Genomic DNA, 115,343 nt, shown 5'->3' on the forward strand with positions numbered 1-115,343 from the left:
CTTTATAAAGTGGCATCCTTTTTTCATAAAGTTCCTGAATCAGCTTTTTTTTATCGCCTTTCAGCAGTGGTCTGGAACGATCATTTTCAATCCGTTTAAATATTTCTTCCGGCGATGCATAAAGGAAGAAAACGATTCCTTTTTCATTCAGCATTTTTCTGTTTTCAGGCTTAACCACAATTCCCCCGCCAGTAGTAACAATTCCCTCTCTATTATTAAATTCATTTAAAATAAGCGTTTCAAGGTTTCTGAAGTATCCTTCTCCATGCTCTTCAAAAATATCATTAATATTTTTCTTCTCCCGCTTAACTATTTCTTCATCTGTATCGATTACATCTTGATTTAAGCAGGATGCAAGCTCTTTTCCAATTGTTGTTTTGCCGGCACCCATGAATCCGATTAAGTAAATTGGCTTCATCTTTATCCCCACTCAGTTCTTTTCAATCCATTTTATCATTTTTTGCAGATCCGTGTCATAGTAAGCATATCCGGAAATTTCCTTATCAGAGCCAATTTTCGTTTTGAAAGTAATTTGAATTAAGCTTGTTGCCACTGGTGAAACTTCATATGAAACAGATCCATTTTTAAACGAATAAATTCCTGATTTTTCCGGGTTTATATTTTCTCTCAGCATTTTTTCAGTTTTTTTAAAGGAACACAGTAAATAATACTCCTGCATCATGACGGTTTCCGCCTGATTCACTATCCTTTTCTCAGAAATAAATTGATCTAATTGAATCGTAAGGAGAAAGAGTGCAGCCAGAATGATTGCTAAAGTAAGCGGATAAGAAAATCCCTCCTGATTACGGTACATCAACATCCTCCATATCCATCAGGTAATAAAGAAAAGCGGACTGCTCCTGATCAAAATTATCCGATACATTTATTTCAACTCCGCCATTGAAGGAACTGAATGTAATTGCATCAAGCTTTTGAAGGACAATTTCATGGCCTTTCATATCCACTCTCCTCCTCAAATTGGAACCATATTTTTCATAAATCACACTTTTCCCGTCTATCGTTAATACAATTGAAACTGGTGATATATCTGCAGTATCAGCAAGCCTTATCTCTTTTTTCAGCTGATTGATAAATACATGCCACTCAAGTCTTTGTGTCCTGGCTTCCATTTTCCAGTCCTGAAAGAGGAAATTAAAGCTGACCGGCAATAAGGAAACGATCATTGAGAATATTGAAAACGCAAACAGCATTTCCAGCATGGTAAATCCATTATTATTGAAATACTTCACACTTTTCTTTCGTTCTATCCCGTACATTTTCATATCTTATGCAAACCTCCATAAATCCTTGGTTTTCCTTAAGGAATATTTCATAGACTGTTTGATTTCTTTTCATAGTCTTCTCCTCAGGAAAACGCCCTTCCGAGGCGGCCTGCTGAAGATACTCATAAAGCAGCTGCGTGCTTTCGTAATCCTGTTTTACCTCTTCAGAATGCTCAATAGCCTTAATGACAAGAGGAAACATTATGCCCGCTGCAAGCAGCATCCCTGATAAAGAAAGCAGGAGCTCAGCCAAAAAGAAGCCTTCATTCCTTCTCCACATAAAATCTCCCTCTTCCGATTAAAAAGGTAATTTTGTATTGATCCTTGTCTGCTTTGACATAGAAGGTACCGAATTTATTTGTAATACCGCCTGGCCCATATTGAAAAAACAATGGCATGGTACCCTCCTTAATCTCAATGATTCCCGGATATTCTCTGCTAATGATAGGATCAGCTGCAAGCTTTACCTGAGCAAAATACCTGTTCTCCTCGGGAACAATCTGAATAGCTACATCTGTCTGATGTGTTATGGCATAGTTTTGGGCATAAAGCAGGTCAGACTTTAATTGGGAAAAGAACATTATCTTTTCAAGATGGATGAATTGCGTTTTTAGAAGAACAGCTGTAATCGTGGCAATAATAAGGAAAATACTGAAAATGAATAGAGTTTCTATTAATGTAAAACCTTCTTTGTTTTTTATCATGACCCTGCAGATTCAACCTTCCCCTCTGCAGAAATCTTAATGGCATCTCCATTTGGACAAGTAGTGGTTTCGGCATTGAGATATTGAGCATCCACTAAATCCTGTATATCCGAAGGAAGCTCTTTATTGTCAATTTCATATGCCTGAACCTGGGCCTGCACCATTTTAACAAACGCATCGCATCCCTTGCTGTTTATTTTTGAATTGTGTTTCGTTACATTCGGAATGGTGATAATTAAAAGCACCGAAATCACCAATAAAACAATCATCATTTCAATGAGCGTGAACCCTTTGTCATTGTTGTTTACTATGCGCCATTTCATTAAAATCCCTCCAATAGATGAAACATAGGCAGCAGAACCGCCAAATACATTGAGACTATTAAAAACCCGATAAACATATATAAAATAGGCTGAATCATTTTTAGGAGTTTTTCTGTCTTTTCTTCCAATTTGTTTAGGCAGTGCCTGCTGAAAAAAGATAATTCCTGGTCCAGCCTGCCATTTTTTTGACCATGTCTGATAATATTGGCCAGTTCCCTTTCAAAAAAAGGATAACTCATTAGTATATCCTCAAGCCTATTCCCCTCTCGGAGTTTGATTTTCACGGCTTCACCCAAGGCACTGTAAAAAGGCTGCTTATCATTCTTCTCAAAAAGACTAAGCGCCTCATGTATGGATAGGCCGCCATTTAAAAGGTGACTGAGCTGTACAGCAAAGAAATGGGTGTAGTAAAGGCGAAGAAAATGGCCTCCTGCAGGAACTTTTACCATGATCTTTTTTTGCTGGATAGGGGAAAGGTTTCTGAATCTAAAAAAATAGTATATAAGCAATGGGACTAAACCGAAGAGTGCAAGCAGAATGAATAATGGGAGAAGGTCCCCAAACAAATAAACGGCTTTTGTGAAGAAATTAGGCTGAAGGTGCATGGAAACGAATAAAGAAGAGAAACGGGGCAGCAGGACTTTATCAACGAAAACAAATAGGAATGCGGTTATGAACATCAGGAAAATAGGATAGGCCATCAATTTTTTCAATTTTTCAATGTCCTTGCCTTTTCTCAGCACCATTTCGCTTCCTTCAAGAAATGCAGAAGCAAGACCGCCATGCTGTTCAGCAAAAAATACATAGCCAATCAGATTTTTATTAAAATTCATGTTTGCAAGGATTTGATAAAATGGAAATCCTTCTTTCAATTGAGAGTGGCACTGGCTGATTTCATGTTTTCGTTTTGGCGGCAGCTGATGCATCAGTGATTCCAGTGCCTCAGATAAGGGGTACCCTCTGGACAGCAGTTCTCCTGTATTCTTCAGAAACAAACCCTGTTCTTGAATGGTCCATTTACTTGTCTGCATTATCGTGCACCCACCTGCTGTACTCAGTTTCCTTTATATATCCAAGAGCAATCCCTTTATTTATTACCTCTTTAAGTGTGCGATACTTAACAAGGCTGATTTCGCCTCTTGCCTTCTTTATAGAGGCATTAAGCGCTCTTCCTGCAAGAAGCTCAAACACACTTGCCCTTTTCCACCTGCCGTATCCATAGCAGAATGGAGAACATTCCCCTTCACAATAAGGGCAATTCAATTCGACAAGGCGCTGAGCCGTGACAGCCACTAGGGTCTGCTCAATTTCCATCATATTCACCCCAAACTCAGCTAAACGATATACAGCCCCCTGAGCATCCCGAGTATGCATCGTGCTTAAGACAAGGTGACCTGTAAGCGCTGCTCTAACTGCAATCTTCGCAGTTTCAGCATCCCTGATTTCACCCACCATAATGATATCGGGGTCATGCCGAAGGATTGCTTTCAAGCCTGCGGAATAAGAGACGCCCGCTTTCTCATTCACTTGAACTTGAAGAACCAAGTCATTCTCTTTTTCAATCGGATCTTCCAGGGTAATCACATTGCGATGGAACATATGGGAGGTTTCATTCAGCAGGGAATACAATGTTGTGGTTTTTCCGCTTCCGGTTGGGCCTGTGAAAATAATTAATCCATGAGCATGCTTCAGTAATGCAAGCATTTTTCTGGTCATGTCTGGAAAAAGGCTGATTTTTAAAAAAGGAATTTGTTCCTGCTGAGGCAGAATTCTGATAACGAGGCTTTCGCTGTGGCTTGATGGGAGGGTTGAAAATCGCATTCCAATCATTTTTCCATCTACTTCAAGAGAATAGGCACCGCTTTGCGGCCGTCTTTTTTCACCAATGTCCATCGAAGCGGTAAATTTAAAATGAGAAATCAGTCTGTCGCACTCTTCTTTGGGGAGATAAAGCCTGGGGGTCAATTGGCTGCCGAACCTCAGCTGAATTAGTGTATCTTTTCTTCGGGGAATAATGTGGATGTCGGAAGCATGGCTCCTGACTGCGTCTTTGATAATTCGTTCTGCCATTCTTTCAATTATACTCAACTACTTATGCACCACCTTTATTATTTGTTATAGATTATTATTCGACTAATCCCGAGCATTACCTCCATATTCCGGCAAAACTTTTTGACGAATTTGTGAATAAATTAATTCTTTCTTTTCATACTAAAAGTGTACCAAATGAATGATGGGCTATAGCCAAGCGGTAAGGCACCGGACTTTGACTCCGTCATGCGCAGGTTCGAATCCTGCTAGCCCAGTAATTATGGAAGGACACCAGATGTTCCTTCCTTTTTCAAAAAAAAAGAGAATGCGCATTATATACGCATTCCTCTTAAAATCTATTTCGCAATATTCTTAAATGCATCCGGATTATAGCCTATGACAATTTTATCTCCGTTTGTCAGTATTGGCCTCCGCAGCAGTTTTGGCTCCTTAATTACCATTTGCACCACTTCCGATAAAGATAATTCCTCAAGGTTCTGTTCCAGCTTTTTAAATGTTTGGCTCCGGGTCGCGAGCAGCTCGTCAAGGCCGCTTGTTGTTAAGGAAAGGATTTTTAGTAATTCTCTTGGTGATGGAGTCTCCCTGAAGAGATGCCTTTCTTCAAAATCAATTGAATGGGCTGTCAGCCATTTTTTCGTCTTTCTGCAGGAAGTACAGCTGGGATATGTGAAAAATGTCAATTGGCTCATACCTCTTCACCTCACAAAATTCAGTATTTTATTTATATTTATTGTACACCATTTGTATAATTAATGTACACACTTTTGTATAAGTAATTAAACTTCATTTGTGAACATTTTCTAAACTTATAGTGTTTACAGTGTTAACCTCAATCGACTGTATTATAATGGAAGCAGGCCAGGAAGGCGCCAGCTCAATCCTATAAGAGACAAGCTGATGACCTCGGGAATAAATAACCCTTTTGAGGTGACAATAAATGGAGCAAACATTAAAAATAACTAATGTGTTATCCGATCCAACCCGCTATTATATTTATCAATACATTACGAAAAGACATAAAGATGTGACCGTACAGGAGATTGCAGATAATTTCAGCATTCATCCCAATGTTGCAAGATTGCATTTATCCAAGCTCGAAGATGTCAATATGCTTGTATCCGAAACAAAAAAGACAGGCAAAGGCGGAAGGCCAAGCCGGTTATATCGGTTATCTGATGATGTAATTCAGCTGCATTTTCCTTACAGGGATTATCAGCTGCTTGCCAAAATAGCCATGGAGACAATGCTGGAGTTAGGTGAAGAAGGAAGAAAGGCACTATATTCGACAGGAAAAAAATTTGGCAGAGAGCTGATCCAGCAAGAGCTTAAAAGATTTGCAGATACAGAAAAACTTACCTTTGACCAGAAATTAAACATCCTAAAGCATGCTGCTGATATGTCAGGTTTTCACCCTGAATTTGATGCTAATGACGAAAAGACCATTGTTTATTTCCAAATTTATAATTGCCCATTTAAAGAGGTTGCAGCTCGGCATGCAGAGCCTGTGTGCAATATGCATTATGAATATTTGAAGGGGATGTTTGAAAGTTTGTTTGATTCCATTCAGCTGGTGGAAAAGCAAAATATGCTGACTGGCTGTGATGCATGCTCCTACCAGGCAATTGTTGGAAACTAAATAACACCCAGAGAAAATGGCGGGAAAAATGGCCATGCTCAGCAAGCCTATCTTTTTTTTCCTGCTCTTTTCTGTACTATTTTGAAACCATTATTTACTTTTATTGAGCATTTACTTTATAATATTGTAGTGATGGACTTGTAAGGGTAAAAGGAGGGATACATATGGATCGTATGTACAGAGTATTAGGCTTCTGGACGGGAATTTTCGCCGTTATGTTTTACCTTGGCGATATGTATACAACGTCCTTGATTTTCTTCGGCCAAACAGGATTTTTCCTGCTTTTAAGCTACTTAAAGCTTTCCGAACGTATGTATATTTATGTTTTTGGAGCATACTTAACCGTTTTCTTCGTAGGCTTCACTTATTGGTCAACATTTATGATGACACCTGGCGCGGGCGGCCACTAATAGCCGATATAAAAAAGCGATGAATCCATCGCTTTTTTATTTTTCTCATATTTTCTTTGCCTGAAGAACTAGATGAAAGGCTGAACTCATGCCTGAAGGCATAATCAGACTTCTGATTGCCCGGTTTCTTTTGCTGATAGGAGAAAACGGGTTAGGATCATAATGATCTTCAAGTTCCTGTAAAATGCCCGCGGACAGCAAGAATTCGTCCTGCCTCATTTTAAAATGGAAATTCAGCCCTCCCTTTTCTCCAATGCGGATCAGGGAATCGAAGTGGATATGGCTGGTTATATCCATCTCTCCTGGGTGCTCCAGTACATTATTGATTAATGAATGCTTGTAATAACCTCTGAGACTTCCATCCCTTCTCATCGGCTCTTGCCATTCCTCATCTGTATATCCATAATCGGCAGTCAGTACAATGCCTTTATCCAGAGCAGCAGACAAGCTCTGGATCATCTGTTCCATTTGCAGAGGAATTTCAATTCTTTGGCCATTGCTAAGTGACAGACCGCTTTCTTCAAGAAATAAGCAAATATCTCCATTTGTTAATGGCACTGCCTTCTCTGCAAGCTCCCCTTCTTTTATGGTTACCATAATTTCATGCAATTGATCATTCTTTTTTTCAACCACATGTACGGGCAAGGCATCAAACAGCTCATTTGAAAAAATCATGCCGCAAAATGGGGTGATTTCATTCCAGCTAACTATTTGTCTGATATGTTCAGAAAATGCAATCTGTTCCTGCTGCAGCTTCCTGTGATAGGGGCTTGTTTCAAGAATGCAGTAATGAATCTCTTCATCAGCAATAAGATTCCATTCATCAATGAAAGCTCTGGCGAAACGCCCATTTCCGCCCCCTATTTCGCAGACCTGCAAAGGCAGCTTATACTCCTTTGCCTTCTGAAAAAACCACTTTGAAATGGTCCTTCCATATATATCAGAAATGTTGCTGCTTGTTATAAAATCTCCTCCTGGCCCAATTTTTGGCGTATTTTTCATATAATAACCATATTCGGAATGATACAGAGCCTGCTGGATATATTCAGCATAGCTGATCATTTGTTGAGGAGTATTTTTTATAAAATTCATTAAAAAATTCCGCATAAGAACTCCCTTTTATAAAAAATTCTAGCTTATTGGAAACAGCCAATTCTATTGTTTTGATCACTGTTTTCACTATTGACATAGTGTTTTCTCTGTTATATTGTTAATGTAGTAGCTTAACTATATCCCCTCCCATTTTTATATGAATAAAACATCCCCCAGAAAAGCCCTTCTCATTGGAGAAGGGCTTTTCTATTTTACATTCAGAACCCATTCAGGAATGGATTTGAATCCATTTCCTGTCCAATTGTCGTAACCGGTCCATGTCCAGGCAGTACTTCTGTTTCTTCAGGCAATGTTAAAAGCTTATTATGTATACTTTTAAGAAGCTGCTGATGATTGCCGCCCGGCAGGTCTGTGCGTCCAATGCTCCCGCTGAATAATGCATCACCGGCAACCACGAGATCAGCATCTTTAAAATAAAGAGAAATACTGCCGGGAGAATGGCCTGGCGTCTCTAGAATTTTCAAGTTAAATTCACCTATGCTCAACTCTTGTTCCCCTGTTATAATATGGTCGGCTACCCTTGCTTTTATCAGCTTGCCTATTTTAAAAAGGTGAGAACCATTTAAGGCTGGATCTGGAAGCCACGCTGCTTCTTTTTCATGTATGTATACAGGAATAGAAAATGCATCTCGTATTTCGTCTACAGCGCCAATATGATCAAAGTGGGCATGAGTAAGAATTACAGCTAAAGGATTTAGCCCTTTTTGTTCAATAATACCGCTTAGTTTTCCGCTTTCTTCACCCGGATCGAAGATTAAACAATCTTTATTTTCATTCGAAAGAACATAACAGTTTGTTTGCAATGGGCCAAGAGGGATCTGATTCCATTCCATTGCTTACACCTCCCAGTGTTGGATTAATTGTTTATTATTTTACACTATATCAGAATGGAATGCCTTAAATCTGCAAAAGGAGAATAAGATGAAAATCCTATATGGCGTTGAAGCCAGCTATATTATTCAAGATGTGCCCGAATTCATGGATCTAATAAAAAAAGAGACTGAACTGTTCGATTTTCAGCAGAGCACTTTTCTGTTTGAGCAGATGGCTCATGCAGAATTTACAAGAAGTGTACTTGCCGAAGCCGGGCTTTTCGAAGAATTTTTTAATCTCTGTTACATAAAATCTGGTGTAAAGGGAGAAACTTTTAATGACTTTGCCATAGAAACAGACAGCGGATTCTGCTTGTTCACTGAGCTCCTTAGTGCCTTTACTATAACCGGGGGCAGTGCGGAAGATATCCGGATGGCTGTCTTTCAATTTCAGGAACATTTAGTCTTTACGGCAAAAGAAGAAGAAGTGCCATTGGTTTATTTTTCAGAACTTCACTTAAAGGATTTAATAATCGGCATTGCTGAAGCATATGACATACAAGTGTCATTTTTAGACCTCGACAAATAGAAGAAAAAAATATAAAATAAAGGACGAATGTATATACTTGGGTTTTACATAATGGGTATATAACCTGAAGAATGATTTTGATATGGCTTTTGCCTGCTGATCACGAAATAAAGGGGGCTGTTTTAATGGGACTACCAATCATTTTTGCATTAGTCGCAGTTCTTGCAGCTTTTGGTGCGTTTAGCGCACTGAAAAACAAGAACTTCCTTGGCTTGGTTTTTGCTGTAGGAACACTTGCCGTTTTCGGATGGTTCTCTGTAATGACCATAATTAACAGTGGATATCCTGCTGTTCACTAAGCTTGACTCTTAAAGAAATAAAAGGGCTTCCCTCAATGGGCAGCCCTTTTATTTTTAGCCATTGAACTGACTTTCAACCCTTCGGACCTTTTCCTCCATTTTCCTTTTAACATCACGTCTGTCATCAATGCGGATATTGGTCGCCACCCTCATTAGGCCTTTTTCAAAAGGGACTTCATGCATTGCCTGGATGACCTCAAACAAATCAGTAAGTTCCCCTTCAATAATGGTATTCATGGGTGTCAGCTGAAATCGGATTTTGCCGCTTTCTTGATATTTTTTTAATACACGCTGAATGTCTGCCACATAACTGCTGACACTTGGTGTTTCCGTTCCAATTGGAATAACAGTAACGTCTGCAATAGCCATATCTTTCCCCCTCTATCTAACTTGATTTATCGTTATGTTCTACTAACCGAAAGACTTCTCTTCTGTCAGGCATTATTAATTCTTCGAGATAAAAACCCGCTAAACAGGCTGTCCCATTGGGCGAGCAGCTGAGCGGCGCATTTTCCATATCTTCCAGAAGCACTTCCTTATCTCCTGTTTCACTGTCAACGGATATAAGCTGAAATCCTCCTGCATACATATCACTTTCAGCGCTATATAAGGGCTGAAAAGTTATGATTCCCTGAGGAGTCCAGTCATAGTACGGTACCAGCCAATCCGAAAACCTTGTCAAATGTGGTACTGAGATTGAAGATAACTTCCTGAAATCATTATCCATAAAAGTATACATAGCCTGGTCTGACTGATCTGCCGGCACAGTGATGGTCATTAGCCTGTCTTTGGCAGCATCGAATTGAAAAATGTCTGCCTCAACCTGGGTTTCATTATTTCCATCAATAGATTGTTTAATTAGCGGTGCAAAAAGTGACGGGTTTTCATTGTCCCAATCAAGGAAGAAAAGATGATTTGAATCCCCCCATTTGGCAAAAGGCTCCCTTAGGTTTAATTCTTCTGATGTACCTTTTGCAATGTCGATATGGTAGGAAGTAAAATCCCAGTCTTCAGTAAATGAAGCAATTAATAATGATTCTTCATGATAAGGGTTCCACTCAACAGCAAAGTCAAAGCCTGAAATATTTTTCTCCCAAACAACTTTCCCATTTGCTTTTATAACGGTTAAAGCTCCTTCATAAGTTCCTGGTGACGTTCGAATCAGAATGTATTTGCCAGCTGGGCTGACCGTTACGGACGCAATCGGATGTGAACTTTCATAGAGAAGATTTTGATCGCCTGAAAACAGGTTATAAGAAAAAACCCTGGAATCTGATCCTTCATTTACAGTGTAAACAATTTTATCATCGCTGAGCCAGCCATTTGCTCCCTGAAATTCCCCTTCTTTAATCCGGATAGGCTTAACGCTCTTATTTTCAGCATTATCAGTTGGTGCGGAAGGTTCAGAGGTTTCTGTTTCTTGATTCTTTTTCTGCTGAATCTCAGCGTTTTCCGGCTGTTCACAGCCGGTTATTAAAAATAGTGAAACTATCAGAATAAAAAATAAAAAAAGAAACTTCCCTTGATATGTAGATTGAGTGTTCAACAAATCCGCACCTCCTTTTCTCCCTAAATATAAGTACGTAAACAGCATGAAAATGTTTCAAAAATAATAGAATTAATGAGTTTAATAGGAAAAAGCCGTTTTTCCGTCTTCGATTTGGAAAAGCGGCTGGCTACCATTGAACTATTGGCTTTGTGAAGTTAGTATGATAGTTATTTTAATGTCTGTTTGATTAAAATACAATACAGAAACATTTTCAAGGTTAATTTTTTCACATATAAAGCGATGCAAGAAAAATGCCCAGCACTTCTTCATAAATATCATCATATTGTGACAGGGGCAGCGGATTGATGCCTCTTCCAAGTTCAATTGTGAATCCCGGTCTCCGGAACTCCTGTATGAACCAATCCTTATAACCCGCAAAACTATCAATGTATTGGACTGCCTTATACCCGCTGACACGTTCGAACTCAAACGCGAGTACCTGTGATTCCGGCGGCTCCAATCCCTCGTATCCCCAATAAAATTCTGCTCCTTGTGTATGAAAGGCAAGCATCCGGTCGAATTGATTTTCTCTTGCCAGTTCCGCCATTGCTATGGCTTCTGGTTCCGTTAACGGGGCTTCCCCAAGATAATCTCTTGGTGCCGGAGCATTTTGTTCAGTTCTCTGCTTCTCAAAATCCCATTTGGCAGGATACTGATTATTTAAATCAACACCCCTAATATTGGCCTTCCAGCCTGTGAAATCAGTGCTTCCCCTATTTATGGCAATTACTTCTTCCCTGAGTTCTGGTGGTGGCCCATTTAAGACGAGATCTACTCCATCAGGGTTCACCATTGGAACTATGGAAAGGTCAACGGAATTATATAAAGGCATTGTTGAAATCCCTCTTATCGGCCGGACATTTGTTATGGATAAGATAAAGCTGTTCAGCAAAGCCATTAATATAGGGGTTGTAATCCATTCGTTTGCATGAAAAGATGCATTAATTTGCACTTTCTTATTCCCTTTTCCCAGACGTATCTCCTGAATTGGCTTCCCAAGGACACTTCGGCCAATTGTATTTACCTTTATAAACGGATAAATATCTGACAGCATGGAAATATCAGCTGTTAAAGCTTTATAGTCATAATTTCTCCTGCCTGATACAATTGGAGATATTACCCGCCTTGGCAGCTTTATGGCTACACCAGGGGCCAGACTGTTGGGATTAAGGGATTGATTAACCAGGAGAAGAGCATCTACAGAAAGGTTTCGGGAAGAACTCAGTTTCCAAAAGGTGTCTCCTGGTCTAACCGTATAATTTTGCAATGTAAAGCCGGGAATATTAATTTCCTGGCCTATCTGAAGCGATGCAGGATTAACGCCGGGATTGGAATCAGCAATGAGATTGACTGGCACCATAAAGAGCTGACTGTAATACCATAAGGAGTCTCCGGACCGGACTTTGACTTTCATCTTTATCCCCCTTTCCATCATTTCAATTTTATGAAAAAAAGAAAAAAAGATGACTGTTTAACAGTGTAAATATATGAATTGCTGATATGAAAAAGGATTCCGCAGTGTCAAAAGACTCTCACTGTTTTTGAGCAAAGAAAAAGCACCTGCACACAATCAGGCACTTTTTTTCAATTTATTTATTTTTAGCAAGCCAGGCTGCTCCAATTACGCCGGCATCATTGCCCAAAGTCGCAATATCAATGACTGTGGATTCCTTCACTCCTGGAAACGCAAATTTAACGAAGTTTTCAATAACAGGCTTCAACAGGACATCCCCTGCTTTAGATACTCCTCCGCCTAATACTATTTTTTCCGGATTTAAGGTATTTGCAATATTTGCCAATGCCAGTCCAAGGTGCATAGCTGTTTCATTGACTACCAGAAGAGATGCTTCATCCCCATTCCTTGCTGAATCGAAAACATCTTTTGCGGTGATAAACCCATTTTCCTTATACAAATTGGAAAGAACCCCTTCTCCACCCGATTTTAGGTTTTCAAGAGCCTGCCGGACAATGCCTGTAGCTGATGCTATTGTTTCAAGGCAGCCCGTTTTTCCGCAATTGCACTGCGCTCCTCCAAAAGGAACGGAAGTAATGTGGCCAATTTCACCTGCAGCTCCGCTGACTCCCTGCACAATATCTCCGTTTGCAATTACCCCGCCGCCGACACCTGTGCCAAGTGTGACACATACAAGATCTTTAGCGCCATTTCCGGCTCCCTTCCACATTTCTCCTAGAGCAGCGCAGTTAGCATCATTATCAATGATGACTGGAAGCGATGTTTCCACTTCAAGCATATCCTTCAGCGGGTAATTATCTTTCCAGCCTAAATTAACAGTGTTATAAACAACACCTGTTGCCAGATTTACAGGACCTGGGGCCCCCATGCCAATGCCGATGACTTTGTCCTTGCTTAAATCCAGTTCCTCCAATTTATGATCGATGGCTTTAGCTATATTTATCGTAATATTTTTTCCTTCTTCACTATTGTCAGTGGGAATTTCCCATTTATGAATTATTTCCCCATAGTAGTTGATAAAAGCAAGTTTTGTAGTTGTTCCGCCTAAATCTACCCCAACCAGCCATTTTTCTGCCAAACTCCATCACCTTTTCTGTCTATTTTTTCTCTTTAAGATTCTGAATTTCAGTCCGTAAAACCAAGATGCTGCTCTGGTAATCTTTCACATCAATAAGCTGAGAATCATATAGCTCTTTTAATTCGGCAGCCATAAGCTCCAAATCAGCTTCACGATCCCCTATGTAGATTATTGTCCCATATTTCTTCAGGAATTGCTGTATATCATAAATGGTTTTCATTCTGTACCTCTGCCTTATCGATAAGTTTATACCACAATAAAGTATAATCTAAATTTTCATCCTTCTCAAGATGGACAAGCACCCAGAAATAAATAAGATTCCTGGAATTATGTAAAAAATCCCTTCCTGGCTCAGCAGCCTTGAAGGGATTTTTTTAGGTTTAGCGGTCTGGATCTTTTGGATGCAGGAAACGCGGCCGCCTGTTCTTCAATGGTATTGGTGATCTGAGCAATACATCTCTGAATGCTCTCAGATTGAAAGGGATGAACGGCCACAAGTATGGCACTCCAAAAGACTTCAGTCTAGCAAGCATGATTATCAGCAGCATGATGCCAACTACATATCCATAAGTATCGAAAATACTTGTTGCAATCAGCAGGGCGATTCTTATCAGCCTGTTAGCCAGGCTCATTTCATAGCTTGGTGTTGAAAATGTTCCAATTGCTGCTATTGCTAAATAAAGAATTACTTCATTAATGAGCAATCCAACTTCAACAGCTACCTGGCCAATCATCAGGGCCGCCACCAGTCCTAGTGCAGTGGCCAGCGCGGATGGAGTATGGATCGCAGCCATCCTCAGCATATCCAGACCGAGCTCTATCATAAGGAACTGAATTATTAATGGCAGCTGTCCTGTATCATTTGGCCCGATATATGATAATGCATCAGGCAGCAGCTGTGGCTCTATTGCAAATAAGTACCATAAAGGCAAAAGAAAAATGGAAGCCCATACAGCCAAAAAGCGGACAAATCGCAAATACGCACCTACAAGAGGCTTATTCCGGTATTCCTCAGCATGCTGCAGGTGATGCCAGAAGGTTGTCGGTGTTATGATCACACTGGGGGAACCATCGACGATGATGCAGACATGCCCTTCATAAAGATGAGTTGCTGCTGTATCAGGCCTTTCGGTATATCTTACCATTGGATATGGATTCCAATGCCGGCCAGAAATGAATTCCTCTATTGATTTTTCGGCCATTGGCAATCCATCAGTGTCAATCTTAGAAATTGAATCCTTTATTTTTTTGACCATTTCAGGATCTGCAATGTCTTCAATATAACTGACAACAATATCTGTTTTAGACCGTCTTCCCACTTGCATATATTCCATGCGAAGTGTCCGGTCTCTAATTCTTCTCCTCGTTAAAGCAGTATTAAAAACGAGTGTTTCTACAAACCCATCCCTTGAACCGCGGACAACACGTTCGATATCAGGCTCCTGTGGGCCTCTTACAGGATATGTACGGGCATCAATGAGAATCACTTCATCGATACCATCCACGACTAATGCAGTCGGACCAGCCAGCACCATATCCACAACTTTATCCAGATCATCAGTGGTTTCAACCTCTACGTATGGTATATACGTTTTTATTAACCGGGAAAGTGCATCCCCTTCCAGCTGGCCTGCATCCAATCCAGCAAGCATTTTCATCAGGTAGTGCAATATATCGTCTTTTACAAAGCCATCTACAAGATATAGAGCCATTTCCCTTTCTGCATATTCAACATCCAGCTGAATCACATCAAAGCTTTTTTCAACTCCAAGTGCATCTTTAAGATATTCTATATTTTCTTTTAGCGAAACCTTTACAGGCTCTTTTCTGACTTTCTCCAAAATCCCCACCTCAGCATTCTGTTCCATTCTTTTCCTTGCATACTATTCAACATCATAGACATGCAAAAAAAAAATCATACCAATGATTGGCATGATTCAATGAAAATTCACCGGAAATGAAGATTTTATTTCCCAGGAAGTAAGCTGAAAATTCAGTATAATATCAGCTGTCTGTCTATTCTATTTGGTTTAATAGCTTTTGATACTCTTCCTGATCCGGTTTAAGACCAGCGGCTTTTTGAGCATGATGCCTTGCTTTTTCCGGGTCTTCTTCATCTAAATAGATCAGTGCCAGATTATAATGTGCTTCGTGGAAAGAAGCTTCTTCCTTAACCACATGGAGAAGATGCACTTTTGCTTCTTCCGGTTGTCCCACTTTTATTTCCGCATATGATAACAGAAAATAAGCTTCCGGGGAAGCGTTCCCTTCATTAACAAAATCAGCAAGCATAGAACGAGCCTGTTCATACTCTTCAGCATGTATATGCTCCTGGGCCATCACCATTGCAGTCTGTTCATTTAAAAGTCTTCCTGGTTCATTGAAACCATATTTCAACAATCCAGCAGCCAGACAGAATGATGCTGCTAAAAACAGGAACTGAAGCAATGGACGTTTCTTCTTGGGAAAATGCACAATTCCAGTAGCAAGAAATCCGCCAATCAGCCCGCCGATATGGCCAGCGTTATCAATCCCTGGAATGGTAAACCCAAATGCAAGGTTTATTCCCAATACCACAAGTATATTAAATCCCATTGTTCGGAAGAAAAGACTAGGATAAATGAGCCCAAAATATAAAAGTGCTCCAAAACAGCCAAAAATAGCTCCGCTTGCCCCAGCTGAAAGTGTAGGGCTAAAAATAAAACTGGCTAATGTCCCGCCAAAACCAGCAGCCAAATAGATAAATAGGAACCTTATATTTCCATACACGCGTTCCACTGCCGAACCAAGATAAAATAAGGCAAGTGTATTCATTAATAAATGCAGCAGCCCAATATGAAGAACAATCGGGGTCAAAAACCTCCACCATTCCCCCTCAAGAATTAATGGGTTAAATTTAGCTCCATACTTAATTAAAGTCGATGTATCTGTGCTCCCGCCCATTGCTTCCAAAAATAAAAAAACAGAAACTTGAATAAAAATGAATATATACGTAAAGAATGGCTTCCCAAAATTAAACATTTCCTTTTCTTTCTTTGCTGTTTTCACAGCTTTAGAAAGAGCAGCATGCTTCAGAGCATCAACATCCATTTCCGTATAATTTCCGGACAGAAGCGTTAATGGCTTTTCAAAAATGGCCTCAACCGCACTTAGGCTATCCGGTTTGCCGGACTGAATGATTAGGGTTTGGACAGAGGCTTTCGCATTTTCAGGCATGAAGGGGTCTGTGATGCGGAATTCATAGTCATCCACAGGCAGGTACTTAGTGACATAGATATTTAATACCGGCATCTCCCTTTTGCCAAGCTGCTTCCTGACAGATTCTGCTTTTTGGGCAGTAACTTCAATATCCCGCTGCATCCAATTGCTCCAGTCAAGATTATATTTTAAGAGCCTGATTGCCTTTATCGTTTTATGCTCCATCTTTTCAAGCCATAATTCATCCTGATCTCCAGATAGCTGAATCATTCTGTACCCCTGATCAGATATGAAATAATCAGCAAGTTTCCAAAATAAATAATCCTCTTGAACGGCCAATTCTTCCCCCACTCTCTATATGTTGCAATGATTACAATACTTTATTTAACTATAGGCAAAAAAGAAACCTTTTGTAAAAGAAAAAGCACCTAAATATTTATCCAAAATAAAAAGACCATTACGGTCTTTTTACTTCTTTATTGCCGCCCTTCCGATGGCCCAGAAGAGAAAACAGAGCTCATCATCCTGTCGCGGACAAGCGGAAAACTCATTACTGAAGTGACTAGCAGTTTCCGCAAAAAGACATTCCCAAAAATAACATTAATCAATCGATACCGGTTATGATAGGCAAAGTAAGTGCCAAGCCCTATCATAAATATAGATAGTAATCGAGACATTAAAAATCCCTCCTCTTCCTTATTGTGAGAAGAGGAAATAATTTTTATCCATGCTTCAGAACAAAATAAAATTCGCCCCCCATTGCAAGCTGACTAATCCTTCATTATTGGTTCGATCGTTTTCTTGAGAACATTTACAGAATGGGTAAACTGATCCTTCTCTTCGCTGTTTAAGTGAAGTTCAACAATATCGCGAATGCCATTTCTATTGACTATAGCAGGTACCCCAATGTAAACATCATCATGACCATACTCCCCATCTAAGTATGCTGACACCGTAAGGACCGAATTCTCGTTCTGAAGGATGGCTTTCGTCAGCCTGACCAGACCCATGGCTATCCCGTAATAAGTCGCCCCTTTTCGCTCAATAATCTGATAAGCCGCATCTCTGACATTAAGGAATATCGAATTAAGATCTTCCTGCCTAAAATTCTCTTCTTTCCCCATCCAGTCATCAATGTTTTTCCCTGCAATATCAGCATGGCTCCATACAGGCAATTCAGTATCCCCGTGTTCACCTATAATATAAGCATGAACATTGCGCGTATCGACTTTGAAATATTCTCCCAGCAGAAACCTGAATCTGGCCGTATCCAATATCGTACCGGATCCGATTACTCTTTCTTTTGGCAGTCCGGAGAACTTCCAGACTGCATACGTCAGAATATCAACTGGATTTGTTGCAACCAGGAAAATGCCATCAAAGCCGCTGTCCATGACATGATCCACAATGCCTTTAAAGATTTTAGTGTTTTTTTCCACAAGATCCAGGCGGGTCTCCCCAGGCTTTTGATTCGCTCCAGCAGTTATGACAACCAAATCAGCCTCTTTGCAATCTGAATAATCTCCAAACCAGATTGATGTTGGGGAAAGGGCAAATGGCATGCCATGATTCAAATCCATCGCATCTCCTTCAGATTTATCCTTATTTAAATCGATCAGAACCAATTCCTCTGTAACACCCTGATTTAATAGTGCAAAGGCATAGCTTGAGCCCACAAAGCCAGTTCCAATCAGCACAACTCTGTTTACCCGATTTTTCATAACAACTCCCCTTTTCACTTTATGGTAAGGAACAGCTACATCTTAGTCCCTTTATGTCAATAGAATATATAGAAGCATTCCCACCGAGGCAGAAGCTAAACCTGAAAAAAAATTAACAAAGTCATTATCTGCAAAACGCCTGCCTTTTACCAAAGTGGCCGGCTGCCCGCAATGTTCGGTTTTTTCAATGTTTGCATTGCACACCAGGCACTTGTATTCAGCCTGAAAAAAAGCTCCCAATATGGAATCAATCAGATTTCCCGCAAATCCAAAGATCCCAATAAGTAAAGCCTCATAAAGTGAAACACTGAACAGCATGAATGACAGAAGTCCAATAGCAAAAGAACCTGACAAAGCTGCAATTGTGCCCAAAATGCTGACAGCACCTGAAGTTCCCGTTTCTATTGCCTTCCAGGTCCTCAATGAAATGGGAGGTTTTTTACTTAATGAGCCAATTTCTGATGCCCAGGTATCTGAGTTCGCTGCAGCCAGGCCGATTAGAAATGCTATCAGCCAAACCGGTGATGGATTCAGAAGATAAAATATGCTGGCAATAGCAGCTATTCCTCCGTTTGCTGCCACCTGCTGCCAATCCCTTCTTGACCCTTTTGCATGCTTATTTTCGAATGTCTCTTTTCTATGGCTTTTAAATTTTGACCAAAAGCTTGAACTAGCAAAAAAGAACCCCAGCACAAGGAGACCGTAAAAACCAAATCCCCAGCCTGTTGCCGAGCCCACAATGAATGCAGCTATACTGCCTGAAAAGGTCAGCAATTGAAAATAATACCCGGCTAGCGCTGTGATCAATATAAAAATAACAATAACTATAGATTCAAGCATCGCCGGATGCCCACACCCGCTGATCCGTAATAATCATTTCCACCGGCTTGTCATGGTTTTCCACTTGAACACCGTTTATAAGCTGCAGCTCAAATGCCAGTGAAACGGTTCTTCCTTTATAGTGCTCGAGAAACCGATCATAATAGCCTCCCCCAAATCCGAGGCGGAAGCCGTTTTTCATGTATGCCAGCCCGGGTACGATTAAAGTTTCGATTTCCTCACTGCGAACTTCATTAGTTTTTTCTGGACTTGGCTCCCATAATCCAAAGTACACAGACTCCAAATCCCTGAAGCTATTCAGTTCACGGAACACCATTTGCTTTGAGCGGGGAATGCACTTCGGGACAGCAACCCTTTTTCCTTCTTCCCATGCTTTTCTGATAATCTGCCACGTATCCGCCTCTGGCGGCTTTGAAACCGTTATTCCTATTGTTTTAGCCTGAAGCCATAAAGGGCTTCTAAAAAGGCTGCAGGCAATTTCATAGGATAGCTGTTCATACTCAGGCTTGCTCAATTTCTTCATTCTTTCCAGCATCTGCTTTCTAAGCGCCTTTTTATCCATTTCCATATCAAACCCTCCAACAGAAGATGACATCTGCAAAGCCCCTCAATAATTTATCCAAAAAAGGGAAGTATACCCATAAAAAAAGTCAACAAAAAAAGCAGTAGGAATGATCCTACCACTTATTTTGTTTCACGATGTGTAGTCGAACGCTTATCTCTTGGGCAATATTTTTTAAGCTCAAGACGATCTGGATTATTTCGTTTATTTTTTTTAGAAATATAGTTACGATCTCCACATTCTGTGCAAGCTAACGTAATGTTTACACGCATGTAATTTCCCTCCAAACTATGTTCAAACTAGTTCGTTCATACGACTTTTCTATAATATCACTTTTTAAATCGAAATGCTAGTACGTTTTTTTAAAAGTATCCTCTTTAACCCTGCCTATTAGCAGGTTGTTATACTGAAGGATTTCTGATTTGCTGTCCCCGTTAATAATCCATGATTCTCCTTCCACTGTCCCTCTTCCATTGAATACTGCATTAAGTGAGAAGACACTTATGGCATTTCCCTGAACCATAGGATGATATTTTAAAGTTCCTTTCATTCTGCAGTTCCAAATTTGGTCACTGTATACGTTCCAGTAAGGCTGAATCGTACACTCTTCCATTTTTTTGCCGTTTAGCTGCCCATTAACCAAAAACAGCTTGGAATCAGCCAAATGAAAGATGACATTTTCTGCGGGAGAAATGAATGAGAGATGTTCACGGGAAGAGTACTCATGTCTGTGCTGCAATAAGAGCTTAATCGTTCTGGGCTCGTCTACATGGTTAGTAATATAGCTTTTAAAATATGAAATTTTAGAGTGTATTTTTTCTGTCTTAATTTGAACAGAAATATTTTCATCAGGAAATATCTCTTTGCTGCCATTCTCCATCCAGAAAGTTTTCCCGTCTATCCATAAACCCGGAATCATTTTCAATTTCCCAATCGGCGCTTTCTCCATTTCTTCATAAACATCAGATTGAATCCAATTTAATGTATTCATCTTCATGCACCTTTTTCTATAATTTTTTTAACGTCATTTAAAGGAAGGCAGAATATACAAAAATCAAACAAGGTCTTCAAGCTTATGGCTGATTAGGGTTTCCTGGAATACTCTTTTGGTTTCCTCCGCAATGCGTCCCCAGCTGAATAGGCTTTCTGCGACCTTTTGACCTTGTCTGCCAATTGTAAGGACTGCTTTTGGATCTTCAAGGAGAGCGGACGCCTGCTCTATGAAACTGTCAGGATCTCCCGGGGTCATGAACAGTCCGGAATATCGATGTTTTATTATCCCCTTTAACCCGCCAGTGTTAGATACTATCGCCGGTTTTCCGGCAATCATTGCTTCGAGGGCAACAATGCCAAATGGCTCATAATAACTTGGAAAAACAGCGAACTCACACTTCAGAAAGAGAGCTGCTCTTTGCATATCATTAATAAATCCCGGAAAATGAATTACATCGTCCACTTTCAGTTCTTTCGCTTTTTTTCTGTGCGCTTCAAGCATAGGACCTTTGCCGGCTATAATTAAATAAGTATCCGGGTACTTTTCTTTTATAATAGGCGCTGCGTCGATCAAGGTATCAAACCCTTTTTCCCTGACCATCCGCCCAATGGAAAATATCAGCCTGCCTCCTTTCTTTACCTGCAGCCCCTCCAATAAACAGTCTGGGTCATCAAGCAGGGGTTCCTTGCTGATTCCGTTTGCGATAACAGACATTTTTTCACTTTCGATAGCAAATTGCTGAAGTACTTCTTCCTTCATATATTCACTGCAGACAATAACCTGATCTGACCCTAGTATCAGCTGCTCTTCTTTTCTATGGATAAACTTCTGCAATTCTGTGTAAATCCCATTATTCCTTCCATATTCGGTTGCATGTATAGTCGTGATTAATGGACACTGTAAACTCTCCTTTAATGACAGGCCGCATGCACCTACAAGCCAGTCATGTGCGTGGATGAGCTCGAAGCGGTGGAAGGATGACAGTTCATTGGCTTTATGCTCCATCGCCAAATTCAATCCTAAAATCCAATGCAAAAAGTTAGGATCTTTTTCATTAAGCGGTTTAACTCGATGTATATAGATACCATCTTTAAGTTCAGTGCTGGAAAGATCGCCCCGATTAGCTGTCAGAATATGGACCTCATAATCCTGTTTCAATCCTCCGGCGAGTCCATGCACATGTCTTGATAAGCCGCCAACAACATGTGGAGGATATTCCCACGTAAGAAGAAGGACCTTAGGTAAACCTTTATGGCAGCTATCTTTATTTCGCTCAGCAGTTACTGTTTCCATCATTCTTCTCCTTCACTCATTGATTCATAATAAGTGTATGTACTCACATTCACAGTCCATTCAGCAGGCTGCTTCTCAGCTTCGCCTTTTCCAGATGATTGATAAAGCATTTCCTCAGAAGTATGAATTGCTTCTGAGCGCAGCAATGGGAAGAAATGGGTTTCTGTCAATTTTATACCCAGTTCTACACAATACACCTTACCAGGTTTGAGCCCTTTGAAGATCCATTCTGACTGATGGGACAGGATTACTTCATGATCAGAGACCGCATTGGCGCCATCAAAATTAATACCGGTAACATCATAGATTCTTAAAGATTTTCTCATGGAAGAGACAGGCTCGTCCAAGTAAAGTGAAGCCATCTTCTCTTTATGATTAGATAATTTCCATAATACTTTTACCTTATCAGATGTTAAGCGTGTTAATATCAATTGATCTTTCGTTTTTTTAGGAACGGCATTTTCTTCAGCTGTCACCTTATTCCTGGCAGAATCCTCGCTGTCGCGTTTTGCTTTATTTTGGATAAGTTTGGTCCATTGATATTGCACTTTTCCTACTGTTGTATCAAGCTCACTGGCAATTTTGCGAAATGAAAGCCCCCTGCGGCGAAGCTTAATAATTTCATCGATCATACCCGGCACCTCTTGTATTTATTTTCATAAGCCACTAAAAAAGGGATATATATGACAAAAAGCAAAATTTTATGACTATTTATATAACTCAATGTTATCACTGATATGGATAGCCTACAATGAACGGAAATTGTCGCTTCCTGCGAATGCACATGCCTGCTTGAATATAAATAAGAAAAAAATTTTCAAAGTTTGCCGGGATGCTTTTTCGACAGAGCTCCAGCGACAAAAATCTTTAATTTTCACCCGTTTATGGATTGCATATCGAAATTTGTCAATTTTGATGGTAAAATATTTCTGTTCAATGAATATGAGGTGACTTTTTTGGAATCAATCATGCTGGCATTATTGATCTTGTCTATAGGGCTATTTATTCTTTCAGTGTTCTTGAAAGATCCTTATAAAGAGCTGCGCGAAGAAATGGACCAAATGTCCATGCAGCAGATTCAGGAAATGTATCAGATTAAAAAGAAATTAAAAGTATTGGAAGAAGAACTGCTGGTGGCTGACGAACCCTATATTCAGCACGTTCAGCACGTTCCTGCAGACTCTTCTGCTCATTCCTTAGTGAAAAGGGAAGTTCATGAAATTATAAAAAATCAGGTGATGCTGCTTACCAGGCAAGGATTGTCAGTAGAGCAGATTGCCAGACAATCATCACTCTCTCCTGATGAAGTAAGGACCATTCAAACAGAAATGAAATTTAGAGGTCATGGCTATGAATAAAAGAAATACCCGGGCATTTGCATTTGGCATCCTTATGGCTGTCATAGCCTTTGGCACAGCCTATTTTTTCATTAAACCAAATCAGTCTGAAAATAGAAAAATAGATGAAAACAGCGCGAAAGAATTTCTTCAGGCAAAAGGCTATACTGTTTTAACAAACGAAGAATATACTCTCTTGCAGCAGACTAAATCCGAAGAACCAGCAAATGAGAATACGGAAGAAAAAGAAGAACCTGCTGAGGAAGATACGGAGTTGGAAGAAGGTGCACAGGTAGTCTATCAGCTTACAATTGAGAGCGGCATGACACCTGGGGAAATCGCAGTACAGCTTGAAAAAGCAAATGTAATCAATCAGGCAGCAGACTTCGGCAATTACCTTGAAGAATACGGGTACAGCAAAAAAATACAGCTGGGCACATTTGAACTGACCCCTGATATGAGCTATAAAGAAATCGCTAAAGTCATAACAAAAAGCTAAAAGGAGCTGAATCCTTTTAGCTTTTTTACTGTTTAGCACAAGCGTGCAAGGCGCTTCCGCTTTTCTTATTAATTATTCAAATCATACTGACGTCCTTTAACCAGGTAAAAAATATGTTCAGAGATATTGGTGACATGGTCAGCTGCTCTTTCTAAATATCGGCAAACAAAAGACAGCTGAGTGATCTGAGGAAGATATTCCGGTTTCTGCAGGTTGATTTGCAGAAGCTCTTTAATTGTTTCACCATATAGGTCGTCTACCTGATCATCCATATCGGCAACTTTTTTTGCCTTTGTTATATCTTCTTCAGTGAAAGCCTCCAGTGATAGACGCAGCATTTCTGTAGAAATTTTGTACATTTCTTTTATATGTTCAATCGGCTTAATAAGAGGTTCTGACCCAATCCGTATTGTAGACTTCGCAATATTCACTCCAAAGTCAGCAATTCGTTCAATGTCTGTTGCGATTTTTATAGCGACAATGATGCGTCGAAGGTCAATAGCCACTGGCTGCTGTTTGGCAATTAACAGAATGGCTAAATCATTTATTTCCTCATATAAAATATCAGCCTGGTTATCGTCATCAATGATCTCAAGTGCCAATTCTATATTTTGTGTTTCAAGCGCTTCAACTGATCTATGCAAGGCCTCTACAGCAAAATTGCCAATTTCAATCAGTTTCTTTTGAAGTTCCTGCAGATCATATTCAAACCTCTCACGTACTACCATCAATGTAATCCCCCTTCATCCTAATAGTAATGATTAAATCGTTGATACAAACCAGTATAATAGATTAGCCGAATCGTCCAGTGATATAATCCTCAGTCCGCTTATCTGAAGGGGTAGAGAATATCTTATCTGTTTCGGCAAACTCGATTACCTCACCGTTTAAGAAAAATGCTGTTTTATCAGAAATACGGGCTGCCTGCTGCATATTATGCGTAACGATAATAATACTGAATTCTTCCTTAAGCTCCTGCACAAGCTCCTCTACTTTTAAAGTGGAAATTGGGTCGAGTGCAGAAGTTGGCTCATCCATTAAAATGACATCCGGTTCAATTGCAAGACAGCGTGCAATGCATAGACGCTGCTGCTGTCCGCCTGATAAGCCGTACGCATTCTGGTTCAGGCGATCCTTTACCTCATCCCAGATTGCCGCTCCCCTTAAGCTTTTCTCAACAATTTCATCCAGGATTTTTTTATCACGGATTCCGTGTATTTTCGGCCCATATGCCACATTTTCATAAATAGACTTTGGAAAAGGATTTGGCTTTTGGAAAACCATGCCTACACTTGTTCTTAAATCCTCCACTTTAAAAGATTTATCAAGTATATTACGTTCACGGTATAAGATTTCACCGGAAATCTTTACTGTAGGCACAAGTTCAACCATGCGGTTCAGGGTTTTAATATAAGTGGATTTGCCGCATCCTGATGGACCGATGATGGCTGTTACTTCATTTTCATTAATGGCCAAATTAATATTTTTTAACGCATGGCCCTCCCCGTACCAAAGGTTAAGATCTTTTGTATGATAAACTACTTTTTTATTTTCTTTTGCTTTTTGATCTAGATTAGCTGTTTTAGTATTCGGATTGGCTTTTTCTGTTATTACAGGCATTTTATAAAACCTCCCAGACTAATATCTTTTTTGGAATTTATTGCGGATCAAAATAGCGATTGAATTCATCGCAAACAATACAATCAATAATATAACGATAGTTGCAGCTGCCAGGTTGGCATATTCCGCTACTAGGGCAGAGTCAAGAGTCCAGTAATAAATCTGAACCGGCAATATCGTAAATTTATCAAAGATCCCATCAGGAACAGGTATTAACAATGCCGGAATACCGATAACAACCAATGGCGCTGTTTCACCGATTGCGCGTGACAGTGCAAGAATGACACCCGTAAGAATTCCCGGCAGAGAAGCGGGAAGGACTACATTTTTAATGGTCTGCCATTTTGTTGCACCCATACCGTAAGAAGCTTCTCTTAAGAATTGAGGAACTGCACGAATGGCTTCCTGGCTGGCAACTACTACAACAGGAAGAACCAGCAGTGCCATCGTAAGACCTCCTGCTAGAACTACAGAACCCAAATCCAATGCTCTTGCAAAAACAGTTAATCCAAGGATTCCAAAAACAACAGACGGAACACCCGCCAGGTTTGAGATATTCGTTTTAATAAATGAAGAAATACGTCCCTTGGCTGCATATTCTTCAAGATAAATTGCTGTGCCTACTCCAAGAATCATCGTTACAGGAGCAACAACAAGCATCAGCCATAGTGTTCCTGTTATTGCTCCCCAGATTCCGGCTCTTTCAGGATCAGTCGATAAACGATTCATCAGAAAATCCATGTTGATCCAGCCTAAACCATCAGCAAGAACCCGATAAATCAAAACAATTAAAACTACCAGGCCAAATAAAGTGGCCAAAAAGAAGAGTGTTTTAGCAAGGTTATTGGCTAGCAGGCGGCTGCCCATCTTTTTATGCACTTGTTCTGAATCCACATATTTCATATTAATATTCCTCCCTGAACTTGCGAGAGATATACTGAGCGAGCAGGTTCATAATCAGCGTAAACACAAACAAGGTCATAGCAACAGCATAAAGACTATAATATAATGTTGTTCCTGCTGCTGCTTCCCCGCCTGTAACTTCCACTATATAGGCAGTCATGGTCTGCATGGACTGTGTTACGTCAAATGTAAAGTTCTTTGAACTTCCGCTTGCAATGGTTACGATCATCGTCTCCCCGATTGCTCTTGATATACCGAGTACAAATGAAGCAATGATACCTGAAATAGCTGCTGGAACAACTACTTTCCAGGTTACTTCCAGCTTAGTGGCACCTAATGCAAGAGCACCCTCCCTCATTGCATTTGGCACAGAACTCATCGCATCTTCTGAAAGTGACGCTACCATAGGAATGATCATAATTCCCATTACAATCCCGGGGCTCAATATATTCGTAGGTTCAAGGCCTGGAATAAACGATCTTAGTAAAGGTGTTACAAACGTAAAAGCAAAAAACCCATATACAATAGTAGGAATACCTGCCAGGATTTCAAGAAGTGGCTTTAGTGCCTTTCTTGTTTTTTCTGATGCGTATTCACTTAAAAATATTGCAGTCATCAGTCCCACTGGAATGGCAACAAGCATGGCGATCAAAGTGGAAATGATTGTTCCCGTCAGTAAGGGAAGAACACCAAAGACAGCATTTTCTCCTAAAGGCTTTAATTCAGTGCCTGTAAAGAAATCTATAAAAGGAACGTCTTTAAAAAAGGCGATTGTTTCCGTAATTAAGGTGAGTACAATTCCAATAGTAGTAAAAACTGAGATTGCGGCTATGCCGAATAATATTTTTGGTATTAATTTTTCAGTGTAATTATTAACACTTCGAGACTTTTTCTTTTGTTGAATGATTTCACGTACATTCAGTTTTTTGTTATCGTGTTGAACAGCACTTTTTGCCAAGTGTAAAACCCCTTTCAGCCTTCTCATCCAAAGAAGAACTCTTCAGCTCATAATACCCAGGGAAAAACATATAACATCACAAGAAGATGAGAAGGCAAACTTCTCATCTTCCCATGACAATACTTTCAATCTCTTATTTCAATCCGTTCAAAGTATCTAGAGAAGCCTGGATATCTTCATCAGATAATGGAGCAAATCCAGTTTCTGCTGCAACATCCTGTGCATTTTCCATTGTATAGATAGCATAATCAAGCACTTGAGGCTTTTCTTTAGCCATATTTGTATTCAGGTATGTGAATACCGGACGAGTAAATGGAGCATAGTCTCCGTCTTCTTTGATTGTGTCTAATGATGGCTCAACTGGTCCATTGCCAAAGTCTACTTTTACTGCCGACAATTTATCTTTGTTGCTGTCATAGTATCCATAGCCAAAGAATCCGATAGCGTTTTTATCTTTAGATACAAGATCCACTAAAGTTGAGTAATCCTGCTGTAAGTTGATATTTTCAGGAAGGTCCTGTTCTTCAAGAATATTTTCAAACATAAATTCGTAAGTGCCATGGTTTTCATTTGGGCCATAAGTTTGAATTTCTTCATCCGGGAAGTCAGGGCGAACATCTGACCATTTTTTCTTTCCAGCACTGGCAAGGAAGATATCGACAACTTCTTGCTGTGTAAGCTCAGCAGCCCAGTCATTTTCTTTATTAATTACAATTGTTATACCGTCTAAAGCAACCTTCATTTCCTGTACATCAATGCCAAGCTCTTCAGCTGAAGCTTTCTCTTCATCTTTGATTTGGCGGGAAGCATCGTTAAAATCTGTACCGTCTTCTGCAAGAAATTTCTTGAAGCCAGCTGAAGTTCCGGAGCGGCTAACTTCTACAGAGACATTTTCTTGTTCTCCCATATAATTTTCAGCCATGCGTGCCATGAATGGATAAACAGTTCCAGAACCATCTATTACTACACTGCCTTCCAGCTCTTCACTATTTTCGCCATTTCCGCTTGCACCTTCATTTGTATCTCCGCCTCCACAAGCTGCAGTAAATACCATTACAGCTGCCAGCATTAAAAACAGGCTCATTTTTTTAAGACGTTTCATTCCTGAATTCCCCCTAAGAAAATTGGTTGTTTTGTCCTACGAGTATTAGAATAAGGGTTGACTGTTAACGCCGTTTTAACTGATTGTAAAGCTTTTGTAAATGTGGGCGATTCTTGTGTAAATATGTCGAATATGAGGTATAACATAAATTTATCTTTCCATCATAGCCGGGTTGCAATTCATATAAGGGGAAATAAAAAAAACTGCCTCCCTTTATCGGGAGACAGTTAAGCAGCAATTATTCAACGTCTTCTTCGCGAGCCTCTTCCTGTCCTTCAAGCACATCATTTATATTTTCTACCTTTTGAACAGGACCTTCGCTACCTTTGCCTTCTTTTTGACGATTTTTTTTCAAATCAAAATACGCATCCAAAACACGTTCGCCAATTTCTTTATTGGCTCCGTGATCCACGCTTCCCTGGTAAGCCCATGGAACTAATACCGCCATGGCTACCTCAGGATTTTCAGACGGAGCATAGCTTACAAGACTTAGGTTCATGACCTCAGGCGGCTCTTTGCCAAACTTGCTGCGCTCTGGTCCATCATAAAATGCCTCGGCAGTACCGGTTTTCCCAGCCGGCTTATATTCCTTACCGCCAAACAAACCGTATGCTGTTCCGCCCTTTTCCTGCATGACTCTGCGGAAGCCTTCCTGGACACGGTCCATCCATCCCTCTTCCAATTCAACCCGATTAAGGACCTTTGGCTCCATTTCCTGAACAATAGGGCCAAGTTCATTATTTTCCATCAATGGCTCACGGATTTCCTTAACAATATGAGGCTCCATCCTGTTTCCACCATTGGCAATGACTGAAACATATTGGGCAAGCTGCATATTGGAATAGGTATCGTACTGGCCAATCGAAAGGTCAAGCATGAAACCAGGCAATGTACTCATCCCTTTAAAGCCTGTTTGCTCATTCGGCAAATCAATTCCTGTCCGTACTCCAAGCCCAAATTGAGCGAAGGAATCCCTTACAGTACTAAAGGCTTGCTCATCTATCCACAATGGCTTTTCATACTCATATTTCCCGCCGCCGATATTGATGACAGTTTCAAACATATAAACGTTCGAAGAGAATTTAAGTGCATTGATATCATTTAAAGGGCCAAAATTTCTCCAGGATTTTTTTACAGGTGTTCCTTTTATTTTTAAAGGCCGGTCATAAAATACGGTCCCCGGAGAAATAGCACCCGTTTTATATCCGGTAAGAATTGTAGCACCCTTCACAGCAGAACCGACATTATAAGTAGTAGTGATATTGCCTAATGCATCGTCTTGCATAACTGATTGGCCTGTTTCTTTATCCTTCACGATCTTCTTTCCGGCCATCGAGAGGACTTCTCCGGTATGTGGATCCATAAGAACCACATAGGCCCTGTCCAGTAGTGCAGTACCTGCAGATGCCTTTGCTTCACGCAATTCCTCTTCAATGATTTTCTCTACTTCCTTTTGAAGATCCATATCAATGCTCAGCACAAGGTCCTTTCCTCTTTGTCCATCAGTGATGGGTACAGTTTCAAGGACATTGCCGGCTTTATCTGTAACATTTTTCACTTTTGCCTTTTGGCCGTGAAGGACTTCTTCGTATTGCATCTCAATATAGCTCTTTCCTACACGGTCATTACGGCTGTAATCACGGGCCATATAGTATTCAAGCTGTTCAGCCGGCAGTCCTTCGTCAGAGCTCGTCACATTACCCAGCACTGATTTCAATGTATCTCCGAAGGCATAATACCGTTCCCAGTCGGTAGTTGTATCAACACCCTGAAGAATTTGAAGATTTTCGCTGACAACTGCGAATTCCTCAGGAGTGACTTCTTTATTTTTGACAATTTGCGGTGTTAATGCGTATCCGCTTGTAAACTCTCTGTAGATGGCAAGTACTTCAAGATCATCTTTTGTCAATTCGCTTAATTCATCTTCTGTAATTCGATCCAATGTGAGCTGATAGATGGCCTTGTCCAATTCCTTCTGGTCGCCTTCATACTTCTTTTCAAGCTCTTCTTTGTCTTTTTTAGAGATCTTTTTTTCAGCCTCTTCAGGATTTTTCATAATCCAGTAATCTTTTTTATCACGTTCCTGAACTTTTTCGGTATCTTTGTGTATGAGCTTGGCCAGCCTTTCTGCCACCTCTAGCATTTCGTCCTGCTTGTATCCATTATTAGTAAATGTGATGGCATTTTGCGGAGTATTATCGACAATCACCTGGCCATTTCTGTCAAACATCTTTCCTCTCGGCACCGGGCTGTTGACTGTAACATCTTCCGTTCTTTCAATCTCACGCTTATAATCGTCACCGTAAACAATCTGAACCATCCCAAGCCTGAGGATCAGAATGGAGAACAATAAAAACACAGCAAAGAAGAGCATATTCAGGCGGAAAGGAACATGGGTCTTCTTCTTTTTCTTCCTATTCAAAATTACGCACACTTCCTTTAAAAAAGTCTCATAATCCCATTCTAAAAGAAAATAGCAATAAATTCTATAAAGAACCCTTTTTCGACAGAGATATTTTTCTGGTAAAAAAAGAGAGAGGATTTCCTCTCTCTCACGCAGACTGAAATTGTATTTTCCTGACGAAGAAATATATGACCGAATGTCCGGCCCCAATGATTAAGAGAAGAATAGGGATGCTTTTTTCTTCATTGAAAAAAGAAACCGCAGCTAAAAAACCTAAAATAGATACTATACGTCCTGCATTTAAGAAGATTTCCCTTACTACGATATACTCAATTCTCATCTCTGCAGCCTTCCAGCCTCTGCCAATGACATCATATGTTAATGAAATATATGGCACAAGCAGGAGAGGATACGCTATAGCAATAGCGGCTGCATACATCAGCAGCTTTGGATACGTAACCTCAAAAACGATAAAGAAAATGGCACCATACAGTAATAACCCGCCTATAAGTATGGCCCTTTTCCGATACTCCTTCTTTAAAAGCCTTGATACAAGAAAATACCCCAAAAAAGATATACTTGAGTTGACCAATCCGTATGTACCAAGAGCCAGTTCACTGCCAGTTGAAATAAAAACATAAACTGATATGACAAAAATAAAGGTTCCCTCTCTGAGACCCTGAAAAAAATGGGCATTCGTAATCATTCGCCAGTTCAGGCTGTTTTTTCGTTCTGCCAGGATTCTTCCAAATAAATACCTTCCGTCAGCCGGCCGCCTTTTAAGGAAAAAGCTTAAAAAGACGGCTATTGAAAAAAGTGTCAGGGAGATGCCGAAGATAACGGAATAGCCCGTGAACTTTTCCATCCTTGAAATAATGAAACCCGCTGCTATCGGTCCAATCATACCCCCAACGGATGTTAGTATTCCAAGGAATCCATTAAAGAAATCGCGATTCTCCGGCTCAGTTATTTCAAAAGTGAGTACATTGAAAGCAAGCCAGTAGAACCCATACCCGACTCCCAGCAGAGCCCCTAGAAGCAATAGAAATTTTGAGGCATTTGTTCCAATGAAAAGCACTGTCAGATAAAATAGTGCCAAAAAAATTACACCGATTCTCAGTACAATGACACGGTCAATTTTCTTCGCCCATCTCCCTGCCAGGATAAACGTCAAAGGCTGAAGAACCACAATGGCCAGGTTATATAAAGCAAGATCGCTGAACTCACCAGACTGCTTCCAGAGATAAATATTTACAAATGTGTTAGAAAGGGCAGCACTTAAAGAATATAGCCCCCCTATAAATAAAAGCAATGTTAAATCTTTCGTTAAATCGACATCACCGATCAGTTTTTTAAATCTGCTCATAAAAAAAACTCCCCTTTGGTTCTAAGGGTAGTCTCCTACAAAGGAAGTGCGGTTATGCAATGATTTAGAAATTAACAGAATAGCTCTTAATTCCTGAACAAAAAAACACGGCAGATGTAATCCGCCGTGCTTTTTGATTTATTATTTTGCTGCGCTGTAACGCTTAGAAACTTCATCCCAATTAACAACATTCCAGAAAGAATTGATGTATTCAGGACGGCGGTTTTGATATTTTAAGTAGTAAGCATGCTCCCAAACATCAAGGCCAAGGATTGGAGTCTTGCCTTCCATTAAAGGAGAATCCTGGTTAGGTGTGCTTGTTACTTCCAATTCGCCATTGTTTACTGCCAGCCAAGCCCAGCCAGAACCGAAGCGAGTTGTAGCTGCTTTTGCAAATTCTTCTTTGAAGCTGTCATAGCTACCGAATTTGCTGCTGATAGCGTCTGCTAATTCACCTGTAGGCTCACCGCCGCCATTTGGAGAAATGATCTGCCAGAATAGAGAATGGTTTGCATGGCCCCCGCCGTTGTTGCGTACTGCAGTGCGAACAGCTTCAGGTACGGCATCCAGGTTAGAAACAACTTCTTCAACAGTTTTAGAAAGAAGCTCTTCGTTTCCTTCTAAAGCATTGTTAAGGTTTGTTACATAAGTATTGTGATGCTTTGTATGATGAATATTCATCGTTTCTTTGTCGATGTTTGGCTCCAATGCATCATAAGCGTAAGGTAATTGCGGTAATTCGAATGCCATAATAAAATTCCTCCCTATGTATCTGTTTTAGTAAGCCCCTGAAACACTTCAATCATTTATAAAATTCTGATTTTAGAATGTTTCTAAGGTCTTTAGTTTAAGATTACCAAAGTTGGTTTTTTGTTTCAAACAAAATGCTTTGCTACATATATACAATATCCTAACTCGTTTTTATTATTCCATTAAATTCAAACCATTCCAGCGGGTCCTCAAAGGACCACAAATAGAAAATAAATAATCATTACCCCTTGAATCACCGCTTTGGCTGCTGCACTGCTGACAAAGCCGATTACCGATCCAAATCCAATCTTCAGTGCATCATTGAAGTTTGTCCTGTTAACTGCAAGCTCAGCAATAACTGCACCCAGAAAAGGACCAATTAATATTCCCAGTACAGGAATGACAAATGGTCCAGCCAAAAGGCCGATCGTGCTTCCCCAAACACCCGCTTTTGATCCCCCATACTTTTTTACCCCAATCATATTAGCTACGTAATCAGCTCCAAATAAAAGGAGAACAAATAAACCCTGAATCGTCCAAAATAGCCAGTTAAACGGTTCGAAAGAAAAAAGAATTCCATAAAGGATAAATCCGCCCAGCAAAAACAGCACACTTGGAATAATCGGGAAAACAAGGCCTGCAAAAGCGATAATAAACAGCAGAATGATCAGTGTCCAATAAATTATTTGCATAATCAGCATCCTTTCTAGAAAAGCGCAAGCGCCTTGCCCACCCCCGACAAGCACAAGACGAGCCTCACGGAAAGGCGTTCTTTGCCTTTATGGGAGGGTTGGCTTGTGACCTCGAGGGGGTAGGCGCTGGAGCTAGACAGTTATCTAACTTCAGAATTTATACATTCTTTATCAAAATAAATAAGCAAGGGATTTCCCCTTGCTTATTTTACCACTTATTCTTCCCCTAAAACAGCTTCAGCAATATTCACCGCATGATCGCCGATACGCTCAAGGTTGCTGACAATGTCTACATACACAATGCCGGCCTGGCCAGAGCAGACTCCCTCGTTCAAACGAAGGATATGCTGTTTGCGAAGCTTTCTTTCCATCTTGTCAATCTCTTCTTCTTTTTTTACAACATGCTCTGCAGCAATATTATCATTATGGTCCAGTGCCTGAAGAGCTTCTTTTACAGTAGAAATGGTCAATTTGAACATTTGTTCTAAATCAGCCATAGCTGAATCAGTGATGGACACTTTATTTGCCTGTTTATAATCAATCAGTTCTATTACATTTTCGAAATGGTCACCGATACGCTCAATATCTCTTACCGTATCCATCAGCACAGTGTGCTCGGCAGACTCATGTGCTGAAAGTGAACTTGTAGATAACTTAATCAGGTAATCCGTAATTTTGCGGTCAAGGTTATTGATCGCGTCCTCTAACTGGTATGCACTTTCGGAATGTTTTTGATTGCCGGTTTTCAAATATTGAACCGTTTCTTCCAGTCCCCGTACTGAGAATGCTCCCATGCGAAGCACTTCTTCTTTAGCTTGTCCAAGTGCAATCGAAGGTGATTGTTCTATAAAAACAGGATCCAAATGTTTTGCTTTATATTCAGCAACTGCATCTTCTCCCGGAATAAGTTTTGTTACAATCCATGCCAGCGCTGCTACAAATGGCAGCTGAATAAGTGTATTAGTACTGTTGAAAATTCCATGTGCAAAGGCAATGGTCATTTCAGGATTTAAGTTAATATTCACTTGCAGTGTCTCAATCAATAATGTAAACGGCTTTAATAAAATCAAGAAGATAGTAGTACCAATTAAGTTAAACAATACATGCACGGCTGCGGCTCTTCTTGCAGCAACAGACGCTCCAATTGCAGCTAATACCGCTGTAATCGTTGTTCCAATATTATCTCCAAACAGAACCGGCAATGCCGCATCCAGGTTAATCAGCTCTTCAGAAAACAAGCCTTGGAGAATACCGATTGTGGCACTTGAGCTCTGAACAATAACAGTAAACACTGTTCCGACGACCACACCCAGAATTGGATTTGAACTCATGCTTACGGTCAAGTCATGAAAAGCTTCCAATGAACGAAGAGGCTTCATTCCCCCGCTCATTAATTCAAGTCCATAAAATAATGCACCAAAGCCAAAGACAATTTGACCGAAATTATTTACTTTTTTGTTTTTAAAGAAAAACAATAGGATTGAACCTAAAGCTATGATCGGCAAAGCGTATTCCCCGATATCGATTCCGATGATGAAAGCAGTTACCGTGGTTCCAATATTGGCTCCCATAATAACACCTATTGCCTGGCGCAATGTCATGAATCCGGCTGATACTAATCCCACTGTAATAACAGTGGTTGCAGAGCTGCTCTGTATAAGAATGGTGACAAGAATACCTGCCAGCACTCCCATTAGAGGATTCGTAGTAAATCTATCTAATAAATCCCTCAGCCGGTCACCAGCTGATTTTTGGAGCCCATCACCCATGAACTTGATTCCATAAAGGAAAATACCAAGCCCGCCCAAAAACTCAAAAAGCATTTGCTGAACATTCAGTTCCACAATTTTTCAACCCCTATAACTGTTTATTCGACATGTTTCATCAAACCCCATACAATTATTAAAGGAAACCCGCAGAAATGTAAACCTGTTATGAACTAAATTTACAATACCTTAACATTTCATCCTTATATTACAACTTTGTTACAAATACAAAAAAAGACTTGCAAACGCATTTGCTTGTAACGTCTGGATATATGGCTAAAATATAATAGTGAATCTCAAAAAGGGTGTGTCAAAATGAATATTTTTCTTCAGTTTTATAAAAGCCTGTTTTCTCCTAAAGATATCGCTTTATTTCGCCATCAGGGGATAGGAAAGACTATTTTGTATGTGTTTTTCCTTACCCTGCTATCAGTTCTGCCAACCGTGTATTATTCCGGTTCGGCAATCATTAATGGCTTAAATGCTATTGATAAAACAATTGACAGTGATCTGCCGGGTTTTGAAATTACAGAAGGACAGCTTCACACAGAGGAGGAAGCACCTGTAACCCTCAATAAAGATAACTTTACAATCATTGTTGATTCGACAGGAGCAGTTGACACTACTGTCTTATCAGAAAGCGGCAATACGATTGCCTTATTAAAAAATGAGGTCTACATACATGCTGAAGGACAGAAACAGACATATCCATACACATTGCTGACAAGCCGCACAATAACAAAGGATGACTTATCAGACTTCCTTTCTTCTGCAGAATCCCTTATGCCGATTATTATTCCCTTAATAGCGGTTGTCATTTATATTTTCGCAGCCGGCATTCGATTTATTGAGATATCCCTGATAGCACTTGCAGGTCTTCTTCTCAAAAATGCACTAAGTAAAAAACTGGAGTACCGTCATTTATGGCGCATCTCTGCGTACAGCATTACTTTGCCGACTATTTTCTTTGCTGTAATGTCAGCCCTTCAGACTGTGGTGCAAAATGGGGCGATTATTAACTGGTTTGTTTCTCTTATCATCCTCCTCTTGTCCATAAAGGAAGTCCCATCTCATAGCTCTAAATAAAAACGTGCCAATAGCGCGTTTTTTATTTTTGCAATTAATAAAGAGGAGTTATTTTATAAATAAAGCAGTTATTAATGCAGAATAATACAAATTGAGGACTTTTTTTGGTCTAATCATATTTGGACAAGCATACATATTGGGTAAACATGCTATTTGCAGGGGGTTTGGCCATTATGAAGAAGCTTGCGGGAGTACTGCTTTCAATCCTAGTTATATATGTAATCTATTATGACCTTGATCATGGCACACTGCCCGCTGGACAAAAGCAAGCACTGGAGGCCAGTACGCTGCCCACAGAAACAGGTGAAACCTATTTTGAAAAAAAGGTCAATCCTGGAGAAACAGTTCTTTCAATTATAGAACTAAACCTTGATGGACCAATTCCTGTTGGCATAGACCAGGTTGTGTCAGACTTCTCGGAATTAAACAATGGAATGCAGCCTGAAGACATTAAATCAGGTAAGACCTATAAATTTCCAAAATATACTCAGGCCAACTAATCATCATTCTTGTCAACTTCAGCGGTTCATTGATACAATAAAGTGAACCTTCTCTAACAGCATACATCTCAGCTGTTATATGAAAAGATAAAAGGAGCGAATCTCCATTGAGTGAAATTATACATCGCACTAAAACAAGGCCTGTTAAAGTTGGGCCATTAACAATTGGCGGAAGCAATGAGCTGTTCATTCAGAGTATGACCACTACGAAAACACATGACGTTGAAGCGACTGTAGCTGAAATAAAAAGGCTGGAAGAAGCAGGATGTCAAATCGTGCGTGTTGCCTGCCCGGATGAAAGAGCTGCAAATGCCATAGCAGATATTAAAAGACAAATTAACATACCGCTTGTTGTTGATATCCACTTTGACTACAAGCTGGCATTAAAGGCCATCGAAGGCGGAGCTGATAAAATCCGCATTAATCCGGGAAATATTGGTAAACGTGAAAAAGTGGAAGCAGTCGTCAAGGCTGCAAAAGAAAAAGGAATCCCTATCCGCATTGGTGTAAATGCAGGTTCTCTTGAAAAAAGAATCCTTGAGAAATATGGGTATCCTACAGCAGATGGCATGGTTGAAAGTGCCCTGCATCATATCAAAATTTTAGAAGACCTTGATTTCCATGACATCATCGTTTCTATGAAAGCATCCGATGTTAATTTGGCCATTGAGGCTTATGAGAAAGCAGCACAAGCTTTTGACTACCCTCTCCATTTAGGTATAACAGAATCAGGCACACTTTTTGCCGGGACTGTAAAAAGTGCCGCTGGACTTGGTGCAATCTTAAGCAAAGGAATTGGAAATACGTTAAGAATTTCACTTAGTGCAGATCCCGTTGAAGAAGTTAAGGTTGCCCGCGAACTTCTTAAAGTGTTTGGTTTATCCTCCAATGCTGCAACACTGATCTCCTGTCCAACATGCGGAAGGATCGAGATTGACTTAATCAGCATTGCAAATGAAGTGGAAGAATATATTCAAAAAATTAAAGCGCCAATTAAGGTTGCTGTATTGGGCTGTGCTGTTAACGGGCCTGGCGAAGCCAGGGAAGCTGATATCGGCATTGCAGGTGCCCGCGGAGAAGGCCTTCTGTTCCGCAAAGGCCAGATTGTAAGGAAAGTTCCTGAAGAAACAATGGTTGAGGAACTTAAGATTGAAATCGACAAAATCGCCGAAGAATATTTTGCCAAACAGGAAGAAGAAAAAGCACAGGCAGAAAACCTGCAGCCATAAGGCGATTGCTGCCCGCTTTTGCGAAGCTCAAAAATCTATAGAAAAGCCTGGTACCAAATATATTTGGTACCAGGCTTTTTTTCTTCTTTTTCTAAAAAAACGGCAGAATGAACATACCGACAATAATGGATATAGCCCCTATTGCAATCGCCCAGCCACCAAGGCTTTCTGAGCCCCTCCGGCGTGCGATAAAACCAAGGACAATTCCTGTTGCTCCAAAAAGAACCGGCAGCACAAACAAAGATAAAATGGAAAGTGCCAGGGCTGCATATCCGACACCTCTGCCAGCTGCAGCTGTTTCATTTTCCTCATCCCTGTCCACTGATCTATTATAGACACCCGGCGCTGCTATTTCCGCAGAGGTTTCCTCAGAATAATCTGCATGAACTGCAGCTGTTTCGTCTTCCTCATCCCGATCCAGCGATCTGCCGTAGACACCTGGAGCTGCTATTTCCGCAGCAGCTTCTTCAGAATAATCTGCATCTTCTTCGCCAATCCGCTCACTGTATCGAAGGTCATACTCTTCATTCCTGCGCTCTTGGTCTGCCATCATGATCCCTCGCTTCCTTTGCTGTGTTCCTAAAAAGTACTGCTTAATGGAGCATTTATAGTGTTTGCGATATAAGCCTTTTTTAAGATGTAAATGTTTAACTGTCAAACCTTCTGCAGGCAACACTCTTTTGTAAGGCCGGTACTTTTGTTAAGATAAGGGATATATGCATTAAAGGAGATCATAATGATGAAGAGGCGTTTTGGTATTGATATAGACGGAACGGTTACTTGTCCTGAAGCCATGGTTCCGTATTTAAATAAAGCATTTAATCTGAATATTACTTTAAATGATATTAAGCAATATGATTTAACACCTTTGGTGACGATTTCAGAAGAACAATTTGCACATTGGTTTTATGAAAATGAGCCCATCATATACAAAGAATCTCCCATTGCTAAAGGCGCAAAGGAAGTTTTGACCAACTGGAAACGCAAGCATGAATTGTATTTTATAAGTGCCAGGGGGTCTCACCTGCAGCAAATAACAGAGGAATGGTTTTTAGAGAACACATTGGAGTTTGATCATATTGAACTGATTGGGAGCCATGATAAAATCGAAGCTGCGAAAAAATATGAGGTGGATATCTTTTTTGAAGACAAACATGATAATGCAGTCATGATTCACGAGGCTTGCGGAATTCCTGTCATTTTATTCGATACACCCTATAACCAGGAGCCACTTCCCAATGGCGTTATTAGAGTCAGAAACTGGCAGGAAGCGAATGCATGGGTAAATGACTGGCTGCAGGAACAAAAGCGGAAGCGCCTTGATCAGATGAACTCCAACTAAAAACCGCCACGTCCTGTGGCGAACGTTGAAGCCAGCACATCCTGTGCAAGTCCGACAGGCATAAGACGAATCACGCAGGAAACCTCCCCAAGCTACTTTGGTCGGGTGATGTATCGCTGCCGAAGCATTCCTTGTCCTGATTTCTGGAGTGATTTGGCTTATGACCCGAGGGGCTAGGCGCTGTTGCTGGATGCAGATAATTTTTCCACAAAGTTATTCACATCGTTATATTTTATTATTTCCTAAATTGCAAAAAGAAGCATGGGACTAAGTAAATAGCTCCATGCTTCTTTTTTGTTTCTTTATTAAAAACACTCCGGGCACTTCCCATATATTTCGAACTTATGTCCAGAAACATCATAGCCCTTCAGATTTTCCTGAACCTGCTTCATGGGACAGACTTCGATTTCTTTCGTCTTGCCGCAATCCAGACATATAAAATGATGATGATGATGTTCATGTGAGCAAGTAAAGCGGAAGTGTTTTTCTCCTGATAGCTCTGTCATTTCAAAAATATCCAGATCCACGAATAAAGATAAGTTTCTGTAGATTGTATCAAAGCTGAGTCCAGGGTAGTTATCCTTCATTTTTTCCAGAACATCTTTGGCCGTTAAATATTTATCACTGTCAGCAAACAGCTGAAGCATCTCTTCTCTCTTCCCTGTATGCTTATAGCCTTTATCCTTCAAAAGCTGCATGGCTTCATCAACATTCATCTTTTTCACCTCATTTTTTGCTCTGAAATAATCTCGGATAGAAGTCATTCACATTTAAGCCGGCCTCATGCCTGCAATTTTTTTAAGCAAGATTGTCACAATCAGTATTAACACCGCAATCATGACGATTGTTCCGCCTGGAGCTAAATCTATATAGTAGGAAATCGTCAGTCCGCCTAAAACTGAAATTTCACCGAAAAGCATGGACAGGAAAATCGTCTGTTTGAATCCTTTTGCAATTCTGATGCTTGCTGCAACCGGCAAAGTCATTAGCGATGAAACCAATAAAATACCCACTATTCTCATGGAAGCAGCTATGACCAGAGCCACCATGACAATAAATATGAAGTGGACACTTTTAGCAGCTATTCCAGATGCCTTGGCATGCTCTTCATCAAATGACAGCAGAAACAATTCTTTATAGAGCAGCACCACAAGTGCAATAACAAACACGCTGATGATTAAAATCGTCCATAAATCCAGCCGGCTGACTGCACTGACACTGCCAAACAGATAACTGAATAAATCAGTATTGAACCCGTCAGCGAGTGAAATGAATATTACTCCAAGTCCAATGCCTCCAGATAAAATAATAGGAATAGCAAGCTCCTGATAATGTTTATAAACAGCCCTCAGTTTTTCAATAAACAATGACCCGGCTACTGAAAAGGCCATCCCCATATATAACGGATTCAACCCGCTCAATCCGATAAATTTCTTTTCAAGCAGCAGGCTTGCAGCGATGCCAGCAAGTGTTACATGACTTAAAGCATCGGCAATTAAAGACAGCCTTCTGACAACAATGAACACACCCAGTAGAGGAGCAATGATTCCGATGATAATTCCCGTTAAAAAAGCATTTTGTAAAAATTCATATTGAAGGATTCCTGCAATCATCTGCCTGCTCCTTTATGGTGGTGATGATGGTCATGATTATGTGTCAGAACATGTACATCGTGCCCGTAGATCTCTGACATTTCATTTATATTTAAGCTTTCAAATTCTGCTGTATTTCCATGGAAATGCAAATTCTTATTCAGGCAAGCCACATGGGTGACTTTATCAGAAATTGTGCCAATGTCATGTGTAACCAGCAATAGAGTAATGCCAAGCTTCTTATTTAAATCATCAAGCATCTCGTAGAAGGACTGGACATTTTTTACATCTACGCCTACTGTGGGTTCATCCAATATTAATAATTTTGGGTCACTTACCAATGCGCGGGCAATGAAAACCCGCTGCTGCTGCCCGCCTGAAAGCTCGCCTATATTGCGTCCGGCAAACTCTTGCATGCCAACAGATTCAATAGCATGCAGAACTTTTGCCTGATCGGCCTTACCCATAAATTTAAAAAGACCCAGCTTCTTTGTAAGGCCGCTTGAAACGACTTCAAAGACCGTTGCCGGGAATCCTGTGTTAAATGAATTTGCCTTCTGAGAGACAAACCCAATGTTCTGCCAATCCTTAAAACGGCTTATTTCCTGGCCAAACAGTTTGACGCTCCCCTTCTGCACTTTAAGCAAATTCAGGATAAGTTTTAGCAGGGTTGATTTACCAGACCCATTCGGACCGACGATTCCGAGGAAATCTCCTGAATTAATGGTCAGATTAATATCCTCAAGGACATTTTCTTTCTCATATCTATAAGAAACATGATCTATTTCAATAATTGGCTGTGCCATTTTTATCACCTTACATATTAAGAATCATTACGATTTACTAACACAGTATACAGGAACCTGCATTTAAAGTAAAGGTACATGCTTATTTATGGGGATTTCAAAACTTATTGTCACTATTCACATCCTTAACTCATAAAGTACTGAGGAGGAGTGATGAACATGAAAATATTCGAAAACATCATTAATCACAAATTAAGCAATATTACAGCAGATGAATTATTAAAATATGGAGAGCAGTTCAACATCAGGATTACAAAAGCACAGGCGCAGAAAATTGCAGACCATATGAGAGGCAAACAAGTAAACATCTTTGATGATCGGGAACGGACAAAAATAATAAAGGAAATTGCCAGGATTGCCGGCCCGGAAACTGCAAGGGAAGTAAACAGGCTGTTTTTGCAATTTACAAAATAGGACTTAGCTTATAATACTTAATTTCTCATGCAAAAAGCTGTGCAATCTCGGGCACAGCTTTTTATTATGGTTATCCAGCCGTAATGGCTTCTAATAGATTTTCATTGAATTCCTGGCTGCGCAGCATATTAATTTCATGCTTATAAGGCGCTTTTTTATTGTTTTTATCTTCGCCAACATAAGGAGTCTCCAGAATTTTAGGGATATCCTGTAATTGCGGATGATGAACAATGTAGTTTAATGCACTGAAGCCAATGTGGCCAAATCCGATATTCGCATGACGGTCTTTACGCATTCCGCGCTCATTCTTACTGTCATTAATATGAAGAACTTTCAGGCGGTCAAGACCAATAATCTTATCGAATTCTTCCAATACCCCATCGAAATCATTCACAATATCATATCCTGCATCATGCGTATGGCAAGTATCAAAGCATACAGATAAATGGTTGTTATAATGGACTCCCTCTATAATCATAGCCAGCTCTTCGAAGGATTTTCCGCACTCCGAGCCTTTTCCGGCCATGGTTTCAAGTGCGATCTGCACATTTTCTTCGCCATTTAAGACTTCATTCAAGCCTTCAACGATTTTTTTGATGCCGTCCTCTGTTCCTGCTCCTACATGGGCACCCGGATGGAGAACAATCTGCTTAGCTCCAATCGCTTCAGTGCGGTCGATTTCAGAACGAAGGAAATTAACGCCTAATTCAAATGTTGAAGGGTTTGAAGTATTCCCGATATTGATAATATATGGAGCATGTACAACAATATCAGCAATCCCGTTCTCTGCCATATGCTTCAGCCCGGCCTCAATGTTCAGATCTTCAATTTTTTTTCTTCTTGTGTTTTGCGGGGCTCCTGTATAGATCATAAATGTATTGGAGCCATATGAAACAGCTTCTTCACTTGCTGCTAAAAGCATTTTTTTCCCGCTCATGGACACATGTGATCCAATTTTCAGCATGACGATACCTCTCCCTTTTACATTATTATTTACGCTTTATTCTTCTTTCGCGTTTTTTTATTTTGTCCATTTCCCATTTCATTTTCTTTTTGTAGCCTGGTTTTACTTTTTTCGGTTTCTTTACTAGCGATGCAGCTTTTTTATCAATGTCATCTGTTTGTTTCTGTCTTGTTTTTCGCTTATTGCGATTATCCAGGTCTGTCCATTCACCTTTTTGCAGGTCTTTGTGCTGGAATTCTAATCCCATTTTTTCAAGTCTGTTTAATGCATCTTCATCGGAAGTCTCATACACTGTCACTGCAATTCCAGAGAATCCTGCACGCGCTGTCCGGCCAACCCGGTGTATATAAAAATCAAGATCCGTCGGTAGTTCATAGTTGATTACATGGCTGATTCCCTGTATATCAATGCCCCGGGCTGCCAGGTCTGTTGCCACAATATATTGAAACTCAAGGTCTAGAATCTGCTTCATCATTTTCTTCCGTTCACGAGGGTTAAGGTCTCCGTGAATCCGTCCGACTTTTAGGCCTTTGCTGATTAATCCGTCTGCCACTTCATCTGCCTTTTTCTTGGTGTTGGTAAAAACAATGGCTAAGTAAGGATTTAATGAAGTCAATGCTTGATAGACAAGTTCCACTTTGTTCCGGTGTCTGGACGGCAGAAGCCAGTGCTCGATATTGGCTGCTGCTGCCTGCTTCGGCTCAACGTGAACATATTTTGGATTTTCCATATATTTTTTCAGGAAAGGCTTTAGCTTCTCTGGAATGGTAGCTGAGAAAACAAGCATCTGCAGCTTTTCCGGCATCCTTGCTGCAATCTGATCAACATCTTCAATGAATCCCATATCAAGCATTAAATCTGCTTCATCCACAATAAGAATTTCGGCAGTATGCACAAACAATGCCTGTTCTTTTACAAGGTCATTAATTCTCCCCGGTGTGCCAACAACCACATGAGGCTGTTTTTTCAATTTTTCAATGGTTCTCTGCTTATCCGTTCCGCCAATATAGCAGCGTGCAGTTATTTCTTCTCCTTCGGGACAATGCTCTGTAACTTTGAGAATTTCATGATAAATCTGATTGGCAAGTTCTCGGGTTGGAGCTGTAATAATAGCCTGAACCTCCTGGCGGGATGGATCAACTTTTTGAAGAATAGGCAGTACGTATGAATGAGTTTTTCCTGTCCCTGTCTGTGACTGGCCAATGGCGCTTTCACCCTTAAGTACGGCAGGAATCATTCTTTCCTGAATTTCTGTCGGCTCGTAAAAGCCAAAATTTTTAACCGCTTCTATAATAAATGGCTTAAAATTAAATCGGTCAAATTTCGTTTCGTTCATATAAAAACTCCTCAATTATTCAGATTCGCCTCAGTTCAGGCTGTATCCGAAACATATATTAGTGAAGTAAGATCTACTAGTATCAACTGACAACTTGCTGGTTCCGAGCTTTTCTTACATCCTGTTATTATAATAAAGTTTCCTGTAAATAACCACTCATACAGGCATTTATATTTTATATGATAAGCTTTTTGGGCGATTTTAATAAATAAATTGGTTTCTTCTGCTTTATGCCTAAACCAAAATGGGATAAACGCATACTTTATTATATGAAATTTTATTAAGAAGCAGAGATGTGCAAAGAAAGGAGGCCAATGGATATGATGCCAGGATCAAGACCCCCTATGCGCGGAGGAATGCCTCCCCATCCTTTTATGACCCCGATGCAGGGCAGACCTCCCATGGGGCCAATGATGGGCGGTCCTCCGGGAATGAAACGCGGGGGAGGCGGGGGAGGATTGCTCTCAAAAATATTGAGAAAAGGCAATGCTCAGCCTGCAGCTGGGATTGGGGCACCCAGAGCGGCAGGAGGCTCCCCCGCAGGCGGAGGCATACTGCAGGCAATAAGCAATCCTTCTTCCATAAACGGCTTTTTAACGAACACTCAAAAGGTTCTAAATACAGCACAGCAAATTGGGCCAATGGTTCAGCAGTATGGTCCGCTGGTCAGGAATCTTCCTGCTATGTGGAAACTTTATAGAGGTTTAAAAGATGCCCCAGAAGCTGATGAGGCTGCTTCTGAATCTAAAGAGGAATCCTATCAGGCAAAAGCAGAAAAAAAGAAACCAGATTCACAGGGCAAAAAAACAAAAAAGGCACCTGCCGCTGAAAAGCCAGCAGCCAAATCATCTTCAGCAGAAGGTATTTCCAAACCGAAATTATATATTTAAAGAAAAGGATGCTGATGCATTCTTTTTTTTGCTTTTCATTAAGAAGAAGTACTCCTTTTGTAATATCGGTTTATCTCTTATATAATAGAGATGCAATATGGGGTTTTTTCCGCATTAGAAATAGAACTCACTTCAATTCAGATATAAGCTTTCATTAGGGAGGATAAGCAGATGAATGTCATAAAAATCTCTCCTCGGGGGTATTGTTACGGTGTGGTGGATGCAATGGTTATTGCGAGAAACGCTGCACTTGATCCATCATTGCCAAGGCCCATCTATATTTTGGGTATGATCGTCCATAACAAACATGTAACAGATGCTTTTGAAGAGGAAGGCATTATTACACTTGATGGGAAAGACCGCAAAGAAATCCTAGATAAAGTCGATAAAGGCACTGTCATTTTTACAGCTCATGGCATCTCTCCTGAAGTGCGTGAAGCGGCCAAACAAAAAGGCCTTGTGACAATCGATGCTACGTGCCCTGACGTAACAAGAACACATGATTTAATCAGGGAAAAGGAAAAGGAAGGTTTTCAAATCATTTACATTGGCAAAAAAGGCCATCCAGAACCTGAAGGCGCAGTAGGTGTAGCTCCTCATGCAGTCCATTTAGTGCAGACCATTGAGGATGTGAATCAACTTAGCATACAGGCTGATAAAATACTGGTGACTAATCAGACTACAATGAGCCAATGGGATGTCGTCCATGTAATGGATCAGATAAAGGAAAAATATCCTCACGCTGAGTTCCACAAAGAAATCTGCATGGCTACCCAGGTGCGCCAGGAAGCTGTTGCAGAACAAGCTGGCCAGGCTGACGTTTTAATCGTTGTGGGGGACCCGAAGAGCAATAACTCCAATCGTCTTGCACAGGTATCAGAAGAAATTGCCGGTACAAAAGCCTACCGCATTGCTGATATAACTGAACTGGATGTGAATTGGATTAAAGATGCATCGACAGTTGCAGTCACAGCAGGAGCCTCTACACCGACACCGATCACAAAGGAAGTCATCACGTTCCTGGAACAATTTAATCCCGGTGATGAATCCACATGGTCACGCGAGAAAAAAGTGCCGTTAAATAAAATACTTCCTAAAGTAAAGAAGCCTGCAAAGCTATAAGAAAAGCGGAAGCGTCTTGTCCACCCCCGACAATAACCTCGAGGGGGCAGGCTGCTTGCGCTAGACAGTTATCCACTTTCAAAAATTATACTTTCTAATCTTATAATCAGAAGAACCGGTCCCAATGGGAATCCGGTTCTTTTTTTATATCAGACAAACTTAAACGGATCAGTATGAATTTCGGAAGGAAAAATGGATACGCTATACCCTTTGTCCGAACACATCTGTGTTAATCTTCGGGTGACTCCTTTTTTCATTACCTTTTCAACATTATGACCGGGGTCAACAATGTTAAGGCCCATCATCATAGCATCATGGGCCACATGGTAATACATATCCCCCGTTACATATACATCTGCACCTTTCATCTTTGCTGACATGAAGTATTTATTTCCATCTCCGCCCAGAACAGCGACTTTCCTGACTTTTGATGAGAGATCACCTACTACCCGAACTCCATCCACTTCAAGTGTATGTTTTACATGCTCTGTAAATTCCTTTAGAGTCATTTCGCTGATTTCTCCAATTTTGCCAAGCCCCAGAACTTCCCCATTGTTTTCAAGCTTATAAATATCATAGGCAACTTCTTCATAAGGATGGTTTTTGAACATGGCCGACAGCACTTTCTTTTCTATATGTTCAGGATAAATAGTCTCAATGCAGACTTCTTCAACAGTCTCAAGCTTACCCTGCTGGCCGATATGCGGATTGGCCTCCCCATTGGGCTTAAACTGCCCTGTTCCACGGGAGGCAAACGAACAATGACTGTAATTGCCAATTGAACCTGCCCCTGCGTTTCCAAGCGCTTGCCTTAGTGATTCAGCATTTTCTTCAGGTACAAACACAGCGAGCTTTTTCAATTCAGTTTCATATGTTGGATATAAAACTTCTGTATTAGACAGCTTCAGTGCATCAGCAAGCATATCATTGACCCCGCCTTTGGCGATATCCAAATTGGTATGTGCTGCATACACGGCTATATCATGTTTGATAAGCTTTTCAATAATTCTTCCTGACGGAGTATCCGTTGAAATTTTTTGCAGCGGCCTGTAGATTAACGGATGATGAGCAATAATCAGCTGCACCTCCTTTTCAATTGCCTCATCAACGACTTCTTCGAGCACATCAAGGGCAATCATGACATTTTCAACGGGGGTGTTAAGCCTGCCGATCTGGAGGCCGATTTTGTCTCCTTCCATCGCATATGCTTTTGGGGAGAACTGCTCAAATAATTGGATAATCTCATGTCCATTTATTTTTTTCACTGTTCGAGTACCTCCTCTGCCATTTTGATTTTCTCCTTCAACTCCTGTTTTCTCTTTTCTGTTTCGCTCGAGTATGCGGCTTTATCAAGCTGCAAAAGGATTCTCTCCCAATTTTTCCTTTCACCGAGCCACTTGTTTCGAAATACTTCGGATTTTTGCTCCATAAGAAAAGGGCCCATCAGCAAACCTTGTTCTTTATTATTGTAAGGTTTCAATGGCTCTCCTTTTTCAGCTGCAAGGATTTCATAGATCTTTCCGTCTTCTTCAAGAATTTCTTCGGCTATTAGCTCCCAGCCATTTGCAATCAGCCAGGTTCTAATCGAGATGGCACTTAAATTCGGCTGGAGGATAAGCCTCTGCACAGAAGCAAGTTTGCTCTTCCCATCTTCAAGAATGCTCGCAATTAAAGCGCCTCCCATTCCCGCAATGGTTATGCAGTCAACTTCACCTGGTTCAATTACTTCAAGGCCGCTGCCTTTTCTTACGGAAATCTGATTTTCGAGCCCTTCCATTTTTACCTGTTTTTTGGCTGATTGATACGGCCCTTCCACCACTTCACCAGCAATGGCAAAAGGGACTATGCCTTTCTTTACTGCATAGCATGGCAAATACGCATGGTCTGAGCCTATATCAGCCACTCGTGCGCCAGGGGGGATATAATTTGTTACAGCTTCAAGCCGATTTGATAATTTCTCTGTATTCATTCTGTCACCACTTATTTATGTATTGTAACAAGCGCAGAGCGCCTGCCTATCTGCTCCTCCTGAGAGAAAAGCTAAAAAAGCTATCGTAATTTGCGATAGCCTTTCTTATAGTATAAAAAAAGTCCTTTACATATGCAAAGGACTTTCATTATAGGTATTACTTAAGGCCTGCTAACCATTCAGCCATTTCGGCAGCTTTGTCTTGAGGCACTAATCCTGGAGGCATTGAGCCTTTACCGTTTACTACGATATCCGCGATTTCATCCTGTGATAAACGATCGCCTACACCTGTTAGAGCAGGACCGACTCCACCTTGATACTGGTCACCGTGACATCCGATACAGCTCTTCTGGTAAATTTCTTCAGGGGTTGCAGCTGCAGTTTCTTCAGTTTCAGCACCGCCGCCTTCCTGTTCTTTTGCAAGCTCTTCCATATCGCCAAGACCTTTAAAAGAAACAAGGAACATTGCTACCACACCAAAAACCATAATTAACACAAATGGAATGATTGGATTGCGATTCATGATTTAACCTCCCTTATGTAAGCACATTCAGTTTAAGTAAGTATACAAACAATCTCTATTTTACTTTAAAAAAGTCAGAAGGAAAAGCCCTATTGTAAACTTTGTCAAATCTTGTTCATAAAATGGACAAAAACTCCATCCTGAGGGTGGAGTTTTTTGTTAATTATTTTAACCGCATGACCAATCAAAATCGGTATTAGCACCCAATAAGGCGTGCAATAACCATTCTTTGTACTTCTGAGGTACCTTCACCTATTTCCGTGAGCTTTCCGTCTCTCATGTAGCGTTCTACATGGTAATCTTTCATATAGCCGTATCCGCCATGGATTTGGACGGCCTGATCGGCGATTTCCATACAGATTTCAGAGGCATAGAGCTTGCACATGGAAGCTTCTTTTGCGAAAGGTCTTCCCTGGTCTTTCAGCCATGCTGCTTTGTAGACCATATTTCGTGCCAATTCAATTTTCATTGCCATATCAGCAAGTTTAAATTGGATAGCCTGGAAGTTTGAGAGAGAACGGCCAAACTGCTGGCGCTCCTTTGCATATTGAAGTGCCTTTTCGTAGGCAGCCTGCGCTATCCCTAGAGCCATGGCTCCAATTCCAATGCGCCCTCCATCCAATGTAATTAAGAATTGCTTAAAGCCCTCTCCTTTTTCGCCGAGCAAGTGCTCAGTCGGAACGCGCACGTCTTCAAGGACCAGTTCAGTAGTATTTGAGGCGTTGAGTCCCATCTTTTCGTAATTATCGATCACTGTAAATCCTTCTGCATCCGTGGGTACAATAATCGCACTGATTTCTTTTTTGCCACCCGCTTCACCGGTGACAGCGGTCAATGCTAAATGCTTAGCATAGCTGGCATTTGTAATGAAGCATTTATTTCCATTAATAATGAATTCTCCATCTTTTTCGACAGCTGATGTTCTCGTACCGCCTGCATCAGATCCTGCATTAGGTTCTGTTAGCCCGAAAGCTCCAAAAGACTCACCTGTACAAATTGGCACCAGATATTTTTGCTTCTGCTCTTCGGTTCCGAATAAATAGAGCGGTGCTCCGCCAAGAGATATATGCGCCGAGTAAGTGATCCCGGTAGACGCACATGCTCTGCTCAACTCTTCTGTTACAATAGCGAAGCTTACAGTATCTGCCCCTGCCCCTCCATATTCTTCAGGGAAAGGAAGTCCCATCAAACCAAGGTCTGCCATTTTTTTGAAAACTTTCATCGGGAATTCTTTTGTACGGTCCCTTTCCAAAGCTCCCGGGGCCACTTCTTCCTGAGCAAATTCCCTTATTGTTTTAAGGATCATATTCTGTTCGGCAGTCAAATCAAAATTCATTTACATCCCCCTCAAACACAAATGTTGTATACGCTTTCATTACTATTATATAAGGGATGCGAGAGTTTTCTCAACATTTAAAAACTTTTTAAAATATTTTATTATACGAATATAGAAATAACTATTAAAAAGCATCCTAGTATCCCTGAAATCCATAAATATTTAAACTTAAATTTTAAACCCGCAAACAGCCAAAGAACACAATTGGTTACTAAGGCAACATAGAGTACTTTCTGGTTTTCGGGATATATCTCCGTTACAAGCCCAACAGATCCCATGAGTAAAATTAAAGCTGCTGAGATGATGGGAATATGCATCAATTTTGCTTTCCTGGAAAAATAAAAAACAAAGAAAATACACGCGAAAATAAAAAGAATCAAAATGGCGGTTTGCAAAATAATAGACAATTCAGTAAAATAAATTAATAAAGCAGAAATTGGAATAAGCAGCAAGAAAATAAGGTTGGCTAGATACAAAACCATTATATTTTTATGTTTTTTTATTTCCTTCGGCTGACTTCCTTCCGTATAAAGAGCCAGCAGGTAGTCACAATATCGATCAGGGAGCATTCGGCTTTTCTTCCAATACAGAAGTTCGTTAACAATGACCTTTTTTCTGTTTTCATCCAACCAAAGCACATCCAGTCAAAAAAAATAGTTTACTTCCATTTTAAGAAGTAAACTATCCACTGGCAATTATTTTTTATTCTAAGAAGTCTTTTAAACGTTTGCTTCTGCTGGGATGACGCAGCTTTCTTAAGGCTTTGGCTTCAATTTGACGAATACGCTCACGGGTAACGCCAAATACCTTGCCAACTTCTTCTAAAGTCCTGGTTCGGCCGTCGTCCAGTCCGAATCGAAGACGAAGAACATTTTCTTCACGGTCAGTAAGTGTGTCCAGAACATCTTCAAGCTGTTCTTTCAGAAGCTCATATGCCGCATGCTCTGATGGAGAAGTGGCATCCTGATCTTCAATAAAGTCACCTAAGTGAGAGTCATCCTCCTCACCAATAGGTGTTTCTAATGAAACAGGTTCCTGTGCAATCTTAAGAATTTCTCTTACTTTGTCTGGCGTTAAATCCATATCTTCAGCTATTTCTTCTGGTGTTGGTTCACGGCCAAGATCCTGAAGAAGCTGACGCTGGACACGAATCAATTTATTGATGGTTTCAACCATGTGGACAGGAATACGAATGGTCCTGGCCTGGTCAGCAATTGCTCTTGTGATGGCCTGGCGTATCCACCATGTTGCATACGTACTGAACTTAAAGCCTTTGCGGTAGTCAAATTTTTCAACCGCTTTTATCAGTCCCATATTTCCTTCCTGAATAAGGTCAAGGAACAGCATTCCGCGTCCCACATACCTTTTGGCAATACTTACAACCAATCGGAGGTTAGCTTCTGCCAGGCGTCTTTTTGCTTCTTCGTCGCCTTCCTCAATTCGATTGGCAAGTGCGATCTCTTCCTCTGCAGAGAGTAAATCAACACGTCCAATTTCTTTTAAATACATACGGACAGGATCATTAATTTTCACACCCGGAGGGACACTTAAATCATTAAGGTCAAATTCCTCTTCATTTTTTGCAAGCTCCTGAACATTTGGATCGTCATTTTCATTATCTCCGACTAATTCAACACCCTGATCTCCGAGGAATTCATAGAATTCATCCATCTGGTGGGAATCGAGTTCAAATTGAGACAATCTCTCTGCTATATCATCATAGGCAAGGACACCTGTCTTTTTTCCTATTTCAACTAATTGATCTTTTACTTGTTCAAGGGTCAACTCTGTATCAACCTCTTTTGAACGGGCCGACTTTTCAGCCATATGTCCCCCTCCTTCCAAAAATCACACACATTCTTAACACATCTTGCAAATGGGACTACTTCCTTAGGAGACGCTTAATCCCAAAAAACATTTATTTAAGGCACACAGCCTTCTTATAGTGACTTACGCAATTGAAGGATCTCCATTGCGATTAAAGCCGCTTTAGCATAATCCTTTTGTCGTTCTGCTTCTTTTTCTTCATTTAGTTTTTCCTTTATTTTTAACATCTTTTGATAATTCAACACCTGTTTAAGATAATCTGATAATTCCTGTTCGCTTATTTCATCGTTTATGGACATCATTTCTATATCCACCACAATGCGCTTAAGCTTTTCATCTTTTATAAAATTTATAAATGCACTTGGATCAGGCGCATGGCCTTTTTCGTAGAAACCTAAAAGATAGGTAATAATTGCCTGGTGTTCATCGATGTTAAATGTGTTTCCCTGAAGCATATCCTGAACTTTAAATGCTATGTCACTATTCCTGAGCATGTGGGCGATTAGCCTTCTCTCCGCTGTATGGTAGGCGGGTTTAAGACTGTCAGCCCTTTTTGGTGTTTGCAGCCTTTTTTGAGGTTCGAAAGTACCTTTCCCCTTCTGGCTATTCCTTCGCTTCTCCGTATAATAGACCTGTTTTTGCTGCTCTTTCAAGGCTTCCAGAGAAAGGGAGAATTCATTCGCAAGCTGGCGCAGATAATGATCTCTTTCCACCGCTTTATCCAGCTGGCTGATTTCCTTTAATACCTCTTCGATATAAAGGAGACGATCTCCTTCATTTTGAAGCCTTTTGCCCCTGCGGAGATAAAGAAGCTTAAATGCCATAAAGGTTATGCTGGACTCGATTACATCATGACGAAATTTTTCTTCGCCGAATTCATTAATATAATCATCCGGATCATATCCGTCAGGCATGAGCGCCACTCTGATCTGGCAGCCTGCTTCCATTAGCAGGTTTGCTGCCCGGTATGCGGCTTCAATGCCCGCATTATCGGAATCATAACAGATCGTGATTGATTGAACATTTCTTCTTAAGGAAGCAACATGTTCTTCAGTTAAAGCAGTGCCCATCGTACCAACGCCATTGCCGACACCAGCACGATCAGCGGCGATTACATCTGCAAACCCTTCAAAAAGAACGGCCCTCTGCAATTTTTTAATCTGTGGTCTCGCCAAATGAAAATTATATAAAGTTTTGCTTTTATTGAAGATTGCAGTTTCAGGGCTATTTAAGTATTTGGGCTCATCGTCCCCAAGTGATCTTCCCGAAAAAGCAATCGTATTTCCGCTGCGGTCAAAAATCGGGAACATGATTCTATCTCTGAAGCGGTCAAAATAGTTCCCATCTTTCTCCCTTTTGATAATCAGTCCTGCTCTTTCCATAACATCTGCCGGGAATTTTCTTTTAGTCAGAAACTTGAAGACAAAATCCCAGGACTTCAATGAATAACCGATTTGAAATTTTTCGATCGATTCCATTGTAAAGCCTCTATTAAGCAAATATTCAAGTGCATGCTGACCATCTTTTGTGTTTACGAGCAGATGGTGATAAAATTTACGTAGAAGCTCATGAGCTTCCATCATCTGCTGTAAATCTACAGGCATTGATTTTGCTGATGCTGCAGATGCCGCATCAATTTCAAGCTTGACATTTCCTTTTTCAGCGAGTTTTAAGGCAGCTTCCTGAAAGGAATATCCTTCTAATTCCATTAAGAAAGAAAATGCATTACCTCCAGCTCCGCATCCAAAGCAATGATAGATTTGCTTTTCTGGAGATACAGAAAAGGAAGGAGTATTTTCGCCATGAAAAGGACAAAGCCCAAAGTAGTTGCGTCCTTGCTTGTTTAATTGAATATAGTCGCCAATGACATCAACAATATCTACAGCTTGCCGAATTTCATTTACTTTCTCCTCGGCGATCCGTTCTGCCATATGAACAACTCCATTACTTACTCAGGTATTCGATAAACGTTACTGAATTCCTTCAAGATTCGACAAAATCTTTGTCAATTGCTGCACAAACCTGGATCGGTCCTCTCGGCTGTATGGTTTTGGGCCTTTCCCATAAACTCCTCTTCTTCGCGCTTTCGCTGAAAGATGCCTCATTTCAAGCGCGGTCCGGATTTCATTTTCTTCAAATAAAATTCCCCTGGGGGAAAGGACGTAAACACCATTCAGCAAAAGAGTTGAAGCCAATCCAATATCTTGAGTTACCACTACATCTCCTGATTTCACATAATTCATTATGAATAAATCAGCAGCTTCCTTACTGCTGTCAACAAATTTCCAGACAGCCCCATTTAGGTCATTTTTCATATGGGCATAAGAAGCAACAAACACTGCGTCCATTGTAAAGGAATTGGCTATTTCGACAATTTCTTCTTTTACGGGACAGGAATCAGCATCCACTATAATGTTTGGTTTGCCTAATGTTCTAATAATTCTACATCACTCCGCATTATCCTTCTTTGCATGAATAACTTTTGCAAAGTGAGATATGTCGAATTTTTTCTTGGACGAAAGCTTGACATGCCACAATAAATAGTTTATTCCTTCGCAATGAACTCTAAACCTATTCGGGTACATTTTTATCACAATTTTTTATTATAGTACATTAATCTCTATTTTGCCATTATTTTATCTGGAATGAATATAATTTAATTTGCAGGATTTTTTGTTAAAATGCCCATCTTAGAATGGAGCATACTTACTTAAAGCTAATCAGCCTTCATGCCGAACATAAAAAAAGAAAAGGCACATAAAAAATTTATGTGCTAGCTTTTCGGAAAGCTTTTACGGTATTGATTTAAGATCATATTGGCTGTTTCTTCTACTGCCTTATTCGTGACATCTATAACCGGGCATTTAATTTTGGATACGATTTTCTCAAAGTAACCTATTTCTTCTTTGATTCTCTCTATATTAGCATAGCTGGCATTATCGCTTAAACCTAGCGATATTAGACGTTCTCTTCGGATAAAGTTTAATTTCTCAGGACTGATTTTCAGACCGAAGCACTTATCCGGCGGGACAAGAAACAGCTCTTCTGGAGGATCGACTTCAGGAACAAGGGGAACGTTAGCCACTTTAAGGCGCTTATGTGCAAGATATTGAGAAAGAGGTGTTTTTGATGTCCTTGAAACGCCTATTAACACTATATCCGCTTTTAATATTCCACGAGGGTCTCGGCCATCATCATATTTCACAGCGAACTCGATAGCCTCAATCTTTTTAAAATAATCCTCATCAAGCTTTCTGACCAGTCCAGGTTCGAAAAGCGGTGTAATGCCGCAGGCTCTTTGGATTTGATCCATTAATGGACCAACGATATCAAAAGCATATATCCCTTCTTCTGCAGACCGCTGGTTAATATACTTCCTCATATCCGGCTTAACCATTGTATAGGCTATCATCCCATTATCCAGCTTTGCCAGCGAAATGACTTCATCAATATGTACTTTTTCTTCAACATATGGAAAGCGCTTAATAAATATATCACTGCCATTAAACTGACTCGTGGCAGCTTTTGTTACAAGTTCGGCCGTTTCTCCCACTGAGTCCGAAACGACGTAGATGATCGGCAATTTTTCCATTCTTCAACACCATCTCCTTCTTACTTTGCTACTTTTCTCCGGCCAGGGCCAAGAATGCTTTTGTCAGGTTTGTTTTGGTTATCCTGCCGTTTACTTCGAACCCTTTCTCCGTCTTTTTTACAACAGGAAGGGCATCGATTTGCTTTTCAATCAGCTTTTTAGCAACTTCTATGAGCAAATCATCTTTTTCACACATCGTAATATTAGGCATTCTTGTCATAATGATATTAACAGGGATGGAATTAAGCTCCTGCTTGCCAATACTTGCCCGAAGCAAATCCTTCCTTGACAAAACCCCTACAAGCAGCGAACTCTGGTCCACTACAAATAGCGTGCCGACATCTTCCAGAAACATAGTCACAATTGCATCATATACCGATACATTCTCATTAACAACTACAGGAATGGATTGATAATCTCTTACATAAAGCTTCTGAAGGTTTTCTGTCAACAGCTGTGCCCCGGTTTTCCCTGTATAAAAATAGCCTACACGCGGACGGGCATCCAAATAGCCTGCCATCGTTAATATAGCCAGATCCGGCCTTAGTGTTGCCCTGGTTAAGTTAAGCTGTTCCGCTATACTTTCACCAGTGATAGGTCCGTTTTCCTTTACGATTTCTATGATCTTTTCCTGCCTTTTATTTAATTCGATTTTCCTCACCACCTAATCTGAAAAAGGTATGCTAATGGCATTCATTTCCCACTATAATAAGGTTATACTTTTATATAATTATTATATACTATTTGTCATAAATGAAAAGATGTGTTTCATATATAGTTTTCTTTACTTCACCTAATATGTGCAAAATATGAAAGAGCCCGTCAGCAATATAACAGGCTCTTTCCTGACAGCCAAAGCAGCTGTCTTCCCTCTTAAAATTTAATCCTATTCCAGCATAAAACGCAAAATTTAAGCTCGTTATTTAACAATAATTTCGTTCATATTTGCAAATTCCTTAATCACATCAGCCAAGTTTGCCATCTGATGCAGCCTATTGCTGCGAATTTCCTGATTTTCATCCATAACCATAGTATGCTCGAAGTATTGATCAATTTCAGGTTTCATGCTTATTAGCAAGTTAAAGGCAGCTGCTTCTGTAACCTCTTTTCTTAATTCCTCGTTCACAGATAAATATTTGTTGAACAGAGCTTTTTCGTATTCGTTATCAAATAAGCTGCTATCTATGTCCCCTTTATTCTCTGCCTTAGAAGCAATGTTGATAACTCGGCTAAGGGCTTCAATGCTTTCCTTGAAACCTTCAGCATCCTTATGGGATTCCAATACTTCAGCTCTTTTTACAAGTGAAGGCACGGAACCGATTTCACTGCCTAAAACAGCTTCAATTAAGTCATAGCGCACTGCCTTCTCCTGGAGCATATATTTGATTCTTAATTTAAAGAAAGAAACCAGTTCCTGCATCAATTCACCTTTTGATTTCTTTCCAATCTTCGAATTAAGAACAGTCTCAGAAGATAATGCAATCAATTCTTCGAGTTTTAGATCCCAATTTTTTGCCAGTAAAGTCTGGATAACACCCGTTGCCTGTCTTCTTAAAGCATATGGATCCTGGGAGCCGCTTGGAATAATCCCTATTGCAAAGGAAGACACAATTGTGTCCAGCTTTTCAGCAATAGACAGTACTGCACCAGCATCACTTGCAGGCGTCTGGTCCTCTGCATTGCGCGGCATATAATGTTCATTGATTGCACGCGCCACAGATTCCTTTTCACCTTTTTGCAGGGCGTATTTTTCACCCATAAAGCCTTGCAGCTCTGGAAATTCATAAACCATATGCGAAACAAGGTCGAACTTGCTGATTTCAGCAGCCCGGTCTGTCACGGCCTTTGCTTCATCACTGAAATGAAGATTCTCACTCAGTTTAGCTGCAAGCTGGCGAACACGGTCCACCTTTTCAGCAAGAGTTCCAATTTCTTCATGGTAAACAATGTTTTTAAGTTTTTCCAGTGATACCGCGATTTCCGTTTTTTGGTCTTCCCTGTAGAAGAAAGCTGCATCAGAAAGTCTTGCCCGTAATACTTTCTCATTTCCTTTAGCCACTTTCTCCAAATGTTCATGTGATCCATTTCGGACAGTAACAAAGTAAGGAAGCAGCCTGCCCTCTTTGGACTTTACCGGAAAATAGCGCTGGTGCTCCTTCATGGAGGTAATTAAAACCTCTTCCGGAAGCTCAAGGTATTCCTCTTCAAACTGGCCATATAATGCTGTCGGGTACTCAACCAGATTGTTTACTTCTTCCAATAAATCTTCATCGACAGGGATCACCCAGTCATTCTCTTCTTCAATTTTTTCCAATTGTGATAGAATAGCACTTTTTCTTTCCTGAGGGTTAGTTATCACATATTGCGCCAGCAGAAACTTTTCATAATCAGAAGGATTGTTAATTTCAATCTCTTCGCCCAGAAAGCGGTGGCCCCTTGTAAGGTTAGAAGTCTGAACATTTGTGATTGCAAAAGGAATGACTTCATTTCCGAATAATGCCATAAGCCATTTGATCGGCCTGATAAAACGCAGTTCCTGGTTTGCCCAGCGCATATTCTTCGGGAATGATAATGAGGTAACAATCTGCTGGAGTTCCGGCAGCAGGGCTGCTGTTTCTTTCCCTTTAATAAATTTGCTGACATGGGCATATTCAACCCCATTAATTTCTTTAAAGAATATATCTTCAATAGAAGCTCCCTGGCCCCGGCTAAATCCAACCGCAGCTTTAGACCATTCTCCATCCTCGGTTAAGGCGATTTTTTTTGCAGGTCCTTTCGCTTCCTCATTTATGTCCTCCTGGGCGGTATCTACTCCCGTTACAAGAACAGCCAAACGGCGTGGAGAAGAGAAAGCGCTGATCTCGTCAAAAGATATTTTCTTATCCAAAAGCCATGATTTCACTTTATCTGAAAGCTGATTCATTGAATTAGTGACAAATCTGGCAGGCATTTCTTCGAGTCCAATTTCCAGCAGAAGATCTTTCTTATTCATGAGATCCTTCCTCCTTATCCTTTAAAATTGGGAAGCCAAGTTTTTCTCTCTCTTCATAAAAAGTTTTGGCTACTTTTCTGGCCAGATTTCGGCATCGTGCGATATAGCCTGTTCTTTCTGTTACAGAAATCGCTCCCCTTGCATCAAGCAGATTAAAGGTATGGGAGCATTTTAATACATAGTCATATGCTGGGTGTACAAGTCCTTCATCCATTTGCCTATGTGCTTCTTTTTCATAAATATTGAACAAATTGAAGAGCATTTCCTGATCAGACGTTTCAAATGTGTATTTCGAATGCTCGAACTCAGGCTGCAAGAAAATATCTCTAACCGTAAACCCGTCAGTCCATTCGAGGTCAAAGACATTTTCCTTGTCCTGAATGTAGGATGCGAGCCTTTCAATTCCGTATGTAATCTCAACAGAAACAGGCTTACATTCCAATCCGCCTACCTGCTGGAAATATGTGAACTGCGTTATTTCCATACCATCAAGCCAAACTTCCCATCCTAAGCCTGCACAGCCCAGAGAAGGATTTTCCCAGTTATCTTCTACAAACCGGATATCATGTTCAAGCGGATCAATGCCCAATGCTTTTAATGAATCAAGATACAGCTCCTGAATATTATCAGGCGAGGGCTTCATGATCACCTGAAATTGATGATGCTGATAAAGCCGGTTTGGATTCTCTCCATAACGCCCATCGGCCGGACGGCGTGAAGGCTCTACATAAGCCACATTCCAAGGCTCTGGTCCAATCGCCCTTAAAAATGTATACGGGCTCATTGTACCGGCCCCTTTTTCAGTGTCATAAGCCTGCATCAAGATACAACCCTGTTCAGACCAATGTTTTTGAAGTGTTAATATCATGTTTTGAATATTCATAGGACACCTCTTTCTTATTTGTTATAAAGTAAAGCTTTATGAACTTAGAGCTGTCTACCTAAAGCGCTTCCGCCTTTCTGTGAACATAAAAAACTCCCGTCTCTATGCCCAATGGCATAGGGACGAGAGTTTACCCGCGGTTCCACCCTATTTGCTGCGATTTTGACCGCAGCCTCTTTTGTTGTCGATAGACAATATTGCTCTGGAACGCCCTTCCTTAACCATCCATGCCCGGCTCCCACTATCCCGGGTTCGCTTAAATTAGAAAATGTTAAGTACTCTTTTCCTTCATAGCAATTATATTTTATTAATTTGAATCATAGCGGAATGGATTTAAATTGTCAATAATAACAAAAGCCGAAGCGCTTCGCTTATAAAGAAACTCATTACATTAAATCATTAAACTTAGCCATTTGATTCAAAAACTTCTTTGTCTTCAAGTTTAAGCCTGAATACTCTTCATAATAGGCAGAAATAATCTTCTTCAATTCAGCTTTGGTTTCCGGTTTGACAGAGATATTGCCGAGCCGGGACAAGTCAAAAAAGTAAAATAGGCGAAGCAGCTTAATTGTCGCCTGCGACACTTTATAATGATAAGGATCCTTACCAAGACAGCGGTGACAAATCAGGCCGTTTTCCCGGATAGAAAATGCAAAATGTCCGTCAGTGCTTCCGCAGACAGAACATTGATCAAGTACTGGATATAAACCCAGAGCATTCAGCATTTTCATTTCATAAATGTTTGTGAGAATTTCCGGGTCATATCCTTCGTTTATTAAATTTAGCGTTTGATACAGCAATTCGAATAAGAATGGATTAGGCTTCTTATCCTCGATGCTTTTATCAGTCAAATCGACAATATAGCTTGCATATGCCGTCAGAAAAATATCTTCTTTAATGGACCGCATGGATGAAATCATGTCCCCCTGCTGCAGGGTACCCAAACCGCTTCCACGCTGAACTAAAAAATTCCCGTATGTAAAAAGCTGGGTGACAGCAGCAAGTCTGCTGTTCGGCTTTTTCGCACCTCGTGCCATCACACCAACTTTTCCCCATTCACGGGTATATAAAGTAACAATCTTATTTGTTTCACTATAGTTAGTTGTCCTGATGACGATGCCTTCACATTTATCAAGCAACCGTGACACCATCCCTGTCTTTCGACAAACCTATGAGATGGGAAAATCAGCTTCTGCTAGCTCTTCATCATTGCTGCCGGGTATATCCTGAGTTTCCTTTTCTAGCTCCTTGAAGAGAAGATATGTGTCAATATTTCCTGTCTGGGAAAACACTCTCCAGGTAAAATCCATCATCGAAAACCCCACCTTTCAGTTATTCAACTAGCAATTTCTTTTATCCCAATACATTTATCTATATCATAGCCTGTCTTTGTAAAATCATGAGACGAAAATATTGTCAATCACCTGTATGCATATAAACCAGAAATGAATAATACCTTAATTAGGGCCGGGTTTAGTACTCATCATCACGGAAGCCAAAGTCACGGAGCTGTGACATTTTATTCCGCCAGTCTTTTTGGACTTTGACCCAAAGCTCCAGAAAAACCTTTGATCCAAGAAGATTCTCAATATCAACCCTTGCTCTTTTTCCGATTTCCTTGAGCATTTTGCCTTGCTTTCCAATCACAATGCCCTTTTGGGAGTCACGTTCCACAATGATAGTAGCCATGACATGAACGACATCCTTATCTTCGCGGCGCTCCATTTTATCAATGGTTACAGCAAGCGAGTGCGGTATTTCTTCTCTTGTTAAATGCAGCGCTTTTTCCCTGATCAGTTCGGAAACGATAAATCTCTCTGGGTGGTCCGTTACTTGATCAGCCGGATAAAACTGCGGCCCTTCCGGAATATATTCTTTAATCTGTCCTAACAGCGTCTCTACATTGTTGCCTTCTAAAGCAGATATGGGGATAATTTCGCTGAACTCGTACTTTTCCTTGTAAGACTCAATAATTTTAAGAAGTTCATCTGGATGTACCTGGTCAATCTTATTGATTACAAGGAAAATCGGTGTACGGACTGACTGAAATTTCTCAAGTATGAATTCTTCACCGCGTCCAAAGCCTTCCTGGGCATTTACCATAAACAGGATGACATCCACTTCTTTAAGTGTATTTTGGGCAACTTTCATCATAAAGTCTCCCAGTTTATGCTTTGGCTTATGAATTCCTGGTGTATCAATAAAAATATATTGTGCGTCATTGGTTGTCAGGACACCCTGAACTTTATTGCGCGTTGTTTGCGGTTTATCACTCATAATCGCAATCTTCTGCCCAATTACGCGATTTAAGAACGTTGACTTTCCTACGTTCGGTCTGCCGATTATAGAAATAAACCCTGATTTGTGTCCTTTTGGTGTAGTAGTGTTATTCATGTAAATCCTCCGGTGAAAATGCTCCTGGCAGTAATTCTTCAACTGTTAATTCCTTAATATCCCCTTTTAAATTGGTTAAAACCACTTTCATTTCAGGCGGACATAATTCGGCTATTACCTGTCTGCACGCACCGCATGGGGGAACAGGACGGTCTGTGTCAGCAACTACAGCTATGGCTGAAAAACTTTTTACGCCATCAGAATACGCTTTAAAAAGTGCAGTCCTCTCAGCGCAATTACACATGCTGTACGCAGCATTTTCGATGTTGCAGCCATGAAAGACCTGCCCGTCACTGCTTAATAGTGCTGCTCCTACTTTGAATTTTGAATATGGCACATATGCTCTATCTCTTGCAATCTTTGCTTCTTTTATTAGTTGATCGCTGTTCACAAATATTTCTTCCTTTCCTGTAAAGCGAGTTGCTCCCCACGCCATTAAAAACCAAGATTTGGACCTGTAATGGGCCTTGTGAGATTGAGCAGAGGCGCTCAATAGCTTCTTCTGTAAGAAGCAGCCGCTTCTCTTTTATTTTACAACATTTTACTGTGATTTTCATCGTTTGTAGCAAAATCGTAATAAAAAAATTGAATTTTCTAAAAATACACAGGCTGATTAAATTTTGAACCAAGCCATAGTTCTGAACGAGATTCCACAGCATCTCCCCAGCGAGCAATATTAACTGCTGTTCTGTCATTTTAGCGGATTCAGTGAGCGTTTTCAAACACATGGTTAATAAATTTCTGCAGAATATTGTCAGGCTTTGCTGTTTATATAAAAAAGCCAAAAAGGAAAGCTGCCCATCCGGACAGCTTCACATTACTGCAAAAATATGAGAATTTTAGGAAGAAATATAACTCCGCCTATAATTACACTTATAATTGCATACACCAGTACTGCTCCAGCAGCAATATCCTTCGCTTGCTTTGCAAGGGGATGATAATCTTCTGTTGCCAGATCCACAACTCTTTCAATGGCTGTGTTCAGCAGTTCGAGTGAGAGCATGCCCCCGATGGCCAGGAGAATGATCATCCATTCAAGGCTGGAAATGCCAAAGAATACCCCAAAAATAATAACAGCTATCGACACCGCAAAATGTATCTGCAGATTCCTTTCATTCAATATTGCCGTTCTAATGCCGGAAAAAGCAAACGAAAAGGATTTGAGGACACTGTGTTTTCGGACCTTTCTATCTTGTGAGCCCGAATTCATCTAATATATCCTTTTGGCGGGAAAACATTTTTTTCTCATCTTCTGGATTTTCATGATCATAGCCAAGAAGATGAAGGAAGCCATGGACCGCCAAAAAGCCGAGCTCCCTTATAAAAGAGTGTCCATACTCCTCCGCCTGCTCCTTCGCCTTCGCAACGGAGATAATGATATCCCCCAGGACTCTGGGCATATCGGCACCAATCAGTTCGATTTCACCTTCACCCAATTCTTCCATTGCGAAAGAAATAACATCTGTCGGCCGATCTTTATCCCGGTACTCCCTGTTGATTTCGCGGATGCGCTCATTGGTCACAAATGTGATGGATACTTCGCTTTCCGGCTCCACAGATTCTTTAGAGGCAGCAAAATTAATAAGCTCTTCAATTTTGGCTATTTCATTTTCCTGAAGCTCATTTGTTTCGTCCAAAAAATCAATATTTAAATTCATGCCTGTTTCACCTTCTGTTTTGTCATTTCAGGATACTCGATACGTGAATGGAAAATTCCGTTTAACGTTTCGCAGAACGAGTGTGAAACGGTTTCCAGCTCTTTTAAGGTTAAATCACATTCATTCAGCTGTCCATCCTGAAGTCTGTCTGCGATTATCTTTTTGACCAGTTCCTCAATTTGTTCTGTTGTAGGATGCGCCATTGAACGGACTGCAGCTTCTACACTATCAGCAATGCCAATTACTGCCGACTCTTTTGATTGCGGTTTTGGTCCCGGATAGCGGTAGTCCTCTTCCTTTACTTCCAGCCCATTCTGTTTTGCTTTGTAGTAAAAATATTTCAGCAATGTTGTTCCATGATGCTGTTCGGCGATATCTACTATCTCCTTCGGCATCTTATGCTTCCTCAGCATTTCAGCACCATCTGCAGCATGGGCGATAATAATATTCTTGCTGGTCTGCGGAGGGAGCCGATCATGCGGATTTTCAATATTAACCTGATTCTCGATAAAAAATTGAGGCCGCTTTGTTTTACCGATATCGTGATAATAGCAGCCCACCCTTGCCAGAAGCCCATTTGCCCCAATAGCTTCACACGCTGACTCGGAAAGATTAGCAACCATTACACTATGATGGTAGGTTCCTGGAGACTCGGTCAGTATCTTTCTCAGCAGAGGATGATTAGGATTAGATAGTTCAATCAGCCTCATAGTAGACAAAATTCCAAAGCCTGCCTCGAAATACGGCAGCAGGCCAATTGCCAGCACTGCAGACGAAATGCCTGAAATCAGAGCGATAACAAAGTAAAATCCATATTCAATCGTATCATAGTGGCCGTTTCTTAAGAAAAGCATTGAAAAGATAACAAGTATGTTTACTGCAGATACAAATAAACCAGCCTGCAATATTTTGGAGCGGCGATTTTGCTTGCTCAAAAACAATATGGCAGCCAAGCCGCTGCAGAGGATATAAATGGCTGATGTCAGCTGAAATGTCCCAGTGACACCTTCATTAAAAATTACGCTTCCTGTGATAGCCATAATGATCGTATAGTACATGGCAAGCTTTTCATCAATTAGTATTTTGATCAGCATAGCTCCCATAGCTGCAGGGTAAATGTATCCTATCTCTGAATAATCAGCATATTGAAATAGGCTTATGACCTTCATCAGCAATATGGATAAGATAAAAATAAGGCTAAACAGCAATAGATAACTTTGCTTTAATTCCCGCTGCACGTTCATTTCATGGAAATAATAATATAGGGCCGATAAGACAATGACGATTATGAGCGATAACCCGATAAAAGGCTGAATCGAATTAACGCTGTCAAGGAGTCCTACAAGTTCCAGCTGCCTGTATATGTCCCTGCTGATCAGCTGATTTTCTTCTACGATTATCTGTCCCTGCAGGATTTTAACCGGCTCGATACTCTCAACAGTCTGCTGCCGTAATTCTTCCGTGGCGGCAGGATCATAAAATTGATTTTGATATATAGCATAACGTCCCAGTTCTATTGCAGCTTTTTTCAAATCTGAATTTAAGCTGGTAAACTTCAGTTCTTCTTCGACACGCTTTTTCGCGTTTTCCACCTGTTCAGCCGAAATTTCAGTATTCATAATTTTATTGATGGCCGTTACCGTAAGGTCTTTTGCAATGCTCAGCTCTCCCTCCTTTGCCTGCAGCAAAGAAAGGAAAACGCCATCTGATACCTCACGTGTTACGTCATCAGTGAGCTTTTCTTTAACCATAGCCAATTTATCTTCAGGACCAGGGCCTGCAGGATCTGGTGCCTCTGCATCTTTATCGGCCTCATTTGAAGCAGCTTTCTTTTTCTCTTCCATCTCTTCTTTTACTTCATCGTTCACTTCCGATACGGAACCGAAAATGGAGGTAACCAGGTCAACTCTGTTTTGTGCAATCTCTTTTTTTACAACGTAAATATCCTTAACGTTATTTTCTGCTTCTTTTCTCTTTCTTTCTGTGCTTGCTTTATCCTCTACTGTTATTGGTGACCTTATAGTCTGTTCAGCAACAGAGAACAGGCCTAAATCCAGCTTTTCAGGCTTTACATTGCTATACATGGAAAAATACATAACAATACCCAAGAGAATAAATAAGAGAACACGAAAAAAGGTCATATTAAGCAAATTTCTGATTGTAGTCATACTCTGCTGAAGGTTTGGCACATTTACCCCTCCTGTCCTGGGTAAAAAAATTCCAATAAACTATAAAAAGCATTTCAGTATTAATTATGTAAAATCATAACAGTTTTTCTGATGGTTTTCACCAAGAAAAAGGCCTATCTATTTACAGGTTACCTAAACATTTCATTAATAGCAAATAATTCCATGGTGATTCCTGCTATTCATTTAAACCGCTGAATCTTTTTACTCAACGAAAAAACCGCCAAAATCGGCGGCTTAACAGTTCACTGGTGATTTTCTTTTTCGTATGCCTGGATAATCCTGGCCACAAGCGGATGCCGCACAACATCACTTTGTTCCAAATGAACGAATGATAGCCCGCTTACACCCTTGAGTATATCTTCAGCCATTATCAGGCCGGATTTTACTCCCTTTGGAAGGTCAACTTGTGTTCTGTCTCCAGTAATAATCATTTTTGAGCCGAAGCCCAGCCGGGTTAGAAACATTTTCATTTGGGCTTGAGTTGTATTTTGCGCTTCATCCAGGATGACAAAGGCATCATCTAAAGTTCTTCCGCGCATGTACGCCAGCGGTGCAATTTCAATCGTGCCTCTTTCAATCATTCTTTGTGTATGCTCTGCACCTAAAATATCATGCAAAGCATCATACAATGGCCTTAAGTAAGGATCGACTTTTTCCTTCAGATCCCCCGGCAGAAAACCAAGGCTCTCGCCCGCTTCGACTGCAGGACGGGTAAGGATTATCCTTTTCACATTCCCATTTTTCAAAGCATTTACGGCCATGACAACAGCCAAATAGGTCTTGCCTGTTCCTGCCGGACCTATGCCAAAAACCAGGTCATTTCCGCGGATTGCTTGAATATATTGACGCTGGCCTAATGTCTTAACACGAATGGACTTGCCTTTTGCATTTTTTGTAATTTCTTCTTCATATAAATCACTGAAGTACTCAAGTGTACCCTTATGAGCCATTTGAAGAGCATACATAACGTCTCTCTGGCTTATATTTATCCCTTTCCGGATTACATAAAGCAGTTTATCCAGAACCTTGCCAACCAGTTCTACCTTGTCCATTTCTCCAGACACATAAACAGATTCTCCCCTGGTTACAATGGAAACATTCAGTTCTTGCTCAATAACTTTTAGGTTTGCATCCGAATTTCCCAATAGGGCAATTGCTTCGTTTGGGTCTTCCAGCTGCAGGTTCATTGTTTTCAAGTCTTCTGTCATTCCGTATCTCCTTGAATAATTGGTTGTCCTTCTGCAATATTCTCAATAATTTGGAAATGTATTGCTATTGTTACTTTACCATTGTCAATTGATTGGTGCAAAACTTTTTCTCCCATAACTTTAGCATTTTCATCTAAGCTGCTTTTTATTTTTTTTCTTGCCAAATCTTTCGCAGCTTCAAATGCCTCTTTATTGGAATATATTCTTGTGACTTGCTCCCTTTCACGGAACGTTTTATTCAAATATGAAATAGGAAGCTCCCATTTCAGGAATTTTATTCTTTTTTCATTTTCCTCTAATTCATACTCTTCAAACTCCGGGCTCCCAAATCCCCATATTGGAATTTCAAGATTTCCGATCGTAAGTGCATGCTTGACTTTTTCATTCCCGCTGAAGACTTTGAAAGTGCTCTTAAGCGGAAGAATGACTTCAGATTTATACCATGTCTCCCCAAAAATCTCCCCCTTCGAAGGAACAGTCTCTGTTTGGCCCTCTTTCCCGATTATCCCTGAGACCAAGAGCTGTCCTGGCTGAACATGATCGTGTATATCAACGACTGGACGCCCTTCTTCGACAAACATATCTACAATGACTGCTTTCTTCTTCGCTACCAAATGACGCGGACTTAAATACTCAGGCTTATTAGGCTCATTTTTCTCTACGACCTGCAAATGGTAGGTTGTCCCTTTTAACTCCACACCGACCCAAGTAATCGCTTCAATATTGTTTGAAAGTTTACGCTGAATAGACTCCACGTTATCTACAAAGAACTGCAGCTTTCCTTTTTTAACCCCCATCTTGTCCAATTCTTTGATGATCTGATATTCAGTAGCAGGATTTGCACCCTTAATCTCTATTCCCCAAACCATATTGGATAAAAGGAGAATGACTGCAAAAAACGCGAGGGCACCAGCAGCAAATCCGCTGTTTTTCAGCAGCCTTTTCACAAGGAATGGAGCTCCTGCCCGCTGCAGGAACTCGATTCTGCAATCGCTGTTCCTGGCGTGGCTCCTTATTTTTTTTGCATCTTCCAATTTCATTTTGAAGGTGACTGATTGCGTTCCATGATTTTTCACATTCCATATATTGATTCCGCTGCGGGTAAGCGCATTAATAAATCTTTCTATTCCCTTCCCGCTTGCTTTAACTGTTACAAGGCCCCTGTAAAATTCGATCCACTGGTTCTTCATTTCCTTCCCCCTGAATTCTTAATCAGTGTCTGTAATATAAGTAACTGAGTCAATTTTCCCCTCCAGCAATATTTCTTCTGGCAGTATCGTTTTTATAACGAAAGCTTTCCCTCTAATTAAAAGCTGCCCCTGCTTTAAAAGCAGTCTTAATTCCTTATCTGAAAAAGCCAATAATCCCCTGTGGTTCTCTATATATATATGGATTTGCCCAATCATAGTGATGCGGGGCAGATCCATCATGACATCTTGAGGAAGCTCCATATTTTTAGTCATCCAGCCGCGGACGAATTGTCCCCACTTTTTTGCCATAAAAAAAGAACCCCCTTTCATCTCATATTTATGAAATGAACGGAGGTTCTAGCACTTATTTTTTATTGCTTCCTGTTCAGTGATCGGTGAGGTTTTTTTGATCTTGGAGGCCCGAGGATTTCAGACCAGATAATTCCGTCAACTAGCGACTGTTTCCGAGGCTCAAAACTTCCTGCTCCTGAGGCTTCCTTTGGGTACTCTGCGTTTGTATTGGAAGCTGGTTTCGCTAATGCATTTGCTTTTCTTTCGGCAGCTCTCCGCTGATTCTGAAGAGCTTTCATGCTTTCTTCAGCCTTCTGTTTACGCTGCCTGTATTCCTCTTCTATTCTTCTGGCTTTCTCTGCCTCCTGCCTTTTTTCTTCTTTTAGCTCTTCGGCCAAAGCAGAATCTGCAGAAGTTCTTTCTGCCTGTGTCCGCTGCTCCTGCTGTACTGAACGGGGAGTCTGTTTAACAGGCTTTTCCTCCTTCTTTTTTTTAAAAAAGGAGGAAATGAAAGCGATTAAGGCAATGAGAATAAAAGGATTCTCCAATAAGAATTCCAAGAGAGTTTCCTCCCTTCTCCCAATATGGGATCATTTAGTCATTTTTGCGGCCATTTTTGCCGTCATCACTCATATTGCCGATTGAGTCCCTCATTTCGGTATCAGCTGAGATGTTTTGGATATTCATATAATCCATTACACCAATATTTCCGGAACGGAGCGCTTCTGACATGGCAAGCGGAACCTGAGCCTCTGCTTCCACAACCTTCGCCCGCATTTCTTCAACGCGGGCTTTCATTTCCTGTTCTTGCGCTACTGCCATTGCACGTCTTTCTTCCGCTTTAGCCTGGGCAATCTTCTTATCCGCCTCAGCTTGTTCAGTCTGAAGTTCCGCACCGATATTTTTACCGATATCCACGTCCGCAATATCAATGGAAAGGATTTCAAAAGCAGTCCCCGCATCCAGTCCTTTCGAGAGAACCGTCTGAGAGATCATATCTGGATTTTCGAGTACTTTCTTGTGGTCAGTCTGCGAACCGATTGTAGAGACAATCCCCTCACCAACACGCGCCACAATTGTTTCCTCTCCGGCTCCCCCGACTAGACGGTCAATATTTGCCCGGACCGTAATTCGCGCTTTCGCCTTCACTTCAATACCATCCATCGCCACACCGGCAATGAAAGGAGTTTCAATTACTTTTGGGTTAACGCTCATCTGAACAGCTTCCAAAACGTCACGCCCTGCCAGGTCGATGGCAGCACTGCGTTCAAAGCTTAAATCAATATTTGCACGGTGTGCTGCAATTAATGCATTGACAACTCTATCAACATTTCCCCCTGCCAAGTAATGGCTTTCCAGCTGGTTTGTTGATACATCAAGCCCTGCCTTATGGGCTTTGATTAACGGGTTAATAACACGGCTTGGTATAACCCGGCGAAGCCTCATTCCTATTAATGTAAAGATACTGACTCTGACACCCGCTGCCAATGCTGAAATCCACAGCATTACCGGTACAAAGGTGAATAATATCCCAAGTAAAATGACACCAAGTACAACGGCAACCAGAACAAATACTGTCCCTGCTTCTAACATATTCCTACCTCCTGATGATTTTATTTATCTAAATCAAGATTAGATACTTCCCTTACAACAATACGTGAGCCTTCTGCTTTAACAACTTTTACTTTTGCCCCTTTAAGGATAAAGCCTCCCTCACTGACAACGTCAATCCGCTCATCCGCGATGACAACTGTACCAGATGGCCTTAGGGCTGTAAGTGCATAACCCTCAAGCCCAATCAGTTCAAGTCTGCTCTTATTTGAAATATAGCCTTTTTCTGTATTTGTGCTATCGGTTAATATTATTTTTTTGAAGAATTTCATTTTTTTACCAAACACCTTTATCATTAATATAGATGCCAATATTGAAACTCCCATAGCAATTAAAATAGACATTCCCATATGGGCTGCATTGTCAGCAGCCAGGAACAGGCTGCCCAGTACTGCTGCTATTCCAGCTATTCCTGCAATTCCACCAGGAAGGAAAAACTCAGCTATTATTAAACCTATGCCTATTACAAACAGAATTAAAGTTTCATATCCTGCCAGGCCGGCCACCATATGGCCATAAAAGAAAAGGAGCAGGGCCGATAACCCCATGAATCCAGGGATGCCGAAGCCCGGTGAATACAGCTCCAGAACAAGCCCGAGGCTCCCTATGGATAATAGAATTGGTATGACGACAGGATGGGTAATGAAACGGGCCACCTTTTCTGCAAAGCTTTCATCAATTGTCTGTATAGTAGCTCCCTCATACCCCAGCACTTTCAGTAAATCCGCCCTTGAATCTACTGTGCCTTCCGAATAACCTACCTCTTTAGCCTGTTCAGCTGTGAGGGTAAGAAGCTTTCCTTTCGGCGCCCCCAAATCTGGCAGATCCACCGATTCATCTGCCATGGCAAGGGCATAAACAGGATCTCTGTCCGTTTGTGAGGCAGCACTCTGCATAGCCGCAAACCAGTATGATTCCGCTTTCTTGCCAGCCGTATTACCCTGCTGGTCAATAATTGCTGCTGAACCCATTGTTGAACCAGGCACCATGTATATTTCATCTGTATTCAATGCTATATAGGCACCTGCAGATAAGGCCTGCTTATTGACAAAAGATATTGTTTTTACATTTGTCGAGGTTAACAGCCTTCCGATTTGCCCGGCTGCATCCACTGCGCCTCCGGGTGTATTTATTTCAAATATAATGGCTGAGACATTTTCTTCTTCAGCTGTTTGGACCGCTCTATTTAAAAATGCATAAAGCCCTTTTTCAACAGTTTCTTCAATAGGAACAATCAGCACTTTTTCATTATTGGCTTTTCCTTGAAAAGGGCTTCCGAAAAGCAGCAGAGCAAAGAACAATGAAAAGGCGGTTATTGCTCTTCTGGCAATCAAATCTTTCCCCCCTTTAACCGTAAAATAGATTCTATCTGTATTTACGATTCAATCATTAAAAAGTTTCATTTTTATTTTTTCCTATAATCAGTATTTACAAAGCGGATGTATTATTAGTATAACCTAGAAATAAACGTAAATCATTCCAGCAGTATTTAAGCTTTCATAGCCAAAGGATAAGAATCATTTAAACACCAAATAAAAAAGACCGTCAGCCAATGGCTTTCGGTCTTTTATTGCATAGTTTTATGAAAGGTGTTGTTGTACAAGTTTATTTACAAGTGACCCATCTGCTTTGCCTTTTACCTTAGGCATAATAGCAGCCATCACTTTTCCCATATCAGCTTTTGAAGAAGCACCAGTTTCAGCAACCGTTTCTGCAACAATTTTTGAAACTTCGTCTTCAGAGAGCTGTTTTGGCATATATAATTCGACATACTGAAGTTCAGTACGAATTTTTTCAACAAGATCTTCACGACCTGCTTTTTCAAATTCATGGAGGGAATCCTTGCGTTGTTTAACTTCGCGAGAAAGGACAGTCAGCTCCTGTTCTTCGTTAAGCTCTTCACCAAGCTTAATTGCTTCGTTTTGAAGCGAAGCTTTAATCATACGAATGACAGTAAGCTTTTCTTTTTCTTTATTCCTCATCGCTTGTTTCATATCTTCATTTAAACGCTCGAGAAGACTCATTACATACACCCTCTCTTACCACTTACGCTTTCTAGCAGCCTCAGACTTTTTCTTACGTTTAATACTAGGTTTTTCGTAGAATTCGCGCTTTCTTGCTTCCTGCAAAGTACCAGTTTTTGATACTGAACGTTTGAAGCGACGAAGAGCATCTTCAAGCGATTCGTTTTTACGAACGACGGTTTTAGACATTCTCTTTCCCTCCCTCCGAGCACAACACACTTACATCAACAACATGGTTTATTCCATGTACCTTGCAATTATAATATAACAGCTTATCAAGGTCAACAGTAATTAGCCTGCTATAGGATTAGTTTTTATTTGATTGTGATTGTTTTATACCCCATTCATGACAAGCTAAACAATTTTTCGCACTTAAGCATGTCCCAGCATGCTGTCCCATAGTATTAATTGTAGGGGGTGAATGCTTGGTCCAGCTGTTATTATTTTTTCTGCTAATCGGGTTATTTATTTATGGTATGACACTTTTAAGATCAGGTCTGTTTAATTTATCTGCCGATTCATTAAAAAAATGGCTGGCAGTGATGACAAATTCACCGTGGAAAGGCCTTGTTATTGGCACAATGGTCACCGCTGTCCTGCAGAGCAGTTCAGCGGTAATGATTATTACAATTGGAATGGTTTCTGCACGGATGCTTACTTTCCCCCAGACAATCGGCATCATTTTAGGAACCAACATCGGGACAACATTTACGACAGAATTAATCACTTTTAATATAGAATCTTATATTATTCCGCTTGCTGCTGCCGGAAGCATCCTGGCTGTATTGAAGAAAAACAGCATGCGAAGCACCGGTCTGGCATTACTGGGTTTATCAGCGGTTTTTGCAGCAATGCGCGGGTTTGAATATCTGGCCGGTTCAGTTAAAGATAATGATATGGTCAATCACTGGCTGCTTACTTTGGATGGGAATTACATGTTCGCAGTAGCTGCTGGAATTGTCCTTACTGCGATTATCCAATCAAGCACCGCAACAACTGGCATTATCATGGGGTTTTTAACTGCAGGGGCAATGGATTTGGATACCGGCATTGCCATAATGCTTGGTTCTAATATCGGAACATGCGTAGACGCTTATTTAGCATCCATCGGTTCCGGAAAAGAAGCAAAGCTGACTGCCTTTGCACACATCTGGCTGAACTGCCTGGGTGTCGCAGCCTTTTATCCTTTTATTCATGCCCTTGCTGTTTTTGGACAAAGTGCAGCCAGTTCCCCGGATGTGCAGCTTGCACACATCAGTGTTTTATTTAATGTGATATCCTCACTGCTTGTTCTTCCAGTTGCAAATCAGTTTGGAAGGTTTGTCATTAGGCTTCATGACCGATAGAACAATAAAAAAATGCCGGGAAATCCAGGCATTTTTTTACAACAAGTATAATATTTTGAATTTCGATAACTGTCTTGCTCCAGGCGCCATCGGCTCACGGGTCTAAGCCGATAAACGGGCGCCTTCCGCTTTTCTTAATAATCTGAATCGCTTGTTAAACCGTTGACAATAGCAGCGCCAGAGCTTGCTCCAATTCTCGTTGCACCTGCATCAATCATTTTCTGTGCATCTTCAGCGCTTCTTACTCCGCCTGAAGCTTTAACACCGATTTCCGGGCCGACAGTTTTTCTCATAAGGGCGATGTCTTCAGCTGTTGCTCCTCCTGTTGAAAATCCTGTAGATGTTTTAACAAAGTCAGCACCTGCTTTTACAGAAAGTTCACATGCTCTAACTTTTTCTTCTTCAGTAAGAAGGCAAGTTTCGATAATAACCTTTGTTAATGCTTTTCCTTTGGCAGCATCAACAACGGCACGGATGTCTCTTTCCACAAGCTCATTGTCTCCGCCTTTTAAAGCACCGATGTTAATTACCATATCTACTTCTGTTGCCCCGTTTTCAATGGCATTCTTTGTTTCAAATGCTTTTGTTTCCGGTGTGGAAGCTCCCAGCGGGAAGCCGATTACTGTGCAGACTTTCACTTCAGTGCCGTTAAGCAAGTCGCTTGAAAGTTTGACCCATGCCGGGTTTACACAAACTGACGCAAAATTGTATTCTTTAGCCTCGGCACAGATTTTTTCTATTTGGTCTTTTGTTGCATCGGCTTTAAGTAATGTATGATCGATCATTTTTGCTACGTTATTTGTCATTTTAACTACTCCTTTTAAAAAACAGTTGTACGTACCTCTTACATAATATCATTTAGATAATAAAATATCGAGCACTATTTATGTTTTTTGTAATCGTTTTCGAAAGTAGTTTTTCCCAAAATATATTATTAAATGAATCATAAAAAAAGGAATTACCATTAGGTAATTCCTTTAAACTGCAGCCTCTTCTGTTTCGCTCAATTCATCAAGGACTCTTACAAATTGACCTTCATTGTAAGGGTAGCCAGCTTTTGTAATTTTAACTTTTACAATCTGGCCGACCATTTCTTCCGTTGCCGGGAAGACAACTTTCAAGTAATTGTCTGTGTATCCGACGTATAAATTGCTGTCACGGCCTTCTTTAAAGCTTTCTTCTGGAATAACTTCAAGAACTTCGCCTTCATACTGAGATGCGTATTCTTTTGCAAGCTGATCTGATAATGCAATCAGGCGATGGACACGCTCGTTTTTGACTTCTTCATCAATCTGGTCGTCCATTCTCGCTGCAGGTGTTCCTGTACGCTTTGAATAAGGAAATACATGAAGCTCGGAGAATTTATGTTCTTTAATAAAGTTGTACGTTTCCATAAATTCTTCTTCTGTTTCTCCCGGGAAGCCAACGATAACATCTGATGTAACAGCCAAACCTGGGAGAGCTTCCTTTAAGCGTTCAAGACGCTCAGCAAAAAACTCCATGGTATACTTGCGGCGCATTCTCTTAAGGACAGTATTTGAGCCTGACTGAAGAGGAATGTGCAAGTGCCTTACAACAACCTTGGACTGATCCATAACTTCAATAACTTCATCGGTAATCTGGCTGGCTTCAATAGAAGAAATTCTTAAACGTTTAAGACCTTTTACCTGAGCTTCCAGATCCCTAAGAAGCATAGCCAGATTATAATCTTTCATGTCTTCGCCATAACCGCCTGTATGGATTCCAGTCAGAACGATTTCTTTATAGCCGGCATCAACCAGCTGCTGCGCCTGGCGGATTACTTCTTTCGGATCCCTGGATCTCATTAAACCGCGCGCCCAGGGGATAATGCAGAATGTACAGAAGTTATTGCAGCCTTCCTGAATTTTAAGGGAAGCACGTGTCCGATCTGTAAATGCCGGAACATCTAGCTCTTCGTAGACACGATTCTTCATGATGTTTCCAACACCATTGATCGGCTGCCGTTCTTGTTTATACTGCTCGATATATTCAAGCATCTTTACTCGATCCTGGGTGCCAACAACGATATCCACTCCAGGAATAGCCATAATTTCGGCAGGTGAGGTTTGTGCATAACAGCCCGTTACACAGATAACCGCATCAGGGTTTTTCCTGATTGCCCTTCTGATTACCTGGCGGCTTTTCTTATCACCAGTATTTGTAACCGTACATGTGTTAATCACATATACATCTGAAACGGATTCAAAGTCTGTCCGTTCATAGCCAGCTTCTTTGAACAGCTGCCAAATGGCTTCTGTTTCGTAATGATTGACTTTGCAGCCAAGTGTATGAAATGCAACTGCAGGCATCTAATTTCACCCCATTAATTCAAAATGATAGGAAACAGCTGACAGCAAATAGAGAGGTGCTGTCTCTGTTCTTAAAATACGCGGCCCTAACCCGCAGGCAAGAAAGCCTGCTTCCTTCAGCAATGAAACTTCATTGTCAGAAAGCCCGCCTTCAGGCCCGAATACAACCATAAGTGATTGTCCTTTATTCATAGAAGAAAGTGTTTTATAGAGCACAGAGTCCTCTCCCTGCTTCGCTTCTTCCTCAAAGGCAATCAATTTATATGAATAATCTCCAGATAATTTCAGCAATGACTTCAAATCAAGAGGTGCAAACACTTCAGGCACCATGGTCCTGTGTGACTGTTCAGCAGCTTCTTTAGCAATCTTCTGCCATCTCTCTGCTTTTTTCACAGATTTCTTCGCATCCCATTTTACTACTGAACGGGCTGAAGTAAAAGGGATAAAACGATGTGCTCCCAGCTCAGTGCCCTTTTGAATGATCCACTCCAGCTTATCCCCTTTAGGCAGTCCGCTCACAATAGTAATATCGGCAGGCAGCTCAGAAGACCCTTCAATCCATTGTACAACTTCTGCAGCCACATGTTCATCGGTAATTTCTGCAATTGAGCAAAGTGCGCTATTTTGGGATTGATCGACACAGATAATATTGTCGCCTTCTTTCATGCGCATTACTTTCACAATATGATGGCGGTCTTCCCCTTTAATTTGAAAGACATTTTCCTTTACAGCATTCTCTGCGAAATACCTCTGCACAACCTGCACCCTCTTTCTTACCTGTCCAAAATTCTTTCAACTGTAAAAGGGGGTAAGTTGATTACCCCCTTTTTCACATTATTACTTTCTCCTTGCCACAATAGCAACCCAATCTTCCATTTGAATGGTCTCTTCAATTTCAAATCCTGCAGAGGAAATAGCATTTCTTACTTCCTGTTTCTTCTGCTGGATAATGCCTGAAGCGATAAAGTATCCGCCTGCCTTTACGACTGATGCAACATCGTCAGTAAATCGGAGAATCACTTCTGCAAGGATGTTGGCAACGACCACATCAGCTCCCTGGCTGACACCATCGAGCAGATTTCCTTGTGATACTTCCACAATATTCTGCACTTTATTCAGCTTAATATTTAATTTAGCTGAATTTACTGCCACTTCATCAAGATCAAGTGCTTTCACCTTCTCAGCACCAAGCATAGCGGCAGCAATGCTTAACACACCCGATCCTGTTCCTACATCTACAACTTTATCACCCTGTTTTACTGTTCTTTCAAGTGCTTGTATACACATTACCGTAGTGGGGTGTGTACCCGTTCCAAAAGCCATGCCAGGGTCAAGCTCTATAATAAGCTCATCACTGCTGACAGGTGTGTAATCCTCCCAGGTTGGGACAATGGTAAAGCGTTCTGAAATTTTTACAGGGTTATAATATTTTTTCCAGGCAGTAGCCCATTCTTCTTCATTTACTTCGCTAATGCTAACTTTATTTGCCCCAATGTCAATGTTAAATAAAATCAGATTATTGATTGCTTCTTTTATTTCATCTACGGTTTCACCAAGAAAACTGTTTACTGGCAAGTATGCTTTTACAATTACGCCTTCTTCAGGATAATCCTGCGGATTGAGCTGGTAGATTTCACCGAATTGGTCCTTTCTTTCTTTTACAAGTTCTAAAGGATCCTCTATAACAACTCCGCTTGCTCCGGCTTCATGCAAAATATTCGAAATCGGTTCAACAGCTTCATTTGCAGTATGAATACTGATTTCTGACCATTTCACTACTACCAACTCCCATTCCTTTATTCACCTTTAAAGGCTCGTTTTACTTTAGAAAAAAAGCTTTCTTCCTGTTCTCCCTGGGGAACTGTTCCGCTGACTTCAGCAAATTCGCTTAAAAGCTGCTTTTGTTTTTCTGTCAGCTTTGTAGGAGTAATAATGCGTACAATAATATGCTGATCCCCTGTTCCGTATCCTCTTACATTTGGAACACCTTTTCCTTTGAGGCGGAATTTGGTTCCTGTTTGTGTGCCTGATGGGACTTTAAGTTTTACTTTTCCATGGAGTGTCGGAACTTCGATTTCATCGCCAAGGGCTGCTTGCACAAATGTTATAGGCATCTCGCAATAAACGTCATCGCCATCACGTTCAAAGAATTCATGTGAACGAACATGGAAAACAACATAAAGGTCGCCAGGAGGGCCTCCATTTACACCGGGTTCCCCTTGGCCCGCCACGCGGAGCTGCTGGCCATCATCAATGCCCGCAGGAATTTTCACGTGTATCTTCCTGCGTTTCTGCACTTTACCGGTTCCTCGGCAAGTAGTACACTTCTCTTTGATTTCCTTGCCGGTACCATTACAGTAGTGGCAAACCCTTCTATTTACTATCTTGCCAAATGGCGTATTTTGTTCAACATTCAGCTGACCTGACCCATGACAGTGACGGCATGTTTCCGGCTTAGTTCCTGGCTTCGCGCCTGAACCGCTGCAGGTATCACACGTCTCTTCACGCGGAATTTCAATATCGGTCTCTTTGCCAAATACTGCTTCCTCAAAGGATAAGGACATGGTGTACTGCAAGTCTGCACCCTGCCTTGGGGCATTAGGGTCACGCCGGCGGGAGCCTCCACCGAAAAAGGTGCTGAAAATGTCTTCAAATCCTCCAAAACCTTCAAAACCGGCTCCGCCAAAGCCCTGATTAGGGTCCGTATGGCCGAATTGATCATAGTGGGCCTTTTTCTGGTCGTCGCTGAGGACTTCATATGCTTCTTTAACTTCCTTGAACTTCTCGTCTGCATCAGGCTCTTTATTAATATCAGGATGATATTTTTTTGAAAGCTTTCGATAAGCCTTCTTAATTTCATCCTTGGATGCACCTTTGCTGATTCCAAGAACTTCATAGTAATCCCTTTTACTCATGATTACCACTCCCCGATTCATTTCACATAAAGGTTATTGTATCAAAAATAAAAGCCAAAGCCAAGAAAGACCTGACTTTGACTTTAAAGATTCAGAGGTTATTTATCGTCTTTAACTTCTTCGAACTCAGCGTCTACGACATTATCGTCGTCATTTTTACTTTCAGCGCCTTCTGCACCCTGTGCAGCCTGAGCAGCTTGAGCCTGCTCATAAAGCTTCATTGTTAAGGCCTGGACAACCTCCTGCAAAGCATCTTTCTTCGCACGGATCTCATCCAGATCGTTCTTTTCAATTGCAGCCTTTAGGGCATCTTTAGCTTCATTTGCTTTGTTCACTTCATCTTCATCCACTTTGCCTTCAAGATCTTTTAGAGTCTTTTCAGTAGTGAATACAAGCTGATCCGCTTCATTGCGGAGTTCAACTTCTTCTTTGCGCTTCTTATCTGCCTCAGCATTTTCTTCAGCTTCTCTTACCATTTTTTCGATTTCTTCATCAGATAATCCTGTTGATGATTTAATCGTAATGGCCTGCTCTTTATTTGTGCCCAAGTCTTTAGCGCGTACGTTTACGATACCATTTTTGTCAATATCGAATGATACTTCGATTTGAGGCACCCCACGAGGAGCAGGAGGAATATCGCCAAGCTGGAAGCGGCCCAGTGTTTTATTATCTGAAGCCATCGGGCGTTCCCCTTGCAGCACATGGATATCAACAGCTGACTGGTTATCAGCAGCAGTTGAGAACACTTGGGATTTTGATGTTGGGATGGTTGTATTGCGTTCAATCAGCTTAGTGAACACTCCGCCCATTGTTTCAATTCCAAGAGACAAAGGAGTTACGTCCAGCAGGACAACATCCTTAACGTCACCTGTAATTACACCGCCCTGAATGGCTGCACCCATTGCTACAACTTCATCAGGGTTAACTCCTCTATGTGGTTCTTTTCCTGTTTCTTTCTTGATTGCTTCCTGTACGGCAGGAATACGAGTTGAACCTCCGACAAGGATAACTTTATCAAGTTCTGAAGGAGTCAATCCAGCATCCTTTAACGCCTGGCGTGTAGGTCCCATTGTGCGTTCAACAAGGTCTGCAGACAGCTCTTCAAATTTAGCTCTTGAAAGTGTCACTTCAAGGTGTAAAGGGCCTGCTTCCCCAGCCGTGATAAACGGAAGCGAGATTTGCGTTGAAGTAACACCTGAAAGATCTTTTTTCGCTTTTTCAGCGGCATCTTTTAAACGCTGAAGAGCCATTTTATCTTTAGCAAGATCAATGCCATTCTCTTTTTTGAATTGATCAACCAGGTAATCAATAATTACTTGGTCAAAATCATCTCCGCCAAGACGGTTATCCCCTGCAGTGGATTTCACTTCAAATACTCCATCGCCAAGTTCAAGGATAGACACGTCAAAAGTACCGCCGCCAAGGTCATAAACAAGAATTGTCTGGTCTTCATCCATTTTATCAAGACCATATGCTAAAGCAGCAGCTGTAGGTTCGTTGATGATTCGTTCAACTTCCAGGCCGGCAATTCTGCCCGCATCCTTTGTAGCCTGACGCTCAGCATCGTTGAAATATGCTGGAACTGTGATTACTGCTTTAGTAACACTCTCGCCAAGATAGTCTTCTGCATAAGATTTCAAATATTGAAGAATAATAGCAGAAACCTCTTGAGGCGAGTATTCTTTTCCTTCAATTTCAGTTTTATGATCCGTACCCATGTGGCGTTTAATGGAAATGATGGTGTTCGGGTTTGTAATAGACTGGCGCTTTGCCACCTCACCGACCTGGCGCTCGCCGTTTTTAAACGCAACAACTGAAGGTGTTGTACGGTTGCCTTCCGGATTTGGAATTACTTTTGGTTCGCCGCCTTCAAGGACAGCGACACATGAGTTTGTTGTACCTAAATCGATTCCGATAATTTTGCTCATGTTCTTTACCTCCCCAAATATGTAGTTATTGATTTACTTTAACCATTGATGGACGAATGACTCTGTCCTTTAACTTGTAGCCTTTTTGGAACTCTTCAACCACGATATTGGAATCAAAATTCTCATCTTCCACCTGCATCACAGCCTGGTGTAAATGAGGATCGAATTCTTTCCCAACTGCTTCAATCTGCTCTGCGCCTTCTTTTTTAATAGCCTCCAGCAAGCTTCGGTAAACCATTTCCATCCCTTGAAGGATAGATTTAGCCTGTTCATTTTCAGCTTCCATCTGAAGTGCTCTCTCAAAATTGTCAATTGCAGGCAGCAAATCGGAGATTAAGCTCTGTGCTCTATATTTTTCAGACGCTTCAAGGTCAAGCCTCGCACGGCGCCGGGAATTTTCAAAATCAGCCTGAAGGCGGTAGATGCGATTTTCTTCCTCTTCCAGCTTGCCTTCCAATTCAGCAATTTTCGCTTTCGCTGCAGTAAGCTCTGCATCATTGCTTCTCTCATCAGTACCAGCTTCTGCTTCTGCCTCCGCAAATACCTCTTCAATAGGAGCCTCATTTTCAGTTCCTTCAGGTTCGTTGGTTTGTTCATTTAATTCTTGGTTTAGTGTGTCTTTCTCTTCTGCCAACATGTTCACCTCCCTTAAAGAATGGATGTTTCATTAGAAAAGCGGAAGCGCCTTGCTCACGAATGAACGCAGACTAAGAACGCCACGTCCTGTGGCAACGTCTGCATGACCTACATCCTGTGGGCCTCAAGCACAAGACGAGCCTCCCTGAAAGGCGTTCTTTGCCTTTTGGGGAGGATTGGCTTGTGACCTCGAGGGGGTAGGCGCTGGAGCTAGACAGATTCCTAACTTCAGTAAAACTAAAAAACCATAAGGAAAGGAGTGGAAAGGTATTTCCACCCTTAATCAATATCTCCACCATCATCTGTTTTGATACAGTTTAGATAAAACAGCTGATAGGTCTGCACTGATATAGTTTAATAAGCTAATGACTCTTGAATATTCCATTCTGGTCGGCCCCAGAATGGCGATTGTACCGAGCTGTTCGGTGCCGATTGAATAGCTTGCTGTTATCAGACTGCAGTTTTCCATTGCTGAATTATTATTTTCCCGGCCGATTTTTATATTGATCCCTGATTTGTTTTTACGGATTAAATCATATATGCCTTCTTCCTGCTCGATCATATTCATAAGGTTTTTAACCTTTTCAATATCATGAAACTCGGGCTGGCTGAGCATATTTGTTTTACCGCCAAAGAAAAGCTTATCATAGGCCGGTATCTTGATTGTGTCGGCGATTGAATTCAGCATTAGATCATAATTATTGATATGATGCCTTAAAAGAACGGCAACCTCTTTATATAACTTATTGTTCAGACTTTCCAATGGTGCACCGGCAAGTCGGTCATTAAGGATATTGACTATCTTCTCCAAATCACCAGCATCAATGTTTTCCGGCAAGTGGAACATCCTGTTCTCCACATGGCCTGTATCTGTGACAATAATTGCTATCGCTGTTTCTTTATTCAAGGGAACGATCTGAATTTTCTTCAGCTTGTTATCCCTTACTGCAGGCCCGAGGACAATGGATGTATAATTTGTCAGCTCAGATAGAATTTTTGCCGATTTTTGAACGATTTTCTCCAGCTCATAGAGTCTTTCCGCAAAGATTGATTGTACTTTGTGGATATCATGCTGATTTAATTTTTGCGGGGATAAAAGGTGATCCACGTAGTAGCGGTACCCTTTTTCAGATGGAATCCTCCCCGATGAGGTGTGTGTTTTTTCAATAAACCCAAGTTCCTCTAAATCAGCCATCTCATTTCTGATCGTTGCGGAACTAAAAGAAATTTCATCTTTTTTCGACAAGGTTCTCGACCCGACAGGCTGTGCAGTTTGAATAAAATCATCAACAATTACTTGAAAAATTAATAATTGACGATCTGTTAACACAGTTATCACCTCTGTTAGCACTCTTTGTTCCTGAGTGCTAATTCTACTAATAAATTATCAAATCAAACGTGCAGTGTCAATAATTTGGCTTTCTTTTTTCCCGGCGCAATACCCATGCCTGATTACCCTATAAAGGACTGAAATACTTCATTTCCAAGAAAACGTCCTCGCCTTGTCAATTTAATATGCTCTTCCCCTGCAATAATTAATTCTTTTTCGGTATGCTGTTTAATTTGGACTTCAAACAGCTCCAGGGGATCTTTGCCAAATTTCTCTTTAAAGCGACTTATTGAGACACCTTCCGTTTTTCTCAGTCCAAGAAACATTTCCTCTTCCATCTGTTCATCCAAGGGCACTTTATGTTCTTCCAGGATCGGAAGCTGGCCGTTTTCAATAGGCTCCATATATTTTTTCAGGGGTCCGTGATTTGAACGGCGAAGCCCTTTTACATAGCCATGTGCACCAGCTCCAAAGCCGAAGTACCATTCATTATCCCAATAAGTGAGGTTATGCCGGCTCTCAAAGCCTGGTTTTGCAAAATTGCTGATTTCATATTGCGTAAAGCCATGTTTGTCCATTTGTTCCATTAATAATTCATACATCTCAGCTTCCACATCTTCTCCAGGAGCAGGCAGCTTTCCTTTCCTCATCAGATTATAGAATACCGTTTTGGGTTCAATGATCAGCGAATAGCCGGAATAATGGACAATATCCAGGGTGAATGATGTTTCGAGTGTATCTTGAAAATCCTGAAGTGTCTGACCCGGAAGACTGTATATAAGATCGATACTGATGTTATCGAAACCGACTTTCTTTGCAGCTTCAATTGATTGAAAAACGTCTTTTGCTCTGTGTGACCTTCCAATTCTTTTTAAGAGTTCATCGTTGAAGGTCTGAACGCCAAAGCTGAGCCGGTTGACTCCAGCATCATGCAATATTTGTAGTTTTTCTTTAGAGAGATCTCCAGGGTTAGCTTCGAAGGTATATTCTGTGAAAGAGTCATAGGGAAGCTGCCGTTTGATTGTGCCGCAAAGCTGTTCAAGCTGTTTCTCGTTTAGCGCAGTTGGCGTACCGCCTCCGACAAAGATGGAGTCTAGACGGGATGCAGGTGTTTCTTTCAAAGCAAGTTTCATCTCTTTGTCAAGAGAGTCCAGGTATTCTCCAACTGGCTGGTTCTTCAAGAACACTTTATTAAAATCACAATAATGACAAATATGTTCACAAAATGGGATGTGTATATAAGCTGCTTTAATCATTTATTTCACTACTTTCATCATTCAATCAACGTTCATAAACAACTGATTCCTAAATAAAAAGAGGCTAGTGCTGTTATTATTATGACAGCATATCTAACCTCTTAAAACAAATCAAATATTTTACTTTTTAGGGCTGTTATCGTCCATCTTCAGAACTGCCATGAAAGCTTCCTGCGGAACTTCAACCGAACCAACCTGCTTCATCCGCTTTTTACCTTCTTTCTGCTTCTCCAATAGCTTGCGCTTACGGGAGATGTCACCGCCGTAACATTTCGCCAATACATTTTTGCGAATGGCTTTAATGGTTGAGCGGGCTACAATTTTCTGGCCGATCGCCGCTTGAATAGGAACCTCAAACTGCTGACGGGGAATCAGCTCTTTTAACTTCTCAACGATTACTTTTCCTCTTTCATAAGCAAAATCCTTATGAACGATGAAGCTCAATGCGTCTACTTTTTCTGTATTTAACAGAATATCCATCTTAACAAGTTTTGATGGCTTGTACCCAATTAATTCATAATCAAAAGAAGCATATCCTTTTGTATTGGATTTCAGCTGATCAAAGAAATCATAAACAATCTCCGATAAAGGAATTTCATATATAATGTTTACTCTGGTTTCATCCATGTATTGCATATCAATAAAGATGCCGCGTTTTTGCTGGCAAAGTTCCATAATGGCTCCCACATAATCATTCGGCGCCATCATTGTAGCTTTTACATAAGGCTCTTCAACACGGTCAATCTTTTGAGGATCAGGCATATTGGATGGGTTATCTACTTTAACTTCTGTACCATCAGTCAGGATAACATCATAGATAACACTTGGTGCTGTTGTAATCAAATCAATTTTGAATTCGCGCTCAATGCGCTCCTGAATGATTTCCATGTGAAGCAATCCAAGGAAGCCGCAGCGGAATCCAAAGCCAAGCGCCTGTGAAGTTTCCGGTTCGAACTGAAGGGCAGAGTCATTAAGCTCAAGCTTTTCAAGAGCTTCCCGCAAATCATTAAATTTGGCGCTATCAATTGGATATAAACCGCAATAAACCATTGGATTTAACTTTCGGTAACCAGGAAGAGCTTCGGTTGCACCGTTTTTAGCACTTGTAATGGTGTCACCTACACGGGTATCGCCAACATTTTTGATGGCAGCAGTCAAAAAGCCAACGTCCCCAACTGACAATTCAGGCATTGGAGTGGATTTAGGTGTGAACACTCCAACCTCTGTAACTTCAAACTCTTTGCCTGTTGCCATCATTTTAATTTTATCCCCTACTTTTACCGTTCCATCCACCACACGGATATAGGCTACCACACCGCGGTAGGCATCATAAAGGGAGTCAAATATAAGCGCCTTTAAAGGGGCATCCGGTTCACCCACTGGAGCGGGCACTTTTTCAACGACCTGTTCAAGGATTTCTTCAATGCCAATTCCTGCCTTTGCTGAAGCAAGTACTGCTTCAGAAGCATCCAGGCCGATTACTTCTTCAATCTCATTGCGTACCCGTTCCGGATCCGCGCTTGGAAGGTCAATTTTATTGATGATCGGAAGAATTTCAAGATCGTTATCCAAGGCCAGATAAACATTTGCAAGGGTTTGTGCTTCAATACCCTGAGCTGCATCCACAACCAGGATTGCGCCTTCACATGCTGCAAGACTTCGGGATACTTCATAGGTAAAATCGACGTGTCCCGGGGTATCTATTAAGTGGAAAGTATATATCTCACCATCTTTAGCTTTATATTTTAGCTGGACGGAATTAAGCTTGATAGTAATGCCGCGCTCTCTTTCGAGGTCCATGGAATCAAGGAGCTGATCCTTCATTTCGCGTGATGTAAGCGCATTGGTTTTTTCGAGGATCCTGTCAGCCAAAGTCGATTTGCCATGGTCAATGTGAGCGATGATGGAAAAATTCCTTATTTTCTCTTGCCTTTTAAGTCTATCTTCTCTGTTCATTGTTTATAATTCAACTCCTACTATAAGAAAAGCGCAAGCGCCTTAAAACAGGCGCCTGGAGCCAAGTGTGGTCAATTTTAAAATAGTCCTTTTAGTTTACACTATTTTTGATTATATCAGTACGTATGTGAAGATTCAATGCTAAGCTTTACGCCTTAACCGTTCAAAAAAAAATAAGGCTGCCCTCCTGAGCAGCCTATTTTCCGGTTATTAAGTCTGTGATGAATGCGACCGATTTTTCTGTCAGCTCTGATAAGCCTTCGGAGATGCTTTTTCCCAGAGATGAAAAGAAGTTATATGCTTTCATTTCTTCAAGCTTTTCTTTTTTCTGCTGAAGATCATGGCTGGACACATCATTCCCCAGGACAGATGCCTGCATTTCACCTTCATTGGTTTCATTTAAGGTTAAGGCACTTTTGAAATCTTCGTCATGGAAACCCTTCATTCTGTGGATTCCTTCATTTGCCTGCTGCATTCCAAATAATACTGAGACAAACATAAGCGCTGCCAGAAAAAGAGCTTTTAGCATAAATATTTTCATTCCGCATCATCCTAATACTATTTCTTTTCTGATTCACCGACAGCTGGTGAATTCACTTCCTCGGCCTGCCAATAATATTCACTGAACACTTCTGCGAGTGCTTCTGCCGAACGGTTTAATTCTTCAAACGTATTATCAACTCCGCCAAATTCAATGAGGATGGCATTTCCCGATAAATCCTGATTGAAGTTGCCATTTGTCCCTGCGCCTTCTTTTTTCATGATTCCCCTGCTTAACCCTTTGTACTTAACGTTCAATCTATCATGCAGCTCTTTCGCAAATTTTAAGTTCTTTTCGTAATTCGGGTTATTTCCACCAATAATGAAAGCTAGTTTGGCATAAGACTCTCCGTTAATTTCTTTCGTTGTATCTTTTTTTCTTTTTGAATCACGGTGAATATCGATTAAGTAAGACAAATCCCGGTTGGACGTAATTGCAGCCTGAACAACTTCTCTTGATTCCTGATAGGAACGTCCATACGTTAATCCTTTCTTGCTTAAATTTCCCTGGATATCCGTTTTGTCAACAAAGGTCCCTATTCCTTTGCTCTCTATCTCTTCCTTAAGCTTATCACCAATCTTAGTAACGTTAATTTTGGAATGAAAGGCTGCATCAGGATTGGTTACACCCTTCAGATAAGGAAGATAGGATTCCGTATTATGAGAAAAATAAACATAGACTGGTTTTTTATCACCCGTAGACATCGGCGGTGTTTTCGACTGTTTCGTATCACCATCCTGCTCAAGTCCTTCGGTGTTTTGCAGGGCTGCCTCCTGTTCTGCCATCAGCACTTCGATAGGAGGAGAAGATTCCACAGGCATGTTAGTATAATCCGTTCCTTCACCAGCAACAAGGATTTTACTGTCATAAATAGAGAAGAATGGAAGTTCCCTTCCCAAAAGGCTTCTGGGATCATCCAAATTGACATTTGTGGATAGCTTAAAAACCAAATTGGCAAAACCAGGGGGAGAACTGTTTTCAGTAACCCCCTGGAGAAATGAGTGGTTTTCCCATCCAAGAAAATGATAAAGCATTTCTCCTGTCAGGCTGTTCGCGGCAGAATTAACTGAAGATGAGCTGATTCTGTATTCCGGCTTTAATGAAGTTAATGCTCCGCTTATTGAAAATATCATAAATAGAAAAAGCAAAAATCCGCCTATGGCTTTCAGCAAGCTTGTCCCTTGAATGGTTACTACAAGTCCGTTCGATTTAAAAGGTTTCATTGTTCCACCTCTCCTTGCTAGTCTAGTAAATGTTATGACTTTGCTAGAGAAGATAGAACAGTTATTTCCTATCTGGTATAAAAACCGGCATTATCCTGATTCACTTTTTGATGGAGTGCTGCGTTCAAACCGTTAGCAATTAAATTTGACATATCTTCTATAAATACATCCACTTCCTTTGGAGTCACCATAAGGTTGTGGCCCAAAGGAGACAGCACTTCATAAATAAGCTTCCGCTTCTCCTCTTCAGGCAAGGTTCCAATCATGCCAAGAAAGGTTTTTCTATGATGTTCTTCCGGCAGGTCATCATCTGTCAGCTTTCTCTTCTCCCCAAAAGTCATTCCTGCAGGAGCAAGAGCACGTGATGGACGGTCGCCTTCTTTCATTTCCTTGCCGAAATGCTTCAGGATGTAATCAATTGTATCGCTTGTGATGGATACGGCATCGACAACTGTTGGGATTCCAATCGCTATGACAGGTATCCCTAAAGTCTCTTTGCTGATTTCTTTTCGTTTATTCCCGACACCAGAACCAGGGTGAATCCCTGTATCCGAAATTTGAATGGTAGAATTGACTCTTTCAATTGATCGGGAAGCAAGAGCATCAATTGCAATGACAAAATCGGGCTTTGTTTTTTCAACAATGCCATAAATAATGTCACTTGTTTCTATCCCGGTCAGGCCCATCACTCCCGGAGAAATAGCACTTACTGGCCGATAACCTTCTTCTACGCTTTCAGGCTGCAGCTGATAGAGATGTCTTGTGATAAGCAAATTTTCGCAAACTTGCGGACCAAGTGCATCGGGAGTCACATTCCAATTGCCCAGACCGACAATTAAACAGGATGCATCTTCATTGATTCCCAGCTGTTTAATAAATTGGGAGAATTCACTTGCAAATACAGACTCCACTTTGTGCTGCAGCTCCGTATCCTGCTGGCGTATTCCCGTCACTTCAAGGGTCAGATATTTTCCCTCTTTTTTCCCCAATGCCTCTGCACCTTCTTTTGTTACTTCAACAAAAGAAATTTTTATATCATTTTCTTCTTTTTCTTTAATTATTACGCCTTCTATTTGGGAAAGGTTCTCCTGCTGATGAATATTGTCTTTCTGCCTATCAGAAATAACCATTTCCCTGGCTTCAATGGCAAGGTCCGTTCGGACTGAGTACTGGCTTAAATCTATTGAATCCTTCATAATTTATCCCTCACATTCTCAGCTTTTTAGATTATTGGAAAATAACACACAATATACTAAAATTCGGATATATTCTAGCATTGCCTTTAAAGTTCAAAAACATGCAGAATAAGAATTAACTTCCCTAATAATGGCGGTCAGTAATTTTGATTACAGAGTATTGCATTATGCCCCCGTGTTTGATAAAATATCACTTGTTCTTAATTATTGTTAATGAATGTGAATGTCGAGTTATAGAATCTCGATGCTTTTTCAGGAGGTGAATGGAATGCCAAACATTAAATCTGCTATTAAGCGTGTTAAAACTAGCGAAGCTCGCAACGCTCATAACGCTACAGTTAAATCAGCAATGCGTACAGCTGTTAAGAAAGTTGATGCTGCGGTCGTAAACAACGATGCTGCTGCTGCAACTGCATCTTTCGCTGATGCTGCTCGTAAACTAGACAAAGCTGCTGCAAAAGGTCTTATCCACAAAAATGCTGCTGCCCGTAAAAAGTCTCGTTTAATGAAAAAAATGAACTCTTTAAACGCGTAATGTTTGAAGATATCGGCTATCTTAAGGGATAGCCTTTTATTTTACGTAAAAAAGCGGTCCAATTGGACCGCTTTTTTATGTCATCAGAATTAATAATTTTGTCACAGCCCTCAAGATGTCAGAGGCGGGCAAGACGCTATCTCTCTAAGGATTTTTTCTGAGAGCCTGACTTTGCAGACGAAACAGGAACATTTCAATCAGCATGGTTTTATTCATGCCTCCAGTTTTCATTTGGTAATCTGCATCAGCAAGCAAGCTTATGATCGCTGCAAGTTCTTCGTCTGCAAAAAGCTGCGCCTGTCCAGCCGCCAGTTTCACCCGGAAAGGATGAATTTTTAAATAGCCGGCAATCTGCTGCTGGCCGTAGCCTCTCCTGGCAAGCTCCTTCACCTGATAAATTAATCTGAACTGCCCAGTAATAACAGATAAAATCTTAATTGGTTCTTCATTTTGCTTTAATAAATCATAATAAATTCTCAGGGCTTCTTCTATTTTGCGGTGAACAACCTTATCTACAAGGGAAAAAATGTTTTGCTCCAATGACCTTGATACCATTTTCTCTGCCATTTGTTCATCGATTCGCTTCGTGTCATTCGCATATAAAGCCAATTTATCGATCTCGTTTGTCAAGATAAATAAGTTGGTGCCTGCCAATGTCAATATCAGCTCAACTGCCGATTCATCAATCTGCACGCCGTTAAGTGCTGCCCGTTCCCTGATCCAGGCTTTCAATTCACCTTCATTTAGTTTCTTTGCTTCAAGGACTGCAGCAGTTTTTTTCAATTGTTTAGTTATTTTTTTCCGGTCATCCAGCTTTTCTGCAGTTGAGGAGAATACCACCACTGAATACGGGGCAGGCGCTTTAATATAGGCTTCCAGCTTAGACAGGTTATGCTCCTGCTTAGCTTTCGATTTTTCAGATGTTAAAAATATTGGGTTATGTAAAAAGATCAGTCTTCTTTCCCCCATAAACGGAAATGTCTCCGCATCTTCAAGCGCTGTATCGATTGGGGTTTCCTCAAGGTCATAAGAGGATAAATTAAAGTCAGCTTCATCTTCGCTTAGCACATTGTTGATCAGAAGCTGCTTCGTTTCGTTTATAAGATAAGGTTCTGTTCCATATAATAAGTAAATAGGAGCAAAACTTTTCGCTTTTATCTGCTTCCAAATATCAAAAACCAATTTATTTCTCTCCGTTCGCCTTACATTATATTCACTTTATATCCTAAAGAAGCAGCGGCAATTTGACAAGACATAAGAAATTGGCGCCCAGAAGAACGCCAATTTCCAATCTATATAGAACGCTGCCGCCTGAGGCCCGGGATACTCAGGAAGCTGCGGTGCACCTTTGTTCTATTATTTTCCCCGTGATGTGCTGGCATATTTGTGACAACTCCTGCTATTGCAGGAAAAGGGCAGGGGAACTCTAGATTTTTTTATTTGAATGACTTATACTATATAGGAAATAGGAGGGGTAGACTGTGAACGAATTTGAAAAGAACGTCCAAAGCAAACGTAATGATGCCATCGACTCTGGAGTAGGATTCATCGTATCATTCGGTTTCTTCGCAACGTTATTTGTTATTGCAACAGTCATTAAATTTTTAGGAGCTTAATGGCTACATAAAGTAAGTAATTGTGTCACAATATTGCTGACACATCGAGGCTGCCTCAGCAGTCTCTTTTTTTGCGGCTGTAGTCGAGATTAATCATTATGAAGTCCAGACAGGAAGCTGAAGCATTTCTAACATATACTATGGAAGCTGAACGGAAAAGGTTCCTGAATTTCCTTTAAAAACATAGCTAACCGCTCCTTGCTTGTCGGTTCTCAGAACATGCACATTAAAGTCACTAAGCCTACCCATTACATCATTATGAGGATGCCCATACCTGTTGTTTTTGCCTGCAGAAATAACGGCAATCCTCGGCTTAACAGCAGACAGAAATGAATCTGTTGTGGAGGTTTTGCTTCCATGATGTGCAATTTTTAAAACATCAATTTTCAAATTAGGATAAGAATTTATAAGCTGACTTTCCCCCTTTTCCTCCAAATCTCCGGTAAACAGCCAGTTTAAGCCCCCCACTTTGGCAAAAAGGACAATAGAGCCATCATTTTTCCCTGTATACACGTCCCCCAGCCGATCCCCAAATGGAGACAAAACTTGAAATACGGAATCTCCTTTTGACCAGCTATCTCCAGCTTTAGTGAATACAATATTGCTTTTTTTTAATTTAGCCTGAACAATCAAATCCTTTTCAGCCTCTGAGATTTCCGCCCCCTGTGAAAACACAACAGACTTTACCCTCATTTCCCTAATCACAGCAGATGCTCCTCCAATGTGATCCATATCCCCGTGAGTCAAAAAAAACTTATCTATTTTATTGATCCCTTTACTTTTCAGAAAAGGCACTACCGTATCCTTACCTGTTTCATAAGGATCGCTTCTCATCCTCCAATCCTCAGTGTCAAACATAAGCGTGCCACCTGCATCTATCAGATAATTCCCTCTTCCATATGGAAGCTTTATCAGAATGCTGTCACCCTGCCCAACATCTATAAATGTAATTTCACCGGCAGGAGTATACACATTAGACAAGTAATGAATTAGTATTGCAAGGATTGGAAGCACACCGCTCTTGATAAGAACCTTTTTATTTTTGGACCTTTCCCAGCCGGCAAAGAATGCGGGAATAAGCATCAGATAGACGATCAGCATAATCAGGGATGGCCTGCCAAGGACAAGGGTCGAGTTAGGAATGGCCGAAAGCAATTCAGCAATCCAATTTAGAAAACTGATGAGTTTATCAAATACATTGAGCAAGAAATCTGCCTTCCCCCCTGATAACAAATCAAGAATAAAAAGAATCAGCACCCCTGGCAGGATTATGGAAGAATATAAAGGCACAAAAATCAGATTGGCAATTATGGAAATAATCGATACCTCAAAAAAATGCCACAGAAGAATCGGAATGGCAGCCATCTGGCAAACAAAAGAAACTGCCAGGATAGCAGCGTATGATTCAGAAAATCTTTTGAGGATGATGGGAGCTGAGAGGATAAGCGATAAGGCGACAGCAAACGACAGCTGAAACCCGGCATTATAGATGATATAAGGAGAGATAAAAAGGTAGCCAATAAACACAATAGAGATAACATCAGTTAATTGAATAGGGGCTTTCAGCTTCTTTGCGAGCAAAACCAGAAGCATCATAAACACAGCCCGCAGAACAGATGGTGCTGCCCCTGTCAGGATTGCATATAAAGGCAAAATCAATAATAAGATGCTGGTCATTTTTTCTCTGGTGATTCCGGCACGTATACCAGCAAGAAAGAACATCCCAGCAAGCATTCCTACATGAAGGCCGGATATCGCAAGCAAATGAATAATTCCGATTTTCTGATAAGAAGCAATGGTATCCTGATCAATAAAATCACGATCGCCGAAAACAAGAGCAATAGCCAGTGGAGCTGTCTGTTCAGGGAATTGGTCCAGGATATAATGAATTCCCGTCTCTCTTATTTTTAAAATGGTTAATGCGGGGCTGCGTTTACGGTAACTGCAATCAGAGAGGTTAAACTGTTCCAATTCGAGGATCCAAAAGATGCTGTTGTGGTTTAGATATTCCTGATAGCTGAAGGAATTAGGATTGGTGGATGTTGAAGGAGTCTGTAAGGTGCCATTTACCCGGCATGTCATTCCTGTTCCCAGATGGTCTGCAAGGACCTTTTTTTCTGTTTCGGATTTAATTTTATACCTGGCTGCCAGCTTTTCTTTTTTATCGGCTAATTCAATTAAGACTGTAAGAAGGTCTCCATCTATTTTTGCAGATTCTTTCATGGTTATTTCGAACTCGCTCTCATTTCCGGCAAGGCTTGTCCTGTTTTGTTCCGATGCAAATTCATTGCGCATGATTAAGGCAAGGTAAATCATTATCAGAATGGCTGCGTTTTTGGAGGATAAAATATTTCTTTTTAGGAGGAAAAAAATCAGAAGAGAAAAAACGATAGCAATAGCCGGATGAAAAAAAGATGTCAAATTTCCCAGTAGTGAGGCAGCAGCTGCATAGATCCATCTGCCTTTCATATCATTTGCTCCTTTAATTTTTTGGAAGGAGTAAGACCTTTTTATTTCAGGTGTTACTCCTTCAATGTTTTTAATTCTGAAAAAGCTTGTCCTTTGTTTCTTTATAGCTTTTCACCAAGTCCAGATCTTTTCCGCTTTTTTCAAGCTCATTTATTAATTCTTCAATAAAATCACGTTTTTCTTGTTTGCTGTCATCAAAGGACACTTTTTCTGCTATTACCTGCACAGTTTTCACTCCAGCCTTCTCAAAGAGTTCAATTCCATAAGGGTGGTTTTTATAATCCTGTGCATAATAAACTGTTTTAATGCCTGCCTGTATAATCGCTTTGCAGCATTGGAGGCATGGAAAATGGGTTACATATAATTCTGCATCACTTGTAGGTACCCCAAATTTTGCACACTGTAAAATCGCATTCATTTCCGCATGAATGGTTCTGACACAATGGTTATCAATAACATAGCAGCCTTCATCAATACAATGTACACCGCCGGCAATCGATCCATTATAGCCGCCGGCAATGATTCTCTTATCCCTTACAATGGTTGCCCCTACCGCAAGCCTTGTACATGTGCTCCTCAAAGCAAGCAAATGGCTTTGTGCCATAAAATATTGGTTCCAGGAAATCCGATCCATCTTGCAGTCTCTCCCCTTCCGTCTTTTTCACAGGCGTGTATGCCCCGAATTCAAGCATAGCTTTTTCTCTCAATAAGTGTAAGCCTCAAGCTCATGAAGGTCAATGGAATGAAATTATTTTACACTAATATGTTCTTTAAGTTTTTCAAAGGTTTTCTCTCCTATCCCTGATATTAATTTCAAATCCGCAATATCCTTAAAGGATCCATTTGTCTCGCGGTGTTCAATTATGGCTGCGGCCTTAGACGGGCCGATACCAGGCAATGTCTGCAATTCCGATTCATCGGCTTGGTTTAAATTTATCTTTCCGTTATCTTGCTGTCCCCTCGCCTCGAAATTTCCACCCGCTGTGGCCTCCTCGAGAACTTCTCCCTTTTCCGGAACATATATGACCATCTCATCCGTAATATTGAGGGCAAAATTGATTTTAGTGCCATCTGCTTTTTCCGTCAGTCCGCCTGCTTTTTCCAGCAGGTCGATTACCCTGTCACCTTCTGCCGCTTCGTACACTCCCGGCTTTTGTACAGCACCTTTAATATCTGCCTTCATTGGCTGCGGCATCTGTCCAGCCGGTCCATCACCTTCTGTTTCTATTTCTTTATCACCATCTTCATTTTCATTTAATAGAACTGGCTGTTCAATCTCAGGAAATACTTCATTCTCTTGAACAGGCATGAAAAAATAATAGAGGAAGGCAGCCATTGCAATCGCGGCTCCTGCAAAGTAAATTTTATGTGTTTTTATCCATTCGGGCATTAAGGGTCGATCCTTTCTTTTTGGAATAAATGTTTTTTTGATACATATCGTTATATGAGAGAGCTTGCTTTTGAAGGAGGGATGAAGCAATGAAAATCGGAATTATTGGCACAGGTAACATGGGGAGGATACTGACCGAGGCTTTCCTCGATGGAGGAACCGTTTCCCCATCCTCCATGACGATTACCAATCGGACAGCGGCAAAAGCGATGGAAATAAAGGAAACTCATCAGGATATTACTGTTGTAAATAATGCAAGAGAGGCTGCACTTCGATCTTCGCTTATCTTTATTTGTGTAAAGCCTCATGATGTGTATAATGTCGTTCAGGATATTTTGCCGTTCCTGTCAAAAGATAAATGTGTAGTTTCAATAACCAGCCCTATTAGTGTAAAACAGCTTGAATCTATTCTGCCTTGTTCAGCAGCCAGGGCGATTCCAAGCATAACAAATCGGGCCTTATCAGGGGTTTCGCTATTATCATTCGGTGAACAGTGCAGCGAGAAATGGAAAGGGATACTTAATAAGCTTTTTGAAAGCATCTCCACGCCTGTCTTTATCGAGGAAAACATTACCCGGGTTTCTTCGGATATTGTCAGCTGCGGACCTGCCTTTTTCAGCTATTTGACGCAGCGGTTCATCAATGCGGCAGTTGCAGAAACGGAGATTGATAAAGAAACAGCTACAAAGCTTGCAGGAGAGATGCTGATCGGACTTGGGGATTTACTGAAAAAGGGTTTTTATACATTGCCGACATTACAGGAGAAGGTATGCGTCAAAGGAGGAATTACAGGAGAGGGAATTAAAATTCTTGAAAGCGAGCTTGGTACAATATTTGAGCACTTATTCCAGGCAACACATTCTAAGTATGACGAAGATCTTGTTGAGGTAAAAAAACAGTACTCTCTCCATTAGCTATTCGATGTTAATGGAAATAATCCTTCTTTTTTCTAAAAAAAGCAGCCGGATTGCTTCAGTCAATCCGGCTGTTTTATATATTAGTTCCTTTTCTTTGCAATAAAAATGATTCGTTCAGCCTGACTGCCTGGAGGGCCCTCTTCAAAATCTGCTGAAATGTCAAGCAGTTCAAATCCGCATTCCCTAAGCCAGCTTTCATATTGATCAATAGGATAAGTGCGCTGGAAGTGAAGCTCGTCATAGCGGTCATACTTTCCGGTTTCGTCTTCCAGGACAAAAAATGAAAGATCATGCTCGACAGAATTAGGGTATTCACCCTGATAGCTGTGCCAGATATATGAAATTTCCTCATCATTTTCAGCAAATGTCTGGTTCATAAATATCTGCATGATTTTATAAATGGAGTGGACATCAAATATAAAAAGACCATCACTTTTCAAATGGGTGTGGACCCGCATGAAGGTGTCTTTCACCTCTGATTCCGTCTCCAGATAATTCAAAGAATCACAAAAAATGCCAATAATATCAAATTCGCTGAATCCTTCAAGTTCTGCCATGTTCTGCAGGTAAAAGGGGATTTGCAGACCGTTCTGTTCCGCCTTTGCCTGTGCTACAGCCAGCATATCCTCTGATAAGTCCACACCAGTAACCTCATAACCCTGTTTACTTAGCCTTATGGAAAGCTGCCCGGTGCCGCAGGCAAGGTCCAGCAGTTTTTTGCCGGGAACATTAAATTCCGCATGCTTTTCATTGACCAATTTAATCCAGCTGTCATAAGGGACATCTTCCATCAGCCTGTCATAGAGATAAGCGAACTTTCCGTAGCTCATTGGTTAAGCATGCCCTGAACGTTCTCGACCGGCGCATCGCCCCAAAGTCTTTCCAGATTATAGTAGCTTCTTTCATCCTTATGGAAAATATGAGCAACTATATCACCCATATCAACTAGAATCCACCTTGCTTCATCAAAACCTTCCATTCTTTTAACAGTAAACCCATGTTCTTCAGATTTTTCTTTCATTTCCCGAGCAATGGCCTGCACTTGTTTATCAGAGTTACCGTGGCAAATTACAAAGTAATCTGAAATCAGGGAAATGCCTTTCATATTAAGTACCGTTATATCTTCTGCCCGTTTATCATCCGCTGCTTTAACTGCCGTCATCAGCAATGTATTTTCATTCATCTAATCAATCCTCCTTATTCATTACAAGGTCATTATAAGTTTGGAAGGACGCTGGAAAAACCGGCTGCCCTTTTTTCATTAAAAACATGATGGTATTTTGGACAGCCTTGATTAAAGCCTTGTCCAGATTCGTCTGCGCTAAATCACGAACTTCATCAACACCCGGAAAATGCCTTCCAGGTTCAATATAATCCGCTAGATAAATGATCTTTTCAAGAAGTGCCATTCCCGGCCTGCCGGAAGTATGGTACCGTATAGCATCCAAGACCTCTTTATCATTAATTCCCGCTTCTTTCTCAGTCAGAAAAGCACCGACAGGAGCATGCCAAAGTTCACTATTGTACTCCAGAAGCTCACTTGGCATTCCTTCCTTAATGATAATTTCCCTCATTTCTTCCTTAGGACGGAACTTAGCATAATCATGAAAAATGGCCGCCAGTTCCGCTTTCTTTTTATCAGCACCATATTCCGCTGCGAGGTTAATGGCTGTTTCCATCACTCCTACTGTATGAAGGTAGCGATGTTCAGTCAGCTGTTCCTTTACGATTGAAAGAGCCTGTTCACGATTCATATAAATGATTCTCCTTTATATAACTCCTTATAGCATCCGGTACCAGATAGCGAATAGTTCCGCCTTCCTTTACACGGCTTCTGATCATACTGGAGGATATCCCCATTTCCGGCACGTCAGCATAAAGAATCGGATACGGAGTCTGCAAATTGTAAGATGGCCGCCTCACTCCTATAAAGGTAATCAATTCAAGAAGTTTGTCAATGTTATGCCACTTGGGCAGATACTCAACCATGTCAGCTCCAATAATAAAATAAAATTGCGTTTGAGGATAGTTTTCCTTCAAAATCCTGATTGTATCGTAGGTAAATGAAGGACCTTCGCGCTCCAGCTCAATCAATTCCAATTTAAAGCCGGGATGACTATGCAATGCCAGTTTCAGCATTTCTGTACGATCACTGCTGCTGACATTATCAGACCTCTTTTTATGGGGAGGTTCATGGTTCGGCATAAACCAGACTTCATCCAAACCATGGGAAGACATTACCTCATTCGCGATGATGAGATGGCCTAAATGAGGCGGATTAAAGGTCCCTCCGAGTATGCCTACTTTTTCCATTTACACTCCTCCATACATCCAGTTTTACACTTAAAAAACTTACGGCAATTCGATTTGTTTGTTTTCTTTCGATTCTTTATATAAAACAATTATATTTCCGATGATTTGTACAACATCAGCCTTTGCGCCTTTTGACAGCTGCTGCGCCACCGTATCCCTGTCTTCTTCACAGTTTTGAAGGATTGAAACCTTTAATAATTCACGGACTTCCAGTGCTTCTCCTACTTGCTTAATCATATTTTCATTTACCCCGCCCTTTCCCACTTGGAAAATCGGGTTTAAATGATGGGCTTTTGATCGTAAAAAACGTTTTTGCTTTCCTGTTAGCATGATAAACCTCCCAGCTGATTTAAAACTTTATGTCTCATTCTTTCAATGTCAGGTCCAATGCCAGTCCACATCTCAAAAGCAAGTGCTCCCTGATATACAAACATGTCAATACCATTTTGAATTCCCGCACCCTTTGCAGCAGCTTCCATCAGAAGCCTTGTTTCAAGAGGATTGTATATGATATCACTGACAAAGGCTTCAGGCTTTAGCTTATGTACTGTAAGCGGGCTTTGGCCAATTTCCGGATGCATCCCTATCGATGTAGTCTGAACAATAAGATCGTATGTCTCCAGGCTTTCCTCTGCGTCCTGTCTGTTCAGCACCCGCGCAGGAACCCGAAATGGGCAATCATTTAAAATTTGTTCTGCCCTTTGTGGAGTCCGATTGCAAATGTCCAGAAGCTCAGGACCTTCTTTGGCAATTGTAAAATAAATTGCTCTCGCAGCTCCGCCTGCTCCCACTATGAGCACTTTTTTATCTTTAATTGATTGTTTTTGATTCAGCAGGCCTTTTACATACCCGCTCCCATCCGTGTTATAGCCTATTAACTTTCCATCCTGATTAACTACTGTATTAACTGCTCCAATAGCCTCTGCCAGGGGGTCCAGTTCATCTAAAAGAGGGATGATAGCCTCCTTATGCGGTACTGTAACATTAAATCCCGCAATGCCCATTGCCCTGAATCCTTTAATAGAATCCGACAGATTTTCCCTGGATATATGGAATGGCTGATAATGTGCATCAATACTGTAAGCGTTAAATAAATCATTGTGCATAGCAGGGGACATGGAATGGGAAATCGGATCCCCAATCACCCCAAACAGCTTTTTCAAAATTTCTCACCCCTTTTGAAAAGCGTAAGCAGCTCCAGGTTCACAGCCTAAATTAAAGACTTCCTTATCATGGCATGTACTCCTTTAGGAACATAAACAGCTACTTTGGCCCCGCCTTCATTTACTGTAATCCAGCCAAGTCCTGAAAATACTATATCTGTTTTCGGTTCTTTTATTGTGAATTCATGTTTCACAAGCTCCGGGAAGGTTTCCATCTGTTCTTCTCTTGGAGGTGTGAGCATCTCTCCCGCATGATTCCGATATAGCTCATCGGCTTTTTCTGATTTGGTGCGGTGAATAGTTAGTTCATTGGAGAAATGGCAAACAAATGAACGTCGGCCCCCAGCAATGTAATCGAATCTTGCCAGTCCGCCAAAGAACAGAGTCTGCCCTTCATTCAGCTGGTAAACCTTAGGCTTTATCTCCTTTTTAGGTGTTATAACCTTTAAATCCCTTTTATCTACATAATGGGCCATTTGATGATGGTTTATTATACCCGGAGTATCTACTAAAGCTTTTCCATCAGATAAAGGTATTTCGATAATATCAAGAGTTGTGCCCGGGAAGTGGGAAGTTGTGATGACATCGCCCTCACCTGTTACTTCCTTTAATATACGATTGATGAATGTGGATTTACCTACATTTGTACATCCTACTACATACACGTCTTTTCCTTCCCGATAATGGTCGATAGCTGCTGCAATCTCGTTAATGGAGTACCCTTTCGCAGCACTTGCCAGATATACTTCTTCCGGTTTCAACCCCAGCTGTTTTGATTCCTGCTTCATCCAGTTAATCAACTTGTTTGTTTTCACCGACTTTGGAAGAAGGTCAACTTTGTTACCGACAAGCAGAATTTTATTGCTGCCTACAAAACGGTGAAGCCCCGGAAGCCAGCTCCCGTTAAAATCAAAGATGTCCACAATCTTCACGATGAGTGAATCACTTTGTCCAATTTCATTCAGGATCTTCAGAAAATCATCATCAGTCAAGCTTACATCCTGAACTTCATTATAATGTTTCAGCCTAAAACAGCGCTGGCAAATAATCGTTTCCTTCTGCAGAGCTGATTGAGGAGCATAGCCCAACTCTTCAGGATTTTCTGTTTGAACTTTAACTCCACAGCCTATGCAAACAAATTGCTCTTCACTCACTTATTAATCCTCCCACTGAATCATTCCCTTTTTTCTGAACCAATTTAATATTCGTCTTTCCACCAGCCGGTTAAATTTTGTAAAAAATCCGTCAGTTTGTGCTACAGGCACGACCAAAATAGTATGGAAGCCGCTTCTATTTCCCCCCAGGACGTCAGTCAGCAATTGATCACCAATCACAACTGTTTCTTCTTTTCTCAACTCCATCTCTGATAGAGCTCTTCGGAAGGCCCTGCCCATTGGCTTTCTAGCCTGGTAAATAAATGGAATATCAAGGGGGTGAGAAAAAGCCTTAACCCGATTTTCATTATTATTTGACACAATAGTAACCTTGATGTTGCTTTGCTTCATTTCTTCAAACCAGCTAATCAGCTTCGGTGTTGCATTTGGCCTGTCCCATTCGACTAATGTATTATCCAAATCCGTGATAATTCCTTTAACTCCCTTTTCCAGTAAACTGTGGGGAGTTATTTCAAATATACTTTTAACATGCTGATCAGGCAAAAATTGCTTTAACACTATATTTACACCTCAATCATTTATTCGTATGGTCCAACAAAATTGTTTTTCAGCCCTCTAATAGCTCCCGGGCTTTATTAAAAATTAGCTTCAGCAGAGTTTTCACTATAGAAAAACACCGATTTCATCATACCCAATTTCATCCGCTCTTTCAAAATAAAAACTGGCGGATCTAATCCAGCTGTTCTATTTTATACGATTCCACAAAATGGGGAAAGACACTCTAAACTCAGTAAATTTCCATGGAATAGGCGTTATTTATGCTTAAAATAAAAATTTTTCGACAAAAACCAACTGCTCTCCCACCCTGTGGATAACTTTATACACATAATCCAATATGATTTTTATACTTTTTCCCTTTTTATAAACATATTAATCACAGGTTATCCACGGTTTCCTGTGGATAAGAGAACAGTTGTTCTAATCGTTTAATTTTGCTAGAGTAGGGGTACAACATAAAATCTTACATTATATGTATAAAATAATTCTTTTAGAACTGAAATATCAAGTACCTGGAGGTGGGACAGGAATGCGTAAACTGTCAGATGAATTACTAATCGAATCATATTATAAAGCAAAGGAACTGCAGCTTAGCAAAGACTTCATTCGTTTAATCGAAACAGAAATCCACCGTCGCTCACTATCAAACAGAATAAAAGTTACTTCTTAAAAATGGACAAGCCCTAAATAGGGCTTTTTTTATTCTCCGTATTCCCTAAAAACCGAAATAAATGGCCACACATTCACATTAGCGTCCCAATCCGCTCCCCTACTTTAATGTGAGCAGGAGTCCTGATTGATTTTTCAAGTTCGAATTTCCCTTGCTCAAACAAGAGAATGACAGTAGAGCCAAACGTAAAATAGGCCATTTCCTTTCCTTTTTCAAGTTGATCCCCTTCATGAGTAAGCTCTATGGAATTTACAAACATAGCGCCAACCTTCACAATCGCGATTGCTGCATCACCATGCCTCACTTCAGTTATGCTCCGATAATTTTTGGATAGTGTATCTCTTCCATATTTTAATCCCCATTTGTTGACCGGAAAAGATTTCAGCCCAAGAATCCATTGATCTGCTACTTTTCCAGTGACCGGGCTGTGTATCCTATGATAGTGGCTCGGACTTAAATAAAAGATCATATAAGTGCCGCCCGCATATTTTCCTGCTTTATTTTCACCCAGCATCTCAGAGATGGAATAATTTTTTCCTTTTACTGTAATAATACGGTCCTCACGGATGCTCCCAACATCTTCGATTACAGCATCTACAGGACTGACTGCAGAGTCAGGGCTCACATCTGTTACTCTTGCACCTTCTTTTAGCCTTCTAATGAAAAACTCATGAAGTGTTGGATATTCATGCAGGTTTTTTTCCATTTCACTCTCATTTATATTATAAATCCTTGTAAATGACGGAATGACCCGCCTGCTCAAATTTGATTTTGCAAATTTCTGCAGCAGCCCGGATGTCCATCTTCCATTTGTCAATTCAATCAGCAGGCGATATACAGGTTTTAACAAAGGACATGCCCCCTAAAAAATATGTTCTTTACGAACAGGCATAAAAAGCATAGAATAAAATATTATTATATAACATATAAAACTAAGTTTGCCATAGACTTCCTCAGATTTGACGCTTTTTTTATTTTTGGCTTTTCTTGAAATACTGTGGATTACTTCTATTTCTATCCTTCCAGATAGTTCCTAATTAACAGTAAACTTTAACACATTGCCCATAAGAAAAAACTTCTAATAGTCTGCAAGCTGTGATTCCCAGGTGCAAGGAGTGTTTGACATGTTTTTACAGGATGTTCTTGATTTAACCATCAAGAAGCTAAAGGCACAGACAGCCAATATCTTAACTCTGTCTAACCTGTTTTTAGGGTGCTTTGCTATTTTATTTTCTATTAATGATAATTTGAAATTGAGTGTGCTGCTGATCTTTATTGCAGCTCTTGCTGACCGTTTTGATGGGATGGCAGCAAGAAAAATGAATATTGAATCGGATTTAGGAAAGCAGCTGGATTCCATGAGTGATATTATTTCTTTTGGCGTTGCTCCTGCACTGCTCCTATACTTGGGCGTCCTTTATGATTTTGGGGCACCAGGTGCCTTCTTAACTGCTCTATATATCGGATGTGGAGCTTTGCGGCTTGCACGTTTTAACATCTGTGAAAATAATGGCTATTTTACAGGCTTGCCGATAACGGCTGCCGGCTGTCTGGCCACTTTATGCTTTCTGGCAGTTCCATATTGGCCTTCGCCTTTATTTCTCTTTATAATGCTGACACTTTCCATTTTAATGATAAGCCCTTTCAGGCTGAAAAAAGTGTAAAAAAAAGCCGTGCTCAAAAGAGCACGGCTTCTATTTTTATTAATTTTCTGTTAATGCCAGGAACTCTTCCACATCGTCCATGCATAATTGAACGGCACTTTCCCAGAACTCAGGTTTTGTTAAATCAGCATTTAAATGCTTCATAGCCAAATCTTCGACTGTCATCGATGCTGTATCCTTTAATAATGCTATATATTTTTCTTCATACCCTTTTCCTTCTTTAAGAGCCTGTGCATAGATTCCAAGCGAGAACAAATATCCAAAAGTATATGGGAAGTTATAAAACGGCACGCCAGTAATAAAGAAATGGAGCTTTGAAGCCCAGAAAGATGGATGATACTCATCAAGTGCGCTGCCATAAGCTTCTTTTTGGGCACCCGTCATGATTTCATTCAGACGGTCCGCACTTACATTTCCCCGTTTTCTTTCTTCATAGAATCGTGTTTCAAACAGGAATCGTGCATGGATATTCATTAGCAGCGCAACAGACCTTTGCACTTTATCTTCTAAAAGCGCCAGTTTTTCTTCTTCTGACCCTGCATTTTTCACTGCTGCATCAGAGACAATCATTTCTGCAAAAGTAGAAGCTGTCTCAGCAACATTCATGGCATAATTTCGATTCAGTAAATGTAGGTCCCTCATTGCGTATGTATGAAAACCATGCCCCAGTTCATGTGCCAGGGTTGAAACATTGGATGGTGTCCCTGAGTATGTCATAAATATCCTTGATTGGCTGCTTTCAGGGAAGTAGGTATGGAATCCGCCAGGCGCCTTTCCTGGACGATCCTCTGCTTCAATCCATTTTTCTTCAAACGCTTTTTTAGAAAAGGCTGTCATTTCTTCTCCAAAGTGAGCAAACTGCTCAAGGATAAAGTCTGCACCCTGCTGATAAGTTAATTTTGTTTCTGACTTGGAGAGCGGGGCATCCAGGTCATACCAGCTTAATTTTTCTAAGCCTAAAAGCTTTGCTTTTCTCTCCAAATATTTAACAAGAGGTGCTTTATTTCTGGAAATTACATCCCACATTGTATCCAGAGTTTCTTTTTTCATCCTGTTTAAGTCCAGAGGTTCTTTGAGAAAGTCATTCCAGCCTCTTAATTTATAAACATTTAATCTAAAACCGGCTAAATGATTTAAGGTTTTAGATAAATAGTCAGACTGGCCGTTCCATGATTTTTCCCAATTATCAAAAACTTCCTTGCGCAAATTTCTGTCAGGACTTGAAAACTTATTAGCAGCCTGTCCAACTGAAAGCTGCTTTATCTCGCCATTTTCAGTGTAAGGGATTTTTATATTTCCTACTATTACGTCATACATCTGGCCCCATCCGTGGTAACCATCAACAGCAAGAGCATTAATGACAGTTTCTTCCTCTTGCGAAAGTCTTTCTGAAGCATTTTCGCGGCGTTCGTTTAATACAAATGAGAGTTCATTTAAAAACTTATCATTTATAATTTGCTCCCAAGAACTTTGTTCTAAACTTGCAAGCTTCTGATCAAATGCCGTTAAAGCGTTTTGAAAAACTGCACTAAGTTCCGTAGTTGCCCCTCTAAGATCTTTCGCTTTCTTATCCTCGGTATTCTGGGCCTGAAGACAGCTTACAAAAGCACCAGCCTGGCGCACTTTTCTTGCCGTCTGCTGGAAAAGCTCAATGATTTCACTTATTTCAGCTGCATCTGCAGCTGAATTAGCAGGCTGCCAGTTATGTATTTGATTAAAAAATGAATCAATATGCTTTCTTGTTTCCTGTAAATGCTGATCAAATTCTGCTGAGTCGCTTCCATCCTTAAAAAAGACATCCAAATCCCATACTGACGAATAGGCCGTTACAGTCATATGATCCCCCCATAAAAAATTTCGATTACAGAAATATTATACCGTGATTTTTCCGAAATTTCTATAAAATATTCTATTTAAAAAGAAGCCCACACCCCTTGGCATGAGCCAACTGCTGATTACATCTACCTGAAATAGCCCCCCCATAGTATGCAAATCCTCCAAAAACAAGCAGCAGGATCAGCAGTACAACTGCGAGGGCCAGCCAGAATCCTCCTCCTCCATAATAACCGTATGGATAAGGAGTGGGAACGGGATAACCGCCATAACCATAAGGCATAACCTTTACCTCCCTTCGCCTTCTATTACTAGGATATGTAATTAAAGGACCAGCGTTTAGGCTTTTACACTAAAATAACGGTGAAAAATCGGTAATTTCTTAGCACCGCTATTAGAATAGTTCATAGAATATACTAGAAGGAATTTTATGGGAGGAGTGTTAAATGAAGATTATCTCAATCTGCAAGAAATGCAAAGGCACAGGCAGCATTACAGCATGTAAATTCATAAAGAAATCCTGCCCTGCCTGCAAGGGATCCGGCAAAGTGACTAAACACCTTTCCGATTTCAAGAAAGAGGAACGGAATAAGTTTTTTCTTCACTCTTAACAGGGAGCAATTTATATGAACCCTTCCACAGGCAAGGGTTTTTTATTTTACGCTGAAATACTATATAATGACATCGATAATGATCGTAACAATTGAACCGATATGAATTGGAGTGAAATGAATGAAACAAGGCAGAACGATTTTGGCAGTTCTCCTGTTATTGCTCGCAGCTGGCTGTTCTGCTGAGGAAGAGCAAAGTAAAAAAACTGCTGATGAACCTTCAAGTAAAACTTCAGATGAGGCTGACTATACTATTATTGAGGCATCAGCTCAGCAAATCGAGCATATTCAAGGAATAGGATACCCGGGAAATGATACTGGACTCTATCTATCATCCAGCGATGGCTTAAAGTTTTTTAAAGATGGCATTTGGCATGAGACTACTGCCCTTAACCATTACTACATGGGTTTTCAGGCAGTCAAAGATGGATTTATTGTCAGCGGCCATCCTGATAAGAACTCTGTCATAAAAAACCCTCTTGGTATTGTGAAAAGCACTGATAAAGGAGCTTCCCTCAAGAACCTGGCTTTTAGCGGAACAAGTTCCTTTCCTTTTTTGGCTGCCGGCTATGATACAAATATAATCTATATGATCAATCAGGAAAATAGCGATGAGCTTGAGGCAGGTGTCTACCGTTCTCAGGACGCAGGCAAAACATGGGATCCAGTCAGCTTAAATGGGCTTGAGGCCGACACACTTGGTATGATCGCGGCACATCCAACTCATCCGGAAATCATGGCTATGTCCACAAGAAGCGGCATCTTCTTCTCACAGGATAAAGGTGAAACTGTAAAATTAGTATCTGAGCCAATCATGGCTACAGCCCTCACTTTCACGGAGAATAGCTTGTACTACGCGTATGCAGATCAGGAAAAGGTTCAGATGAGCAAAATCGATCTTACAACGATGGAAAACTCACAAATTAAAATTCCTTTTCTCAGCTATGACAACCCTATTACATACATTTCTGCCGATAATAAATCTAAGGGAAAGCTTGCTATTTCAACCTATCTCAAAGATTTATATGAATCTGCAGACAGCGGTGAGAACTGGCAGCTTTTATTAAAAAATGGAAGAATAGAATAACCAAAAGCGGAAGCGCTTTGATCAGAGGAACTTCAACTAAAGACCGCCACGTCCTGTGGCGAACGTTGAAGTCTGCACATCCTGTGCAAGTCCGACAGGCATAAGACGAATCACGCAGGAAACCTCCCAAAGCAAGCTTTGGTCGGGCGAAGCATCTCTGCCGAAGCGTTCCTTGTCCTGATTTCTGGAGTGATTTGGCTTATGACCCGAGGGGCTAGGCGCTGGAGCTGGATGCAGACAACCTTTCCGCAGAGTTATTCACACCGCCCCATTATATACTTCCTATACAATAACCAAAGGGACAGTCAAACTGTCCCTTTAGCTGTTATTTTTCCTTTTTTCTTTTTCCGCCCGATAAAACTCATGGAACATTTTCATCAGTGCCCTCTTTTCAATACGGGAGACATAACTTCTTGAGATGCCAAGCTCTTTGGCAATTTCTCTTTGTGTTTTTTCTTTTTGCAGGTCAAGCCCGAACCTGCCGACAATTACTTCTTTTTCTCTATCATCTAAAACATCAATATACTCCTTCACTTTTTCCAGCTCCATATTTAGCTGAATCGTATTAATAACATCCTCAGATTCCGACTTAAGAACGTCAATAAGGGATATTTCGTTCCCTTCTTTGTCCTGCCCGATGGGATCATGAAGGGATACATCTTTTTTCGTCTTCTTCAGTGCCCGCAAGTGCATCAGTATCTCATTTTCAATACAGCGGGCTGCATAGGTGGCAAGTTTTGTGCCTTTTCCTTCCGAATAGCTCTCGATGGCCTTTATCAGTCCGATTGTCCCTATTGATATCAGATCTTCAGAATCCTCGCCTGTGTTTTCGAATTTCTTAACAATATGGGCGACCAGCCTTAGATTATGTTCAATAAGCATATTACGGGCATGCGCATCGCCTGCAGCCATCAATCGCAGGTATTTCTTTTCATCTGCAGGAGACAGCGGTTGAGGAAATGCATTATTTTTTACATAAGATACAAGAAACACAATCTCCTTAACCAAAAACCCGAGTGCAGTTAAAATACCGGACATCGTTCCACCCCCGCTTAGAATGCGTTCAAAAATGTCTATAACTAATTCCTATGTATGGATGGAGTTGTTTTTGTCTGTCCAATAGAGATATTTTCTTCAGAAAATATTTCATTCTTCATTTTCTCTGTAATTAGACAAGCTTTCCGTCATGATAATAGGATATAATCATTCATGTAATAAATAATTATCGCTGGTATCCCTAATACATAGCTTTGGAAGAAAGAGGTTTTGATATTTGAATGCCCAGAGAATCATTTTAGCTCTCGTTTTTTTTATTGTTCTGCTTGACAGCCTTGCCAAATTTATATTCGAAGGTTTTTCTTTTAAGACCTTGCTGATATTGCTCGCAGTTTCTGGAATCGTCTTATTTCTCTGGATTTTCCCAAACAAAAAGGACTGACTTTTCAATCCCAAAGTCAGTCCTTTTTCTTTTATTGCAAGTTACTCTGCTACGCTTACCTCAGCCGATATGATGCAGCCGATAGTGCCGCACACAACCATTCCCATTACGATCCAGAACATCTTTCACACCCCTATTAAATTCCTTATTTTCTTTAATGTAACATGGTTTTTGCTTCAGAAAAGGAGAGGAATGTGAACATTCTGTTAATCCGGATCAAGTGGATCAGTTCCTTTTTTTACGGAATTTCAGGGTTAAAATTAAAATATGCAAAGACATGCACCTTACCTCCTAACCGGTTACAGCTTCGTTAGGTGGAATCTTTCTCCACCCAGAAAATTGCCTGACGTCCTTGTAAAATGTAAAACATTTAGCAAACCACCTTTCCTAATTTTCTATCACTGAAATTAAAATGGACGGTAAATAGAGAATTGACGATCACGGTTTTGATCGATAATTTTTTTAGCCATTTGTTCGCGAACAACATCTTCTGCTGATAATTGACGTTTTTTTATTGTGACTGTCAAAAATAATATATTTAATGTCATTAGATATTCCACCTCCTCTTTCATATCCGGCCTGAAGGCACAAAAAAGCCGCAAAGAGATACACTCCCAGCGGCCTGGCCATAAGGCATAAAAAACCGCAGGGCACAATTCTCCCTGAGGCATGGATATGTAATGTCAATTAAGCAAATCTAAGCGATCCATTCCATGTAGGTCGAATTCGTAAAATATTTATTTAGCTGTGCTTCTAATACAATTGCCTTTAACATCATTTCATTCGACCTCCTTTTTAGAATTTTTCACTTACATTGGTAATTATATCCACGATTATATAGTTTGTAAACCTTTTTTGATCATTTTTATTAAATTTTTTATTTTATAAAAAAAACGCCCGGAAATCCGGACGTTTAATTTTAATTATTTCCTCATTAGGTATTCCTGGCCTTTATCCGTTTCATTCAATTTACTTCTGCATCGTTTTGAAAGGATAAAGAAAAGGATTGAGCCAAAGAGGAAAGCTGAAGAAGATCCAGCCATTATATATAAATCAGAAACTGCATTTGCAGTGTCAGGGATAATCAAACCAATGTAAAAAAATGATCCGACAGCAAGCATAGAAATTGCAAAACGCTTGAAATCCACCATTTTTTCAAATAAATGCTTTGCTTCATTCTTCATTTATTATCACCTTCTATGGAATAGGTCTTATTAAAGAATATAATCCTACTTTAACATATATGTCAGATGCGAAGGTGATGTAAATAATGTAAGCGAGGGAAAAACCTCCAAATTAGAAAAGCGGAAGGCGCCTGAAGCTAGACAGTTATCGAAGTTCAAACATATAGATTCTGATAATACGAAAAGACGGCTTCCCATGATGAAAAGCCGCCAAAACGCCGTTATCTTTTATTACTGCTTTAGGGCATCCACAATCTTCATTACCAGCGTAGCGGAATGAAGTGCCGCCTTCTCCAAAAATTGCTCAAATGAAACATCGGATTCTTTTCCAGCAATATCAGAGAGTGCACGAATGATAACAAAAGGAGTCTGAAATTGATGAGCAACCTGTGCCACCGCCGCTGCTTCCATTTCTACTGCCTGCAAATCTGTAAATTTATCACGGATATAATCCACTCTTGCCGGATCATTCATGAAGGAATCACCTGTTGCAATTAGCCCTCTGACAACCTGGATATCCCCGATTTCCTTTGCACACGCTTCAGCGATCTGCACCAGACTGCCATCTGCTTCAAAAGCAGGCGGCAATTGCGGCACCTGGCCATATTCGTAGCCAAAAGCGGTAACGTCTACATCATGATGCCTAACCTCTGTTGAGATTACCGTATCGCCCACATTCAGTTCAGGATTAAAGCCTCCAGCAGAACCGGTATTGATTACATAATCCGGCTTATATCTCTCCAAAAGAATAGCAGTAGACATGGCTGCGTTTACTTTACCTATTCCTGAACGGAGAAGCACAACGTCCGCGCTATTCATTTTACCTGCTGTAAACTCGCATCCGGCGATGGTTTCCTGGTGCCTGTCTTCTATTTTATCTCTAAGTAAAGTAACTTCCTCTTCCATTGCTCCAATAATAGCTATTTTCATTATAAAACCTCTTTCTCATTTTTCTAATCTTTTGATTGCATTCATCAGTATTAGAATGCCCATATGCAGTATCCAAACTCTATTCTACCATCATAGACGGGATGTTTACCATATTCGAAAATCTATCGATATATACCCCTATCCAGATTTGAAAGTTGCCAGACTAAAATGCACCCCATAAAATAAATATTGTAAAACAGTATTGAAAGGAAGGGAATCACAATGAATTTTCAGTTTGATTTGATAGAAGATAAGGTTGAGTTCTATGAGGCTCCTGATTTAAAAGAGCTTGAAAAGAAAATAAATGCGCAGATTGAGCATAATAAAGCAATTCTTTTAACCGTCCATCACGTTTCCCATCAAATGCATCTCGATGAGAATGGGAGAACGTATTACTCGGCAGTGGTGCACTTTAAGGCAAAAAAATAAGGACGCCACTGGCGTCCTTATTACCTAATTAATTTATTTCATTTAAAACTTCCACTTTGGATGGCTTCCAGCCTTCTCCGTCAACCCAGTCAATATAGACTCGGTACTTTTCGCTTTGATCTTTTGTGGAAATTGTCCCAACAGAGCTGTTTGGCCCATTATTGCCAAGGAACCAAACAGTCATATTGCCCTGTTCAATACCTGTAGCATATTGAATGGCACTGAGCATTTCCTGCCAATCCACATGATTTTGATCGTAGACAGCAGTATGTTCTCCGGACTGAGATGTGCCGACTGGTTTCCATGCTGGATTTTCAATCGTTTTTTCAACATCAGGCCCGCTTCCGCCTTCTGTTACGACTTGTTCTTTATCTTCTTCTGATTCCTCTTCCGCTTCATTTTCTTCTGCCTCTTTTTCTTCCTCTTCGGAATCATTATCTATATTCTCGTCCTCTTTATCCTTCTCCACGTCATTGCCCTGGTCTTCCTGGTTATTCTCATTTTGTTTCGATTCATTCTCAGATGCTGTCTGTTCATCAGCAGGCAGTGCCTGGTCATTATTTCCGCCAAAGAATATTTTGGCAGAGACAAAAATAATCAAGACGATAACAAGTGCAATAAGACTATTTAAAACGATATTTGTTTTTTTTCTTTTTTCCCGTTTTCCAAAACGGGATTCTCTGCTATTTCCTTTCAAGGCTTTCTCCTCCCCAATCTGTCAGGATTACAAGTAAATATCAAAAGGATCTGTTTGATATACTAATATAATATTATTTTTACTTATAATTCAGTCCGTTGATTTCCGCTACAGGCACTTGCTTTCCGCGGGGAGTGCTGCGAGCCTCCTCGGCTTTGCCTGTGGGGTCTCGCATTCCCTCACTTCCCGCAGGAGTCAAGTGCCCTCCGCTCCAATCAACTCAGTGCATAAACTTTATGCATAAAATCTACATACGTTGAAAGAATCAATATTAAAAAAATGAGGATTACTTTACCCAAACAGCGGCTGTCAACATTCTAACATGGAATCAGGTTATCTTAAAAGAAATAACCTATGGACTCAGGTACTGCCAGCAATTAAATGGACGACGTCAGCATGCGGAAAGTTACACTATACCATATTTGTTTAAGAGTCTGCAGAGTCAGATGGAGGATTTTCTTTTTTATGATTATTGTTATAGATTTCTTTCACAATATCAGCAAAAAGCGGATTTACCCCTCCTGTGTCTTCAGTAACTTCCAGGTTTACCGCTACAAGGGCATATTTTGGATTTTTATAAGGGAAATAACCAGCAAACCATTTATTGTGAAGCTGTTTTCCATCTGCCATTATGCCTGTTTCTGCAGTGCCCGATTTACCTGCAGTTTCGTATGGAAGTTCTTTAAACCAGCGGCCGGTCCCTTCTTCATTTATTACTACTTCCCTAAGCAGCCTTTGAAGCTTCATAGCAGTAAAAGGGGCAATTATATCTCCCAGCTTCTGCTTCTTGAACTCTATAAGAGATGAACTGTTTCTATATTCTATTTCAGAAGCAACCCGGACCATTTCTTTTTCGCCTCCTCTTGCTATAGTTGCCATCATGTTGGCAACAGCAAGTGGAGTGGCTCTCACTTCATGCTGTCCGATCCCTGTCAGGCCTGCAAAATTACTGTCTTTTTTTGCATCTTCAGACAAAAATACACGTCCTTTTTCTTCATCTTGAAGCTGTTTGAAATCATTAAAATGATAAATATCCCCCTGCCAGCTCACAGGACCGATTAATGAAAGCTTTTCTGCATACTCCTCAAGGAGATCCGGGTTAATATCTTTTAGCTCCTTAGCAATGGAAGCAAATGTATTATTGCAGCTTCTGGCAAAGCTATCATTAAAATTCAGCATCCCATGCTGGTATTTAAGATCGGGCTCCCCGTTTATTTTCCTGCTGCAGTCAAATTGCCTTTGCGGATCGTCCAGACCATGATCAATTGCCGCGGCTGCCACCACAGTTTTAAAAACCGATCCCATAATTTGCTGTTTAATCATATGATTAACCGTCCCGCGGCTTTCTTCATCAAAAGGATTATCTTTATTAATGGATGGACGTGACACCATTGCCAAAACCGAATTAGTCTCTATATCAAGGAGGACAACTCCGCCTTTTTTAATCCCATGCTGATCAGCCAATTTTTCGGCCATCATCTGCAAATCATAGTCCAAAGTGGTTTTAATATTGACCGGATAAAAGGGGTTTGCTGGCTCAACATATTTTACATCAATCCCAAACAGCGGTCCGCCTGTCCCATCCACATGATATACAAGTTTTGATGCCCCTTCAGGAAGCAGAAACTCATCAAAGCTTTTCTCCATGCCGGTAATGCCGATCATTGTGTCAGAAGACAGATCTTTGTCCGGATACCTTTCATTTAAAACGTTCTGATTTTGTCCGGTAATTCCAATTAGCTGAGCTGCTGGTTTCTCAGAACGTCTGTATTTCTTCTCAACAGCAAAGACACCCGGAATTTTCAATGCATTGATATCTTCCATCTGATCGAATGACAGCTGTATTGGCTCTGGGGTTCCAAAGGCAAACGGTTCTTTTGCATTCTCAACTGAATGTCGCAAAGAATACTCCGAAGCACCCGTAATTTCAGATATCTTCTTTATATCCCACTCCATTTTTGCAAGGAAGGGGAATAATATAAGAACAGATTTATTTTCAAATGTCATTGGATTTCCGCTGCGATCCAGGAAATTCCCTCTCCCGGCATCAATAATCATCTCCTGGGACCGCTGACGGACACTCGCTTCCAATAGATTGATTTCTCTGCCTGTAAAATGATCTGTTGAAACAAGCTGCAGCTGTATCAGTCTGCCCATAAGAAAACAAAGGATCATGAAACTAACGATAAGCCAGCCAACTGCTCTTTTTCTCCACATAAAAAAAACACCTCGTCAAAAGTCTTGACGAGGTTTTCTGATTTCAAACCAGCTATTATTATTTAATGGAAACAATGCGTACGTTCATTTCTCCACCAGGAGTCTGAACAGTCACTTCGTCTCCAACTGTACGGCCAATCAGGCTTTTTGCAATAGGGGAATCATTTGAGATTTTTCCTTCAAAAGGATCTGCCTCTGCACTTCCCACGATGGTGTAAGTTTCTTCGTCTCCATCTGGAAGCTCTACGAAAGTAACGGAACGGCCAAGCCCCACAATATCTCCGGCCATTTCTTCCTCTTGGATTATCTTTGCATTGCGGATCATATTTTCAAGAGTGGTAATCCGGCCCTCAACAAATGCCTGCTCTTCTTTCGCTGAATCATATTCTGAGTTCTCGGAAAGATCTCCGAAGCTTCTTGCGATTTTTATACGTTCAACCACTTCTTTGCGTTTAACCGATTTTAAATATTCAAGTTCCTGCTCAAGTTTTTCTTTACCTGCTTGTGTCATTGGGAAAACCTTTTCTGTAGCCAAAACCTTCACTCCTTCGAATTACACATTCTTTAAAAAGTATGTGTTCTATAATGTATGTACTTCTTTTTATCATATTTTTAGGAAAATGAACAGGAGCGCGTCCTTTGTTAAAGGGCGCGCAGATCATCTTTTTATGTTGACTGGCTCAAGAAGATTTTGACTGACGGCCTAAAGCTAGAATCAGCATCGGATCTTAACACAGCCATTCGGTAAAAGGATAAGTCCTATAGAACATTTTCAATGCTATTGTTTCATAAAAATGACTTTTGTTCAAGAATTGTTTGAATTTTTGTGACCATTAAATCGATGGCAACATAATTATGCCCGCCTTCTGGGATAATGATGTCAGCATATCTTTTGGTCGGTTCAATAAATTGATTATGCATTGGCCGTACCACATTTACATATTGTTCTATGACTGAATCCATGGTGCGTCCCCGTTCTTTTATATCCCTGAATAAGCGGCGGATAATACGCAGGTCGGCATCCGTATCTACATATAATTTCATATCCATCAGATTACGGAGCCTCTCATCCTCAAGGATCAGAATGCCTTCTAAGATGATTACATCCTTTGGTTCGACTTCAATTACCTCTTCTGACCTTGTATGCATGGCATAATCATATACAGGCTTGTTAATCGGTTCATATCTCAGCAGGCTTTCAATATGTTCAATTAGCAAATCGTTATCAAATGCTAGAGGATGGTCATAATTCGTTTTCAATCTTTCTTCAAAAGGCAGATGAGTCTGATCCTTATAATAATAGTCTTGTTCTATCATAAGGATTGAGTGCCCTTTGAAACGGTCATAGATCGCTTTGGTCACGCTCGTTTTACCTGAGCCGGAACCGCCGGCCACCCCAATTACAACGGGTTTGCGTTTCATTGATTAGAGCTCCTTTCGCATCATGTTGTTAGGGTATACCGGCTTATCAACCTTAAATTGAACAATTTGAAGCGGATGGCGCGCTGCATCCAGCTCATTGCCTTTTTCATCCCATATTTTATCGATGACTTGT

At 40.7% G+C, this 115,343-nt stretch carries 127 protein-coding genes, 1 tRNA gene and 1 other annotated feature (2 of these 129 running past the window's edge); of the genes, 23 read left to right on the forward strand and 105 right to left on the reverse strand.

Annotation, left to right across the window (positions count from 1 at the left end; all coding sequences use genetic code 11):
• The 8 genes in view from IRB79_RS21635 to comGA are tightly spaced (at most 12 nt apart) and all read right to left on the reverse strand, a layout consistent with a single transcriptional unit that may run on beyond the window.
• Positions 1-418, reverse strand: partial view of a shikimate kinase gene (locus IRB79_RS21635; RefSeq protein ID WP_243504867.1) — the 5' portion only. Its footprint begins 80 nt before the window's first position; 418 of the gene's 498 nt are visible here — the first part of the coding sequence; the start codon lies at positions 416-418; the stop codon falls past the left edge of the window.
• A gap of 12 nt (positions 419-430) precedes the next feature.
• Positions 431-814: a competence type IV pilus minor pilin ComGG gene (comGG, locus tag IRB79_RS21640; protein ID WP_243504869.1), complete on the reverse strand. Its 384-nt coding sequence runs from the start codon at positions 812-814 to the stop codon at positions 431-433.
• Positions 804-1,283, reverse strand: a complete 480-nt coding sequence (comGF, locus tag IRB79_RS21645) for a competence type IV pilus minor pilin ComGF (protein ID WP_243504871.1) — start codon at positions 1,281-1,283, stop codon at positions 804-806. The genes comGG and comGF overlap by 11 nt, the downstream gene beginning before the upstream one ends.
• Positions 1,234-1,563 (reverse strand): phosphatase, encoded by a 330-nt coding sequence (locus tag IRB79_RS21650; RefSeq protein WP_243504872.1) that lies wholly within the window; start codon positions 1,561-1,563, stop codon positions 1,234-1,236. Before IRB79_RS21650 ends, comGF begins: the two co-directional genes overlap by 50 nt.
• Positions 1,547-1,987, reverse strand: a complete 441-nt coding sequence (gene comGD, locus IRB79_RS21655) for a competence type IV pilus minor pilin ComGD (protein ID WP_243504873.1) — start codon at positions 1,985-1,987, stop codon at positions 1,547-1,549. Before comGD ends, IRB79_RS21650 begins: the two co-directional genes overlap by 17 nt.
• On the reverse strand, positions 1,984-2,310 hold the full coding sequence (gene comGC, locus IRB79_RS21660) for a competence type IV pilus major pilin ComGC (RefSeq protein ID WP_243504874.1): 327 nt from the start codon (positions 2,308-2,310) through the stop codon (positions 1,984-1,986). Before comGC ends, comGD begins: the two co-directional genes overlap by 4 nt.
• On the reverse strand, positions 2,310-3,341 hold the full coding sequence (gene comGB / locus IRB79_RS21665; protein WP_243504875.1) for a competence type IV pilus assembly protein ComGB: 1,032 nt from the start codon (positions 3,339-3,341) through the stop codon (positions 2,310-2,312). The genes comGC and comGB overlap by 1 nt, the downstream gene beginning before the upstream one ends.
• On the reverse strand, positions 3,328-4,398 hold the full coding sequence (comGA, locus tag IRB79_RS21670; RefSeq protein WP_243504876.1) for a competence type IV pilus ATPase ComGA: 1,071 nt from the start codon (positions 4,396-4,398) through the stop codon (positions 3,328-3,330). Before comGA ends, comGB begins: the two co-directional genes overlap by 14 nt.
• A gap of 146 nt (positions 4,399-4,544) precedes the next feature.
• Here comGA and IRB79_RS21675 point away from each other — a divergent pair.
• Positions 4,545-4,616: transfer RNA gene (locus tag IRB79_RS21675), tRNA-Gln, on the forward strand.
• An 81-nt stretch (positions 4,617-4,697) separates the two neighbouring features.
• On the opposite strand, the gene IRB79_RS21680 is transcribed toward IRB79_RS21675, so the two are convergent.
• On the reverse strand, positions 4,698-5,051 hold the full coding sequence (locus tag IRB79_RS21680; RefSeq protein ID WP_243504877.1) for a Spx/MgsR family RNA polymerase-binding regulatory protein: 354 nt from the start codon (positions 5,049-5,051) through the stop codon (positions 4,698-4,700).
• A 248-nt stretch (positions 5,052-5,299) separates the two neighbouring features.
• Here IRB79_RS21680 and IRB79_RS21685 point away from each other — a divergent pair, with 248 nt between their 5' ends.
• Together IRB79_RS21685 and IRB79_RS21690 are read left to right on the forward strand one after the other, a co-directional pair.
• Positions 5,300-5,998 carry a helix-turn-helix transcriptional regulator gene (locus tag IRB79_RS21685; protein WP_243504878.1) on the forward strand — a complete coding sequence of 233 codons (699 nt, stop codon included), beginning with the start codon at positions 5,300-5,302 and terminating at the stop codon, positions 5,996-5,998.
• Positions 5,999-6,162: 164 nt separating this feature from the next.
• Positions 6,163-6,408 (forward strand): DUF2626 domain-containing protein, encoded by a 246-nt coding sequence (locus IRB79_RS21690; protein WP_009332938.1) that lies wholly within the window; start codon positions 6,163-6,165, stop codon positions 6,406-6,408.
• Between the two features lie 45 nt (positions 6,409-6,453).
• Here the strand turns inward: IRB79_RS21690 and IRB79_RS21695 are convergent, their stop codons facing one another.
• Positions 6,454-7,515, reverse strand: a complete 1,062-nt coding sequence (locus IRB79_RS21695; RefSeq protein WP_243504880.1) for a class I SAM-dependent methyltransferase — start codon at positions 7,513-7,515, stop codon at positions 6,454-6,456.
• Positions 7,516-7,718: 203 nt separating this feature from the next.
• On the reverse strand, positions 7,719-8,354 hold the full coding sequence (locus IRB79_RS21700) for an MBL fold metallo-hydrolase (protein ID WP_243504882.1): 636 nt from the start codon (positions 8,352-8,354) through the stop codon (positions 7,719-7,721).
• An 88-nt stretch (positions 8,355-8,442) separates the two neighbouring features.
• Here IRB79_RS21700 and IRB79_RS21705 point away from each other — a divergent pair, with 88 nt between their 5' ends.
• Together IRB79_RS21705 and IRB79_RS21710 are read left to right on the forward strand one after the other, a co-directional pair.
• Positions 8,443-8,922: a hypothetical protein gene (locus tag IRB79_RS21705; protein ID WP_243504883.1), complete on the forward strand. Its 480-nt coding sequence runs from the start codon at positions 8,443-8,445 to the stop codon at positions 8,920-8,922.
• A gap of 125 nt (positions 8,923-9,047) precedes the next feature.
• Positions 9,048-9,221 (forward strand): DUF2759 domain-containing protein, encoded by a 174-nt coding sequence (locus IRB79_RS21710; RefSeq protein ID WP_009332942.1) that lies wholly within the window; start codon positions 9,048-9,050, stop codon positions 9,219-9,221.
• A 54-nt stretch (positions 9,222-9,275) separates the two neighbouring features.
• On the opposite strand, the gene IRB79_RS21715 is transcribed toward IRB79_RS21710, so the two are convergent.
• The 15 genes from IRB79_RS21715 to IRB79_RS21785 form a co-directional block, all read right to left on the reverse strand.
• A complete protein-coding gene (locus IRB79_RS21715; RefSeq protein WP_243504884.1) occupies positions 9,276-9,590 on the reverse strand; it encodes an MTH1187 family thiamine-binding protein in 315 nt (104 codons plus the stop codon).
• Positions 9,591-9,606: 16 nt separating this feature from the next.
• Positions 9,607-10,770, reverse strand: coding sequence for a YqgU-like beta propeller domain-containing protein (locus tag IRB79_RS21720; RefSeq protein ID WP_243504885.1), 1,164 nt, complete (start codon positions 10,768-10,770; stop codon positions 9,607-9,609).
• 226 nt (positions 10,771-10,996) lie between these two features.
• The gene (locus IRB79_RS21725; protein ID WP_243504886.1) at positions 10,997-12,184 is read right to left on the reverse strand and encodes a M14 family metallopeptidase; all 1,188 of its coding nucleotides are present in this window, start codon (positions 12,182-12,184) and stop codon (positions 10,997-10,999) included.
• Positions 12,185-12,359: 175 nt separating this feature from the next.
• Positions 12,360-13,322 carry an ROK family glucokinase gene (locus tag IRB79_RS21730; protein ID WP_243504887.1) on the reverse strand — a complete coding sequence of 321 codons (963 nt, stop codon included), beginning with the start codon at positions 13,320-13,322 and terminating at the stop codon, positions 12,360-12,362.
• A 19-nt stretch (positions 13,323-13,341) separates the two neighbouring features.
• A complete protein-coding gene (locus IRB79_RS21735) occupies positions 13,342-13,542 on the reverse strand; it encodes a YqgQ family protein (RefSeq protein ID WP_243504888.1) in 201 nt (66 codons plus the stop codon).
• 160 nt (positions 13,543-13,702) lie between these two features.
• On the reverse strand, positions 13,703-15,163 hold the full coding sequence (locus tag IRB79_RS21740; RefSeq protein ID WP_243504889.1) for a spore germination protein: 1,461 nt from the start codon (positions 15,161-15,163) through the stop codon (positions 13,703-13,705).
• Positions 15,164-15,338: 175 nt separating this feature from the next.
• Positions 15,339-16,859 (reverse strand): rhomboid family protein, encoded by a 1,521-nt coding sequence (locus IRB79_RS21745; RefSeq protein ID WP_243504890.1) that lies wholly within the window; start codon positions 16,857-16,859, stop codon positions 15,339-15,341.
• 137 nt (positions 16,860-16,996) lie between these two features.
• Positions 16,997-17,197: a hypothetical protein gene (locus IRB79_RS21750; RefSeq protein WP_053434403.1), complete on the reverse strand. Its 201-nt coding sequence runs from the start codon at positions 17,195-17,197 to the stop codon at positions 16,997-16,999.
• Positions 17,198-17,290: 93 nt separating this feature from the next.
• Positions 17,291-18,241, reverse strand: coding sequence for an L-lactate dehydrogenase (locus tag IRB79_RS21755; protein ID WP_243504891.1), 951 nt, complete (start codon positions 18,239-18,241; stop codon positions 17,291-17,293).
• Between the two features lie 51 nt (positions 18,242-18,292).
• Entirely contained in the window at positions 18,293-19,081 is a 789-nt protein-coding gene (locus IRB79_RS21760; RefSeq protein WP_243504892.1) for a DUF92 domain-containing protein, read from the reverse strand.
• Positions 19,074-19,649 (reverse strand): 5-formyltetrahydrofolate cyclo-ligase, encoded by a 576-nt coding sequence (locus IRB79_RS21765; protein WP_243504893.1) that lies wholly within the window; start codon positions 19,647-19,649, stop codon positions 19,074-19,076. Before IRB79_RS21765 ends, IRB79_RS21760 begins: the two co-directional genes overlap by 8 nt.
• 116 nt (positions 19,650-19,765) lie before the next feature.
• Complete coding sequence (gene rpmG / locus IRB79_RS21770) at positions 19,766-19,915, reverse strand: 50S ribosomal protein L33 (protein WP_009332954.1); 150 nt, start codon at positions 19,913-19,915, stop codon at positions 19,766-19,768.
• Between the two features lie 77 nt (positions 19,916-19,992).
• Positions 19,993-20,634: a hypothetical protein gene (locus IRB79_RS21775; protein ID WP_243504894.1), complete on the reverse strand. Its 642-nt coding sequence runs from the start codon at positions 20,632-20,634 to the stop codon at positions 19,993-19,995.
• 63 nt (positions 20,635-20,697) lie between these two features.
• Positions 20,698-21,933, reverse strand: a complete 1,236-nt coding sequence (locus IRB79_RS21780) for a glycosyltransferase family 4 protein (RefSeq protein ID WP_243504895.1) — start codon at positions 21,931-21,933, stop codon at positions 20,698-20,700.
• Complete coding sequence (locus IRB79_RS21785) at positions 21,930-22,562, reverse strand: DUF4912 domain-containing protein (RefSeq protein ID WP_243504897.1); 633 nt, start codon at positions 22,560-22,562, stop codon at positions 21,930-21,932. Before IRB79_RS21785 ends, IRB79_RS21780 begins: the two co-directional genes overlap by 4 nt.
• 315 nt (positions 22,563-22,877) lie before the next feature.
• Here IRB79_RS21785 and IRB79_RS21790 point away from each other — a divergent pair, with 315 nt between their 5' ends.
• Both IRB79_RS21790 and IRB79_RS21795 read left to right on the forward strand, forming a co-directional pair.
• Positions 22,878-23,288, forward strand: a complete 411-nt coding sequence (locus tag IRB79_RS21790; protein WP_431833399.1) for a hypothetical protein — start codon at positions 22,878-22,880, stop codon at positions 23,286-23,288.
• A complete protein-coding gene (locus IRB79_RS21795) occupies positions 23,281-23,766 on the forward strand; it encodes a hypothetical protein (RefSeq protein WP_243504898.1) in 486 nt (161 codons plus the stop codon). Before IRB79_RS21790 ends, IRB79_RS21795 begins: the two co-directional genes overlap by 8 nt.
• A gap of 68 nt (positions 23,767-23,834) precedes the next feature.
• On the opposite strand, the gene phoU is transcribed toward IRB79_RS21795, so the two are convergent.
• The 10 genes from phoU to IRB79_RS21845 form a co-directional block, all read right to left on the reverse strand.
• Positions 23,835-24,494, reverse strand: a complete 660-nt coding sequence (gene phoU, locus IRB79_RS21800; RefSeq protein ID WP_221878738.1) for a phosphate signaling complex protein PhoU — start codon at positions 24,492-24,494, stop codon at positions 23,835-23,837.
• A gap of 64 nt (positions 24,495-24,558) precedes the next feature.
• A complete protein-coding gene (gene pstB, locus IRB79_RS21805) occupies positions 24,559-25,386 on the reverse strand; it encodes a phosphate ABC transporter ATP-binding protein PstB (RefSeq protein ID WP_243504899.1) in 828 nt (275 codons plus the stop codon).
• 18 nt (positions 25,387-25,404) lie between these two features.
• Complete coding sequence (gene pstA, locus IRB79_RS21810; protein WP_243504900.1) at positions 25,405-26,289, reverse strand: phosphate ABC transporter permease PstA; 885 nt, start codon at positions 26,287-26,289, stop codon at positions 25,405-25,407.
• Between the two features lies 1 nt (position 26,290).
• A complete protein-coding gene (gene pstC, locus IRB79_RS21815) occupies positions 26,291-27,247 on the reverse strand; it encodes a phosphate ABC transporter permease subunit PstC (protein WP_009332963.1) in 957 nt (318 codons plus the stop codon).
• Between the two features lie 133 nt (positions 27,248-27,380).
• Positions 27,381-28,349 carry a PstS family phosphate ABC transporter substrate-binding protein gene (locus IRB79_RS21820; protein ID WP_243504901.1) on the reverse strand — a complete coding sequence of 323 codons (969 nt, stop codon included), beginning with the start codon at positions 28,347-28,349 and terminating at the stop codon, positions 27,381-27,383.
• A gap of 238 nt (positions 28,350-28,587) precedes the next feature.
• Entirely contained in the window at positions 28,588-30,771 is a 2,184-nt protein-coding gene (locus IRB79_RS21825; protein ID WP_243504902.1) for a peptidoglycan D,D-transpeptidase FtsI family protein, read from the reverse strand.
• 130 nt (positions 30,772-30,901) lie between these two features.
• Positions 30,902-32,119, reverse strand: a complete 1,218-nt coding sequence (locus IRB79_RS21830) for an MFS transporter (protein ID WP_243504903.1) — start codon at positions 32,117-32,119, stop codon at positions 30,902-30,904.
• A gap of 141 nt (positions 32,120-32,260) precedes the next feature.
• Positions 32,261-32,869 (reverse strand): superoxide dismutase, encoded by a 609-nt coding sequence (locus IRB79_RS21835; protein WP_009332967.1) that lies wholly within the window; start codon positions 32,867-32,869, stop codon positions 32,261-32,263.
• Between the two features lie 209 nt (positions 32,870-33,078).
• Complete coding sequence (locus tag IRB79_RS21840; RefSeq protein WP_243504904.1) at positions 33,079-33,561, reverse strand: DUF456 domain-containing protein; 483 nt, start codon at positions 33,559-33,561, stop codon at positions 33,079-33,081.
• Between the two features lie 215 nt (positions 33,562-33,776).
• Positions 33,777-35,384 (reverse strand): Na/Pi cotransporter family protein, encoded by a 1,608-nt coding sequence (locus IRB79_RS21845; protein WP_431833451.1) that lies wholly within the window; start codon positions 35,382-35,384, stop codon positions 33,777-33,779.
• A gap of 258 nt (positions 35,385-35,642) precedes the next feature.
• Here IRB79_RS21845 and IRB79_RS21850 point away from each other — a divergent pair, with 258 nt between their 5' ends.
• From IRB79_RS21850 to ispG, 3 genes are all read left to right on the forward strand, one after another.
• On the forward strand, positions 35,643-36,413 hold the full coding sequence (locus tag IRB79_RS21850) for a DUF1189 domain-containing protein (RefSeq protein WP_243504907.1): 771 nt from the start codon (positions 35,643-35,645) through the stop codon (positions 36,411-36,413).
• A gap of 173 nt (positions 36,414-36,586) precedes the next feature.
• Positions 36,587-36,913 (forward strand): hypothetical protein, encoded by a 327-nt coding sequence (locus tag IRB79_RS21855; protein WP_243504908.1) that lies wholly within the window; start codon positions 36,587-36,589, stop codon positions 36,911-36,913.
• Between the two features lie 116 nt (positions 36,914-37,029).
• Positions 37,030-38,142 (forward strand): flavodoxin-dependent (E)-4-hydroxy-3-methylbut-2-enyl-diphosphate synthase, encoded by a 1,113-nt coding sequence (gene ispG / locus IRB79_RS21860; protein ID WP_243509606.1) that lies wholly within the window; start codon positions 37,030-37,032, stop codon positions 38,140-38,142.
• A gap of 91 nt (positions 38,143-38,233) precedes the next feature.
• Here the strand turns inward: ispG and IRB79_RS21865 are convergent, their stop codons facing one another.
• The gene (locus IRB79_RS21865) at positions 38,234-38,695 is read right to left on the reverse strand and encodes a DUF4190 domain-containing protein (RefSeq protein WP_243504909.1); all 462 of its coding nucleotides are present in this window, start codon (positions 38,693-38,695) and stop codon (positions 38,234-38,236) included.
• A 186-nt stretch (positions 38,696-38,881) separates the two neighbouring features.
• On the opposite strand from IRB79_RS21865, the gene IRB79_RS21870 reads away from it, so the two are divergent.
• Positions 38,882-39,484: a hypothetical protein gene (locus IRB79_RS21870; protein WP_243509610.1), complete on the forward strand. Its 603-nt coding sequence runs from the start codon at positions 38,882-38,884 to the stop codon at positions 39,482-39,484.
• 305 nt (positions 39,485-39,789) lie between these two features.
• Here IRB79_RS21870 and IRB79_RS21875 read toward each other — a convergent pair whose 3' ends face one another.
• The 3 genes from IRB79_RS21875 to IRB79_RS21885 are packed head-to-tail and all read right to left on the reverse strand — an operon-like array spanning position 39,790 to position 41,882.
• Positions 39,790-40,200 (reverse strand): zinc uptake transcriptional repressor Zur, encoded by a 411-nt coding sequence (locus IRB79_RS21875; protein WP_221878380.1) that lies wholly within the window; start codon positions 40,198-40,200, stop codon positions 39,790-39,792.
• Positions 40,201-40,254: 54 nt separating this feature from the next.
• On the reverse strand, positions 40,255-41,097 hold the full coding sequence (locus IRB79_RS21880) for a metal ABC transporter permease (protein ID WP_221878381.1): 843 nt from the start codon (positions 41,095-41,097) through the stop codon (positions 40,255-40,257).
• Entirely contained in the window at positions 41,094-41,882 is a 789-nt protein-coding gene (locus IRB79_RS21885) for a metal ABC transporter ATP-binding protein (protein WP_243504910.1), read from the reverse strand. The genes IRB79_RS21880 and IRB79_RS21885 overlap by 4 nt, the downstream gene beginning before the upstream one ends.
• A gap of 159 nt (positions 41,883-42,041) precedes the next feature.
• On the opposite strand from IRB79_RS21885, the gene IRB79_RS21890 reads away from it, so the two are divergent.
• Positions 42,042-42,296 carry a DUF2624 domain-containing protein gene (locus IRB79_RS21890; protein WP_243504911.1) on the forward strand — a complete coding sequence of 85 codons (255 nt, stop codon included), beginning with the start codon at positions 42,042-42,044 and terminating at the stop codon, positions 42,294-42,296.
• A 70-nt stretch (positions 42,297-42,366) separates the two neighbouring features.
• On the opposite strand, the gene IRB79_RS21895 is transcribed toward IRB79_RS21890, so the two are convergent.
• Entirely contained in the window at positions 42,367-43,260 is an 894-nt protein-coding gene (locus IRB79_RS21895; protein ID WP_243504912.1) for a deoxyribonuclease IV, read from the reverse strand.
• Between the two features lie 25 nt (positions 43,261-43,285).
• Complete coding sequence (locus tag IRB79_RS21900; protein ID WP_243504914.1) at positions 43,286-44,596, reverse strand: DEAD/DEAH box helicase; 1,311 nt, start codon at positions 44,594-44,596, stop codon at positions 43,286-43,288.
• Positions 44,597-44,916: 320 nt separating this feature from the next.
• Between IRB79_RS21900 and IRB79_RS21905 the strand changes: the two genes are divergently transcribed.
• Together IRB79_RS21905 and IRB79_RS21910 are read left to right on the forward strand one after the other, a co-directional pair.
• Positions 44,917-45,486 (forward strand): YqfQ family protein, encoded by a 570-nt coding sequence (locus IRB79_RS21905; protein WP_243504915.1) that lies wholly within the window; start codon positions 44,917-44,919, stop codon positions 45,484-45,486.
• Positions 45,487-45,657: 171 nt separating this feature from the next.
• Positions 45,658-46,608, forward strand: coding sequence for a 4-hydroxy-3-methylbut-2-enyl diphosphate reductase (locus IRB79_RS21910; protein WP_243504916.1), 951 nt, complete (start codon positions 45,658-45,660; stop codon positions 46,606-46,608).
• Positions 46,609-46,757: 149 nt separating this feature from the next.
• Here the strand turns inward: IRB79_RS21910 and IRB79_RS21915 are convergent, their stop codons facing one another.
• The 26 genes from IRB79_RS21915 to rpsU all read right to left on the reverse strand — a co-directional run bounded on the left by IRB79_RS21915 (position 46,758) and on the right by rpsU (position 72,484).
• On the reverse strand, positions 46,758-47,873 hold the full coding sequence (locus IRB79_RS21915) for a Nif3-like dinuclear metal center hexameric protein (RefSeq protein WP_243504917.1): 1,116 nt from the start codon (positions 47,871-47,873) through the stop codon (positions 46,758-46,760).
• Positions 47,870-48,577 (reverse strand): tRNA (adenine(22)-N(1))-methyltransferase, encoded by a 708-nt coding sequence (locus tag IRB79_RS21920; RefSeq protein WP_243504918.1) that lies wholly within the window; start codon positions 48,575-48,577, stop codon positions 47,870-47,872. Before IRB79_RS21920 ends, IRB79_RS21915 begins: the two co-directional genes overlap by 4 nt.
• Positions 48,578-48,734: 157 nt before the next feature.
• Positions 48,735-49,100, reverse strand: a complete 366-nt coding sequence (gene cccA, locus IRB79_RS21925; RefSeq protein ID WP_026583849.1) for a cytochrome c550 — start codon at positions 49,098-49,100, stop codon at positions 48,735-48,737.
• Between the two features lie 196 nt (positions 49,101-49,296).
• Positions 49,297-50,436 carry an acyl-CoA dehydrogenase gene (locus IRB79_RS21930; protein WP_243504919.1) on the reverse strand — a complete coding sequence of 380 codons (1,140 nt, stop codon included), beginning with the start codon at positions 50,434-50,436 and terminating at the stop codon, positions 49,297-49,299.
• A gap of 702 nt (positions 50,437-51,138) precedes the next feature.
• A complete protein-coding gene (gene rpoD, locus IRB79_RS21935; protein WP_206838784.1) occupies positions 51,139-52,263 on the reverse strand; it encodes an RNA polymerase sigma factor RpoD in 1,125 nt (374 codons plus the stop codon).
• A 113-nt stretch (positions 52,264-52,376) separates the two neighbouring features.
• Positions 52,377-54,194 (reverse strand): DNA primase, encoded by a 1,818-nt coding sequence (gene dnaG, locus IRB79_RS21940; protein WP_243504920.1) that lies wholly within the window; start codon positions 54,192-54,194, stop codon positions 52,377-52,379.
• Between the two features lie 39 nt (positions 54,195-54,233).
• Positions 54,234-54,671: a YaiI/YqxD family protein gene (locus IRB79_RS21945; RefSeq protein WP_221878393.1), complete on the reverse strand. Its 438-nt coding sequence runs from the start codon at positions 54,669-54,671 to the stop codon at positions 54,234-54,236.
• A 365-nt stretch (positions 54,672-55,036) separates the two neighbouring features.
• Positions 55,037-55,855 carry a pyruvate, water dikinase regulatory protein gene (locus IRB79_RS21950; RefSeq protein WP_206838787.1) on the reverse strand — a complete coding sequence of 273 codons (819 nt, stop codon included), beginning with the start codon at positions 55,853-55,855 and terminating at the stop codon, positions 55,037-55,039.
• A 28-nt stretch (positions 55,856-55,883) separates the two neighbouring features.
• Complete coding sequence (locus tag IRB79_RS21955; RefSeq protein ID WP_009332992.1) at positions 55,884-56,519, reverse strand: transcriptional regulator CcpN; 636 nt, start codon at positions 56,517-56,519, stop codon at positions 55,884-55,886.
• Positions 56,520-56,774: 255 nt separating this feature from the next.
• Complete coding sequence (gene glyS, locus IRB79_RS21960; protein ID WP_243504921.1) at positions 56,775-58,847, reverse strand: glycine--tRNA ligase subunit beta; 2,073 nt, start codon at positions 58,845-58,847, stop codon at positions 56,775-56,777.
• Positions 58,840-59,730 (reverse strand): glycine--tRNA ligase subunit alpha, encoded by an 891-nt coding sequence (glyQ, locus tag IRB79_RS21965; RefSeq protein WP_113882800.1) that lies wholly within the window; start codon positions 59,728-59,730, stop codon positions 58,840-58,842. Before glyQ ends, glyS begins: the two co-directional genes overlap by 8 nt.
• Positions 59,731-59,845: 115 nt before the next feature.
• Positions 59,846-60,031 (reverse strand) — a binding site (T-box leader).
• A gap of 85 nt (positions 60,032-60,116) precedes the next feature.
• Positions 60,117-60,869, reverse strand: coding sequence for a DNA repair protein RecO (recO, locus tag IRB79_RS21970; protein ID WP_243504922.1), 753 nt, complete (start codon positions 60,867-60,869; stop codon positions 60,117-60,119).
• A gap of 30 nt (positions 60,870-60,899) precedes the next feature.
• Positions 60,900-61,043: a YqzL family protein gene (locus tag IRB79_RS21975; RefSeq protein WP_009332996.1), complete on the reverse strand. Its 144-nt coding sequence runs from the start codon at positions 61,041-61,043 to the stop codon at positions 60,900-60,902.
• Positions 61,044-61,203: 160 nt separating this feature from the next.
• The gene (gene era, locus IRB79_RS21980) at positions 61,204-62,124 is read right to left on the reverse strand and encodes a GTPase Era (protein WP_243504923.1); all 921 of its coding nucleotides are present in this window, start codon (positions 62,122-62,124) and stop codon (positions 61,204-61,206) included.
• On the reverse strand, positions 62,117-62,560 hold the full coding sequence (locus IRB79_RS21985) for a cytidine deaminase (protein WP_211202479.1): 444 nt from the start codon (positions 62,558-62,560) through the stop codon (positions 62,117-62,119). The genes era and IRB79_RS21985 overlap by 8 nt, the downstream gene beginning before the upstream one ends.
• 381 nt (positions 62,561-62,941) lie before the next feature.
• A complete protein-coding gene (locus IRB79_RS21990) occupies positions 62,942-63,334 on the reverse strand; it encodes a diacylglycerol kinase family protein (RefSeq protein WP_243504925.1) in 393 nt (130 codons plus the stop codon).
• A complete protein-coding gene (gene ybeY / locus IRB79_RS21995; protein WP_243504926.1) occupies positions 63,312-63,782 on the reverse strand; it encodes an rRNA maturation RNase YbeY in 471 nt (156 codons plus the stop codon). The genes IRB79_RS21990 and ybeY overlap by 23 nt, the downstream gene beginning before the upstream one ends.
• Positions 63,779-65,971, reverse strand: coding sequence for an HD family phosphohydrolase (locus tag IRB79_RS22000; protein WP_243504927.1), 2,193 nt, complete (start codon positions 65,969-65,971; stop codon positions 63,779-63,781). Before IRB79_RS22000 ends, ybeY begins: the two co-directional genes overlap by 4 nt.
• A gap of 242 nt (positions 65,972-66,213) precedes the next feature.
• The gene (locus tag IRB79_RS22005; RefSeq protein WP_243504928.1) at positions 66,214-67,179 is read right to left on the reverse strand and encodes a PhoH family protein; all 966 of its coding nucleotides are present in this window, start codon (positions 67,177-67,179) and stop codon (positions 66,214-66,216) included.
• Entirely contained in the window at positions 67,176-68,369 is a 1,194-nt protein-coding gene (yqfD, locus tag IRB79_RS22010) for a sporulation protein YqfD (RefSeq protein ID WP_243504929.1), read from the reverse strand. The genes IRB79_RS22005 and yqfD overlap by 4 nt, the downstream gene beginning before the upstream one ends.
• Before the next feature lie 18 nt (positions 68,370-68,387).
• Complete coding sequence (gene yqfC, locus IRB79_RS22015) at positions 68,388-68,678, reverse strand: sporulation protein YqfC (RefSeq protein ID WP_035331147.1); 291 nt, start codon at positions 68,676-68,678, stop codon at positions 68,388-68,390.
• A gap of 62 nt (positions 68,679-68,740) precedes the next feature.
• The gene (locus IRB79_RS22020; RefSeq protein ID WP_243504930.1) at positions 68,741-69,220 is read right to left on the reverse strand and encodes a cell envelope integrity TolA family protein; all 480 of its coding nucleotides are present in this window, start codon (positions 69,218-69,220) and stop codon (positions 68,741-68,743) included.
• 34 nt (positions 69,221-69,254) lie between these two features.
• Positions 69,255-70,253: a flotillin-like protein FloA gene (floA, locus tag IRB79_RS22025; RefSeq protein WP_206838804.1), complete on the reverse strand. Its 999-nt coding sequence runs from the start codon at positions 70,251-70,253 to the stop codon at positions 69,255-69,257.
• Between the two features lie 20 nt (positions 70,254-70,273).
• A complete protein-coding gene (locus IRB79_RS22030) occupies positions 70,274-71,605 on the reverse strand; it encodes an NfeD family protein (protein WP_431833400.1) in 1,332 nt (443 codons plus the stop codon).
• A 246-nt stretch (positions 71,606-71,851) separates the two neighbouring features.
• Positions 71,852-72,295, reverse strand: a complete 444-nt coding sequence (locus tag IRB79_RS22035) for a GatB/YqeY domain-containing protein (protein ID WP_206838806.1) — start codon at positions 72,293-72,295, stop codon at positions 71,852-71,854.
• A 15-nt stretch (positions 72,296-72,310) separates the two neighbouring features.
• On the reverse strand, positions 72,311-72,484 hold the full coding sequence (gene rpsU, locus IRB79_RS22040) for a 30S ribosomal protein S21 (protein ID WP_009333009.1): 174 nt from the start codon (positions 72,482-72,484) through the stop codon (positions 72,311-72,313).
• A gap of 236 nt (positions 72,485-72,720) precedes the next feature.
• Here rpsU and IRB79_RS22045 point away from each other — a divergent pair, with 236 nt between their 5' ends.
• Entirely contained in the window at positions 72,721-73,641 is a 921-nt protein-coding gene (locus tag IRB79_RS22045) for a Na/Pi symporter (RefSeq protein ID WP_243504931.1), read from the forward strand.
• A 134-nt stretch (positions 73,642-73,775) separates the two neighbouring features.
• On the opposite strand, the gene deoC is transcribed toward IRB79_RS22045, so the two are convergent.
• The 13 genes from deoC to gpr form a co-directional block, all read right to left on the reverse strand.
• Positions 73,776-74,447 (reverse strand): deoxyribose-phosphate aldolase, encoded by a 672-nt coding sequence (deoC, locus tag IRB79_RS22050; protein ID WP_243504932.1) that lies wholly within the window; start codon positions 74,445-74,447, stop codon positions 73,776-73,778.
• A gap of 171 nt (positions 74,448-74,618) precedes the next feature.
• The gene (gene mtaB / locus IRB79_RS22055; RefSeq protein WP_243504934.1) at positions 74,619-75,971 is read right to left on the reverse strand and encodes a tRNA (N(6)-L-threonylcarbamoyladenosine(37)-C(2))-methylthiotransferase MtaB; all 1,353 of its coding nucleotides are present in this window, start codon (positions 75,969-75,971) and stop codon (positions 74,619-74,621) included.
• 6 nt (positions 75,972-75,977) lie between these two features.
• Positions 75,978-76,727, reverse strand: a complete 750-nt coding sequence (locus IRB79_RS22060; RefSeq protein ID WP_243504936.1) for a 16S rRNA (uracil(1498)-N(3))-methyltransferase — start codon at positions 76,725-76,727, stop codon at positions 75,978-75,980.
• A gap of 81 nt (positions 76,728-76,808) precedes the next feature.
• Complete coding sequence (gene prmA, locus IRB79_RS22065) at positions 76,809-77,747, reverse strand: 50S ribosomal protein L11 methyltransferase (protein WP_243504938.1); 939 nt, start codon at positions 77,745-77,747, stop codon at positions 76,809-76,811.
• Between the two features lie 20 nt (positions 77,748-77,767).
• Positions 77,768-78,886: a molecular chaperone DnaJ gene (dnaJ, locus tag IRB79_RS22070; protein WP_243504940.1), complete on the reverse strand. Its 1,119-nt coding sequence runs from the start codon at positions 78,884-78,886 to the stop codon at positions 77,768-77,770.
• A 98-nt stretch (positions 78,887-78,984) separates the two neighbouring features.
• Positions 78,985-80,814, reverse strand: a complete 1,830-nt coding sequence (gene dnaK / locus IRB79_RS22075; RefSeq protein WP_243504941.1) for a molecular chaperone DnaK — start codon at positions 80,812-80,814, stop codon at positions 78,985-78,987.
• A gap of 25 nt (positions 80,815-80,839) precedes the next feature.
• On the reverse strand, positions 80,840-81,451 hold the full coding sequence (grpE, locus tag IRB79_RS22080; RefSeq protein ID WP_243504942.1) for a nucleotide exchange factor GrpE: 612 nt from the start codon (positions 81,449-81,451) through the stop codon (positions 80,840-80,842).
• A 297-nt stretch (positions 81,452-81,748) separates the two neighbouring features.
• Positions 81,749-82,780 (reverse strand): heat-inducible transcriptional repressor HrcA, encoded by a 1,032-nt coding sequence (hrcA, locus tag IRB79_RS22085; protein WP_243504943.1) that lies wholly within the window; start codon positions 82,778-82,780, stop codon positions 81,749-81,751.
• A 122-nt stretch (positions 82,781-82,902) separates the two neighbouring features.
• Positions 82,903-84,036, reverse strand: coding sequence for a radical SAM family heme chaperone HemW (gene hemW, locus IRB79_RS22090; protein ID WP_243504944.1), 1,134 nt, complete (start codon positions 84,034-84,036; stop codon positions 82,903-82,905).
• 120 nt (positions 84,037-84,156) lie between these two features.
• Positions 84,157-85,992, reverse strand: a complete 1,836-nt coding sequence (lepA, locus tag IRB79_RS22095; protein ID WP_243504945.1) for a translation elongation factor 4 — start codon at positions 85,990-85,992, stop codon at positions 84,157-84,159.
• 196 nt (positions 85,993-86,188) lie between these two features.
• On the reverse strand, positions 86,189-86,533 hold the full coding sequence (locus IRB79_RS22100; RefSeq protein WP_243504946.1) for a YqxA family protein: 345 nt from the start codon (positions 86,531-86,533) through the stop codon (positions 86,189-86,191).
• Between the two features lie 17 nt (positions 86,534-86,550).
• Positions 86,551-87,756: a stage II sporulation protein P gene (gene spoIIP / locus IRB79_RS22105; RefSeq protein WP_243504947.1), complete on the reverse strand. Its 1,206-nt coding sequence runs from the start codon at positions 87,754-87,756 to the stop codon at positions 86,551-86,553.
• A 68-nt stretch (positions 87,757-87,824) separates the two neighbouring features.
• On the reverse strand, positions 87,825-88,952 hold the full coding sequence (gpr, locus tag IRB79_RS22110) for a GPR endopeptidase (protein WP_243504948.1): 1,128 nt from the start codon (positions 88,950-88,952) through the stop codon (positions 87,825-87,827).
• 268 nt (positions 88,953-89,220) lie between these two features.
• On the opposite strand from gpr, the gene rpsT reads away from it, so the two are divergent.
• Positions 89,221-89,487: a 30S ribosomal protein S20 gene (gene rpsT / locus IRB79_RS22115; RefSeq protein ID WP_221878419.1), complete on the forward strand. Its 267-nt coding sequence runs from the start codon at positions 89,221-89,223 to the stop codon at positions 89,485-89,487.
• A 144-nt stretch (positions 89,488-89,631) separates the two neighbouring features.
• Here the strand turns inward: rpsT and holA are convergent, their stop codons facing one another.
• Complete coding sequence (gene holA, locus IRB79_RS22120) at positions 89,632-90,669, reverse strand: DNA polymerase III subunit delta (protein WP_243504949.1); 1,038 nt, start codon at positions 90,667-90,669, stop codon at positions 89,632-89,634.
• 299 nt (positions 90,670-90,968) lie between these two features.
• On the opposite strand from holA, the gene IRB79_RS22125 reads away from it, so the two are divergent.
• Entirely contained in the window at positions 90,969-91,103 is a 135-nt protein-coding gene (locus tag IRB79_RS22125; protein ID WP_019382872.1) for a YqzM family protein, read from the forward strand.
• Positions 91,104-91,241: 138 nt separating this feature from the next.
• On the opposite strand, the gene IRB79_RS22130 is transcribed toward IRB79_RS22125, so the two are convergent.
• The 3 genes from IRB79_RS22130 to IRB79_RS22140 form a co-directional block, all read right to left on the reverse strand.
• Positions 91,242-93,572: a DNA internalization-related competence protein ComEC/Rec2 gene (locus IRB79_RS22130; RefSeq protein ID WP_243504950.1), complete on the reverse strand. Its 2,331-nt coding sequence runs from the start codon at positions 93,570-93,572 to the stop codon at positions 91,242-91,244.
• Between the two features lie 70 nt (positions 93,573-93,642).
• A complete protein-coding gene (locus IRB79_RS22135) occupies positions 93,643-94,206 on the reverse strand; it encodes a ComE operon protein 2 (protein WP_243504951.1) in 564 nt (187 codons plus the stop codon).
• Between the two features lie 114 nt (positions 94,207-94,320).
• Entirely contained in the window at positions 94,321-94,962 is a 642-nt protein-coding gene (locus IRB79_RS22140) for a helix-hairpin-helix domain-containing protein (RefSeq protein WP_243504952.1), read from the reverse strand.
• Positions 94,963-95,051: 89 nt separating this feature from the next.
• On the opposite strand from IRB79_RS22140, the gene comER reads away from it, so the two are divergent.
• Positions 95,052-95,876, forward strand: coding sequence for a late competence protein ComER (comER, locus tag IRB79_RS22145; protein WP_243504953.1), 825 nt, complete (start codon positions 95,052-95,054; stop codon positions 95,874-95,876).
• An 83-nt stretch (positions 95,877-95,959) separates the two neighbouring features.
• Here comER and IRB79_RS22150 read toward each other — a convergent pair whose 3' ends face one another.
• The 8 genes from IRB79_RS22150 to IRB79_RS22185 are packed head-to-tail and all read right to left on the reverse strand — an operon-like array spanning position 95,960 to position 101,028.
• Complete coding sequence (locus IRB79_RS22150) at positions 95,960-96,709, reverse strand: class I SAM-dependent DNA methyltransferase (protein ID WP_243504955.1); 750 nt, start codon at positions 96,707-96,709, stop codon at positions 95,960-95,962.
• Entirely contained in the window at positions 96,706-97,062 is a 357-nt protein-coding gene (rsfS, locus tag IRB79_RS22155; protein WP_221878426.1) for a ribosome silencing factor, read from the reverse strand. The genes IRB79_RS22150 and rsfS overlap by 4 nt, the downstream gene beginning before the upstream one ends.
• 4 nt (positions 97,063-97,066) lie before the next feature.
• The gene (yqeK, locus tag IRB79_RS22160) at positions 97,067-97,633 is read right to left on the reverse strand and encodes a bis(5'-nucleosyl)-tetraphosphatase (symmetrical) YqeK (RefSeq protein ID WP_243504957.1); all 567 of its coding nucleotides are present in this window, start codon (positions 97,631-97,633) and stop codon (positions 97,067-97,069) included.
• Positions 97,623-98,192, reverse strand: coding sequence for a nicotinate-nucleotide adenylyltransferase (locus tag IRB79_RS22165; protein ID WP_243504958.1), 570 nt, complete (start codon positions 98,190-98,192; stop codon positions 97,623-97,625). Before IRB79_RS22165 ends, yqeK begins: the two co-directional genes overlap by 11 nt.
• 39 nt (positions 98,193-98,231) lie before the next feature.
• Complete coding sequence (yhbY, locus tag IRB79_RS22170; protein WP_243504959.1) at positions 98,232-98,522, reverse strand: ribosome assembly RNA-binding protein YhbY; 291 nt, start codon at positions 98,520-98,522, stop codon at positions 98,232-98,234.
• Positions 98,516-99,355 (reverse strand): shikimate dehydrogenase, encoded by an 840-nt coding sequence (locus IRB79_RS22175; RefSeq protein WP_243504960.1) that lies wholly within the window; start codon positions 99,353-99,355, stop codon positions 98,516-98,518. The genes yhbY and IRB79_RS22175 overlap by 7 nt, the downstream gene beginning before the upstream one ends.
• Before the next feature lie 47 nt (positions 99,356-99,402).
• Positions 99,403-100,509 (reverse strand): ribosome biogenesis GTPase YqeH, encoded by a 1,107-nt coding sequence (gene yqeH / locus IRB79_RS22180; RefSeq protein WP_243504961.1) that lies wholly within the window; start codon positions 100,507-100,509, stop codon positions 99,403-99,405.
• 3 nt (positions 100,510-100,512) lie between these two features.
• Entirely contained in the window at positions 100,513-101,028 is a 516-nt protein-coding gene (locus tag IRB79_RS22185; protein WP_243504962.1) for a YqeG family HAD IIIA-type phosphatase, read from the reverse strand.
• A 529-nt stretch (positions 101,029-101,557) separates the two neighbouring features.
• Here IRB79_RS22185 and IRB79_RS22190 point away from each other — a divergent pair.
• Complete coding sequence (locus IRB79_RS22190) at positions 101,558-101,698, forward strand: sporulation histidine kinase inhibitor Sda (protein WP_035331211.1); 141 nt, start codon at positions 101,558-101,560, stop codon at positions 101,696-101,698.
• Between the two features lie 73 nt (positions 101,699-101,771).
• Here the strand turns inward: IRB79_RS22190 and IRB79_RS22195 are convergent, their stop codons facing one another.
• Positions 101,772-102,548 (reverse strand): phosphatidylserine decarboxylase, encoded by a 777-nt coding sequence (locus IRB79_RS22195; protein WP_243504963.1) that lies wholly within the window; start codon positions 102,546-102,548, stop codon positions 101,772-101,774.
• Between the two features lie 274 nt (positions 102,549-102,822).
• Between IRB79_RS22195 and pssA the strand changes: the two genes are divergently transcribed.
• Positions 102,823-103,362 (forward strand): CDP-diacylglycerol--serine O-phosphatidyltransferase, encoded by a 540-nt coding sequence (gene pssA, locus IRB79_RS22200; RefSeq protein WP_243504964.1) that lies wholly within the window; start codon positions 102,823-102,825, stop codon positions 103,360-103,362.
• A gap of 39 nt (positions 103,363-103,401) precedes the next feature.
• Here pssA and IRB79_RS22205 read toward each other — a convergent pair whose 3' ends face one another.
• Together IRB79_RS22205 and IRB79_RS22210 are read right to left on the reverse strand one after the other, a co-directional pair.
• Positions 103,402-105,198, reverse strand: coding sequence for a M3 family oligoendopeptidase (locus IRB79_RS22205; protein WP_243504965.1), 1,797 nt, complete (start codon positions 105,196-105,198; stop codon positions 103,402-103,404).
• Positions 105,199-105,271: 73 nt separating this feature from the next.
• Positions 105,272-105,478 carry a hypothetical protein gene (locus IRB79_RS22210; protein WP_243509691.1) on the reverse strand — a complete coding sequence of 69 codons (207 nt, stop codon included), beginning with the start codon at positions 105,476-105,478 and terminating at the stop codon, positions 105,272-105,274.
• A 163-nt stretch (positions 105,479-105,641) separates the two neighbouring features.
• On the opposite strand from IRB79_RS22210, the gene IRB79_RS22215 reads away from it, so the two are divergent.
• Positions 105,642-105,806, forward strand: a complete 165-nt coding sequence (locus IRB79_RS22215) for a hypothetical protein (RefSeq protein ID WP_243504966.1) — start codon at positions 105,642-105,644, stop codon at positions 105,804-105,806.
• Positions 105,807-105,927: 121 nt separating this feature from the next.
• Positions 105,928-106,893, forward strand: coding sequence for a F510_1955 family glycosylhydrolase (locus tag IRB79_RS22220; protein WP_243504968.1), 966 nt, complete (start codon positions 105,928-105,930; stop codon positions 106,891-106,893).
• A gap of 318 nt (positions 106,894-107,211) precedes the next feature.
• Here IRB79_RS22220 and sigK read toward each other — a convergent pair whose 3' ends face one another.
• The 4 genes from sigK to mtnN form a co-directional block, all read right to left on the reverse strand.
• Positions 107,212-107,931 (reverse strand): RNA polymerase sporulation sigma factor SigK, encoded by a 720-nt coding sequence (gene sigK, locus IRB79_RS22225; protein ID WP_009333047.1) that lies wholly within the window; start codon positions 107,929-107,931, stop codon positions 107,212-107,214.
• 807 nt (positions 107,932-108,738) lie between these two features.
• Positions 108,739-108,879 (reverse strand): YrzI family small protein, encoded by a 141-nt coding sequence (locus IRB79_RS22230; protein WP_113882862.1) that lies wholly within the window; start codon positions 108,877-108,879, stop codon positions 108,739-108,741.
• Positions 108,880-109,254: 375 nt separating this feature from the next.
• Positions 109,255-109,515: a YrhC family protein gene (locus tag IRB79_RS22235; protein ID WP_243504969.1), complete on the reverse strand. Its 261-nt coding sequence runs from the start codon at positions 109,513-109,515 to the stop codon at positions 109,255-109,257.
• A gap of 231 nt (positions 109,516-109,746) precedes the next feature.
• The gene (gene mtnN / locus IRB79_RS22240) at positions 109,747-110,445 is read right to left on the reverse strand and encodes a 5'-methylthioadenosine/S-adenosylhomocysteine nucleosidase (protein ID WP_243504971.1); all 699 of its coding nucleotides are present in this window, start codon (positions 110,443-110,445) and stop codon (positions 109,747-109,749) included.
• Between the two features lie 222 nt (positions 110,446-110,667).
• Here mtnN and IRB79_RS22245 point away from each other — a divergent pair, with 222 nt between their 5' ends.
• The gene (locus IRB79_RS22245; protein WP_243504972.1) at positions 110,668-110,874 is read left to right on the forward strand and encodes a YrzA family protein; all 207 of its coding nucleotides are present in this window, start codon (positions 110,668-110,670) and stop codon (positions 110,872-110,874) included.
• A 28-nt stretch (positions 110,875-110,902) separates the two neighbouring features.
• On the opposite strand, the gene IRB79_RS22250 is transcribed toward IRB79_RS22245, so the two are convergent.
• The 5 genes from IRB79_RS22250 to IRB79_RS22270 all read right to left on the reverse strand — a co-directional run.
• A complete protein-coding gene (locus IRB79_RS22250) occupies positions 110,903-111,571 on the reverse strand; it encodes a YrrS family protein (RefSeq protein WP_243504973.1) in 669 nt (222 codons plus the stop codon).
• 426 nt (positions 111,572-111,997) lie between these two features.
• Positions 111,998-113,788 carry a peptidoglycan D,D-transpeptidase FtsI family protein gene (locus IRB79_RS22255; RefSeq protein ID WP_243504974.1) on the reverse strand — a complete coding sequence of 597 codons (1,791 nt, stop codon included), beginning with the start codon at positions 113,786-113,788 and terminating at the stop codon, positions 111,998-112,000.
• Between the two features lie 58 nt (positions 113,789-113,846).
• Positions 113,847-114,323, reverse strand: a complete 477-nt coding sequence (greA, locus tag IRB79_RS22260; RefSeq protein ID WP_009333053.1) for a transcription elongation factor GreA — start codon at positions 114,321-114,323, stop codon at positions 113,847-113,849.
• 251 nt (positions 114,324-114,574) lie between these two features.
• A complete protein-coding gene (udk, locus tag IRB79_RS22265; RefSeq protein ID WP_053434308.1) occupies positions 114,575-115,210 on the reverse strand; it encodes a uridine kinase in 636 nt (211 codons plus the stop codon).
• A gap of 3 nt (positions 115,211-115,213) precedes the next feature.
• A protein-coding gene (locus IRB79_RS22270; protein WP_243504975.1) for a peptidase U32 family protein crosses the window boundary here: on the reverse strand, positions 115,214-115,343 show its final stretch. Its footprint extends 1,139 nt past the window's final position; 130 of the gene's 1,269 nt are visible here — the last part of the coding sequence; its start codon lies off the right edge, out of view; the stop codon is at positions 115,214-115,216.

It is taken from the genome of Cytobacillus oceanisediminis, assembly GCF_022811925.1.
Classification (GTDB): Bacteria; Bacillota; Bacilli; order Bacillales; family Cytobacillaceae; genus Cytobacillus; species Cytobacillus oceanisediminis_D.

Coding starts and splice junctions, on each gene's coding strand:
- IRB79_RS22215 (WP_243504966.1), top strand. CDS start 105,642: ATGAAGATTATCTCAATCTGCAAGAAATGCAAAGGCACAGGCAGCATT.
- pssA (WP_243504964.1), top strand. CDS start 102,823: ATGTTTTTACAGGATGTTCTTGATTTAACCATCAAGAAGCTAAAGGCA.
- IRB79_RS21985 (WP_211202479.1), bottom strand. CDS start 62,560: ATGGCGTGGGGAGCAACTCGCTTTACAGGAAAGGAAGAAATATTTGTG.
- comGC (WP_243504874.1), bottom strand. CDS start 2,310: ATGAAATGGCGCATAGTAAACAACAATGACAAAGGGTTCACGCTCATT.
- IRB79_RS21890 (WP_243504911.1), top strand. CDS start 42,042: ATGAAAATATTCGAAAACATCATTAATCACAAATTAAGCAATATTACA.
- IRB79_RS21775 (WP_243504894.1), bottom strand. CDS start 20,634: ATGAATACATTAAATTGGATTCAATCTGATGTTTATGAAGAAATGGAG.
- cccA (WP_026583849.1), bottom strand. CDS start 49,100: ATGAATCGCAATCCAATCATTCCATTTGTGTTAATTATGGTTTTTGGT.
- rpmG (WP_009332954.1), bottom strand. CDS start 19,915: ATGCGTGTAAACATTACGTTAGCTTGCACAGAATGTGGAGATCGTAAC.
- gpr (WP_243504948.1), bottom strand. CDS start 88,952: ATGAAGGATTCAATAGATTTAAGCCAGTACTCAGTCCGAACGGACCTT.
- IRB79_RS22035 (WP_206838806.1), bottom strand. CDS start 72,295: ATGAGTCTTCTCGAGCGTTTAAATGAAGATATGAAACAAGCGATGAGG.
- IRB79_RS22210 (WP_243509691.1), bottom strand. CDS start 105,478: ATGCCTTATGGTTATGGCGGTTATCCCGTTCCCACTCCTTATCCATAC.
- IRB79_RS21710 (WP_009332942.1), top strand. CDS start 9,048: ATGGGACTACCAATCATTTTTGCATTAGTCGCAGTTCTTGCAGCTTTT.
- rpoD (WP_206838784.1), bottom strand. CDS start 52,263: ATGGCTGAAAAGTCGGCCCGTTCAAAAGAGGTTGATACAGAGTTGACC.
- IRB79_RS22150 (WP_243504955.1), bottom strand. CDS start 96,709: ATGAGCTACGGAAAGTTCGCTTATCTCTATGACAGGCTGATGGAAGAT.
- IRB79_RS21885 (WP_243504910.1), bottom strand. CDS start 41,882: ATGGCACAGCCAATTATTGAAATAGATCATGTTTCTTATAGATATGAG.
- comGG (WP_243504869.1), bottom strand. CDS start 814: ATGTACCGTAATCAGGAGGGATTTTCTTATCCGCTTACTTTAGCAATC.
- IRB79_RS21930 (WP_243504919.1), bottom strand. CDS start 50,436: ATGAATTTTGATTTGACTGCCGAACAGAATATGATCCTTAAAACAATA.
- IRB79_RS21765 (WP_243504893.1), bottom strand. CDS start 19,649: ATGGAAATGGATAAAAAGGCGCTTAGAAAGCAGATGCTGGAAAGAATG.
- era (WP_243504923.1), bottom strand. CDS start 62,124: ATGAATAACACTACTACACCAAAAGGACACAAATCAGGGTTTATTTCT.
- comER (WP_243504953.1), top strand. CDS start 95,052: ATGAAAATCGGAATTATTGGCACAGGTAACATGGGGAGGATACTGACC.
- IRB79_RS22235 (WP_243504969.1), bottom strand. CDS start 109,515: ATGAAGAATGAAGCAAAGCATTTATTTGAAAAAATGGTGGATTTCAAG.
- yqeK (WP_243504957.1), bottom strand. CDS start 97,633: ATGAATCGTGAACAGGCTCTTTCAATCGTAAAGGAACAGCTGACTGAA.
- IRB79_RS21735 (WP_243504888.1), bottom strand. CDS start 13,542: ATGAAAACCATTTATGATATACAGCAATTCCTGAAGAAATATGGGACA.
- IRB79_RS21755 (WP_243504891.1), bottom strand. CDS start 18,241: ATGAAAAATCGGGTAAACAGAGTTGTGCTGATTGGAACTGGCTTTGTG.
- IRB79_RS22165 (WP_243504958.1), bottom strand. CDS start 98,192: ATGGAAAAAGTAGGCATACTCGGAGGGACCTTTAATCCGCCTCATTTA.
- glyS (WP_243504921.1), bottom strand. CDS start 58,847: ATGAATAAGAAAGATCTTCTGCTGGAAATTGGACTCGAAGAAATGCCT.
- lepA (WP_243504945.1), bottom strand. CDS start 85,992: ATGAACAGAGAAGATAGACTTAAAAGGCAAGAGAAAATAAGGAATTTT.
- deoC (WP_243504932.1), bottom strand. CDS start 74,447: ATGACAAATAACGTAGCAAAAATGATCGATCATACATTACTTAAAGCC.
- IRB79_RS21680 (WP_243504877.1), bottom strand. CDS start 5,051: ATGAGCCAATTGACATTTTTCACATATCCCAGCTGTACTTCCTGCAGA.
- IRB79_RS21845 (WP_431833451.1), bottom strand. CDS start 35,384: ATGCTTTTTGAGTTTTTGGGCGGGCTTGGTATTTTCCTTTATGGAATC.
- IRB79_RS22245 (WP_243504972.1), top strand. CDS start 110,668: ATGAATTTTCAGTTTGATTTGATAGAAGATAAGGTTGAGTTCTATGAG.
- IRB79_RS21795 (WP_243504898.1), top strand. CDS start 23,281: ATGAATAAAAGAAATACCCGGGCATTTGCATTTGGCATCCTTATGGCT.
- mtaB (WP_243504934.1), bottom strand. CDS start 75,971: ATGCCTGCAGTTGCATTTCATACACTTGGCTGCAAAGTCAATCATTAC.
- IRB79_RS22100 (WP_243504946.1), bottom strand. CDS start 86,533: ATGAAAATATTTATGCTAAAAGCTCTTTTTCTGGCAGCGCTTATGTTT.
- IRB79_RS21685 (WP_243504878.1), top strand. CDS start 5,300: ATGGAGCAAACATTAAAAATAACTAATGTGTTATCCGATCCAACCCGC.
- yqfD (WP_243504929.1), bottom strand. CDS start 68,369: ATGAAGAACCAGTGGATCGAATTTTACAGGGGCCTTGTAACAGTTAAA.
- dnaG (WP_243504920.1), bottom strand. CDS start 54,194: ATGGCAGAACGGATCGCCGAGGAGAAAGTAAATGAAATTCGGCAAGCT.
- udk (WP_053434308.1), bottom strand. CDS start 115,210: ATGAAACGCAAACCCGTTGTAATTGGGGTGGCCGGCGGTTCCGGCTCA.
- IRB79_RS21870 (WP_243509610.1), top strand. CDS start 38,882: ATGAAGAGGCGTTTTGGTATTGATATAGACGGAACGGTTACTTGTCCT.
- pstA (WP_243504900.1), bottom strand. CDS start 26,289: ATGAAATATGTGGATTCAGAACAAGTGCATAAAAAGATGGGCAGCCGC.
- rsfS (WP_221878426.1), bottom strand. CDS start 97,062: ATGAATGAAAATACATTGCTGATGACGGCAGTTAAAGCAGCGGATGAT.
- yhbY (WP_243504959.1), bottom strand. CDS start 98,522: ATGCTAACAGGAAAGCAAAAACGTTTTTTACGATCAAAAGCCCATCAT.
- comGD (WP_243504873.1), bottom strand. CDS start 1,987: ATGATAAAAAACAAAGAAGGTTTTACATTAATAGAAACTCTATTCATT.
- phoU (WP_221878738.1), bottom strand. CDS start 24,494: ATGGTAGTACGTGAGAGGTTTGAATATGATCTGCAGGAACTTCAAAAG.
- grpE (WP_243504942.1), bottom strand. CDS start 81,451: ATGTTGGCAGAAGAGAAAGACACACTAAACCAAGAATTAAATGAACAA.
- IRB79_RS21910 (WP_243504916.1), top strand. CDS start 45,658: ATGAATGTCATAAAAATCTCTCCTCGGGGGTATTGTTACGGTGTGGTG.
- IRB79_RS22140 (WP_243504952.1), bottom strand. CDS start 94,962: ATGCCCGAATGGATAAAAACACATAAAATTTACTTTGCAGGAGCCGCG.
- IRB79_RS22005 (WP_243504928.1), bottom strand. CDS start 67,179: ATGACAGAAGACTTGAAAACAATGAACCTGCAGCTGGAAGACCCAAAC.
- sigK (WP_009333047.1), bottom strand. CDS start 107,931: ATGTCCGGTATTTTAACTGCACTCGGGTTTTTGGTTAAGGAGATTGTG.
- glyQ (WP_113882800.1), bottom strand. CDS start 59,730: ATGAATATTCAAAACATGATATTAACACTTCAAAAACATTGGTCTGAA.
- IRB79_RS21880 (WP_221878381.1), bottom strand. CDS start 41,097: ATGATTGCAGGAATCCTTCAATATGAATTTTTACAAAATGCTTTTTTA.
- IRB79_RS21835 (WP_009332967.1), bottom strand. CDS start 32,869: ATGGCATTCGAATTACCGCAATTACCTTACGCTTATGATGCATTGGAG.
- IRB79_RS21700 (WP_243504882.1), bottom strand. CDS start 8,354: ATGGAATGGAATCAGATCCCTCTTGGCCCATTGCAAACAAACTGTTAT.
- IRB79_RS21760 (WP_243504892.1), bottom strand. CDS start 19,081: ATGCTTGAATCTATAGTTATTGTTATTTTTATATTGATCACAGCGCTA.
- IRB79_RS21650 (WP_243504872.1), bottom strand. CDS start 1,563: ATGTGGAGAAGGAATGAAGGCTTCTTTTTGGCTGAGCTCCTGCTTTCT.
- IRB79_RS21840 (WP_243504904.1), bottom strand. CDS start 33,561: ATGCAAATAATTTATTGGACACTGATCATTCTGCTGTTTATTATCGCT.
- IRB79_RS21820 (WP_243504901.1), bottom strand. CDS start 28,349: ATGAAACGTCTTAAAAAAATGAGCCTGTTTTTAATGCTGGCAGCTGTA.
- IRB79_RS22205 (WP_243504965.1), bottom strand. CDS start 105,198: ATGACTGTAACGGCCTATTCGTCAGTATGGGATTTGGATGTCTTTTTT.
- spoIIP (WP_243504947.1), bottom strand. CDS start 87,756: ATGAAACCTTTTAAATCGAACGGACTTGTAGTAACCATTCAAGGGACA.
- dnaK (WP_243504941.1), bottom strand. CDS start 80,814: ATGAGCAAAATTATCGGAATCGATTTAGGTACAACAAACTCATGTGTC.
- IRB79_RS21905 (WP_243504915.1), top strand. CDS start 44,917: ATGATGCCAGGATCAAGACCCCCTATGCGCGGAGGAATGCCTCCCCAT.
- IRB79_RS21690 (WP_009332938.1), top strand. CDS start 6,163: ATGGATCGTATGTACAGAGTATTAGGCTTCTGGACGGGAATTTTCGCC.
- dnaJ (WP_243504940.1), bottom strand. CDS start 78,886: ATGAGTAAAAGGGATTACTATGAAGTTCTTGGAATCAGCAAAGGTGCA.
- IRB79_RS21785 (WP_243504897.1), bottom strand. CDS start 22,562: ATGATCGATGAAATTATTAAGCTTCGCCGCAGGGGGCTTTCATTTCGC.
- IRB79_RS21705 (WP_243504883.1), top strand. CDS start 8,443: ATGAAAATCCTATATGGCGTTGAAGCCAGCTATATTATTCAAGATGTG.
- IRB79_RS21780 (WP_243504895.1), bottom strand. CDS start 21,933: ATGATGGAAACAGTAACTGCTGAGCGAAATAAAGATAGCTGCCATAAA.
- IRB79_RS21715 (WP_243504884.1), bottom strand. CDS start 9,590: ATGGCTATTGCAGACGTTACTGTTATTCCAATTGGAACGGAAACACCA.
- IRB79_RS21920 (WP_243504918.1), bottom strand. CDS start 48,577: ATGAATACAGAGAAATTATCAAATCGGCTTGAAGCTGTAACAAATTAT.
- IRB79_RS21865 (WP_243504909.1), bottom strand. CDS start 38,695: ATGATGGCAGACCAAGAGCGCAGGAATGAAGAGTATGACCTTCGATAC.
- rpsT (WP_221878419.1), top strand. CDS start 89,221: ATGCCAAACATTAAATCTGCTATTAAGCGTGTTAAAACTAGCGAAGCT.
- yqfC (WP_035331147.1), bottom strand. CDS start 68,678: ATGGCAAAAAAGTGGGGACAATTCGTCCGCGGCTGGATGACTAAAAAT.
- IRB79_RS22190 (WP_035331211.1), top strand. CDS start 101,558: ATGCGTAAACTGTCAGATGAATTACTAATCGAATCATATTATAAAGCA.
- IRB79_RS21900 (WP_243504914.1), bottom strand. CDS start 44,596: ATGAACGAAACGAAATTTGACCGATTTAATTTTAAGCCATTTATTATA.
- mtnN (WP_243504971.1), bottom strand. CDS start 110,445: ATGAAAATAGCTATTATTGGAGCAATGGAAGAGGAAGTTACTTTACTT.
- ybeY (WP_243504926.1), bottom strand. CDS start 63,782: ATGAATTTAAATATTGATTTTTTGGACGAAACAAATGAGCTTCAGGAA.
- IRB79_RS21990 (WP_243504925.1), bottom strand. CDS start 63,334: ATGAATTCGGGCTCACAAGATAGAAAGGTCCGAAAACACAGTGTCCTC.
- IRB79_RS21855 (WP_243504908.1), top strand. CDS start 36,587: ATGAAGAAGCTTGCGGGAGTACTGCTTTCAATCCTAGTTATATATGTA.
- IRB79_RS21875 (WP_221878380.1), bottom strand. CDS start 40,200: ATGAATGTTGATGAAGCCATGCAGCTTTTGAAGGATAAAGGCTATAAG.
- IRB79_RS21750 (WP_053434403.1), bottom strand. CDS start 17,197: ATGTCTCGATTACTATCTATATTTATGATAGGGCTTGGCACTTACTTT.
- comGB (WP_243504875.1), bottom strand. CDS start 3,341: ATGCAGACAAGTAAATGGACCATTCAAGAACAGGGTTTGTTTCTGAAG.
- comGF (WP_243504871.1), bottom strand. CDS start 1,283: ATGAAAATGTACGGGATAGAACGAAAGAAAAGTGTGAAGTATTTCAAT.
- rpsU (WP_009333009.1), bottom strand. CDS start 72,484: ATGTCTAAAACCGTCGTTCGTAAAAACGAATCGCTTGAAGATGCTCTT.
- IRB79_RS21850 (WP_243504907.1), top strand. CDS start 35,643: ATGAATATTTTTCTTCAGTTTTATAAAAGCCTGTTTTCTCCTAAAGAT.
- IRB79_RS22135 (WP_243504951.1), bottom strand. CDS start 94,206: ATGGATCGGATTTCCTGGAACCAATATTTTATGGCACAAAGCCATTTG.
- IRB79_RS22255 (WP_243504974.1), bottom strand. CDS start 113,788: ATGTGGAGAAAAAGAGCAGTTGGCTGGCTTATCGTTAGTTTCATGATC.
- IRB79_RS21895 (WP_243504912.1), bottom strand. CDS start 43,260: ATGCTGAAAATTGGATCACATGTGTCCATGAGCGGGAAAAAAATGCTT.
- floA (WP_206838804.1), bottom strand. CDS start 70,253: ATGTTAGAAGCAGGGACAGTATTTGTTCTGGTTGCCGTTGTACTTGGT.
- pstB (WP_243504899.1), bottom strand. CDS start 25,386: ATGCCTGTAATAACAGAAAAAGCCAATCCGAATACTAAAACAGCTAAT.
- IRB79_RS22130 (WP_243504950.1), bottom strand. CDS start 93,572: ATGAAAGGCAGATGGATCTATGCAGCTGCTGCCTCACTACTGGGAAAT.
- hemW (WP_243504944.1), bottom strand. CDS start 84,036: ATGATTAAAGCAGCTTATATACACATCCCATTTTGTGAACATATTTGT.
- IRB79_RS22230 (WP_113882862.1), bottom strand. CDS start 108,879: ATGACATTAAATATATTATTTTTGACAGTCACAATAAAAAAACGTCAA.
- IRB79_RS21695 (WP_243504880.1), bottom strand. CDS start 7,515: ATGCGGAATTTTTTAATGAATTTTATAAAAAATACTCCTCAACAAATG.
- IRB79_RS21950 (WP_206838787.1), bottom strand. CDS start 55,855: ATGGAAAAATTGCCGATCATCTACGTCGTTTCGGACTCAGTGGGAGAA.
- IRB79_RS21975 (WP_009332996.1), bottom strand. CDS start 61,043: ATGATGGATTTTACCTGGAGAGTGTTTTCCCAGACAGGAAATATTGAC.
- IRB79_RS22220 (WP_243504968.1), top strand. CDS start 105,928: ATGAAACAAGGCAGAACGATTTTGGCAGTTCTCCTGTTATTGCTCGCA.
- IRB79_RS21725 (WP_243504886.1), bottom strand. CDS start 12,184: ATGAAAGTCAAAGTCCGGTCCGGAGACTCCTTATGGTATTACAGTCAG.
- IRB79_RS21830 (WP_243504903.1), bottom strand. CDS start 32,119: ATGAGCAGATTTAAAAAACTGATCGGTGATGTCGATTTAACGAAAGAT.